Origin of the sequence: Photobacterium iliopiscarium, from assembly GCF_003026395.1 — a bacterium.
Lineage (GTDB): Bacteria > Pseudomonadota > Gammaproteobacteria > Enterobacterales > Vibrionaceae > Photobacterium > Photobacterium iliopiscarium.
In genome coordinates this window covers 57,672-173,014 of record NZ_PYOO01000003.1, presented here as the reverse complement: position 1 = coordinate 173,014, position 115,343 = coordinate 57,672, and the positions used below count along the sequence as shown (strand labels likewise).

Annotated in this window: 95 protein-coding genes and 1 pseudogene (2 of these 96 cut by a window edge); 58 read left to right on the top strand and 38 right to left on the bottom strand. The window is 39.3% G+C overall.

Annotated features, from left to right (window positions below):
• From C9J51_RS06580 to oppF, 5 genes are all read left to right on the top strand, one after another.
• Positions 1-790, top strand: the final stretch of a protein-coding gene (locus C9J51_RS06580; RefSeq protein WP_045040331.1) for an ABC transporter substrate-binding protein. It extends 842 nt beyond the left edge of the window; only the last 790 of its 1,632 coding nucleotides appear in the window; the start codon falls outside the window, past its left edge; the stop codon is at positions 788-790.
• Positions 791-867: 77 nt separating this feature from the next.
• Positions 868-1,788 carry an oligopeptide ABC transporter permease OppB gene (gene oppB / locus C9J51_RS06575; protein ID WP_045035808.1) on the top strand — a complete coding sequence of 307 codons (921 nt, stop codon included), beginning with the start codon at positions 868-870 and terminating at the stop codon, positions 1,786-1,788.
• 16 nt (positions 1,789-1,804) lie between these two features.
• Positions 1,805-2,716, top strand: coding sequence for an oligopeptide ABC transporter permease OppC (oppC, locus tag C9J51_RS06570; protein ID WP_045035843.1), 912 nt, complete (start codon positions 1,805-1,807; stop codon positions 2,714-2,716).
• Positions 2,717-2,864: 148 nt separating this feature from the next.
• A complete protein-coding gene (oppD, locus tag C9J51_RS06565) occupies positions 2,865-3,833 on the top strand; it encodes an ABC transporter ATP-binding protein (RefSeq protein ID WP_045035809.1) in 969 nt (322 codons plus the stop codon).
• Positions 3,830-4,816 (top strand): murein tripeptide/oligopeptide ABC transporter ATP binding protein OppF, encoded by a 987-nt coding sequence (gene oppF, locus C9J51_RS06560; RefSeq protein WP_045040330.1) that lies wholly within the window; start codon positions 3,830-3,832, stop codon positions 4,814-4,816. Before oppD ends, oppF begins: the two co-directional genes overlap by 4 nt.
• A 43-nt stretch (positions 4,817-4,859) precedes the next feature.
• On the opposite strand, the gene C9J51_RS06555 is transcribed toward oppF, so the two are convergent.
• The 6 genes from C9J51_RS06555 to C9J51_RS06530 all read right to left on the bottom strand — a co-directional run bounded on the left by C9J51_RS06555 (position 4,860) and on the right by C9J51_RS06530 (position 12,660).
• The gene (locus C9J51_RS06555) at positions 4,860-6,461 is read right to left on the bottom strand and encodes a diguanylate cyclase (protein ID WP_107274917.1); all 1,602 of its coding nucleotides are present in this window, start codon (positions 6,459-6,461) and stop codon (positions 4,860-4,862) included.
• Positions 6,454-8,028, bottom strand: coding sequence for an EAL domain-containing protein (locus tag C9J51_RS06550; RefSeq protein ID WP_045035812.1), 1,575 nt, complete (start codon positions 8,026-8,028; stop codon positions 6,454-6,456). Before C9J51_RS06550 ends, C9J51_RS06555 begins: the two co-directional genes overlap by 8 nt.
• Before the next feature lie 417 nt (positions 8,029-8,445).
• The gene (gene purB, locus C9J51_RS06545) at positions 8,446-9,813 is read right to left on the bottom strand and encodes an adenylosuccinate lyase (RefSeq protein WP_045035813.1); all 1,368 of its coding nucleotides are present in this window, start codon (positions 9,811-9,813) and stop codon (positions 8,446-8,448) included.
• 88 nt (positions 9,814-9,901) lie between these two features.
• Positions 9,902-10,519, bottom strand: coding sequence for a high frequency lysogenization protein HflD (gene hflD / locus C9J51_RS06540; RefSeq protein WP_045035814.1), 618 nt, complete (start codon positions 10,517-10,519; stop codon positions 9,902-9,904).
• Between the two features lie 14 nt (positions 10,520-10,533).
• Positions 10,534-11,649: a tRNA 2-thiouridine(34) synthase MnmA gene (gene mnmA / locus C9J51_RS06535; protein ID WP_045040326.1), complete on the bottom strand. Its 1,116-nt coding sequence runs from the start codon at positions 11,647-11,649 to the stop codon at positions 10,534-10,536.
• A gap of 360 nt (positions 11,650-12,009) precedes the next feature.
• A complete protein-coding gene (locus C9J51_RS06530; RefSeq protein ID WP_045040325.1) occupies positions 12,010-12,660 on the bottom strand; it encodes a pseudouridine synthase in 651 nt (216 codons plus the stop codon).
• 143 nt (positions 12,661-12,803) lie between these two features.
• Between C9J51_RS06530 and icd the strand changes: the two genes are divergently transcribed.
• A complete protein-coding gene (gene icd, locus C9J51_RS06525; protein ID WP_045040324.1) occupies positions 12,804-14,057 on the top strand; it encodes an NADP-dependent isocitrate dehydrogenase in 1,254 nt (417 codons plus the stop codon).
• A 524-nt stretch (positions 14,058-14,581) separates the two neighbouring features.
• Here icd and cspD read toward each other — a convergent pair.
• Entirely contained in the window at positions 14,582-14,803 is a 222-nt protein-coding gene (gene cspD, locus C9J51_RS06520; RefSeq protein ID WP_045035818.1) for a cold shock domain-containing protein CspD, read from the bottom strand.
• Positions 14,804-15,022: 219 nt separating this feature from the next.
• On the opposite strand from cspD, the gene clpS reads away from it, so the two are divergent.
• Both clpS and clpA read left to right on the top strand, forming a co-directional pair.
• A complete protein-coding gene (clpS, locus tag C9J51_RS06515; protein WP_045035819.1) occupies positions 15,023-15,343 on the top strand; it encodes an ATP-dependent Clp protease adapter ClpS in 321 nt (106 codons plus the stop codon).
• Positions 15,344-15,390: 47 nt separating this feature from the next.
• A complete protein-coding gene (gene clpA / locus C9J51_RS06510; RefSeq protein WP_045040323.1) occupies positions 15,391-17,661 on the top strand; it encodes an ATP-dependent Clp protease ATP-binding subunit ClpA in 2,271 nt (756 codons plus the stop codon).
• A gap of 160 nt (positions 17,662-17,821) precedes the next feature.
• Here clpA and infA read toward each other — a convergent pair whose 3' ends face one another.
• The 6 genes from infA to trxB form a co-directional block, all read right to left on the bottom strand.
• A complete protein-coding gene (gene infA / locus C9J51_RS06505) occupies positions 17,822-18,040 on the bottom strand; it encodes a translation initiation factor IF-1 (protein WP_045035821.1) in 219 nt (72 codons plus the stop codon).
• A gap of 217 nt (positions 18,041-18,257) precedes the next feature.
• Positions 18,258-18,950: an arginyltransferase gene (locus C9J51_RS06500; RefSeq protein WP_045040322.1), complete on the bottom strand. Its 693-nt coding sequence runs from the start codon at positions 18,948-18,950 to the stop codon at positions 18,258-18,260.
• An 11-nt stretch (positions 18,951-18,961) separates the two neighbouring features.
• Positions 18,962-19,666: a leucyl/phenylalanyl-tRNA--protein transferase gene (gene aat, locus C9J51_RS06495; protein WP_045040321.1), complete on the bottom strand. Its 705-nt coding sequence runs from the start codon at positions 19,664-19,666 to the stop codon at positions 18,962-18,964.
• Between the two features lie 127 nt (positions 19,667-19,793).
• Positions 19,794-21,518, bottom strand: coding sequence for a heme ABC transporter ATP-binding protein/permease CydC (gene cydC / locus C9J51_RS06490; protein WP_045035824.1), 1,725 nt, complete (start codon positions 21,516-21,518; stop codon positions 19,794-19,796).
• Complete coding sequence (gene cydD / locus C9J51_RS06485; RefSeq protein ID WP_045040320.1) at positions 21,511-23,283, bottom strand: heme ABC transporter permease/ATP-binding protein CydD; 1,773 nt, start codon at positions 23,281-23,283, stop codon at positions 21,511-21,513. Before cydD ends, cydC begins: the two co-directional genes overlap by 8 nt.
• 110 nt (positions 23,284-23,393) lie before the next feature.
• Positions 23,394-24,359, bottom strand: coding sequence for a thioredoxin-disulfide reductase (trxB, locus tag C9J51_RS06480; RefSeq protein WP_045035826.1), 966 nt, complete (start codon positions 24,357-24,359; stop codon positions 23,394-23,396).
• Between the two features lie 648 nt (positions 24,360-25,007).
• Between trxB and lrp the strand changes: the two genes are divergently transcribed.
• The 6 genes from lrp to C9J51_RS06450 all read left to right on the top strand — a co-directional run bounded on the left by lrp (position 25,008) and on the right by C9J51_RS06450 (position 34,698).
• The gene (gene lrp / locus C9J51_RS06475; RefSeq protein WP_005368765.1) at positions 25,008-25,502 is read left to right on the top strand and encodes a leucine-responsive transcriptional regulator Lrp; all 495 of its coding nucleotides are present in this window, start codon (positions 25,008-25,010) and stop codon (positions 25,500-25,502) included.
• Between the two features lie 478 nt (positions 25,503-25,980).
• Positions 25,981-29,049 carry a DNA translocase FtsK 4TM domain-containing protein gene (locus C9J51_RS06470; RefSeq protein WP_107274916.1) on the top strand — a complete coding sequence of 1,023 codons (3,069 nt, stop codon included), beginning with the start codon at positions 25,981-25,983 and terminating at the stop codon, positions 29,047-29,049.
• Between the two features lie 112 nt (positions 29,050-29,161).
• Positions 29,162-29,782, top strand: coding sequence for an outer membrane lipoprotein chaperone LolA (gene lolA, locus C9J51_RS06465; RefSeq protein WP_082064281.1), 621 nt, complete (start codon positions 29,162-29,164; stop codon positions 29,780-29,782).
• A 73-nt stretch (positions 29,783-29,855) separates the two neighbouring features.
• Positions 29,856-31,196, top strand: a complete 1,341-nt coding sequence (locus C9J51_RS06460; protein ID WP_045040319.1) for a replication-associated recombination protein A — start codon at positions 29,856-29,858, stop codon at positions 31,194-31,196.
• A gap of 126 nt (positions 31,197-31,322) precedes the next feature.
• A complete protein-coding gene (gene serS / locus C9J51_RS06455; RefSeq protein ID WP_045038887.1) occupies positions 31,323-32,630 on the top strand; it encodes a serine--tRNA ligase in 1,308 nt (435 codons plus the stop codon).
• A 277-nt stretch (positions 32,631-32,907) separates the two neighbouring features.
• Positions 32,908-34,698: a bifunctional metallophosphatase/5'-nucleotidase gene (locus C9J51_RS06450; RefSeq protein ID WP_052668122.1), complete on the top strand. Its 1,791-nt coding sequence runs from the start codon at positions 32,908-32,910 to the stop codon at positions 34,696-34,698.
• Here the strand turns inward: C9J51_RS06450 and C9J51_RS06445 are convergent.
• The gene (locus C9J51_RS06445) at positions 34,678-34,890 is read right to left on the bottom strand and encodes a hypothetical protein (RefSeq protein WP_045040318.1); all 213 of its coding nucleotides are present in this window, start codon (positions 34,888-34,890) and stop codon (positions 34,678-34,680) included. The two genes, C9J51_RS06450 and C9J51_RS06445, sit on opposite strands and share 21 nt — an antisense overlap.
• A gap of 156 nt (positions 34,891-35,046) precedes the next feature.
• On the opposite strand from C9J51_RS06445, the gene C9J51_RS06440 reads away from it, so the two are divergent.
• Entirely contained in the window at positions 35,047-35,964 is a 918-nt protein-coding gene (locus C9J51_RS06440; RefSeq protein ID WP_045040317.1) for a DMT family transporter, read from the top strand.
• Between the two features lie 202 nt (positions 35,965-36,166).
• Positions 36,167-36,556, top strand: a complete 390-nt coding sequence (locus tag C9J51_RS06435) for a hypothetical protein (RefSeq protein ID WP_209428661.1) — start codon at positions 36,167-36,169, stop codon at positions 36,554-36,556.
• A 99-nt stretch (positions 36,557-36,655) separates the two neighbouring features.
• Here C9J51_RS06435 and C9J51_RS06430 read toward each other — a convergent pair whose 3' ends face one another.
• Together C9J51_RS06430 and C9J51_RS06425 are read right to left on the bottom strand one after the other, a co-directional pair.
• On the bottom strand, positions 36,656-37,213 hold the full coding sequence (locus tag C9J51_RS06430; protein ID WP_045040316.1) for a sugar O-acetyltransferase: 558 nt from the start codon (positions 37,211-37,213) through the stop codon (positions 36,656-36,658).
• A 957-nt stretch (positions 37,214-38,170) separates the two neighbouring features.
• A pseudogene (locus C9J51_RS06425) lies at positions 38,171-39,523 on the bottom strand (ISNCY family transposase).
• Positions 39,524-39,894: 371 nt separating this feature from the next.
• On the opposite strand from C9J51_RS06425, the gene C9J51_RS06420 reads away from it, so the two are divergent.
• The 4 genes from C9J51_RS06420 to nadS all read left to right on the top strand — a co-directional run bounded on the left by C9J51_RS06420 (position 39,895) and on the right by nadS (position 42,511).
• A complete protein-coding gene (locus C9J51_RS06420; RefSeq protein ID WP_052668220.1) occupies positions 39,895-40,509 on the top strand; it encodes an Eco29kI family restriction endonuclease in 615 nt (204 codons plus the stop codon).
• A gap of 13 nt (positions 40,510-40,522) precedes the next feature.
• The gene (locus tag C9J51_RS06415) at positions 40,523-41,692 is read left to right on the top strand and encodes a DNA cytosine methyltransferase (protein ID WP_107274915.1); all 1,170 of its coding nucleotides are present in this window, start codon (positions 40,523-40,525) and stop codon (positions 41,690-41,692) included.
• 158 nt (positions 41,693-41,850) lie between these two features.
• On the top strand, positions 41,851-42,225 hold the full coding sequence (locus tag C9J51_RS06410) for a type II toxin-antitoxin system RelE/ParE family toxin (protein ID WP_107274914.1): 375 nt from the start codon (positions 41,851-41,853) through the stop codon (positions 42,223-42,225).
• Positions 42,218-42,511, top strand: coding sequence for a NadS family protein (gene nadS, locus C9J51_RS06405; RefSeq protein WP_045040723.1), 294 nt, complete (start codon positions 42,218-42,220; stop codon positions 42,509-42,511). The genes C9J51_RS06410 and nadS overlap by 8 nt, the downstream gene beginning before the upstream one ends.
• A 179-nt stretch (positions 42,512-42,690) precedes the next feature.
• On the opposite strand, the gene C9J51_RS06400 is transcribed toward nadS, so the two are convergent.
• The 4 genes from C9J51_RS06400 to metG form a co-directional block, all read right to left on the bottom strand.
• Positions 42,691-44,016 (bottom strand): dicarboxylate/amino acid:cation symporter, encoded by a 1,326-nt coding sequence (locus C9J51_RS06400; protein WP_107250419.1) that lies wholly within the window; start codon positions 44,014-44,016, stop codon positions 42,691-42,693.
• 388 nt (positions 44,017-44,404) lie between these two features.
• Complete coding sequence (locus C9J51_RS06395) at positions 44,405-45,733, bottom strand: CoA-disulfide reductase (protein ID WP_045040719.1); 1,329 nt, start codon at positions 45,731-45,733, stop codon at positions 44,405-44,407.
• A gap of 72 nt (positions 45,734-45,805) precedes the next feature.
• Positions 45,806-47,206 (bottom strand): L-cystine transporter, encoded by a 1,401-nt coding sequence (locus C9J51_RS06390; protein ID WP_107236839.1) that lies wholly within the window; start codon positions 47,204-47,206, stop codon positions 45,806-45,808.
• Between the two features lie 347 nt (positions 47,207-47,553).
• A complete protein-coding gene (metG, locus tag C9J51_RS06385; protein WP_045036715.1) occupies positions 47,554-49,596 on the bottom strand; it encodes a methionine--tRNA ligase in 2,043 nt (680 codons plus the stop codon).
• Between the two features lie 259 nt (positions 49,597-49,855).
• Between metG and apbC the strand changes: the two genes are divergently transcribed.
• The 6 genes from apbC to C9J51_RS06355 all read left to right on the top strand — a co-directional run bounded on the left by apbC (position 49,856) and on the right by C9J51_RS06355 (position 57,748).
• Positions 49,856-50,944 carry an iron-sulfur cluster carrier protein ApbC gene (gene apbC, locus C9J51_RS06380; protein WP_045036714.1) on the top strand — a complete coding sequence of 363 codons (1,089 nt, stop codon included), beginning with the start codon at positions 49,856-49,858 and terminating at the stop codon, positions 50,942-50,944.
• A gap of 149 nt (positions 50,945-51,093) precedes the next feature.
• Positions 51,094-51,738 carry a uridine kinase gene (udk, locus tag C9J51_RS06375; protein WP_107236841.1) on the top strand — a complete coding sequence of 215 codons (645 nt, stop codon included), beginning with the start codon at positions 51,094-51,096 and terminating at the stop codon, positions 51,736-51,738.
• A 185-nt stretch (positions 51,739-51,923) separates the two neighbouring features.
• Complete coding sequence (dcd, locus tag C9J51_RS06370; protein WP_045036712.1) at positions 51,924-52,517, top strand: dCTP deaminase; 594 nt, start codon at positions 51,924-51,926, stop codon at positions 52,515-52,517.
• Positions 52,518-52,725: 208 nt separating this feature from the next.
• Complete coding sequence (locus C9J51_RS06365) at positions 52,726-54,831, top strand: AsmA family protein (RefSeq protein WP_107274913.1); 2,106 nt, start codon at positions 52,726-52,728, stop codon at positions 54,829-54,831.
• 189 nt (positions 54,832-55,020) lie between these two features.
• On the top strand, positions 55,021-56,007 hold the full coding sequence (gene yhjD, locus C9J51_RS06360) for an inner membrane protein YhjD (protein ID WP_045040717.1): 987 nt from the start codon (positions 55,021-55,023) through the stop codon (positions 56,005-56,007).
• Between the two features lie 418 nt (positions 56,008-56,425).
• Entirely contained in the window at positions 56,426-57,748 is a 1,323-nt protein-coding gene (locus tag C9J51_RS06355; RefSeq protein ID WP_045036709.1) for an anaerobic C4-dicarboxylate transporter, read from the top strand.
• Between the two features lie 107 nt (positions 57,749-57,855).
• Here the strand turns inward: C9J51_RS06355 and C9J51_RS06350 are convergent, their stop codons facing one another.
• The 4 genes from C9J51_RS06350 to rne all read right to left on the bottom strand — a co-directional run bounded on the left by C9J51_RS06350 (position 57,856) and on the right by rne (position 64,283).
• The gene (locus C9J51_RS06350; RefSeq protein WP_045036708.1) at positions 57,856-58,290 is read right to left on the bottom strand and encodes a phosphate-starvation-inducible protein PsiE; all 435 of its coding nucleotides are present in this window, start codon (positions 58,288-58,290) and stop codon (positions 57,856-57,858) included.
• A 155-nt stretch (positions 58,291-58,445) separates the two neighbouring features.
• Positions 58,446-59,051, bottom strand: coding sequence for a cob(I)yrinic acid a,c-diamide adenosyltransferase (cobO, locus tag C9J51_RS06345; protein WP_045040716.1), 606 nt, complete (start codon positions 59,049-59,051; stop codon positions 58,446-58,448).
• 124 nt (positions 59,052-59,175) lie between these two features.
• Complete coding sequence (locus C9J51_RS06340; RefSeq protein ID WP_045040715.1) at positions 59,176-60,732, bottom strand: SulP family inorganic anion transporter; 1,557 nt, start codon at positions 60,730-60,732, stop codon at positions 59,176-59,178.
• 245 nt (positions 60,733-60,977) lie between these two features.
• Positions 60,978-64,283: a ribonuclease E gene (gene rne / locus C9J51_RS06335; RefSeq protein ID WP_107274912.1), complete on the bottom strand. Its 3,306-nt coding sequence runs from the start codon at positions 64,281-64,283 to the stop codon at positions 60,978-60,980.
• Positions 64,284-64,720: 437 nt separating this feature from the next.
• On the opposite strand from rne, the gene rluC reads away from it, so the two are divergent.
• Positions 64,721-65,665 (top strand): 23S rRNA pseudouridine(955/2504/2580) synthase RluC, encoded by a 945-nt coding sequence (gene rluC / locus C9J51_RS06330; RefSeq protein WP_045036704.1) that lies wholly within the window; start codon positions 64,721-64,723, stop codon positions 65,663-65,665.
• Between the two features lie 69 nt (positions 65,666-65,734).
• Here the strand turns inward: rluC and C9J51_RS06325 are convergent, their stop codons facing one another.
• Entirely contained in the window at positions 65,735-66,316 is a 582-nt protein-coding gene (locus tag C9J51_RS06325; RefSeq protein ID WP_045040714.1) for a Maf family protein, read from the bottom strand.
• A 392-nt stretch (positions 66,317-66,708) separates the two neighbouring features.
• On the opposite strand from C9J51_RS06325, the gene yceD reads away from it, so the two are divergent.
• The 13 genes from yceD (at position 66,709) to C9J51_RS06260 (ending at position 77,310) form a co-directional block, all read left to right on the top strand.
• Positions 66,709-67,227, top strand: coding sequence for a 23S rRNA accumulation protein YceD (yceD, locus tag C9J51_RS06320; RefSeq protein WP_045036702.1), 519 nt, complete (start codon positions 66,709-66,711; stop codon positions 67,225-67,227).
• Positions 67,228-67,247: 20 nt separating this feature from the next.
• Complete coding sequence (rpmF, locus tag C9J51_RS06315) at positions 67,248-67,418, top strand: 50S ribosomal protein L32 (RefSeq protein ID WP_006231206.1); 171 nt, start codon at positions 67,248-67,250, stop codon at positions 67,416-67,418.
• A gap of 12 nt (positions 67,419-67,430) precedes the next feature.
• Positions 67,431-68,453: a phosphate acyltransferase PlsX gene (gene plsX / locus C9J51_RS06310; RefSeq protein ID WP_045036701.1), complete on the top strand. Its 1,023-nt coding sequence runs from the start codon at positions 67,431-67,433 to the stop codon at positions 68,451-68,453.
• A gap of 5 nt (positions 68,454-68,458) precedes the next feature.
• Positions 68,459-69,415 (top strand): beta-ketoacyl-ACP synthase III, encoded by a 957-nt coding sequence (locus C9J51_RS06305; RefSeq protein ID WP_045036700.1) that lies wholly within the window; start codon positions 68,459-68,461, stop codon positions 69,413-69,415.
• Between the two features lie 135 nt (positions 69,416-69,550).
• Positions 69,551-70,480: an ACP S-malonyltransferase gene (gene fabD / locus C9J51_RS06300; RefSeq protein ID WP_045040713.1), complete on the top strand. Its 930-nt coding sequence runs from the start codon at positions 69,551-69,553 to the stop codon at positions 70,478-70,480.
• Between the two features lie 24 nt (positions 70,481-70,504).
• Positions 70,505-71,239, top strand: coding sequence for a 3-oxoacyl-ACP reductase FabG (gene fabG, locus C9J51_RS06295; RefSeq protein ID WP_045036698.1), 735 nt, complete (start codon positions 70,505-70,507; stop codon positions 71,237-71,239).
• A 158-nt stretch (positions 71,240-71,397) separates the two neighbouring features.
• Positions 71,398-71,631 carry an acyl carrier protein gene (acpP, locus tag C9J51_RS06290; RefSeq protein ID WP_045036697.1) on the top strand — a complete coding sequence of 78 codons (234 nt, stop codon included), beginning with the start codon at positions 71,398-71,400 and terminating at the stop codon, positions 71,629-71,631.
• Between the two features lie 88 nt (positions 71,632-71,719).
• Positions 71,720-72,958, top strand: coding sequence for a beta-ketoacyl-ACP synthase II (fabF, locus tag C9J51_RS06285; RefSeq protein ID WP_045036696.1), 1,239 nt, complete (start codon positions 71,720-71,722; stop codon positions 72,956-72,958).
• Positions 72,959-73,063: 105 nt separating this feature from the next.
• Positions 73,064-73,873: an aminodeoxychorismate lyase gene (gene pabC, locus C9J51_RS06280; protein WP_045040712.1), complete on the top strand. Its 810-nt coding sequence runs from the start codon at positions 73,064-73,066 to the stop codon at positions 73,871-73,873.
• Complete coding sequence (mltG, locus tag C9J51_RS06275; RefSeq protein WP_107274911.1) at positions 73,867-74,874, top strand: endolytic transglycosylase MltG; 1,008 nt, start codon at positions 73,867-73,869, stop codon at positions 74,872-74,874. The genes pabC and mltG overlap by 7 nt, the downstream gene beginning before the upstream one ends.
• Entirely contained in the window at positions 74,871-75,500 is a 630-nt protein-coding gene (gene tmk, locus C9J51_RS06270) for a dTMP kinase (RefSeq protein ID WP_107274910.1), read from the top strand. The genes mltG and tmk overlap by 4 nt, the downstream gene beginning before the upstream one ends.
• Before the next feature lie 2 nt (positions 75,501-75,502).
• Positions 75,503-76,465 (top strand): DNA polymerase III subunit delta', encoded by a 963-nt coding sequence (gene holB / locus C9J51_RS06265; RefSeq protein ID WP_045040711.1) that lies wholly within the window; start codon positions 75,503-75,505, stop codon positions 76,463-76,465.
• A gap of 68 nt (positions 76,466-76,533) precedes the next feature.
• A complete protein-coding gene (locus tag C9J51_RS06260; protein ID WP_045036691.1) occupies positions 76,534-77,310 on the top strand; it encodes a TatD family hydrolase in 777 nt (258 codons plus the stop codon).
• Between the two features lie 290 nt (positions 77,311-77,600).
• On the opposite strand, the gene C9J51_RS06255 is transcribed toward C9J51_RS06260, so the two are convergent.
• The 5 genes from C9J51_RS06255 to C9J51_RS06230 all read right to left on the bottom strand — a co-directional run bounded on the left by C9J51_RS06255 (position 77,601) and on the right by C9J51_RS06230 (position 84,474).
• A complete protein-coding gene (locus C9J51_RS06255; protein ID WP_107274909.1) occupies positions 77,601-79,586 on the bottom strand; it encodes a hypothetical protein in 1,986 nt (661 codons plus the stop codon).
• Positions 79,561-80,862, bottom strand: coding sequence for a hypothetical protein (locus C9J51_RS06250; protein WP_052668214.1), 1,302 nt, complete (start codon positions 80,860-80,862; stop codon positions 79,561-79,563). The genes C9J51_RS06255 and C9J51_RS06250 overlap by 26 nt, the downstream gene beginning before the upstream one ends.
• A 764-nt stretch (positions 80,863-81,626) precedes the next feature.
• Positions 81,627-82,133 carry a GNAT family N-acetyltransferase gene (locus C9J51_RS06240; protein ID WP_045040710.1) on the bottom strand — a complete coding sequence of 169 codons (507 nt, stop codon included), beginning with the start codon at positions 82,131-82,133 and terminating at the stop codon, positions 81,627-81,629.
• Positions 82,134-82,162: 29 nt separating this feature from the next.
• Positions 82,163-82,729 carry a TetR/AcrR family transcriptional regulator gene (locus tag C9J51_RS06235; RefSeq protein ID WP_107274908.1) on the bottom strand — a complete coding sequence of 189 codons (567 nt, stop codon included), beginning with the start codon at positions 82,727-82,729 and terminating at the stop codon, positions 82,163-82,165.
• A 425-nt stretch (positions 82,730-83,154) separates the two neighbouring features.
• Positions 83,155-84,474: a hypothetical protein gene (locus C9J51_RS06230; protein WP_244907440.1), complete on the bottom strand. Its 1,320-nt coding sequence runs from the start codon at positions 84,472-84,474 to the stop codon at positions 83,155-83,157.
• 799 nt (positions 84,475-85,273) lie between these two features.
• Between C9J51_RS06230 and C9J51_RS06220 the strand changes: the two genes are divergently transcribed.
• From C9J51_RS06220 to C9J51_RS06200, 5 genes are all read left to right on the top strand, one after another.
• Positions 85,274-86,785: a PTS transporter subunit EIIC gene (locus C9J51_RS06220; RefSeq protein WP_045040709.1), complete on the top strand. Its 1,512-nt coding sequence runs from the start codon at positions 85,274-85,276 to the stop codon at positions 86,783-86,785.
• Between the two features lie 753 nt (positions 86,786-87,538).
• Positions 87,539-89,158, top strand: coding sequence for a PTS transporter subunit EIIC (locus C9J51_RS06215; protein WP_045040708.1), 1,620 nt, complete (start codon positions 87,539-87,541; stop codon positions 89,156-89,158).
• A gap of 8 nt (positions 89,159-89,166) precedes the next feature.
• On the top strand, positions 89,167-89,634 hold the full coding sequence (locus C9J51_RS06210) for an RDD family protein (protein ID WP_045036682.1): 468 nt from the start codon (positions 89,167-89,169) through the stop codon (positions 89,632-89,634).
• A 375-nt stretch (positions 89,635-90,009) separates the two neighbouring features.
• Positions 90,010-90,438 carry a peptidoglycan-binding protein LysM gene (gene lysM / locus C9J51_RS06205; RefSeq protein WP_045040707.1) on the top strand — a complete coding sequence of 143 codons (429 nt, stop codon included), beginning with the start codon at positions 90,010-90,012 and terminating at the stop codon, positions 90,436-90,438.
• Positions 90,439-90,488: 50 nt separating this feature from the next.
• A complete protein-coding gene (locus C9J51_RS06200) occupies positions 90,489-90,941 on the top strand; it encodes a YidB family protein (RefSeq protein WP_045036680.1) in 453 nt (150 codons plus the stop codon).
• Between the two features lie 79 nt (positions 90,942-91,020).
• On the opposite strand, the gene C9J51_RS06195 is transcribed toward C9J51_RS06200, so the two are convergent.
• The 3 genes from C9J51_RS06195 to C9J51_RS06185 form a co-directional block, all read right to left on the bottom strand.
• Positions 91,021-91,920, bottom strand: a complete 900-nt coding sequence (locus tag C9J51_RS06195; protein ID WP_045040706.1) for a lysine exporter LysO family protein — start codon at positions 91,918-91,920, stop codon at positions 91,021-91,023.
• A gap of 270 nt (positions 91,921-92,190) precedes the next feature.
• Positions 92,191-93,108, bottom strand: coding sequence for an HDOD domain-containing protein (locus C9J51_RS06190; protein WP_045036678.1), 918 nt, complete (start codon positions 93,106-93,108; stop codon positions 92,191-92,193).
• 114 nt (positions 93,109-93,222) lie between these two features.
• On the bottom strand, positions 93,223-93,819 hold the full coding sequence (locus C9J51_RS06185) for an LON peptidase substrate-binding domain-containing protein (RefSeq protein WP_045040685.1): 597 nt from the start codon (positions 93,817-93,819) through the stop codon (positions 93,223-93,225).
• A 271-nt stretch (positions 93,820-94,090) separates the two neighbouring features.
• Here C9J51_RS06185 and C9J51_RS06180 point away from each other — a divergent pair, with 271 nt between their 5' ends.
• A complete protein-coding gene (locus C9J51_RS06180; protein ID WP_045036676.1) occupies positions 94,091-94,690 on the top strand; it encodes a TfoX/Sxy family DNA transformation protein in 600 nt (199 codons plus the stop codon).
• A gap of 100 nt (positions 94,691-94,790) precedes the next feature.
• Positions 94,791-95,699: a DNA-binding transcriptional regulator DsdC gene (gene dsdC / locus C9J51_RS06175; RefSeq protein ID WP_045036675.1), complete on the top strand. Its 909-nt coding sequence runs from the start codon at positions 94,791-94,793 to the stop codon at positions 95,697-95,699.
• A 77-nt stretch (positions 95,700-95,776) separates the two neighbouring features.
• Here the strand turns inward: dsdC and C9J51_RS06170 are convergent, their stop codons facing one another.
• Entirely contained in the window at positions 95,777-96,769 is a 993-nt protein-coding gene (locus C9J51_RS06170; RefSeq protein ID WP_045040686.1) for a 2-hydroxyacid dehydrogenase, read from the bottom strand.
• A 239-nt stretch (positions 96,770-97,008) separates the two neighbouring features.
• Between C9J51_RS06170 and C9J51_RS06165 the strand changes: the two genes are divergently transcribed.
• The 9 genes from C9J51_RS06165 to C9J51_RS06125 all read left to right on the top strand — a co-directional run bounded on the left by C9J51_RS06165 (position 97,009) and on the right by C9J51_RS06125 (position 108,523).
• The gene (locus C9J51_RS06165) at positions 97,009-98,325 is read left to right on the top strand and encodes a DUF945 family protein (RefSeq protein ID WP_107274907.1); all 1,317 of its coding nucleotides are present in this window, start codon (positions 97,009-97,011) and stop codon (positions 98,323-98,325) included.
• Between the two features lie 248 nt (positions 98,326-98,573).
• Positions 98,574-98,990 (top strand): CBS domain-containing protein, encoded by a 417-nt coding sequence (locus C9J51_RS06160; RefSeq protein ID WP_045036672.1) that lies wholly within the window; start codon positions 98,574-98,576, stop codon positions 98,988-98,990.
• Positions 98,991-99,179: 189 nt separating this feature from the next.
• Positions 99,180-100,613: an MATE family efflux transporter gene (locus C9J51_RS06155; protein ID WP_407675581.1), complete on the top strand. Its 1,434-nt coding sequence runs from the start codon at positions 99,180-99,182 to the stop codon at positions 100,611-100,613.
• A 335-nt stretch (positions 100,614-100,948) separates the two neighbouring features.
• Complete coding sequence (locus tag C9J51_RS06150; RefSeq protein ID WP_045040688.1) at positions 100,949-102,364, top strand: SLC13 family permease; 1,416 nt, start codon at positions 100,949-100,951, stop codon at positions 102,362-102,364.
• Positions 102,365-102,394: 30 nt separating this feature from the next.
• Positions 102,395-103,720, top strand: coding sequence for an ATP-binding protein (locus tag C9J51_RS06145; RefSeq protein WP_107274906.1), 1,326 nt, complete (start codon positions 102,395-102,397; stop codon positions 103,718-103,720).
• A 12-nt stretch (positions 103,721-103,732) separates the two neighbouring features.
• Complete coding sequence (locus C9J51_RS06140) at positions 103,733-104,206, top strand: response regulator (RefSeq protein ID WP_045040689.1); 474 nt, start codon at positions 103,733-103,735, stop codon at positions 104,204-104,206.
• Between the two features lie 154 nt (positions 104,207-104,360).
• Positions 104,361-106,943 carry a zinc/cadmium/mercury/lead-transporting ATPase gene (locus tag C9J51_RS06135; protein ID WP_107274905.1) on the top strand — a complete coding sequence of 861 codons (2,583 nt, stop codon included), beginning with the start codon at positions 104,361-104,363 and terminating at the stop codon, positions 106,941-106,943.
• A 388-nt stretch (positions 106,944-107,331) separates the two neighbouring features.
• Positions 107,332-108,099 carry a uridine phosphorylase gene (gene udp / locus C9J51_RS06130; RefSeq protein WP_045036667.1) on the top strand — a complete coding sequence of 256 codons (768 nt, stop codon included), beginning with the start codon at positions 107,332-107,334 and terminating at the stop codon, positions 108,097-108,099.
• A 193-nt stretch (positions 108,100-108,292) separates the two neighbouring features.
• Positions 108,293-108,523, top strand: a complete 231-nt coding sequence (locus tag C9J51_RS06125; protein WP_045036666.1) for a hypothetical protein — start codon at positions 108,293-108,295, stop codon at positions 108,521-108,523.
• Between the two features lie 106 nt (positions 108,524-108,629).
• On the opposite strand, the gene C9J51_RS06120 is transcribed toward C9J51_RS06125, so the two are convergent.
• The 3 genes from C9J51_RS06120 to C9J51_RS06110 all read right to left on the bottom strand — a co-directional run bounded on the left by C9J51_RS06120 (position 108,630) and on the right by C9J51_RS06110 (position 111,200).
• On the bottom strand, positions 108,630-109,796 hold the full coding sequence (locus tag C9J51_RS06120; RefSeq protein WP_045036665.1) for a Card1-like endonuclease domain-containing protein: 1,167 nt from the start codon (positions 109,794-109,796) through the stop codon (positions 108,630-108,632).
• Between the two features lie 302 nt (positions 109,797-110,098).
• Positions 110,099-110,749: a LysE family translocator gene (locus C9J51_RS06115; protein WP_045036664.1), complete on the bottom strand. Its 651-nt coding sequence runs from the start codon at positions 110,747-110,749 to the stop codon at positions 110,099-110,101.
• 259 nt (positions 110,750-111,008) lie between these two features.
• The gene (locus C9J51_RS06110; protein ID WP_045036663.1) at positions 111,009-111,200 is read right to left on the bottom strand and encodes a hypothetical protein; all 192 of its coding nucleotides are present in this window, start codon (positions 111,198-111,200) and stop codon (positions 111,009-111,011) included.
• Positions 111,201-111,425: 225 nt separating this feature from the next.
• Here C9J51_RS06110 and C9J51_RS06105 point away from each other — a divergent pair, with 225 nt between their 5' ends.
• Entirely contained in the window at positions 111,426-113,684 is a 2,259-nt protein-coding gene (locus tag C9J51_RS06105) for a peptidase U32 family protein (RefSeq protein ID WP_082301544.1), read from the top strand.
• A gap of 21 nt (positions 113,685-113,705) precedes the next feature.
• Complete coding sequence (locus tag C9J51_RS06100; RefSeq protein WP_045036662.1) at positions 113,706-114,134, top strand: GNAT family N-acetyltransferase; 429 nt, start codon at positions 113,706-113,708, stop codon at positions 114,132-114,134.
• 442 nt (positions 114,135-114,576) lie between these two features.
• On the opposite strand, the gene C9J51_RS06095 is transcribed toward C9J51_RS06100, so the two are convergent.
• On the bottom strand, positions 114,577-115,343 hold the end of the coding sequence (locus tag C9J51_RS06095; RefSeq protein WP_045040691.1) for a molybdopterin-dependent oxidoreductase. It continues 1,876 nt past the right edge of the window; only the last 767 of its 2,643 coding nucleotides appear in the window; its start codon lies beyond the right edge, outside the window — the gene reads right to left on this strand; it ends in the stop codon at positions 114,577-114,579.

Genomic DNA, 115,343 nt, shown 5'->3' with positions numbered 1-115,343 from the left:
TTTAACCAAAGATTATCCGCAAGATGTCAAAGTAACCCCTTATTTATGCTCTTATTATTATGAGTTTAATACCGCACGTAAGCCGTTTGATAATGGCGATGTACGTAAAGCATTATCCTACGCCATTGACCGTGATGTATTGGCGAAATTTATCGTGGGTAAAGGTGAAACGCCCGCGTATAACTTTACCCCATTAGCAACTAACGGTCTTGATGTTGAGATGCCGGATTACGCTAAATTAAATCAAAAACAACGTTTAGAAAAAGCCAAAGCATTATTAGAAGCCGCAGGGTATAACCAGAATAATCCACTGACATTTAAAGTGTTATATAACACTTCTGAGAACCATAAAAAGATTGCCGTTGCGATTGCATCAATGTGGAAAAAAGGATTGGGTGTTGAAGCTCAACTTGAAAACCAAGAGTGGAAAAGTTATTTAGACAGTAAACGCCAAGGTAACTTTGATGTCTCTCGTGCCGGTTGGTGTGGTGATTATAATGAAGCCTCAACCTTCTTAGCGATTATGCGTACTGGTCACTCACAGAATTACCCTAAATATGCCAGTGTTGATTATGACAAAGCGATTGATGATGCCATTCTTGCCCCTACAGCGGCTGAGCGTGCAGCAGATTATAAACGTGCAGAAGCAAGTTTAGCGCAAGATATGCCGATTATGCCTATTTATCACTACGTAAATGCCCGTTTAGTGAATCCACAATTAGGTGGCTATCCTATGAAAAATGCAGAAGACAACGTCTATTCTAAAGATCTGTATTTCATCGCTAAATAATCTTGCCAGTATAATCATTAGCTGCCTTTGATACTGAAGGCAGCCCTCGCGTGCACAATTAATACGGTAGCTTTAATATGATTAAATTCATTGCTAAAAGGATTTTTGAAGCGATACCGACATTGTTGGTATTGATCACCATCTCATTTTTTTTAATGCGCTTCGCTCCTGGTAATCCCTTTACGTCAGATCGCCCTTTACCGCCAGAAGTTCTCGCTAATATTGAAGCTAAATATGGTTTAGATAAACCTGTGTTTGATCAATACACCACCTATTTAAGTAATATTGTTCAAGGGGATTTTGGTCCTTCATTTAAATATAAAGATTTCACAGTTAATGAATTAGTGTCTAAAGCGTTACCTGTATCAGCAAAAATAGGTTTTTTTGCCTTTATTTTTGCATTGGTCATGGGGGTATCCGTTGGCACTCTTGCTGCGTTAAAACAGAACACGTGGCTTGATTACACTATTATGTCGACCGCGATGGCGGGGGTGGTGATGCCTTCCTTTATTCTCGCTCCGGTATTGATTTATATCTTTGCCATTAATTTACAGTGGTTACCTGCTGGTGGTTGGCAAGACGGGTCGTTCAAGTTTGTTATTCTGCCAATGTTAGGCATGGCTTTATTGTATGTAGCGACTTTCGCGCGTATCACTCGTGGCAGTATGATTGAAACGCTAAACAGTAACTTTATTCGTACCGCTCGTGCTAAGGGATTGAGTTACCGACATATCGTTTTAAAACACGCGTTGCGCCCAGCCTTATTACCCGTGGTGTCATACATGGGACCTGCTTTTGTCGGCATTATTACCGGCTCGGTTGTGATTGAAACTATTTTTGGTTTGCCCGGTATTGGTAAGTTGTTTGTTAATGCCGCCTTTAATCGTGATTACTCGTTAGTGCTTGGTATTACGATTTTGATTGGTTCATTAACGATTATCTTCAATGCCATTGTCGATATTGTGTTAGCGATGATCGATCCTAAAATTCGCTATTAAGAGGCTGACCATTATGATTTTAACAAAAAAAGATAATATCGACGCGCTGGAGAAATTTTCAGAAAACCTTGAAATAGAAGGCCGTAGCTTATGGCAAGATGCGCGCTCACGTTTCTTTCGTAATAAGGCGGCAATGGTGTCACTTGTTATTCTTGGACTGATTTCTCTTGCCGTGATTTTTGGACCCATGGTGAGTCAATATGCCTTTGATGATACTGATTGGTACGCGTTACATGCCGCGCCATCATTAGGTGCTGAAGGTCATTTCTTTGGTACTGATAGTCTGGGGCGTGATCTTTATACGCGCACTTTAGTCGGTGGTCGTATTTCACTGATGGTGGGATTATTAGGTGCTTTAGTTGCGGTGGTGATTGGCACACTTTATGGTGCTGCTTCTGGTTTTATTGGCGGTAAAACGGATCGAGTGATGATGCGGATATTAGAAATTCTGTATTCGATTCCATTTATGTTTTTTGTGATCGTATTAGTGACCTTTTTTGGTCGTAATATCATGCTGATCTTTATCGCTATCGGGGCTATTTCTTGGCTGGATATGGCACGTATTGTTCGCGGTCAAACCTTGTCTTTACGAGGTAAAGAGTTCATTGAAGCCGCACATGTTTGTGGTGTTAGTCGTTGGCGGATCATTACCCGTCATATTGTGCCGAACGTGTTAGGTATTGTAGCTGTTTATTCAACCTTGTTAGTGCCTGCTATGATATTAACTGAATCGTTTCTAAGTTTCCTTGGGCTTGGTGTGCAAGAGCCGATGACCAGTTGGGGCGCATTATTGAATGAAGGCTCACAAACGATGGAAGTGGCTATTTGGCAGTTATTATTTCCAGCTGGTTTTATGATGATCACCTTGTTTTGTTTTAACTATGTCGGTGATGGTTTACGTGATGCGTTAGATCCTAAAGATAGGTAAAAATAAGTAGCGACCTCTTTTATTAATCATAGGGGCAGTGATTGGACTGTTACTGTGAAGCGAATAAAAAGGTCGGCAGCATCCACGGGACAATAAATAATAACCGAAGCGAATGTACGGTGCTTATGGTTGATAACAAGGAAGTAGTATGAGTTTGTTAGAAATTAAAGACTTACGCGTTGAATTCACCACGCCTGATGGCAATGTTACTGCGGTAAATGATTTGAATTTTTCGTTAGAGCAAGGTCAAACCTTAGGCATTGTTGGTGAATCGGGTTCAGGAAAAAGCCAAACCGTATTTGCAATTATGGGCCTCTTAGCGAAAAACGGCATTATTAGTGGCAGCGCTAAATTTGAAGGCCGAGAGATTTTAAATTTATCTGAAAAAGAATTAAATCGTATTCGTGCTGAACAAATAGCAATGATTTTTCAAGATCCAATGACGTCACTAAACCCGTATATGAAAGTCAGTGAGCAACTGATGGAAGTGCTGATGTTACACAAAGGCATGAGTCGATCTCAAGCGTTTGAAGAATCAGTAAGAATGTTAGATGCGGTTAAAATTCCAGAAGCTCGTCAACGTATGGCAATGTACCCCCATGAGTTTTCAGGTGGTATGCGCCAACGGGTTATGATTGCGATGGCGTTATTATGTCGCCCTAAATTATTGATTGCTGATGAGCCGACAACAGCCCTTGATGTAACGGTACAAGCTCAGATCATGACGTTATTAAACGATCTTAAATCAGATTTTAATACGTCGATCATTATGATCACCCATGATCTTGGTGTGGTCGCTGGCAGTTGTGACAAAGTGCTGGTGATGTATGCAGGACGGACGATGGAATATGGTGATATCAATGATATTTTTTACCGTCCGAGTCATCCATATACTGAAGGCTTGTTACGTGCGATTCCGCGTTTAGATACGGAAGGTGAAGATTTACCGACGATCCCAGGTAATCCACCTAACTTATTATGTTTACCTGTTGGATGTCCATATCAAGAGCGTTGTCATCGTGTATTACCGCGTTGTAAGCAAGAATCACCGCTATTAATGCCATTTGCACACGATAGATTACGTGCTTGTTTTGCTGACATGGGAGCACAGTCATGAAGACAGAAAAGAAATTATTATTGGATATTACTAATCTTAAAGTCCATTTTAATATTGCGTCTAAATCGGCATGGCCTTGGAAACAACCAATAAAATTAAAAGCAGTTGATGGCATTAATGTGTGTGTTTATGAAGGTGAAACCTTAGGCGTTGTTGGTGAATCGGGTTGTGGTAAATCGACGTTTGCACGTGCCATTATTGGCTTAGTAGAAGCGACTGAAGGTAATGTCGTTTGGCTAGGGCAAGATCTGACTAAACTTAACCATCGCGCTTTACGTGAAAATCGCAAACAGATCCAAATGATTTTTCAAGATCCATTAGCCTCATTAAATCCACGTATGACAGTGGGCGAGATTATTGCTGAGCCATTAAAAGCATTTTACAGCCAATTATCAGGCGAAGAAGTAAAACAACAAGTACAGGCGATGATGATTAAGGTGGGGTTATTACCGAATGTAATCAATCGCTATCCTCATGAATTTTCTGGCGGACAATGTCAACGAATAGGTATTGCGCGCGCATTGATTTTAAAGCCAAAGATGATTATTTGTGATGAGCCGGTTTCAGCATTGGATGTATCCATTCAAGCACAGGTGGTGAATTTACTTAAATCATTACAAAAAGAAATGGGGTTAAGTTTAATCTTTATCGCCCATGACCTGTCGGTTGTTAAACATATTTCCGATAGAGTTTTGGTGATGTATTTAGGTCATGCTGTTGAGATGGGGGACAGTAAAACATTATTTGCTAATCCTCAGCATCCTTATACCAAAGCATTAATGTCAGCAGTACCTATTCCTGATCCTAAGTTAGAACGTAATAAGCAGATTGAACTGTTAGAGGGGGATTTACCATCACCGATGAATCCACCATCAGGCTGTGTTTTCCGTACCCGTTGCCCCAAAGCGGTTGCTAGTTGTGCAGATCAAAAGCCTGAGTTAGTGGGTACCTACCAACATGCGGTTTCATGTTTACAAGTGTAGTGATGAATATTAATAACGCTCAATATAAATAAGGTATTGAGCGCTACTCTTTTTTCGGAAAAGAGGGCGGAGATTTAAACACAGAATTGTTCAATTGTTGTTGAAGCATTTTTCTGTTTTCGGCTTTATTTTTTTTATTTTCATACAACGTTTTATCCGCTCGTATCAAGGCATCATGTAAATTTTCATTAGCTTTAATCACGGTACAGCCAGTAGAAATCGCTACTTTTATATGATAATGACAAAAATAGCCACTAAAAATAGCTAACTCTAAGCGATCTGCCATTAATAATGCTTGTTCTAAATCGGCATTGGGTAAAACAATACAAAATTCATCACCACCGAGTCGAATACAAATATCACTATCTCGTGTCATATCACTGATGGTTGATGAGATATGTTTTAATGCTAAGTCACCAATATCATGCCCATAAGTGTCATTAATTGTTTTAAAATCATTGGCATCAAAAACAATCATTGATATTGTTTGATCGGTTTTTCTCGTCTCTTCTAGCGTTTTTTGTATAACAGTATCAAGTACTCGACGGTTGAATAATCCTGTTAATTGATCGGTATATGCTTCTAATTGGTAATATTGCTTTTGATCTTTATATTTTCTTAATGTTGCATTCATATAATTAAGCATAATTAAAAGCAGCAATCCCAACATTAAAATTTGGATTGCAGAAGAGATAAAAAATGCGGCTGAAATATTAGCATGTATAAGTATATTGTCACTTAAACGGGTATATATCTCTACTGATGGTAAGAGATTATTATTATAACCAGTATAAATATTAATTCTTTTTTTGTTACTAATATCATAAAGATATAGATTTAATGCGGATTTCAATTTATTAGGTAAAGTAATAGATTGAAATAATGATTTAACTGGAATATCAACGCCAATATCACCGACGATCTGATCTTTATTATAAACGGGTGATTTAATTGTAATTACCATTTTTTTAGAGAAAATATCAAGATAAGGCGCAGTATAATGAAAGCCTTTATATAATGACGCATCAAACTGCGAGGTTGAATGTCGATCTTTATATTTTGGCGATGAAAAAAACTCTCTTGTGGCATTAAAATTGATAGCATTTGATTTTGATGACAAATAAAAATATTTTAAAGCATGAGAAATATAATAGTAATTATAGGTGATTGTATGACGTTGCTGTTCTGTCCATAAATCATCAAGTATCGCAAAAATGTGGGTTTCGTTTTGAATACGCTTATTTGGTTTTCCTGGCCCAAGCAGAGTGCCGTTAAGAAGATTATTGGGATAGATACCACGATTGAAGCCAAATTCTTTTAATTTTGGATAGTAATGAATGGTGACTAAAGGTCGCAAATTTTGATTTTTTAAGTCATTAATTGTTTTTGTTACTGTACTGGCATAACGCTGATTACGGTATGCTAGTATATCCATCGCATTTTTTATTTGATTTAAATTTTCTTGCACGTATAACTGCGTATCATGGATGTCATTACGGACACTAGCACTAACTAAAGTTATCAATATCAACAAGTTAAACAAAATAACAATTATTTTTTTAAATGTTTTATTTCCACGATAGAAGTGATTAAATGTCCATTTTGAATCATTTTTTTTAAAAATATGTTGTTCTAATTTAGACATTAAAATGTTTATCGTTAGTTAACGAGTCAAATGGCATCGGTTTACTGTATAAGAAACCTTGATGATAACGGATACCGATTTCTAGTAAGATATCAGCTTGTTGTTGAGTTTCAATTCCTTCTGCAATAACTTCTACTTCTGCTTTTTCAGCAAATGCGACTAATGATTTAACAATAGTATTTGCAGTTAATGAGCTTATGTCATCAATGAATACTTTATCAATTTTGATGGTTGTTGCTTGTAATTTTTGTAAGGATAATAGATCACAATGACCATTTCCTACATCATCGAGCTTAATTTGAATACCCATCGCATTTAATTTCTGACAGTTTTTCTCTGCCTGTTCGATATCATCAATCGGTGAACGTTCTGTTAGCTCAAAGGCAATGTTATGGGGCGCTATATGGTAGTGAGCAAGTGCCGAACGTGTAATATCTATGAGTTCTGGATCTTGAAGTACACTCGCGCTGATATTAATACTGAAGTAATAAGGCAGTGTTTTTCCGTGTAATACTTCTAATTTACGGATATCTCGTGCAACGGTATTAATTAATTGAAAGGTGAGTGGTGTAATTACACCATTAGCTTCACACTGAGGAATAAATTCATCGGGTAGAATGACTTTCCCTTTTTTAGTCTCCCAACGGATCAATACTTCGTAGCCGCAGGTTAAACGTTTTTCTGCATCAATAATGGGCTGGTAGTAAGGCACTAAATGATTTTGTTTTATGGCATTAAGTATTAAATATTTAATAATACTTGTACTGCGGTAGCGACGATATAACATCACTAACACAATAAAAATCAAGCTACTTAAGATCAATAATAAGAAGGGCTTGATATGAGCACGGTAGTCTGTAACTACCTGAGGAGCAACATAGTATTTTATCAATGCATTATTATAAAAGGGAATAGATAAAAGGGGTTTTACCTTATTGTTTAGTTGGTTATTTTTAGGCAGAAGATCTTTGGCTAGTGTCTTTGACGCATTTTCAGTATTACCTGTATATAACGAGACACCATTGCCTTCAATAACTTGGATCCAACATTGTTCACATGCATTGGCTAATAGAGCATCGGTTGGTTGTTTCTCGATATCGACCGTAATGGTACCACCAACAACTTTTTTGCTGTATTGCAGAATAGATTCACTATTATTTGCATTCGCGACCATTGCAATATTTGGATTTAATTGAATTTTGTTTGTAGGCAAACCATACATTTGATTGAGGTTTGTACGGTCACCACAGACTTTACCAGAATTAGTGACGAGACTGATGTTACGGATATCTGAAGAATAATAGCTTGCACGTTCAAGCTCTGAAATATCTTCATTATCACACGTATAAGAAAGTTGATATTGAAGGTTATCAAGTAAATTTGAGGTTGATTTAATACTTTGTAAGTAATGTACGGTTCGCTGATGTTCAAATGATTCGAGATTATATTTAAAGATTTGACGCCCAACTGTTTGTGAAGTAAGTGCTAACGTCACGAAACCTATAGCGATAAATAAAGCGGCTAATGCAATGCTATATAATGAAATTGAAGGACGTCTAATTGTCACGATGAAATAACTCCACTATTTTATTTGATGATCATCATAATCAAAATAGCAAAAACAAATCGAAGATGCTTCTGAAGAGTTATGAAAACAATAAAAACTGAAACAATCCATTATTTATTATTTTTTATATAAATGCAATTGGTTGATTAATAATGGAATTTTCATTAATTGGTTATATATATAGCGATCACAGATAGTTTTTATCTTTACGAATGTAATTGATTGTAAGTGGTTTATTTTATAGTTCAGTATTTAGTTTATAAAGTTGTTATGCAATAGGTCTGTTCTTTACGATTATAAAACAATAAGGTATTACTTACGTCAACAAAGCGTCAATAAATTGTCAGTATAAGGATAAAAAAAAGGACGCTATTTATAACGTCCTTTATTATTAATTCAATTTGTACTGATGATAATTTATAGCTTATCTGTCAGTTTAATTGCATCACCAATGTAGTTAGCAGGTGTTAACAGTTTAAGACGTGCTTTTTCATGTTCAGGCAGTTCTAAGCCATCAATGAATGTGCGCATACCTTCGCCATCAACACGCTTACCACGAGTAAGTTCTTTCAACTTCTCGTAAGGTTTTTCAATGCCGTAACGACGCATTACTGTTTGTACTGGCTCTGCAAGTACTTCCCAGTTGCGATCTAGTTCAGCTTCTAGCGCAGCTTGGTTTATTTCAAGTTTGCTGATGCCTTTGATGGTTGATGTATAAGCAATAATTGCATAACCACAACCAACACCTAAGTTACGTAAAACTGTTGAGTCTGTTAGATCACGCTGCCAGCGAGAAACGGGTAGCTTTTGTGCTAAATGACCAAAGATCGCATTTGCTAGGCCAAGGTTACCTTCTGAGTTTTCAAAATCGATTGGGTTAACTTTGTGTGGCATGGTAGAAGAACCAATTTCACCCGCAATGGTTTTTTGCTTAAAGTGACCTAAAGCAACATAACCCCAAATATCACGATCGAAATCAAGCAAAATAGTATTGAAGCGAGCAAACGCATCAAATAATTCTGCAATGTAATCATGTGGTTCAATTTGTGTAGTGTAAGGATTAAATGTGATCCCTAGCGCTGTCACAAATTCTTCACTGTATTGGTGCCAATCGATATCAGGGTAAGCGGATAGGTGAGCGTTGTAGTTACCAACAGCGCCATTGATTTTACCAAGAATATCAACGTTTTCTATTTGCTTATATTGACGTTCCATGCGGTACGCCACGTTTGCCATTTCTTTACCCATCGTTGATGGAGAAGCGGGTTGGCCGTGAGTACGAGTAAGCATTGGAATGTCACGGAATTGATGCGCAAGATCTTTAATCGCATTAATAACGTTACGTACTTCAGGAAGCATTACTTTTTCACGTGCTTCAGTCAGCATAAGCGCGTGAGAAAGGTTGTTAATATCTTCTGATGTACAAGCAAAGTGAATAAATTCATTTACGGCATGAAGTTCAGGTAATTCAGCTACTTTTTCTTTTAAAAAGTACTCAACTGCTTTTACATCGTGGTTAGTTGTACGTTCAATTGTTTTAATTCGTAGCGCATCTTGTTCACTAAACTCAGCGGCAATACGATCTAAGAATGCATTTGCTTCAGCGCTAAATACAGGAACTTCTACGATAGCGTCAGTAGCGGCTAATTTTTGTAACCAACGGATCTCAACGATAGTACGGTATTTTAGTAAACCGAACTCACTAAAAATGCTGCGTAATACGCTTGTTTTGCTTCCGTAGCGGCCGTCTACTGGGGAAACAGCTGTCAGTGCTGACAGTTCCATGTTGATCTCTCCTGGTTTCTGAGGGTTAAAACAAAATTAATATTCAGCCTGATTTTTCAGGCTGAATTGATGTTAGCAAGGCATTAACTTAGTTTCGAGCAAGTAGAATTTTAGCTTGCTCTAGCATTTGCTTACGACCAAATAATAAATGACGGCGTTTACCACCGACTTGGCTCCAAAGAACAGCACTACGAACTGCCGCAAGTAACAATGCACGAACACGGTGTTGAACATGAGGTAATTGTAATTGCGCTGGCGTACCCGAAACTTGAATACGAGGCCCTAACGGACTAATAATATCCAGATAGATACTGGCAATATTACTCAGCATTTGTTCATCAAGTAGTTCAAAATGAACCGTTTGACGTTTTAGTGTGCTCACACGATCACTCAATTGTGCCATGCTGTCGCGACGCGCTGATAATTTACGCTCCAGTGCCATAACACCAACAAGATAACGTGTTATTTCACTGCCAGAGGATGAACCATCAATATCGCGAACCATCGATTCTAGACCGATACGCAAATCAGCTTCGCTGCCGTAAACGCCGATGGTGTTAGCTGGATCCGTTGCCATAATACTGTTGAGCATTGTGGTTAATGCTGCTGAATCACAATTGCCATTTCGAGCAACGTCTTGAACTAATTTGACTGCTTGGCACATACCTGCAAACGCAATCGTTCGATCATAAATAGAGTAAGCCACGCGCAAAAACTCCTTTAAATTCGCTCTTCAATAATGCCGCCACCAAGGCAGAGTTCACCGTTATAGAACACGGCTGATTGTCCTGGTGTTACTGCAATTTGAGGCTCATCAAAAATTACTTTAATAGTTTCATCATCGATTGGGATGATAGTACAAGCAAGATCTTGCTGGCGGTAACGTGTTTTTACCGTACATGCCATTGTCTCTCGAATAGGTTGACGATCAACCCAATGTAACTGAGAGGCAATCAAACCGTTTGATTTTAAACGAGGATGATCTTTACCTTGACCAACAATAAGTACATTACGTTTTAGATCTTTATCAACAACATACCATGCGTCTTCAAGACCATTGCCGCCTTTTTGACCACCGATATGTAAGCCTTTACGTTGACCTAAAGTGTGGTACATCAAGCCTTGGTGTTCACCGATGACGCTACCATCATCAGCAACTTCAATTTTACCTGGCTGAGCGGGTAAGTATTTACCTAAAAATTCGGTAAATTTACGTTCGCCGATAAAACAAATACCTGTTGAGTCTTTTTTCTTCGCAGTAATTAGACCTTGCTCTTCAGCAATACGACGTACTTCCGGTTTTTCAAGCTCACCTACAGGGAATAAACTACGTGCAATTTGCTCGTGACCTAAGGTGTACAAGAAATAGCTTTGGTCTTTGTTGTTATCAATACCGCGCAACATTTGAGGCTTTTCACCTTCAGTTGTTGGAAAACTACGACGGGTGTAGTGACCCATTGCAATATAGTCGGCTGCTAGCACTTCGTCAGCAAATTCGAGGAAGGCTTTAAATTTGATTTCTTTGTTGCACAGAATATCTGGGTTTGGTGTACGACCTGCTTTATATTCAGCAAGGAAGTATTCAAACACGTTATCCCAGTATTCAGCTGCAAAATTAATGGTATGCAGCGTAATACCAAGTTTGTCACATACCGCTTGTGCATCAGCGAGATCTTCAGCAGCAGAGCAATATTCGTCGTTATCGTCTTCTTCCCAGTTTTTCATAAACAAGCCTTCAACTTGATAACCTTGTTGAAGGAGCAGGTAAGCGGATACCGATGAATCTACGCCGCCGGACATGCCGACAATGACTTTCTTTTGGCTGTTATCAGACATATTTCTCTACTGTCGCTAATTTAGTGTTAAGGGCGTAATTCTAACAGAAACCCTGCGTCTGAAACAGATCGAGAGCAGAATCACACTTCAATAAATTGTTATTAATAATAACGACAGTGTAAACAAGAATAAAAACAATAAAAAAAGTATTTAAAAACTGATAGATAGATAAAAAAGGTAATGTTTTTTATTCGCAGCTACTATTATCAAGCCAAATAGCAAACGTTTGCTATTTGGCTTGATAATAGAGGATGTCATTAAAAATGTGTAGTTTTTTGTTGAGGAATATCGTTTTACATCGTTGATGGGAATAATGCGCTCCGATGTTAAACATAGAGCGCTAATCATATGAGAGCGAAGTTAAGCTTGGTTTGGACTTGGAAGGGTAATTTCTTTCCATTCGCCAGGCGCAAGATCGGCAACCGTCCATTGTGCCATTTGATAACGAATTAAACGCAATGTTGGAAAACCAATATGGGCCGTCATACGACGTACTTGACGATTGCGACCTTCACGTAAGGTAATTGCGATCCACGTTGTTGGAATATTTTTACGTTCACGAATTGGTGGCGTACGATCCCAGATTTGTGGTGATTCAATAACTTCAATTCCAGCTGGTAATGTTGGACCATCTTTTAAGGTCACCCCATCACGTAATTGCTGTAAATCGTCTGCTGTTGGTGTTCCTTCAACTTGCACCCAATAAACTTTTGCTTGTTTTGACTGTGGTTGTGTCAATCGCGCTTGCAAAATACCGTCATTGGTTAGTACTAATAACCCTTCACTGTCTTTATCCAATCGACCTGCTGGGTAAACATCTTTTACTGGAATGAAATCCGCTAAAGTGCTGTCACCGGGTTCACCTGAGAACTGGGTCAAAGTGTTATAAGGTTTGTTAAATAAAATGACTTTTTGAGGGCCGCGAGGACGCTTGGGTTTATTTATTTTTCTTGACGCTCGACGCTCATTATTGGCACGAAGAGGTTGACGATTTGTGGTGTTTGGCTTCATAAATACGCGTTGTTGTAAGAGTTGATGAGTTAGACCACCCTATTATACGTGAAAAATTACACAATTGACGTATTGATAAAATTTAAAGTATGATTTGCTCGCTTCTTACAAAATGATAACAAATGGACGATAGGAGATTTAAAATGGATAGTAAAGTAATTGTACCAACAGCAGGTCAGAAAATAACAGTAGATGCTGAAGGTAAATTGATTGTTCCTAATACCCCGATTATTCCGTACATCGAAGGTGACGGTATCGGGATCGATGTAAGTCCAGCAATGATTAAAGTTGTGGATGCTGCGGTTAAAAAAGCGTACGCCGGTGATCGCAAGATTGAGTGGATGGAAATCTACACGGGTGAGAAATCAACCCAAGTTTATGGTGATGACGCATGGCTTCCACAAGAAACGCTTGATTTTATTCGTGAATATAAAGTTGCCATTAAAGGTCCACTAACAACCCCTGTTGGTGGTGGTATTCGCTCTCTTAACGTGGCATTGCGTCAAGAGCTTGATCTTTATATTTGTGTTCGCCCTGTTCGTTATTTTGATGGTGTGCCAAGCCCAGTTAAACGCCCTGAGTTAACGGATATGGTTATTTACCGTGAAAATTCAGAAGATATTTATGCGGGTGTTGAATATCAAGCGGGTACACCTGAAGCTGATAAAGTGATTCAGTTTTTACAGCAAGAAATGGGTGCCACTAAGATTCGTTTTCCACAACAATGTGGTATCGGCATTAAACCTGTATCAGAAGCGGGTACTAAACGTTTAATGCGTGCTGCGATTCAATATACCATTGATAATGATCGTGATTCGTTAACTTTAGTGCATAAAGGTAACATCATGAAGTTTACCGAAGGTGCGTTTAAAGATTGGGGTTACGATGTTGCGCTAACCGAATTCGGTGCTGAATTATTGGATGGCGGTCCTTGGATGACGTTGAAGAATCCAAAGACGGGCAAAGAGATCGTCATTAAAGATTGCATTGCAGATGCTTTCTTACAGCAGATTTTACTGCGCCCAGAAGAATATGATGTTATTGCCACTATGAATCTTAATGGTGATTACATTTCCGATGCTTTAGCAGCACAAGTTGGTGGTATTGGTATTGCACCGGGTGCAAATATTGGCGATGGCGTGGCATTGTTTGAAGCCACTCATGGCACAGCACCTAAGTATGCAGGCCAAGATAAAGTTAACCCAGGTTCATTAATTCTTTCTGCTGAAATGATGTTACGTCACATGGGCTGGACAGAAGCGGCTGATTTGATTATTAGTTCAATGGAAGCGGCGATCAGTAATAAGACGGTCACCTATGATTTTGAGCGCTTAATGGAAGGTGCTAATTTACGTAAGTGTTCACAATTTGCTGATGATATGATTGAACAGATGTAATCTGTAATATAAAACAAACACCTTAAAGCTCAGCGTTTGCTGGGCTTTTTTATAACGGTAATTTTATGTAGAAAATGAGAGAGTGTTGCGTGTTATGTATATAGGCTGTTGGCAACGTAATTAAATATATCATACTCTCGTGCGCTAACTCTCAAACAGAGAAAAAGAGAACTTTGCGAGTATAGGCAGTTAACGGGAATTGGCATAGGATAGAAATAACACCGTATTAATGTGTGTTTTTTGTTGCGTGGTTTGATGTTTTTTCGTTGTTTGTAGCGCAAGTGTTAATTGCTTATCTTTATGCGTTTATTATTCAATGACCAAGATAAATAATAAGCCTTGATTTTAGGCTTGCGTTGGATTTTTCAGTATAAAAAAAGACACAGAGTATTAATAACAACAGATCACTGTCGAAGTCGATGTGTAATTAGTATATTGTACTAGTTACTAGAAAGTGGGTTTCGAGTTAACAAATAAAAGGTGAGCTAACTCACCCCTTAGTGTGCAATTAATACTGAATCCGCTTAGTTAACTTCATCGCCTTGTGCGGGAGTTATAGCGCTTGCATGGTAACCTTTAGGGCCAGTTTGAACGTCGTAGTTCACTTGCTGACCAGCTTTAAGTGTTCGATAGCCATCCATCTGAATTGTTGAATAGTGAGCGAAAATATCGTCTTCACCTTCTTCGGGGCAGATGAAGCCAAATCCTTTGGCGTTATTGAACCATTTCACTGTACCTGTTGCCATGCTTTACATCCTTTTTGCATTCAAGTTCCATTTGACATTAGTTGCTCATAGAGTAAATTTTGATTGCATACTAATGCGATTTTGATGCAGATTATATCTACTATGATTTACAATGTAGTAAAATAAACTAGTCAGTCAAGTATTGTTTGTAACATTTTGATAAAATCTTTATTAACTTGGCTATAGCCAGCTCACGAATTAATGAACTAAGATAAAACTATGAGTAAGTTATACGAATGGATGAATCCTGAATCTGATGTATTAGACAAAGAAGACGTCCAAGTTAAGCCGCCATCGATGTATAAAGTAGTGTTAAATAATGATGACTATACACCGATGGATTTTGTGATTGATGTGTTACAAACATTTTTTTCCATGGATCTGGAGAAAGCTTCTCAGTTGATGCTTGCAGTGCATTACGAAGGTAAAGCCATTTGTGGCACTTTCACCGCCGAAGTAGCAGAGACGAAAGTTGCGCAAGTAATGATGTACGCACGGGAAAATGAACACCCGTTGTTGTGTACGATGGAAAAAGCATAATCTTTTTCCGGCACGCCATATTGAGTGGTTTTTAGGGGAGGTGCCTTATGCTAAATAAAGAACTTGAAGCAAGCCTGAATGGTGCATTTGCACGAGCAAGGGAAAAGCGTCATGAGTTTATGACGGTAGAACATTTATTGATGGCACTGTTAGATAACGTAGCCACACAAGAAGCATTATTAGCGTGTCGCGCTGATCTTGAGCTGCTGCGTAAAGAGCTAGATTCTTTTATTGAACAAACAACACCCTTAATTCCAGTGGATGACGAGAGCCGAGAGACCCAGCCTACATTGAGTTTTCAGCGGGTGTTACAACGTGCAGTATTTCATGTCCAGTCTTCTGGGCGCAACGAAGTGACTGGCGCAAATGTATTGGTTGCGATTTTTAGTGAGCAAGAGTCACATGCGGCATACTTACTAAAGAAAAGTGATATTAGTCGTCTTGATGTGGTGAATTTTATTTCTCATGGCACTGTTAAAGGCAGTGATAATGATGACGTAAATCCATCAGAGATTGGTAATAACGAAGAACAACGCACTGAGCAAGGCAGTTCTGAAGATAAACTTGAGAATTTTGCTACCAATCTTAATCAATTAGCGAAAGCGGGTGGTATTGATCCTCTTATTGGTCGAGATAAAGAGCTTGAGCGTACTGTACAAGTGCTTTGCCGTCGTCGTAAAAATAATCCGCTATTAGTGGGTGAAGCGGGCGTCGGTAAAACGGCTATTGCTGAAGGCCTTGCATGGCGAATTGTTGAAGGGCAAGTGCCTGAGATTATTCAAGACTGTGTAATTTATTCGCTTGATATTGGTTCATTATTAGCGGGTACTAAGTACCGTGGTGATTTTGAGAAGCGTTTTAAAGGTATTTTAAAGCAGCTTGAAAAAGAAGAACATGCGATTTTATTTATTGATGAAATCCATACCATTATTGGCGCGGGTGCAGCATCTGGTGGTCAAGTGGATGCGGCTAATTTACTCAAGCCATTATTAAGTAGTGGTAAGCTTCGTTGCATGGGCTCAACAACCTATCAAGAATACAGCAATATTTTTGAGAAAGAGCGTGCATTGTCGCGTCGTTTCCAAAAAATTGATGTGGTTGAACCATCACTGGATGATACCACTAAAATTTTGATGGGCTTGAAATCAAAATATGAAGCTCACCATGAAGTTCGTTTTACCAATAAAGCGATTCGTGCTGCGGTTGAGTTATCTGCAAAATACATTAATGAACGTCATTTACCCGATAAGGCGATTGATGTTATTGATGAAGCGGGTGCACGTTGTCGTTTAGCACCTGCCAGTCGTCGTAAAAAAACGGTCAATGTTGCTGATATTGAAGCCATGATCGCTAGAATGGCGCGTATTCCTGAGAAATCAATTTCAAGCAGTGATCGTGATGTACTGCAAAGCCTTGATAAAAGATTGAAAATGTTAGTCTTTGGCCAAGATAGTGCGATTGATGTATTAACAGAAGCGATCAAGCTAAGTCGTGCTGGGTTAAGTGCTGATAATAAACCCGTTGGTTCATTCTTATTTGCTGGCCCAACAGGTGTTGGTAAAACAGAAGTAACGGTACAGTTAGCGCGTACGATGGGTATTGAGCTTTTACGTTTTGATATGTCTGAGTACATGGAACGTCATACAGTGAGTCGTTTAATCGGTGCACCTCCTGGTTATGTGGGTTATGACCAAGGTGGTTTATTAACGGATGCCGTGATTAAAAACCCTCATTCTGTGGTTCTGCTTGATGAAATTGAAAAAGCACATCCTGATGTATTTAATTTATTATTACAAATAATGGATAACGGTACGCTGACGGATAATAATGGTCGTAAGGCTGATTTCCGTAATGTTATTTTTGTGATGACAACCAATGCGGGTGTGACTGAAACAGTACGTAAATCGATTGGTCTGATTCAACAAGATCATAGTCATGATGCAATGGCGGAAATTAAACGCGTATTTACACCAGAATTCCGTAACCGTCTTGATAATATTATTTGGTTCAACCATCTAGAAAAAGACATTATTGGCCAAGTGGTTGATAAGTTCATTGTCGAACTACAAGCACAGTTAGATGCGCGTGGTGTATCAATGGAAGTCTCTGAGCGTGCACGTGAGTGGATGTCAGATAAAGGCTATGATAAGGCGATGGGTGCTCGTCCAATGGCACGAGTGATTCAAGAGAAGCTTAAAAAGCCACTTGCCAATGAATTGCTATTTGGTTCATTAGTTAATGGTGGTTCGGTTCGCGTTGATTACATCAATGGTGAACTAGATTTCCAATTCAGTAGTGAAATGGAAGCCGCACATTAAAGTGTTGTTTTAACTTTATTGCGATAAACAAAAACGCCGTAGATAGTATCCACTATCTGCGGCGTTTTTATGTTATGACAACCTGTTATCATTATCCGTTAAAATAAAACCCAGCAAATAGGCTGGGTTTTATTTGCAGCACTAATCTTTTAGAGAAAGATTAACGTGCACGGAAGACGATGCGGCCTTTAGTTAGGTCGTAAGGCGTCAGTTCCACTGTTACTTTGTCACCAGTAAGGATACGGATGTAGTTTTTACGCATCTTACCAGAGATGTGAGCAGTAACAACGTGACCGTTTTCCAGCTCAACACGGAACATAGTATTTGGTAGTGTATCTTGTACAGTACCAGCCATTTCAATTACGTCTTCTTTTGCCATTGAATCCTCTTAGGCTACCAGCCATTCATCTTGATCGGGCTGGATAATGCCTTGAAACTGTTTGAGTGTAAAGTTTAGGACGTAATTTTACCCTTGCTAGCTGTTTTTGTCAGCTTTTGTTCGCGATTAATCCATTTTTTCTCAGCTAATTAACAAAAGGTGATGTAAATAAGTCGTTATTGCGGCTATTTTGACCGCTTTGTTTTTTTTCTAATAATTAACCGATCCATTCGCCATTGATTAATTTTTCATGGGGCATGAAGCGAATTTTGTAGTTCATCTCACGACATTGGTCTATTTGGTAACCAGGATATAGCCATTGACGCTGTGTTTGGTGGCAAACTTCAATTTGCAGTAGAACACATAATGTGCCTAATGATAATTTATGATCGGGTTCAAAAAAACTATATACCGCACTGAGTGAATCAGGGAATACATCAGTAACAGCAATCGCAATTAATTGATTATCTTGATAAAGATGTAAAAATGCAATATTCATCCACGGTGCTGTAACAAAATCAAAAAACTGTTTTTTATTGGCGGGAAACATTGAACCGTTAGTATGACGCGTATTAATGTAACGCTCATAAAGCTCAAACCAATTAGGATCTAATTCTTCTTTAAATTCCCATTGTAGTTTTTTAAGTTGGTTTTGTTGCCGTTTCTGGCTTTTTGATGGTGTAAATTCAGTGCAGTTAATTCGTAATGGCGTACAAGCATTACAGTTTTTACACATTGGCTTATAAATAACACTGCCACTACGACGGTAACCTGAACTAATTAATAGATCATAGCCATTTGGATTTAGCCATGGTTGATCCATTACAATACCAAGTTGGTCACGTTGTTGTGGCAAGTAATTACAGTCACTTTCAGGTGTTAGACCTAGTTGTAAGGATAATTCTTTCATCATTAATTCGTTTATAACACTAAAGTTTGAGGGTGATAACAGGCAGTAGGTAATGCACTATCTCGTTGTTGATGCAATTGCGTTAGAAAAGCAGAACGGTTTAATTCACGCGCACCTAAAGAGGCTAGATGGGGATTCATCATTTGGCAATCAATGAGAGTGCCCCCGTGGCTTGAAAAATGATGACAAAAATACCATAACGCAATTTTTGAGGCGTTATCCGCAAGGGAGAACATTGACTCGCCACAAAAAACACGCCCCACAGCAATCCCGTAAAAGCCACCCACTAACTGTTGATCTTGCCATACTTCTACTGAGTGACACTCACCAATATCATGTAATTTTTGATAAGCATTAATCATCTCTTCTGTGATCCAAGTATGTTCAGGGCCACGAGACTCAGCACATTGACGGATCACTGCATGACAGGCATGGTTGATAGTGACGGTATAAGATACTTTTCGCATAAATTTGCGTAAGCTTTTACTGGGTGTAAATTGCTGTGGAATAAAGATCCCACGCGGGGTTGGGCTCCACCATAAAATGGGTTCGCCTTGTGAGTACCATGGAAAAATGCCGTGACGATAAGCTTGGTGTAGACGTTGTGGGCTAAGATCTCCACCAAAAGCCAGTAGTCCATTAGGATCGGCAAGGGCGGTACTTGGATCGGGGAATTGTAATGATGAAGGATCAATTTCGGGTATATAAATCGTCATTTATTATCAACAATATGCAAGTCAAAGGCTACTAATAGCAATATAACATTTAACGATGAATAAAAAAAACGCCAATAATCACAACGGATTATTGACGTTAGCTTTGTCTTAGGCGGTGAATGCTAGATTAAATACGGTGACATAATTCAGCATAGCGACCATTTTGTGCCAATAATTGTTGATGCTGACCACGCTCAATGATCTCACCTTCATCCATCAAACAAATTTGATCCATGCTATCAAGTCCGACTAAACGGTGCGTAATAAACAACACGGTTTTGTTTTTGGCAAACTCAAGTAATAAGGTCAATATTTGCTGTTCAGTACGGCGATCAAGCCCTTCAGTTGGTTCATCTAACAATAAGATAGGTGCATCATGAAGTAGGGCGCGTGCAATGCCAATACGACGACGTTCACCCCCTGAAATATGGCGTCCGCCATCACCAAGCCAAGTATCTAAACCATTGTCATCAAGCAAACTACTTAAACCGACTTTATCTAGCACCTCGACAAATTGCTGATCACTCGCGTTAGGCTTTGCTAATACTAAGTTTTCACGCAATGAGCCATTAAAAATATCGACTCGCTGGCTAACAACCGTGATTGCGTTACGTAATGCTGGTTCGCTCCATGTTGGCAGTGGTACACCATCAATGGAAATTGATCCTTGTTGCGGATCCCAGCTACGGGTTAGCAATTGTAATAAGGTTGATTTACCACAACCCGTACGGCCAAGTAAGGCTAGTTTTTCACCTTGCTTAATATCCAGTGATAAGTGCTTAACAACGGGTTTATCACTGCCATAATAGGTGTAGCTGATGTCATTAAAACAAATATCACCATGGGCTACTGCGTTATAACCTTGAGGATCAAACACCGTGTCTGGGGTTGCTTCAATAATCTCATTAAGGCGTTTAGCTGATGCTAATGTTTGGCCTAAATACTGGAACGCACCCGCGACTGGCATCATCATTTCAAAACTTGCCATGGTAGTAAAAGCCACCATTGCGACAAAAGGATCCGGTGCATGACCTGCAATACCGTTGGCTGCAATCCACAGGATGACGACCAATGTCCAGCCCGTTGCCGCCATTAATAGACCGTTAGCAATACCCGTTAACCCTGCCATTTTCCGCTGAGCATCAAGCAATTTATCTTGCTCTGCTTCTGCTTGTTGACGGTAACGTTCTTCTGCATTAAACAGCAATAATTCAGCGTGACCTTGAATCCAATCTAATAATGTAATGCGATAGTTTGCTTTAGCGTGAGTTAATGTTTCACCATTGCGCTTACCTAAACGGTAAAAAACAATCGGTAAAATAATCATTAATGCCAATAAGATGCCACCAAGGGTAAAACCAATGGTGGGATCAAACCAAGCCAAAAAGCCAGTCACAATAACAATGCCTAACACACCGATAATCAGTGGGCTAACTAAACGCAGATAGACGTGATCCATCGCATCAACATCAGCCACTAAGCGATTGAGTAAGTCGGCATCACGTAAATTAGCATGACGACCGGGGATCAGTGGTGTCAGTTTACGGAAAAAGAATAACCGTAAATCAGCCAATAATTTAAAGGTCGCATTATGGCTTACAACGCGTTCCCCCCAACGTCCCGCTGTACGCGCCATAGAAAAACCACGCACGCCAGCACCGGGTACCATGTAATTAAAGGTTTGGCTACCAATCAGTGTTAAGCCTGCTACCGCAGAGGCGGCAATAAACCAACCAGATAGCGTTAATAGACTAATTGCAGATAGTAATGTTAATAAGCCTAAAATCATGCCTAAGGTTAAACCAAACCAGTGTTTACGGTAGAGTTTAAGGTAAGGGATTAAATCACGCATCGAGATCCCTCTTATCAGTAGATGTGAGCATGTCAGCGAATAAACCTTGATGACGAATAGCATCAAAGGCACCGTTTTGAACTAATTTACCGTTATCCATAACCAGAATACGGTCCATAGCATGAAGTTGATCTAAGCGGTGACTCACCATTAATGTAGTACGATTGGTGACGGCTAACGCTAAACTTTCTAATACTAAGCGTTCACTGTTAGCATCAAGACTTGCAGTGGGTTCATCAAGTAACCAGAATGCGCCGTTTTGTAGCATTGCACGAGCAACGGCAATACGTTGTGCTTGGCCGACCGATAAACCACCCGAACGATCACCTACATGGTGTTCATAGCCTTTTTCAAGACGTTGGATAAATTCATCAGCGTAGGCTTGGCGAGTGACTTGTTCGATGTCGTTATTCGTAGCACTTGGATTACCGAGCGTAATATTATCGCGCACCGTACCATGAACTAATAATGGATTTTGACCGACCCAACTGATCGCTTGACGCCATTGATCATGTTTAAGTTCGTTCAGTTCAACATCGTTTATTTTGATACTGCCACGATAAGGTAAAAAGCCGAGTAGGGCATTGAGTAAACTGGTTTTACCCGCGCCGCTTGGACCAATTAACGCCACATGTTCATTGGTATTAATGGTAAAACTCAGTGGGCCTGCCAGTATTTTACCTTCAGGGCTTAGTACTTCGAGATCGGTCACTGTTATATGAATCGCATCAGGGGTGGGTAATGGTGTGTCACCGTTACTCATTTCATCTGCTTCAATATTTAAAAATTCAACAATCGATTCAGCTGCGCCGATGGCTTGCGCTTTAGCATGGTAGAAAGTACCAAGATCACGCAGTGGTTGATAAAACTCAGGTGCGAGCACTAATACAAATAAACCTGTAAATAGTGAAAGAGGTACACCATAGTTACCAAAGTTCAGTTCGCCGATGAAAGCAAAACCAAAATAGACTGCAACAATGGCAACAGAAATTGCCGAGAAGAATTCTAATACTGCTGACGATAAAAAGGCTAATCGCAGCACTTCCATGGTGCGTTTACGTAATACATGTGAAGCCGCATCTAGATTTTCAGCTTCAGCATCAACGCGATTAAATAATCGTAGGGTTGATAAACCTTGTAAACGGTCATAGAAGTGACCAGATAAACGTTGTAACGCTTTAAAGTTACGACGGTTAGCATCTGCTGCACCTAACCCGACTAATGCCATAAAAAATGGGACTAACGGTGCAGTAATAAGGAAGATTAAGCCTGCTGCCCAGTTAAGTGGGAATACCACCACTAAAATAACCACCGGAATTAATACCGCCAGTGACATTTGTGGTAAGTAGCGCGCAAAGAAATCTTGCATTTCTTCAACTTGCTCAAGCACTAAACTTGCCCATACGCCAGCTGGTTTACCCTTGATATAAGCAGGACCTAGATTTTGTAAGCGGTTGAGAATTAATTGGCGAATGTGGAGTCGAATTTGTTCCCCGCAACGGTAACCACAAACTTCTCGTCCCCAGCTACATAATGCACGTAAACCAATGATAACAATAAGGCCAACAAACTGATTAACAAGCTGGTATTTATCCGTATGCTCCATAATCAGTTGATGCAGAATATTGGCTAATAAAGCCGCTTGCCCGATAAGCAATAATCCCGAAATAAACCCTAAGCCAATACTGAACATCATCCAATGTTTGGCGAGTTTACTTTGGGATTTTAACCATTTGGTCAAATCGCGTTGTAATTGTTTATCCATATAAATAAGGTTTCATTACAGTCTTTATGGTAAGTCGCTCTTACAGTAACATGCGTTGAGAGCAATGTTACTGTAAGGAAAAAAGCTGCTGTCTAAACAGTGGCTTGATGTTACTTATTTTGGTCTGCAAGTGCGTCTAAATAACGCTCTGCATCCAATGCGGCCATACAGCCAGTTCCCGCTGAGGTAATCGCTTGACGGTAACTATGATCCATTACATCGCCCGCCGCAAAAACACCTTCAACACTGGTTTGAGTGGCATTACCGTGAATACCTGATTGAACTTTAATATAGCCATTTTCCATATCAAGTTGACCATTGAAAATAGCAGTATTTGGCTGGTGGCCAATCGCAATAAATACCCCCATTACATCAAGTTCTTCTGTCGCACCTGATTGGGTGTCTTTAAGACGTAAACCTGTTACTCCCATGTCGTCACCTAAGACTTCATCAAGCGTGCGGTCTGTGTGCAAAATGATGTTGCCATTGGCGACTTTGTCCATCAGACGATTGATTAAGATTTTCTCAGAACGGAAGCTATCGCGACGGTGAACAAGGTGAACTTCTGCGGCAATGTTTGACAGATATAACGCTTCTTCAACAGCGGTGTTACCACCACCGATAACGGCAACTTTTTGATTACGGTAGAAGAAACCATCACAAGTTGCGCAAGCAGATACGCCACGACCTTTAAAGGCTTCTTCAGAGTCTAAACCAATGTATTTTGCAGACGCACCTGTTGAGATAATAAGCGCATCACAGGTATATTCACTGTTTTCGCCTTTTAATCGGAAAGGGCGTTGGCTGAAATCTGTTTCGCTAATAAAGTCAGTGATAATTTCAGTATCAAATTTCTCTGCATGGGCTTTCATGCGATCCATTAATGCAGGGCCCGTTAGCTCATCGGCATCACCCGGCCAGTTTTCGATTTCAGTGGTGGTAGTAAGTTGACCACCTTGCTGCATACCCGTGATCATTACTGGCGAGAGGTTAGCACGCGCCGCATAAACAGCTGCTGTATAGCCAGCAGGGCCAGAACCAAGGATGAGTAGTTCACAATGTTTTACGTTACTCATTTTTTCTCCAGGCTGAATAATATTATTATTATGGAAGACTGATTGTAGGTAAATTGCAGTCGTAAAGGAAGAGGATGTAAGACAATCAATGATTTGTTCACGTCATTGAATTCGGCAGACAAACGCTGAATACCGTTTCAATATCGACAAAAAATAGGTATCAAATTTTCCATAAAAATACCGTAAGAGTTGTTTTTTTTGAAGATCTAAATGTGAAAAGTCAGATCGTGTTTTTTTGATCTAGCACAAATTTTATTAAGAAAAACATCCAATAACCGTCATTTTAATTTTTAGGTCAATGATTGTATAACGATGACAGTAATAGCTAGAGAGACGCTAACAACACGTATTTGTTCTGTTATGTTAATGTATTTGTAGTGATGTGATTAATTTACTTTGATAATCCGTTTTGTTTTGGTACAACATAGTTAAATATTTGTTTTTGATGAACTGCTTTTAATAAAATCGTTGGATATTGTAAGGCTGGCTATAGGCCATAAGACATGAAATAAAATGTAGTTATTTTTAACTAAAGAGCATGATCGTCTGATATTTATCACTGATTGTTTGACTATTAGAGTATTTGATTCTAAAAATAGATAAGATGTAGTATATTTTTTTGCAAGGAAGTGAGAAGGTGGAATAAAAATGGTAGATACCAAAAAGAAACCATCCAAGGAATTGGATCGCATAGACCGTAACATTTTGAATGAACTTCAAAAAGATGGTCGAATTTCAAACGTCGAGCTTTCTAAGCGAGTTGGTTTATCACCGACGCCCTGTTTAGAGCGTGTGCGTCGATTAGAGCGTCAAGGCTATATCAGTGGTTATACTGCACTATTGAATCCACAGTTTCTTGATGCATCATTATTAGTGTTTGTTGAAATAACACTTAATCGTGGTGCGCCAGATGTTTTTGAGCAGTTTAATAAATCGGTACAAGAGCTAGAAGATATTCAAGAATGTCATTTAGTTTCTGGTGATTTTGACTATTTGTTGAAAACACGTGTATCAGATATGTCGGCTTACCGTAAATTGCTTGGTGAAACCTTGCTACGTCTTCCTGGTGTTAACGATACCCGCACTTATGTTGTTATGGAAGAAGTTAAGCAAAGCAATAACTTGGTTATTAAAACCCGATAAAAAATTGTGTTTACATCGAGCTAAGTTTGAAAAATAGACACCCTGAATGACGTGATTGTTATTCAGGGTGTCTTTGTTTATAGGTTATAAAAATAACAATTGATGATTAATCATCCAAATGGATCTACAAATTGACACAATGATGAATTTATTTGGTGACTGACCGTCTAAAATAGGTAACGACTAGCCATTTGAGATAATTAGCTTTTATTGCTGACTATTTAAAAATAATTTTATTTTAAAGGGCGACGAACACAGACAATGTGGTCTTTTAGTATAGAATGATGGCATTAAGACATTTACTTTATATTTGTGAGTTTGCCAACGACATTGCTTAATATTTGATGCAGCGTTGCTATATAGCAGCAAAATCTTCATTTTAGTCGTTGAAAATACCAGCATGTTGGCAAAACATTCGAATTTGATAGAAACACCGGAGTTATTCTTGAGGAAGTTTAAAGGTAAAAAACTGCCCAAAATGCGTTTATCGGGTGGGCAACGCATTATTGAAGGTTTTTTGATCATCAGTATTTTAGTCGCCATTTATATGATGGTCGCGCTAGTCACATTTAATCCGGCTGATCCATCTTGGTCGCAGACTGCTTGGGAAGGTGTTGTTCAGAATAAAGCAGGTTCGTTTGGTGCATTAGTTGCCGACACTCTGTTCTTTATTTTTGGATCGCTGGCTTACGTTATTCCTATTATTTTAGTGTCATTAGGATGGTTTGTTTTTCAGCGCCGAACCAAGATGTTGTCATTAGATTATATGGTTTATGGCACACGCTGGTTGGGATTGATTTTATTAATTTTAAGTAGTTGTGGTTTGGCTGATCTTAACTTTGATGATATTTGGTATTTCTCATCAGGCGGTGTGATTGGCGATGTTGTCGCTAATATTTCGTTGCCATTGTTAAATGTACTTGGTGCAACATTGCTCCTCATGTTTGCATGGGCAATTGGTTTTACCTTATTTACGGGTGTTTCGTGGACAACGATTGTTGATCAATTGGGCGAGAAAACGTTATCAGGGCTAACATGGATTCTAAACAAATTACGTTCAGATAAACATGAAATGATGCGTCCGTTTGCCACTGAGATTGTCGCTGAAGCTGATATGCCTTATGCCAAGCATCTACATGACGTTGTTAATGATGAACAAGATGATCCTTTGTTATCGTCTTATGCTCATTCATCTCACGAAGAAGCGTCTGATGTGCCGTCATTTGAGCGTAAAGTCCCTGTTTATAACGCAGCACATTCAACACCGATTATTCATTCAACAGCTGTTGCCGCTGATCCATTAATGGATACCGTTGCACATCAGGTTGAACCTCAAGGCTATGTTGCGCCAATAGAACAAGCCGCGCCATATGTTGAACCGCAGCCGTATGTTGCGCCAGTAGAACAAGCCGCGCCATATGTTGAACCGCAGCCGTATGTTGCGCCAGTAGAACAAGCTGCGCCATATGTTGAACCTCAACCGTATGTTGCGCCAGTAGAACAAGCCGCGCCATATGTTGAACCGCAGCCGTATGTTGCGCCAGTAGAACAAGCCGCGCCATATGTTGAACCTCAGCCGTATGTTGCGCCAGTAGAACAAGCTGCGCTATATGTTGAACCGCAGCCGTATGTTGCACCAGTAGAACAAGCCGCGCCATATGTTGAACCTCAACCGTATGTTGCGCCAGTAGAACAAGCTGCGCCATATGTTGAACCTGTAGAACATGCTGCACCTCTACAAGGTTTGTCGGTTTCTGCACTTGAGCGTGAGCTTGAAAAAGATGAAGATTTTACGGTTGCCGTTGATGAACAAACCCAGCATGTGATTAATGCCGTTGTTAGTGAGCAACCTGCGGTATCACAAGTTTATGCTGAACCGGTTGCTGCCTCTTTTGCGCCGACTGCAAATGTTGATACCTCAGAAGAGGGGTTAACAGATGAGGAAATCTTCTTAAAACGCATTCGTGATAAACAAAAAGAACAAGCGCATCTTGCAGGGTTAGATAATCCATTCTTAATGCAAAAAGAAGCAGATCTTCCAGTACCAACATCACCAATGCCAACATTAGAACTTTTACAGCCAGCACGTAAAACAGTTGAAAAAGCATCAGATGAAGAGTTGCAAGCTATCGCAACCTTGATTGAATCAAAACTTGCTGATTATAAAATTAAAGTACAAGTTAAAGGCATCTACCCAGGTCCTGTTATTACACGTTATGAACTTGATCTTGCGCCTGGCGTAAAAGTGAGTCGTATTTCAGGGCTATCAAAAGATTTAGCGCGTGCATTATCAACCACATCAGTACGTGTTGTTGAAGTGATTCCGGGTAAACCTTACATTGGTTTAGAGCTACCGAATAAAAGTCGTGAAACGGTTTATATGTCGGAAGTGATTGCCAGTGAGCAATTCCAAAATGTTGGTGGCGCATTACCTATCGTATTGGGTAACGATATTGCGGGTGAAGCCGTTGTTGCTGATTTAAGTAAGATGCCCCACTTATTGGTTGCAGGTACTACAGGTTCAGGTAAATCTGTCGGTGTAAACGTAATGATTTTGAGCTTACTTTACAAATGTACGCCGGAAGAATGTCGCTTTATTATGATTGACCCGAAAATGTTGGAATTATCGATTTATGAAGGTATTCCACATCTATTAACGGAAGTGGTTACGGACATGAAAGATGCCGGTAATGCCTTGCGTTGGTGTGTCGGTGAAATGGAACGCCGTTATAAAGTCTTAGCCGCTTGTGGTGTGCGTAGCCTTGCAGGTTATAACGCGAAACTAAAAGAAGCAGCAGAAGCGGGGCATCCGATCCACGATCCATTGTGGAAACCGGGTGACACCATGGACGAATACCCACCATTATTGGAAAGCATGCCAAGCATTGTGGTGATCGTCGATGAATTTGCTGATTTGATGATGGTTGTGGGTAAAAAAGTAGAAGAATTGATTGCGCGTCTTGCTCAAAAAGCACGTGCGGCCGGTATTCACTTAGTATTAGCGACCCAGCGTCCATCGGTTGATGTTATCACTGGTTTGATTAAAGCCAATATTCCAACACGAATGGCGTTTACGGTATCCACTAAAACAGACTCACGCACTATTCTTGATCAAGGTGGCGCAGAAACCTTATTAGGTATGGGTGATATGCTGTACTTACCGTCAGGTCAAAGTCATACCATTCGTGTTCATGGTGCATTTGCTTCAGATGACGATGTGCATAATGTGGTTAATGATTGGAAAGCGCGTAGTAGACCCCAATATATAGACAGTATTTTAAATTCAGATCAAGGTGCAGATAGTTTGCTACCGGGTGAAGCGCCATCAGGTGATGATGATTTAGATCAGCTCTTTGATGAAGTGGCTGCCTTTGTAGCAGAAACGCGTCGAGCGTCTATTTCAGGCGTACAACGTCGATTTAAGATTGGTTATAACCGTGCAGCACGTATTGTTGATCAATTACAAGCGCATGGTATTGTGAGTGCGCCGGGGCATAATGCTAACCGTGAAGTGTTAGCGCCGCCACCCGTACAGCATCACGATTAAGAAATAGCGATATAACGATATAACCACTCAGTTGCTGTAAGCACTAAAGTGTAAATAAAACCGCTGTGATAGTGATTGTCACAGCGGTTTAATACTAAAGAGGTTAGCGAATATGATGAAGAAACTCATAATGAGCATGTTAGTTGCCGCACCAATGTTGGTTGCGTCAAGTGCATGGGCTGCAACGCCGCAACAAGCACTAAGTAGCCGTCTTGATAAAGTGAATGCCTTTAGCGCTAACTTTACTCAAAAAGTCACCAGCCCTGATGGTGAAGTTTTAGTGAATGGTACTGGCGATTTATCGATTAAACGCCCAAATTTATTTCGTTGGAAAACAAAAACACCCGATGAAAGTCTATTAGTTTCAGATGGTAAAACCGTATGGTATTACAGCCCGTTTGTTGAGCAAGTAACAGCAATGTGGCTTAAAGATGCGACAGAGCAAACGCCGTTTGTATTATTAACCCGTAATAGTGCAAGTGATTGGTCAAAGTATAATGTTGCTCAGTTGGTGGATACCTTTACCTTAACGCCAAAAGATAAAACCTCATCAATGGATAAATTCGTGGTCACGGTATCAAAAACAGGTGATGTACGTAACTTTTCAGTGGTTGAAACGGATGGACAACGCAGTCAGTATGTCTTGAGCGATTTTAAACGCACAACACCTGCTGCCAGTTTATTTACCTTTACACCGCCAAAAGGTGTGGAGTTAGATGACCAGCGTAACTAATTGTTATTCTAATTAATTATTATGAGAAGGTGGCGAATAAGCCACCTTTTTCTGTCTTAGGGGAGTCATTATATTGAATAATTTCAGCCTAGATTTTTCCTCAGATTTTAGACCTTTGGCTGCTAGAATGCGGCCTCGAACGGTAGAGGAATATATTGGCCAGCAACATATCCTTGGTGAAGGGAAACCACTGCGTCGAGCATTAAAAGCAGGTCAATTGCACTCGATGATTTTGTGGGGACCACCAGGAACAGGTAAAACAACCTTAGCCGAAGTGGCTGCCAATTATGCCAATGCTGAAGTAGAGCGAGTATCTGCCGTTACTTCTGGCATTAAAGATATTCGTGCTGCGATAGATAAAGCGCGTGATAATAAAATGGCAGGCAGACGTACTATTTTGTTTGTTGATGAAGTCCATCGGTTTAATAAAAGCCAGCAAGATGCGTTTTTGCCACACATTGAAGATGGTACTGTTACTTTTATTGGTGCCACTACTGAAAATCCCTCGTTTGAGCTTAACAATGCACTGTTATCCCGTGCGCGGGTGTATAAATTAAAATCACTTGAAGATGATGAAATTCTTGATGTGATCGAACAAGCGCTAACAGATAAAGAACGCGGTATTAGCGAAACTGATTTTGTGTTTGTTGGCGAAGTAAAACACCAATTGGCCGAATTTGTGCGTGGTGATGCACGAATGGCACTGAATTATCTAGAACAGCTGATTGATATGGCTGAAGAAGATGATCAGGGTATTAAACAAATTACCGTTGAATTATTAGCAGAAGTGACGGGTGAAAAGGTTGCTCGGTTTGATAATAAAGGCGACCTTTGGTACGACATGATTTCTGCAATACATAAATCTATTCGTGGTTCAAACGCGGATGGTGCGTTGTATTGGTTTGCGCGAATGCTGCAAGCGGGTTGTGATCCACTGTATGTTGCGCGTCGATTATTAGCCATAGCGTCAGAAGATATCGGTAATGCGGATCCGCGTGCAATGCAAGTCGCGGTGTCGGCATGGGATTGTTATACCCGTGTTGGTGCTTATGAAGGTGAACGCGCGATAGCTCAAGCCATTGTTTATTTAGCTTGTGCCGCTAAAAGTAATGCGGTGTATGTTGCGTTTAATCTTGCTAAAGCCGATGCCCGTGAGTTTCCTGATTTTGAAGTGCCGCCACATTTACGAAACGCACCTACCAAATTAATGAAAGAATTGGGGTATGGTGAAGGTTATCGTTATGCTCATGATGAACCGGGTGCTTATGCGCCAGGTGAAGTGTATTTGCCGCGTGAAATTCGTGATCGGGTTTATTATCAGCCCTCAAAACGAGGCTTAGAGATAAAAATATCAGAAAAGTTGGATTATCTTGCTGCTTTAGATGCAAAAAGCCCGCTAAAGCGCTACCAATAATAAGGCTTTTTGGGTATCGTTAAGTGATTGGCAATAATTCGTTATCATTGCCTCCCAACTATAACTATTTTAATAAGAAATGCCTAAATAACGCGCATTTCAGACTATTAAGAGCACAGGATTAGCATGCTAGATTCTAAATTACTTCGAACTGAGCTGGATGAAACAGCTGCAAAACTCGCGCGTCGTGGTTTTAACCTTGATGTAGAAACTTTACGCAACTTAGAAGAGCAACGTAAGTCTCTTCAAGTAACAACAGAAGAGCTTCAAGCACAGCGTAACTCGCGATCGAAGTCGATTGGTCAGGCAAAAGCGAAAGGTGATCACGCTGAAGCTGAACGTATTATGGCTGAAGTCGGCAACCTAGGTTCTGAGCTTGATGATGCTAAAACAGCATTAGTTGAGCTTCAAGGTCAACTTGATACTATTACTCAAATGGTACCAAACATTGCTGATGACTCTGTACCAACAGGTAAAGATGAGTCAGAAAACGTTGAAGTTTCACGTTGGGGCCAACCAAAAGCGTATGACTTTGAAGTTCGAGATCACGTTGATCTTGGCGAAATGGCAGGTGGTTTAGATTTCGCAAGTGCTGTGAAAATCACGGGTGCACGTTTCATCGTAATGAAAGGTCAATTTGCTCGTCTACACCGCGCAATTGCACAGTTCATGCTAGATCTTCATACTGAAGAACACGGTTATACAGAAATGTATGTACCGTACCTAGTGAACGCTGACAGCCTATTTGGTACAGGTCAATTACCTAAATTTGGTGAAGATCTATTCCATACTCAACCGCTAACAGAAAAAGTGAATGATGAAGAGCCTCGTGTGCTTTCATTAATTCCAACAGCGGAAGTGCCTGTAACTAACATGATGCGTGACACCATTACTGATGAAGCAGATTTGCCAATCAAGATGACTGCACACACTCCATGTTTCCGTTCAGAAGCCGGTTCTTACGGTCGTGATACTCGCGGTCTTATCCGTATGCACCAGTTCGATAAAGTTGAGCTAGTTCAGATCACTCGCCCTGAAGATTCAATGGCAGCACTTGAAGAACTAACAGGTCATGCTGAGAAAGTACTACAACTTCTAGAGCTACCTTACCGTAAAGTGGTACTTTGTACTGGCGATATGGGCTTTGGTTCTTGCAAAACTTACGACTTAGAAGTGTGGGTTCCTGCTCAAGAAACTTACCGTGAGATTTCTTCATGTTCAAACATGTGGGATTTCCAAGCACGTCGTATGCAAGCGCGCTTCCGTCGTAAAGGCGAGAAGAAACCTGAGCTACTGCACACACTAAACGGTTCTGGTCTTGCTGTTGGTCGTACTATGGTTGCTATTCTTGAAAATAACCAAGAAGCAGATGGCCGTATTATGATCCCTGAAGTACTTCGTAAGTACATGCGTAACGCAACGCACATCGGTTAATCACTGATACTGCACTAAGCATGTAGCTTAAAAACCCAGTCGATAAGGCTGGGTTTTTTTATGGAAGCAAGGTGGTGAGGTGTAAGGGGGAGAGGTTTTTAGGGGCGAGGATTAGAGACGGCGAGTATCGGAATTAACAACGATGCCATTTATTGCCTCATTTCTAAATATAAATTACATAATTGTTATGCATCTCAGGAATATTAATATGTTGATTGTGTATAATTGTGCTCTTATGCCATGTACGGTTTAAATCAACGGATGAGTCATTCAAGTAATGAATAAGAACATTTATAAAACAGTATTATTTTCCCTTTTAGTCAGTTCACAATCTGTTTATGCAGAACAAGTCGATATTACAATTTTAGGCACATCAGATCTTCATGGGCGATTTATTCCTTGGGATTACACCACCGATAAACCTAACTTATCCGGCAGTTTAAGCCAAATAGCGACCAAAGTTGGCGAGCTAAGAAAGCAAGATCCTGAGATTATATTAGTCGATGCGGGTGATGCGATTCAGGGCAATAATATCGAAACCTTTAAAAACGATCCAATTAGCCCAATGATGTTAGGCTTTAATCAGTTGAAGTATGACGCCTATGTGTTAGGTAATCATGAATTTGATTTTGGTTTAAAAGTACTTAAAAATACCATTACAACGTTTAACGGAACGCCACTCGCCGGTAATATTTTCCATAATGCAACCTCTCCTTTTTTACCGTCTTATAAAATTGTTGAACGTAAGGGTGTCAAAATTGGCATCATTGGTATGGATACACCAATGATCGCCGCTTTTGCTAATGGCAGTGATCGCTTGCAAGATCTGACCTTTAGTAACCCAAGTCTGGAAGTTAAAAAAGTTATTACCCAAATTAAAGATAAAACCGATGCCATCATTTTAGTGGCACATATGGGTATTGATAACGAAAATAACATTGCCGATACTGGCGTAGGTGATATTGCACGTGCCAACCCAGAGTTAGCCGCCATTGTTGCTGGTCATATGCACGTTAAAGTAGATAAGGCGATGATCAATGGGGTTATTATTACTGAACCGTATAAATATGGTCGCGCGTTATCTCGCATTGATTTGAATTTCAAAAAAGATGCACAGGGTAAATACACCCTAATCAATAAAGATAGCTTCACTTATAATATGAATAAATTACCATCAGACCCAACGATGGAAACTATCTTTAAGCCTTATCATCATAAGCTTCAGCAAGATGCGAATAAAGTTATCGGCCAATTAGAGGGTCAAGATCTGGTGCCACAAAATACCATTAAAGGTATTCCTGATAGCCAATTGCATGACTCTGGATTAACGTCACTTTTCCAAGAAGTTGGTTTTTATTTTGCTCCGCAAGCCAATGTGATTGCGGTTCACCTTGATAATATGAATCCATCGTTACCTGTCGGCGATATTAAAGTTAAAGATATTAACTTTAACTATGAATACGCAGGTGGTGAATACACGGTTTATGAAATGACAGGGAAAGATTTAAAAACCTATATGGAATGGTCAGCGGGGTATTTCAATAGTGTTAAGCCTACTGATCTTACTTACAGCTTTGATGCTAAACGTCGTTCATCAAAATACAGTACCCACGACATTTTCGGTGGCGTCACTTACCAAATTGATTTAACCAAAGCGGCAGGTCATCGTATTACCAACCTTAAAATGAACGGTAAACCGATTACGGATGCACAAACTATTAATTTAGGCATGAATAGCTACCGTATGGGACATTTAACGAAAAAAGGTGGGGTACTTGAAGGCCATAAATTTAAGGTGCTGTTTGATTCAAAAGCCCATTACGGCACTGAAGCTGGCACCGTTCGTCAATTAACCATGCGTTATATTCGTGATGTTAAAAAAGGCCATATTACAGGTAAAACTGAAAATGATTGGTCGGTTATTGGCTTATCAACCTCTAAAGCTGATCAACAACGTATCGCTAAACTGGTTAATAGCGGCAAGGTTGCATTACCAAGTATTGATAATGGTCGTTACACCAATACTGCGGCATTAACAGAAGCTGATTTAACCCGTAATACGCACTAATTTATCCATTGCGGTTGTTGGTTGTATTATATTAAGTACGCTATAAAAGGGCACATCATGTGCCCTTAATTTATTCTTTTTATGTTGCTGTCTTTCTTCTATAAGTCCCATAATTTCATCGATATTTAATACCACCCAATAGACCTTATAAAGAATAATGTCTTTATCGTTTTTGATTTTTGTGGAAAACATTTACAACTTATTTGTTTTAAATAGAATAGTTTTCTATAAATTGTTTTAATTGTAGATGTAAATGAAATTTATTTCCCTGATTACGTCCCTATACTGTAATGCATTATTATCGCGCTACAAGGCGATGATTTAAATAATTATTAATAAGGGAATATTATGAATTCAAAGCTACTTACTATCTTTCTTTTTATCTCTGTTTGTTTAATTTGGGGAACGACGTGGTTTGCGATGGAAGTTGCATTGAATTCTATTCCTCCTATTTTTGCCACCGCGCTACGTTTTTTACTGGCAGCACCTTTACTCGTGCTTTTGGCAAAGATCCTCAACCAACCATTACTCTTTCCAAAAGGTAAGCGTCGATGGTTGTTTATTGTCGCATTGATGTACTTCGCGATTCCGTTTACGTTGATGATCTTTGGTGAGCAATACATATCTTCTGGTTTAGCATCGATAATCTTTGCCAATATGCCCGTTGCGGTAATGCTGATGTCCGGTTTATTCCTTGGTTTAAGACTGGCAAAGCACCAAATATTCGGGTTAATTACAGCCGTTGTGAGTTTATGTTTAATTCTTGCCAATGAAATGAAGATGGGAAGCGATGATTATCTTATTGGTACGGTTTGTTTAGGCGTAGCTGTTGCTATGCACGCTGTTATGTATGTGCTGGTTCAAAAGCACTGCAAAGGTATTGAAGTGCTAACCTACAACGCACTGCCGAGTTTGATTGCTTCTCTATTTTTATTTGCCGTTTCAACGGTGAGTGAAAACGTAAATGTTGAAGCCTTTAGTTGGGATTCAATTTCAGCAGTTGTTTATCTTGGCTTTGTGGCGAGTGTTGGCGGTATTGTTGCGTATTTTAAACTGGTGCAGGTATCAACCCCTTTTAAAGCGTCTATCTGTTTTCTGATTTTCCCTGTAGTTGCGCTATTTATTTCTAGTTATATCAATGGAGAAGCGTTGTCTCAACAATCTTTGATAATGATGTTACCTCTTCTTGTGGGTATTTTATTGACCAAAGTACCAAAAGGTATTTTCAAGCAGCGTTCTATTCTAAAAACAGCGAACAGTAATTAAGATTCATCTTCTATTACCGTCATTAATAGCTGATGAGTGCTGAAATGAAAAGCATGGGTATCATGTTAATTGCATATAGTGCTAAATATTATTAAATGCGTATTGTGGTTTATTACAAACGTGATTTATTATCTCCAGATAAAATGTATCAAAACACGACGCAATTGGTACTTTGGGTATGAATAAAGACTTGAAGTGAGTAGTGCGAATTATCGGTGTTTTTTCAGAGGTATTGGTTATTGACGGTTTATTGATTTTTGGTTTAATTTTATTTATTTATGTAGGTGTAGCGTCTTTAGCGTGGGTTAATGCGAAAAGAAGGAATGCACTTTATTGGAGTGATATTTGCTTACCAATAGTATTGCTGTTGGTTTGGACTTGTTTGGTTTCTGTTGGATATGGACATCAAAGTTTGAGCCATCTAATTGAAATTCCAATACTATTAATGGTGAGTATTATTTTTCTATATGTTCGTGTTTTTATCGTTGATCGTTATCGCGAACAGTTTAAGCAAAACTCATATATTGTTTTAGGCTTGGGTGTTTTTTTTGTTTTATTGTTGCGAACATTTATGCCATTTTTAGCTGAATAAAAGCATTTGATATTAAATACCGCTTATAGTGGCGGTATTGCGATACGTAAACCTTATAGCGAATCAGATCTGCTAATATTCTTAGAAAATGCAGATAGGTTATTGGTTCTCATGGATAATTCTGATTAATTTCGCAGGTGTGCCACCATAGAGTGAATCTGGCGGTACATCGCAATTAACCACTGAGTTAGCCGCAATAACAGAGCGCGCGCCAATGGTCACACCTTGGTTGATCACTACATTGCCACCCACCCATACATCATTTTCAATTGTAATCGAATCCCAGATGGCTGCCCAGTTGCGGCGATTGCGATAGTTTAAGTCATGACTAGCACAGTAAAATTGTGTATTTGGGCCAATTAAAACATTGTTACCAATCGTGATTTTAGCACCATCTAACATGGTGACATTCATGTTGATGTAAGTATTTTCTCCAATCGAGATCGTTTTACCAAACTCACAATAAAATGGTGAGCGGACAATACTTGATGGCGAAATAGTGCCCATTAACTGTTGAAATAGCTCATTACGTTGAGAGTCATCTGTATTTTGGTTAATAGTCTGCAATAGATTTAAAGCATGTTGACGAATACGCTCAATACAATCTGAGCCCGCATCAAAGTCTTTGCCTGCCAACATCTTTTCAAATTCAGTCATGTTGTCTCTCAACTTATTTTGTATGAGTTTATTTAACGATAATTTTATCACTTGTAGTGTTATTTATTTATCACTCGATGTTATAGATGAGACTGCGAGTCATATTTTTGTTATTTATTCGAAAAAAGCATGAGTAAATGCCAAGCCCCAATCCCGTCATTCCCTACAGTGAGGTTACGAACGAGATAGGGAATCTACTGTCCGCGTGTCGTAGAGTTAGCGTTTTCGGTGGGATTCTAGCGTATTTTCACTGGTGTCTTTGAGGCTCAATCATGCAGTGAGTAGATCCCGGATAGCCTCGTGCCTTAACATCCGAGATGTGAATAATGGGCTAAGTGAATGCCAAGCCTTTCCCTCGCCATTTCTTATAGTTAATGCCAAAACTAACATTATCATTCCTTATAATGAATGCCAAACTAACCCCCTGTCATTCCCTACAGTGAATGCCCGCGAGGGCGATAGGGAATCTACTGTCCGCATGTCGTAGAGTCAGTGTTTTCATTGGGGCTATAGCGTATTTTCATTGACGTCTTTAAGGTTCAATCACGCGGTGAGTAGATTCCGGATAGCCTCGTGCCTTAACATCCGAGATGTGAATAATGAGCTGAGTGAATGCCAAACTAACCACGTCATTCCCTACAGTGAGGTTACGAACGAGATAGGGAATCTACTACTCATGCGTTGTAGGGTTAATTTTATCTTTTTATGGCTTCTGTCCGTTAAATATCACTAAATGTGTATTATCGTTATTGTTAATCTAAGTAACAAAATAACAACGTAATGTTTTGACTGATTTCTATGGATAAAGCTTATTAAAACATGACCAAATCGATATTTTTTGTATGAATTGAGATCACGTTGTCTTTCCCAGTTTAAAATGTCCTCATTATTCCCCGATTAAAATGTCTCCTTTTAAGATAGTTCATTGTGGTAAAAATGGATTATAGAGTAGGGAAGTCAGGGCTTTTTTCTGGTGCTCGGTCTAAATTGTTCTGGGTGAACTAGCACTGGATTCATTTCTTCAAGTTGACGGATTGCCCGTTGTTGGGCTGTACGTTTAGGGGCGCTTTTACTGCGACTACGCTTTTGTTGTTGGTCATATTGTTGCTGTTTTGCTTGGGCAAATTTTAATACTGCACCCAAACGTTTGTTATCAATTATCTGATCTTGGTCAACGTCTTCGAGTTTATCAAACACTTTAAAACCCAATTTTCGGTGACCATATTGGATCGCGATAGTGCCATCTGGGCGATCAAGAACCTTAACGACTTGATGCACAAGCCGTTGATTTTCTTCGGTTGGATCAATTAAATAGATAACTTTGTCGTATTGAAATGTCAGTGATTTTGATACTTTTCTTGGCTCTTGCCATGCAAAAATATCATGTAATTCATCTACTGATTCTCGTAATGGTCGATGCATGTTTTTAGGATATTGAGCAGCTTTAGCAAAACGATGGTTAAAATCAGCAATAAAGTCGGGGAGCCATACATTAGCTTGTTCAATATTATCAATGTGTTGTAATCGCATTTCTTTGACTAAGCGATCTTGTAATGTTTTATTGGCACGTTCAACACGGCCTTTGGCTTGAGAGCTATTTGCGCAAATCAATTCAATGTTTAACTCATGCAATACACGACCAAACTGAGTCATGCGGTTTGTTTTTGCATCCCGTTTACTGACATGAAACACCGCATGTCGATCGCTGTAAAAAGCAGTGGGCTTGCCATGTTGCTCAACATATTCGCGCGTTGTCACCATGTAATCAAACGCAGATTCTGTTTCACTAAACCGCAAGTTCATCAGTTTTCCGGTAGCATCATCAATGAAAACCAACAAACAACATTTGTCGCTGCGGTCTTCAAACCAATCATGATGTGAACCATCTATCTGAATTAACTCACAATAACAATCGCGACGATAACGAGGTTGATAAACGCAAGGCTTACGTTTGAAATGTGGAACTCAAAGACCATCAGCGATCATCCATTGGCGTAAGGTTTCTAATCTGATCTTAAGGTCGTGGCGTTCAATCAGTTTTTCACGCGCTAATGTGGGTCCGAAGTCTGAATAATATTCGTGGATGAGGTTTAAACATTGATGACGCATATCAGCATTAATTTTATTGCCTGGTGATTGTCCGCGACGTTGATGAACCAAACCAACAGCACCGAGATCTCGATAGCGTGTTATTAATCGTTGAACCTGACGAACGCTGACATTAAGAAGCTGTGCAGCATCTTTACGTTTGATTCGTTTTTCACAAATATCACGAATTGTACCTAAGCGAAATATCTCTTTGTCATTCATGGTAACCAACATATTTTGTTTAACTCAAATTGATCAGCAGATACTGATCACTATAGAAAAACAGGACATTTTAGCTTTGCAGAAAAGAGACACTTTGCCTTGGGGGCTACAGAATCGGATCACATTAGATAGCATATGTTAAATTCAGCTATTTTAGATTAAATCTTATTTACGTTAATCCCAAATAGTTCGATAGGCCTATTTGGGATTTTCGATAAGTAGGGGCTCTAACGGAAAAATAAATAAAATTAGTTTTTTCAAAGCTTCGTTTAACTTAAAATCGACGTTCAGTGTCTTGCACTAATAGATTGATCAATAATGGAATTAAAGACCTATTTAAACTCTGCACACATTATTTAAGGAAGTTACGTTTGTTCGACATTAATCAACATATTGCAAAGATATCAAATGAGTCTATTGAGGCTATTATAAAACCAACATTTGAGTTCTTTGACAAATCCCCATTTCATCAATTAGACAATTTACCAAATTTTGAAGGTGCTGGAGTTTATGCACTTTTTTTGAAATCTACAGTGAATACTTGTTATGACAGTTATTTATCTCCAATGTACCCTATTTACATTGGTAAGGCTGTTCCAACGGGTTCAAGACAAGGTAGACAAAATAGTGCAGGAAAACAACTAAGAAATAGACTAACTAAACACCTAAGTAGCATTAAACAAGCCGAAAATCTGAATGAGAGTGAATTCTTATGTAGGTTCATGATTATCGAGGGTATTGCTACAGATATGATTAGTACAATTGAGTCCTATTTAATCAGACAGTACAGTCCTCTGTGGAATTCATATATAGATGGGTTTGGGATTAATGCCCCCGGCGCTGGTCGTTACAACCAGCAACCATCAGAATGGGATACTATTCACCCAGGCCGGAGCTACGCGAAATTATTAAATGGAGCACCTAGAGATGAAAGTATTATTCTTCAAAAAATAGTAAACTATCAAAATTGTATTAAGAGTAAGTAGGGTTAGATTTTATATGAATTCAATAGAGCTTTTTGCTGGAGGAGGCGGTCTTGCGCTAGGTTTGGCTAATTGCGGCTTTCACCATAAGGCTGTTGTCGAGCTTAATAAAGATGCTTGCAGAACAATTCGAGCTAATAGTGTGTTTGACTTCGGGAAAAGCCTATATGAAGGAAGTGTTGTTAACTTTGACTATCTTAGTATTTCTGATGAAATCGATTTAATATCTGGTGGTCCCCCATGTCAGCCTTTCTCGCTCGGTGGCAAAGCAAAAGGAAATGAAGATTCACGAGATATGTTTCCTCAAGCTGTACGAGCGATTCGTGAAAAAAGGCCTAAAGCTTTTGTATTTGAAAATGTCAAAGGGATTATGAGAAAGTCGTTCGTTGACTATTTTGAGTATATAGTTCTTCAACTACAATATCCTTCTTTTGAAAAACATGATGGAGAATCATGGGAGCAGCATAGAGCACGCCTTGAACGTTATCACACCCAGTGTGAGCATACTGAATTAGAATATAAAGTTATTTATAGACTTGTTAATGCTGCTGATTATGGAGTGCCTCAAAAGCGGGAACGGGTTTTTTTCATAGGTTTCCGATCTGATATCGACGCGAATTGGACTTTTCCTGATCCAACTCATTCAGAAGATGCATTACTTTGGGATAAATGGATTTCGGGAGAGTATTGGGAGCGTCATAACCTACAGATGCCAGTGTCAAAAGAAAAAGTAGTCAATGAAATAAAAAAAATACGTAAAAAATACGGAATATTTAAACCTGAAAGTTTACCTTGGGTAACTGTTCGTGATGCTCTATCTGATTTGCCTGACCCAAAAAGTAAAAAGGCTATAAAATACAATCAACACCTTTTTAAGGACGGTGCAAAAATTTATCCCGGACATACAGGTAGTTATATTGATGAACCGTCAAAAGCTCTCAAAGCTGGTGCTCACGGAGTTCCTGGCGGTGAGAATATGATTCGTTTTGAAGATGGTAACGTTAGATATTTTACAGTTCGTGAAAGCGCAAGAATACAAACATTCCCTGATAGCTTTAACTTTGAAGGTTCATGGGGTGAGATTATGAGACAGCTTGGTAATGCCGTGCCTGCGAGACTTGCTGAACAAGTTGGTCAATCTGTCTTTAGAGCTCTGGTAGAGCAGAGTACCTTAAAGGCAGGCTGAATTTTGCCATGTCACAGTCTTCAGTTCGCATAAATAGACATACTGTTAAATACCGCCCAAGTTGAGGCGGTATTTTTGTATGTGAAGTGGATTTAAAATAAATCTACTTTAGTGCTTATTATCAGCTCTCTTGCTTAAAATATTTGACTAGGTGTACAATGTACTCCTATGTTGAGATAGAGGAACTGGAAATAAACAGCGCAATTGAGTTTATAGAGACGCCATTATTTGAGTCTCTACGTAAGGAGCTAATTAGTGATGATGAATATCGAGCCTTACAGTCAGATATTATTGTTAGCCCTGATATTGGGCAGTTAATTGTAGGGACTGGCGGCTTACGAAAGATCCGATTAGCCGGAAGTGGGTCAGGAAAAAGTGGTGGTTATCGGTCTATTTATTTGCTGATCAATCCTGATACCGTTTATTTCCTTTTGCTCTATAAGAAAGGTAAAAAAGACACTTTAACCGACAATGAAAAAAAAGTGTTAAAACAAATATCTCAGTCGATTAAGAGAGAACATGATCATGAATGACAGTCTTTTTGATGATTTATATACTTCTTTGAAACAAGCAGAAAGTATCGCAAAAGGTGAGTTAAGTCCTGCGAACGTAATTCGAATCGAAGTTGCTGATGTTAAAGCGATTAGAAAAAAATTAGATGTTAGTCAAAAAGAGTTGGCTATAGCTTTTTCTGTTAGTGTTGATACGGTAAAAAGTTGGGAGCAAAAACGTCGTAATCCTACTGGATTAGCGAGTAAAGTTCTTTGTTTGTTAGATAAAGAGCCTGAATTATTTTCAAAATTTTCTACTGCTCAATAAAACCTGTGATGTTAAATACCGCCTCTATAGGTGGTATTTAATATCAGAAGCGCAATAGTCAATCAGGTGGTAGCTGTTCCTTGTCCCTAATGCCTTGCCCCTATAATCCTATCCAAACCAAAAAAAGGGCACTTTACGTGCCCTTGAGTTATGTTGTGTTCGCAAGTTTTTACTCGCTGTTATGATTTCTGTGCTTGAGGTTGAGGGTTCGGATGGAAACGAACCGCTTCATCTTCTGTTGCTGCTAGTGGATCGTTGAAACGCGCAATATCCATTTCACCTTCTGATTTAGCAACAATACAGGTTACAACGCTATCACCCGTAATGTTAACCGCAGTACGGATCATATCCAGTAGACGGTCAACACCCATAATTAGCGCGATACCTTCAACCGGTAGACCCACTTGGTTAAGTACCATCGCGAGCATAATAAGACCAACTCCAGGAACACCTGCCGTACCGACTGATGCCAATGTTGCTGTTAAAATAACCATGAGGTAATCAGTCATTGTAAGGTCGATATTAAACGCTTGAGCAATAAATACTGTTGCCACACCTTGCATGATGGCGGTGCCGTCCATGTTAATGGTTGCACCAAGAGGAACAGTAAATGACGCAATTTTATTATTAACGCCTAAACGCTTAGTTGCCGTTTCCATCGTAACAGGAATGGTTGCATTTGATGATGCGGTTGAGAACGCAAACATCACTGCATCTTCCATTTTCTTCAAGAACGTAATTGGGCTTAAACCAGTAAACGCTTTTAGCATCACGCTGTAAGTGACTAAAGCATGGAACAACAGTGCAGCGACTAAGACTAAGAAATAGTTAATTAAACTAAAAATCGCATCTAAGCCTAAACCTGTGAACAATTTCGCCATTAAGAAGAACACACCGTATGGGGCGATATTCATTAATAACGCTACCAACTTCATGATCACTTCATTTAAATCAGCAAATACTGCTGCCAGACGTTCGCCTGGTTTACCCGCTGCACTGATTGCGATACCAAATAAAACGGCAAATACAATAATCTGTAGGGTGTTACCATTTGCCATTGCGCTGATGGGGTTAGTTGGGAACATGCCCACAATAACACTACCTAGCGATGGTGCTTCTTTAGATGCAAACGTTGTTGCGGCACTTAAATCAGCCCCTGCACCAGGTTGGAAGATATTTGCCATGGTCAGCGCAAGGGTAATGGCTAAGGCCGTTGTGGTGAGATAAAACGCTAAAGTTTTACCACCAAGGCGGCCAAGTGTTGCTAAATCTTTTAATGAGCTCGTACCACAAACCAGTGAAACAAAAACAAGAGGTACGACTAACATTTTTAAGCTGGCAATAAAGATTTTACCACCAACATCAAACAGGCCATCAACGATGTAATTATTAACAAAAGCGACATCAGCAAAAAGGGAACGGATTATAAATCCTGTCAGAATACCTAAAACCATACCGAGGATCACTCGGCCAGTTAGTGACATTTTTTTCTTTTCTGTGGTCATTAGTCTTTATCCTTAATATTTATTTCTCTCTGTCCATCGATTATCAGAGCGCGTTCGGAGAGTAGCAGTTATTTGTCTGTTAACGCGAAGTAATAATTGTTATTAACGGATAAAGTCTGCGTTAAGTCACAAATTTTATACTGATTTAATGTTTATAAAATCTACTTTTAACTAATTTCTAACAAAAAATGCGATTTGAATGTATAAATTGGCAATAAAATGTTGTTTTTTAGAAGTGTATGGTCGGTATTTTCGATATATAGTTGTAAGAGAAAAATGTAAGAGGGTTATTGATGATGTTTATAATAGGGAGGAGACTACGTACTTTTTATTCATAGATGCTAAAAAAGTACGTAGCTTGTGTCGTTATTATTTGTAGATAAAGCGATTATTTAGCCACATTACCCGCGACATTCATAATATCCCAAGTGCGTGCAAATGGCGGCGCATAAGCAAAATCCATCATGCCTAGTTGTTCGGTTGTTGCGCCAAGACTGATGGCAACCGCAAGGGCATCAACGCGGTGAACGGCACCTTTATTACCGATCATTTGACCACCAAGTAATTGTTTGTTATCTGAACGGTAAATCAATTTAATATAAAGTGGCGATTGGCCTTCACAGTAATTGGTGTGGCATTTATCACTAATATATACGGTGCTGTAATCAATATTAGCTTGTTGAGCTTCACGCTCTGAGAGTCCGGTGCGAGCAGCTTCTAAACCTAAAATTTTGACACAACTGGTGCCTAATGTACCGTCATAACGGAGGTTTTTGCCCGCGATATTCTCACCGACTAAGCGACCCATTTTATTAGCGCCTGTTGCGAGTGGAATATAAACAGGCTGTTGTAACTGCGCATGCCAAATAGTGGCACAATCGCCAGCCGCCCAAATATTATCTATTGATGTTTTTCCTTGCTGATCAATGATTATTGCGCCATTGGCTAAACGTTCAATGCCTGTTGCTGCAATAAAATCAGTATTAGGTTTAACACCAGTACAGCAGATCACTAGATCGGTCGCATAAATATCTTTATCGGTTTTAATGCTAGTAACACGATCGTCACCAATAATTTCACACACTGATTCTTTAAGGTGAATTTGTACACCAGCGTGTTCAAGTTCAGGTTGAATATGTTGGCTGATTTCAGTATCAAAGGCATCGGGAATTAAGCAGGCGGCACGTTCAATTAAGCGTACTGTTTTACCTTGATGGATCATCGCTTCAGCCACTTCTAAGCCAATAAAACCAGAGCCAATAATCGTGACATGTTGGCATAGTGGATCGGCAAGGGCAGTTTTAATGTCTAAACCATCTTGCATACGACGTAATGAATAAACCCCTTGTTTTTCAAGGCCAGCTATTGGGGGTAATATTTCTTTGGCGCCCGTTGCAATCATTAAACGATCATAATGGGTAACGAGTGTTTCCCCTTGATGTTCAACGGTGAGTTGCTGCTGTTGTGGATCGAGATCAACAACGCGATGTTGAGTTAAGACCTGAATCCCTTTTTCTGCAAATTGTGCTGGGGTAAATTCCGCCATGAAATTGGCATCAGAAAATTCATCACCAATATAATAAGGTAATCCACAGGCACCAAAAGAGATCACATTAGAGGCTTCATAAACAACAATCTCAGCGGTTGGGTTAATGCGTTTTGCTTTTGCTGCGGCACTCATGCCTGCGGCTTCGCCACCAATAATGATAATTTTCATACTATTGTCTCTTCCTTAAAAAATGGAGAAGGGAGGCAATACACCTCCCTTAAAACGAATGTTTACTATTGATTAAGCTGCTGATTCTTCGCCATCTAAGTTAATGGTTTCATCACTATTAAAAATAGCCATGTCGGTTTCGCCCATTACTTTACTGGTGATTACACCTGCGGTGATTGAACCTGATACGTTAAGTGCAGTACGACCCATATCAATAAGTGGCTCGATTGAAATTAAAAGACCGGCAAGTGCCACTGGCATATCCATTGCTGATAGTACTATTAATGCTGCAAATGTTGCGCCACCACCAATACCTGCCACCCCAAAAGAACTCACGGTAATAATTGCGACTAAAGTACATAGAAAGCCGAAATCCATTGGGTTGATACCCACAGTTGGTGCAATCATCACTGCAAGCATGGCAGGGTAAATACCCGCACAACCATTTTGACCAATGGTTGAACCAAAAGAGGCGGAGAAGTTAGCAATCCCTGATGGAACACCGAGGCATTTTTCTTGGGTTTGCACGTTCATTGGAATCGAACCTGCACTGGTGCGAGATGTGAAAGCAAAAGCCAGCACTGGAATGATTTTTTTAAAATGACGTACTGGGTTAAGACCAACAAGCGCAACAAGTGCTAAGTGAATCATAAACATTAAAATTAAGGCGGCATAAGAAGCAAAAACGAAGTTGGCAAGATTCACAATATCGGTGTAGTTTGAACCTGAAATAACCTTGGTCATTAGTGCTAATACGCCAAACGGTGTTAGACGTAATACTAACGTTACCATACGCATAACAATCGCTTGAGTGACTTTAATAAAGCCTTCAAATTGGGCGAATATTTCAGGTTTTTTCTTGGCAATGCCCGTTGCAGATAAGCCAATAAAAATAGAGAAGATAACAACAGCAATAGTTGAAGTACGACGTGCACCCGTCATGTCTAAGAATGGGTTGGCAGGAATAAACTCAATCACTAATTTAGCAAACGACATTGCTTCTACATTAGAAAGGGTTGATTCAAGGCTTTTCGCACGCGCCATTTCAGCGGCACCTGATGTAAGCCCTTCTGCGGTAAGGCCAAAAAGGTTAGCCATTAGGATACCAACACAAGCGGCAATCATGGTGGTAACAATCAGAACTCCAAGAGTCAGGCTACTGATTTTACCAAGTGAGGTGCCACCGTTAAGCTTTAAAATGGCGGAAATAATAGACACCATTACTAATGGAATAATGATCATTTGTAATAGACGCACATAGCCTACGCCAACAATGTCAAAATACTCAATCGATGTTTTGATGACCTCAGAGCCAGCACCATAAAAGACTTGTAGCGCAGCACCAAAGGCAATACCTAAACCTAGGCCAGCAAACACACGTTTAGTAAAACTGTAGTGTTTATTTTGCATATGATATAGAAATGCTATCAGGCCAACAAATATGGCGAGGTTCGTTACAATACCTAAAGTCATCATGAATCCTTCATATCAAATAAAAAAATGGGTTATTTTTATTGTTCCTATCTATTTAGGGTTAAATTTTGCTGGTTTTATGAATAATTACAAGCAAATTAACGCAATTAATGTAAGTGATATTGTCAGAAGGGAAAACGATCAAGATCGCTAATTATGAACGAGAGATGAATATTTGTTTATAAAATTAGAGTTTGCAGCGGAGCTAGATCAATATTCAACAACCTATTAACAAGCGGTCGTAAGGTGATCGGTTTGGTGTTCTATAAAGCGAGGGATGTGTAAAAAAAGATAAAAAAATACCGATAACAGTGTTATCGGTATCGAGAATTAAGATGCAGTGTAAATTACATTACACGCATACCTGGCTGAGCACCTTCATGAGGTTCTAAGATCCATAGATCTTTACCACCAGGGCCCGCTGCAAGGATCATACCTTCAGACATGCCGAATTTCATTTTACGCGGTTTTAGGTTAGCAACCATTACCGTCATTTTACCAACAAGCTCTTCTGGTGTGTAAGCTGATTTAATACCAGAGAATACTTGACGCATTTCACCACCGATATCCAATTGGAATTTCAGTAGTTTGTCTGCTTTTGGCACTGCTTCACAAGAAACAATTTTAGCGATACGCATATCAATTTTAGCAAAATCATCAAACTCGATTTCAGCTTCAATTGGCTCATCTGTTAATGGGCTTTTTGGTTGGGCCGCTTCAATCGCCGCTTTATCAGCCGCTGCTTCTTCTTTAGATGCTTCAACCATTGCTGCAACATGGACAGGATCGATACGATTAAACAATGCCTTGAACTTAGTAACTTCATGGTTTGTTAATGGTGTTTCGATGCTTTCCCACGTTAGCGTTTCATTTAAGAAAGCTTCAGTACGCTCGGTAAGTTTTGGCATTACAGGTTTTAGGTAAGCCATTAATACGCGGAACAGGTTGATACCAACAGTACAGATTTCTTGTAGCTCTTGATCTTTACCTTCTTGTTTCGCCACAACCCAAGGTGCTTTTTCATCAACATACTGGTTAGCTTTATCAGCCAGTGCGGTGATTTCACGAATAGCGCGACTGTATTCACGGTTTTCATAAAGATCACCAATACGTGTTGCTGCGCCAACGAATTCAGCGTAAAGCTCAGGCTCTGAAAAATTCTCAGATAACATGCCGTCAAAACGCTTAGCAATAAAGCCTGCGTTACGTGATGCTAGGTTAACAATCTTGTTCACAACATCGCTGTTTACGCGTTGAGTGAAATCTTCAAGGTTAAGATCGAGATCATCAATACGGTTGTTTAGTTTTGCTGCGTAGTAGTAACGTAGGCATTCAGGATCAAGGTGGTTTAAGTAAGTACCCGCCTTGATAAATGTGCCTTTAGATTTTGACATCTTCGCGCCATTCACGGTTACGTAACCATGTACGAACACGTTATTTGGCTTACGGAAACCTGCGCCATCTAGCATTGCAGGCCAGAATAGGCTGTGGAAGTAAACAATGTCTTTACCGATGAAGTGGTAAAGCTCAGTTGAACTGTCTTTATTCCAGAATTCGTCAAAATCAAGATCATCGCGCTTGTCACAAAGGTTCTTAAATGAACCCATGTAGCCGATTGGTGCATCTAGCCATACGTAGAAGTATTTGCCAGGTTCGCCAGGGATCTCAAAACCGAAGTAAGGTGCATCACGAGAAATATCCCACTGTTGTAGGCCTGACTCGAACCACTCTTGCATCTTGTTTGATGTTTCATCTTGAAGTGCACCAGATTTAGTCCACGCTTTTAGCATGTCTTCAAACTGTGGCAGATCAAAGAAGAAGTGCTCTGAGTCTTTCATGATTGGTGTAGCACCAGATACAGCTGATTTTGGATTAATCAGATCTGTTGGGCTGTAAGTTTCACCACAGTTATCACAGTTATCGCCGTATTGATCTTCAGCTTTACACTTAGGGCATGTGCCTTTTACAAAGCGATCAGGCAAGAACATTTCTTTCTCAGGGTCAAACAGCTGAGAAATAGTGCGGCTAGTAATAAAGCCTTTGTCTTTTAACTGGGTGTAAACAAAAGAAGCAAGTTCGCGGTTTTCAGGCGAATGCGTGCTGTGGTAATTGCTAAAGTCAATATCGAAACCGGCGAAGTCAGCTTGGTGCTCTTTGCTCACTTCTGCAATCATTTGCTCAGGTTCCACACCCATCTGCTGGGCCTTAAGCATGATTGGCGTACCGTGTGCGTCATCTGCACAGATAAAATGAACTTCGTTGCCACGAAGGCGCTGGTAGCGCACCCAAATATCCGCTTGAACATGCTCTAGCATGTGACCTAAGTGGATAGAACCGTTAGCGTACGGCAGGGCGCAGGTCACCAGAATTTTTCTTGGATTAGCAGCCATAATTACTTCTTTCGCTCGTGATGGGTAGAAAAACATAGCTGCAAATACTACCTGATGGACAGCATATTGACTAGCATCGGATACTGATTTATCTGTTTTAGGACGGGGGAAATCGGGCAGAAAGGGTACTTTGGTGGTAGCATGAAGAAAAAGAGGGTGATATTACCTCGCAGCATCAACGTTACTGGTTGTTTTCTATACTAATACTGTGACGTAGATGTTGCTAATAAGCGATGACATTTATGTGGAGTGCTAATTTATGGCAATAGAAACAAACCATTTCGACAGTGTTAGTGATATTAGCCAATGGCTAAATCAGTTTGAACATCCGCTACTAAGTGCAGAATGGGCGGATGTCCCTCATCTTGTTTCGGTATCGGCAGAGGGGGTAATTATGATTACCATCCCGTTTGCAGCCAACGAATTAGCGCAACAGTTACGTCAATGGATTGCAGAGCAACAGCAACAAGGTATTGTGAATGCCGCGTTAAACGTTGATGTTCGTTGTCGAGTGGCAACGTTAGCTGTTGCTGATAAGCAGCCACTTCAAGGTGTTAAAAACATTATTGTTGTGAGTTCAGCTAAAGGTGGTGTTGGTAAATCAACAACATCGGTTAATTTAGCATTGGGTTTACAACAACAAGGTGCCAAAGTCGGCCTATTAGATGCTGATATTTATGGTCCTTCAGTCCCGATGATGTTAGGTACAATGGATGCTAAGCCGCAATCGCCTGATGGCAAAATGATGTCACCTATTGAAGCGTATGGCTTGTATACCAATTCTGTGGGTTATTTAGTGCCAGCAGAGAGCGCAACCATTTGGCGTGGTCCTATGGCATCAAAAGCTTTGGCGCAAATTATCAGTGAAACATGGTGGCCAGATCTGGATTATCTTGTTATTGATATGCCACCAGGTACGGGTGATATTCAATTAACGTTATCACAGCAAATTCCTGTGACAGGTGCGATAGTGGTGACAACGCCGCAAGATTTAGCCTTAGCTGATGCGATTAAAGGCATTAGTATGTTCAATAAAGTCGATGTTCCTGTGCTGGGCATTGTTGAAAATATGAGTTATCACATTTGTAGCCATTGTGGTCATCAAGAGCATATTTTTGGTACGGGTGGCGCGGCTAAAATGGCACAAGATTATGCAGTACCGTTATTGGCACAATTGCCATTAGATATCAAAATTCGTCAAGATATTGATAACGGTAAGCCAACAGTGATTGCCGCTCCTGAATCAGAACAAGCTGGTGCATACATTATGTTAGCAGCCAATATCGCTAGTCGATTATATTGGCAGGGTGAAACGGTTGCTGAGCAGATTACTATTCGTACAATGTAACAGCTAATCAAACAAAACCTGTTGATATTATAATCAGATATGACAGATGCCTCATTTTTACTGGTATCTGTCATAGCAACTGCTTATAATCGGAGGGTTTAATTTATCCAAATTCGCCTTGCTACGTGGTCTAATAGGTACTTTCTGATATGTCTGAAACTTCACACCAATGCGTTATTATCGGTATTGCAGGCGCTTCTGCTTCCGGTAAAAGTCTGATTGCCAGTACAGTTTATAAAGAGTTAAAAGAAAAAGTCGGCGATCATCAGATCGGTGTAATCACGGAAGATTGTTACTATAACGATCAAAGCCACCTATCAATGGAGGATCGTGTTAAAACTAATTACGATCATCCAAGTGCACTAGATCATAATTTATTATGTGATCATTTAGAGCAGTTAATGAAAGGTGAAGCAGTAGAAGTACCACAATATAGCTACAGCGAGCATACTCGTTTACAAGAAAGCACCACGATGACACCGAAAAAAGTGATCATTTTAGAAGGTATTTTATTGTTAACTGAACCTCGTTTACGTGACATTATGCATGCGAGTATCTTTATGGATACACCATTGGATATCTGTCTGTTACGTCGTTTACAACGTGATGTTGCTGAGCGTGGTCGTACGATGGAATCAGTATTGATTCAATATCAAAAAACAGTACGTCCAATGTTTATGCAGTTTATTGAACCATCAAAACAATATGCAGATATTATTGTTCCTCGTGGTGGTAAGAACCGTATCGCAATCGATGTGTTAAAAGCACATATCGCTAAATTGCTGCGTTCGTAATGATTTAAAATAAATAAGGCTGACAATATGTCAGCCTTATTTTTATGGTTATAATTGTTGGGTGTAATCCCGTTACCCTTTGCTGACCCATCAACGACACTGCGTTTTATTGATGAGTTTTGTTATACCACTCTCATGTGCTAAGCACTGACAGGATAGAGTGTGTATTATGCAGGAGAGTTTGAATGAGACTTTGTGATAGAGATATCAGGGCTTACCTTGATGAAGGCAAAATCAGCATTGAACCACGACCATCTGATGATTGTATAAGTGGCCTAACGATTGATGTAAGCCTTGGGAATAATTTCCGCGTCTTTAATGATCATGGTGCACCATTTATTGATCTATCCGGTAAAAAAGAAGATGTCGCCACTCAACTTGAAAAAGTAATGAGTGATGAGATTATTGTCGCAGAAGAAGAAGCCTTTTTTCTTCATCCGGGTCAGCTTGCATTAGCGGTTACTCATGAGTCAGTGACATTACCCGATAACATTGTTGGTTGGTTGGACGGTCGTTCATCATTGGCCCGTTTAGGTTTAATGGTGCATGTAACTGCGCATCGTATTGATCCTGGTTGGTCTGGACGGATTGTGCTTGAATTTTATAATTCAGGTCGTTTACCATTAGCGTTACGACCACATATGCCTATTGGTGCGCTAAGTTTTGAGACCTTGTCGGGTCCGGCGGAAAAACCGTATAACAAGCGTGTTGATGCGAAATATAAAAATCAGCAAGGTGCTGTGGCAAGTCGTATTAATGAAGATGACAAACAAAGTTAATCTGCTTAGATGCTCATTATTGTTGTTATTGTTCAAAATTTATTAGAGGCAGCCTTCGGGTTGCCTTTTGTTTAGCTATTATGTTTATGATGAACTAATCTTGGAGTTAATGGTCTTAATAACATTGATTTATAGGGTTAATTTCCAACAAATTCTTTTTGCATAGCACACTATTAATTGTGACGTTATATGCATATCCGAGGGCATAATGAAAAAAATACTGTATATATTACTCGGGCTGATTTTATTAGTCGTGATTGGTATTGGTGCACTAGTAACGTTTGTAAACCCAAATCAGTTTAAGCCATTACTGACTGAGCAAGTTAAGAAAATGACGGGACGAGACTTAGTTATTAATGGTGATATTAATTGGCGTTTTTTCCCTACATTAGGATTAAGTGTTGGTGAAACTGAATTTCGAAATCCTAAGGGGTTTGCTGAGCCTAATTTAGTGCAGTTTAAACAAGCAGACTTATCCGTATCAGTTTTACCGTTATTGTCTCAACATCTTGATATTGGTGAAATGCGTTTAGATGGCGCGCATGTTTTTGTTCAAACTTTAGCAAATGGTCATACTAACCTTGATGGTTTAATGGCTAAAAAAGCAGAAGCTGAAACAACAACGACAGAAAATACGATAACGAATCATGATCAAAAGGCACTGTGGAAAGTATCAGTTGCTGGTATTAAGTTAGTTAATGCGAGTGCAGATATACGTAATGATCAAACCAAGATGGTTGCACAACTTAATCACGTTAATTTCACGCTTGATAGCTTTCAGCCACAAACATGGACTAAAGCTACCTTTAATGTGCAAGGCAATGTCAACGCATTAACCTTTAGTGCGCAAGGTAGTACAGATATCAATCTTGCCGCTGACTATAAGAATGTTAATTTAAAAGCGTTATCTGCCACAATGAGTATGACTGACGGTAATATTGATATTAAAAATGCAGCATTAGGGCTTGATCAATTTACTCTTGGTCAGTGGTCAAATGTGACTTTTTCAGTGGATGGCAAAGTACCAAATCTAAATTTTGATACTCACGGTGCGGCGAAAGTTAAACTATCAACAGATCACAATGTTATTACGGTTCAAGGGCTAAAAGTCACCAATGATTTAGTGGGTAAAACGTTACCTCGTCCTACAATCAACTTAGTGGTTGATGCTGATGCAACGTATGATATTAGTCAAAAATTGACCTTGGTGAGTCAGTTAACGCTTAATGCCGATGGCACAATGGTATCAGGGTCGGGTTCATATTTAGCGGCGGATATTCCTGATATTCGTTTTGCATTATCAAGCGATGCTATTAATATTGATGATTGGTTGCCCGCTAAAACAGTAGCGACAAATTCAAATAATAATGCGTCGGCAGCTGCTGCGATGAATACGGTTGTTGCTAAAGAAAATAACGATACTTCAGCGCAAGAACCTGATCTTAGTGCACTAAAAAATATCAATCTTGCTGGTATGATAGCGATTAAGCAGTTAACCGTAGATAATGCTGATGTCGCAAATGTTAAAGTGGTGACTTCGGTTAAACAAGGTGTGGCAACGATTAACCGTTTTGAAGCCAATTTATATGGCGGTAAAGTAACGGGTAGTGCTTTTGTTAATGTAAACAGTGCATTGCCAAGTTACCGTCTAAAAAATACCATTTCAAATGTAAATATTTTACCGTTATTAACTGCGGTGGCGAATAATAAGTTGCTTGCAGGTAAAGCCAATATTACAACTGATTTAAGTGGACATGGCTTATCGGAAGCAAATATTCGTCATAATATTGCAGGTTCGATTAAAGTAAATATTGCAGATGGTGCTGTATATGGGATCAATATTCCTGATTTATTACGCAATGCGAAAGCTAAATTAAAAGACCAAACAAATACGGCCAGTGATACAACGAAGAAAACAGATTTCTCAGCACTAACCACAACGCTAAAACTGAATAATGGATTTGCGGCAACAGATAATTTTCAATTGGCGTCACCGTTAGTTGTCATTACAGGCAAAGGAAGAACAAGCCTTGTTAATGAAGGTATTGATCTTATGGTTAATTCTGAGATTGTTGCTAGTGGTAAAGGACTGGATAAAATCAAAGGCATTGCCGTTCCTATTCATGTGAGTGGAACTTGGCAACAGCCTAAATATAACTTAAATATTAAAGACTTATTTAAGAATAATGCAGAGCTAGAGAGTAAAGCTAAGAAAGAAATCAATCGCGGCTTAGAAAAACTTTTTGGTGATAAAGCAAAAGACGATAATATTAAAAATGCCGCCGATAAGCTACTTAAAGGGCTTTTCAATTAACCCTTAAATAGTGGTGGTATTGTTAAGGTAAAGCATAATAGAAAAGGTTTGCTATTACTGGCAAACCTTTATTTTTTAACTATATAATCAATTAGGTAGCAGGTGTTTAATGACTTGTTATTATTAGGTGGGTTTGTTTTATCCATTGCTAATATTGTTGAGTATTTTTATGACAGCACCAATTAAATTATGACGAACAAAATGACATCTTCTGAAAAATCGACGTTATTCTCTAAAATAATGGGAGTATTAACCCTTGTTGGTAATGCGATAAAAGCATTGCCTCCGATCGATCACTTTATACGGGCAGCTGATCGCTTTAATGACCGTTTAGGCAGTCAGTTTGGTGCAGCAATTACCTATTTTTCATTTTTATCACTTATTCCCATTTTAATGGTGCTTTTTGCTGCTGCGGGTTTTATTTTAGCGTCAAATCAAGCATTGCTAACCAATATTATTGATAAAATTGTTGCAGGTGTAACTGATCCTAATTTGGCTAATACACTAAAGCAAATGGTACAAACTGCAATTAATCAACGTACTACTGTTGGTTTGAGTGGCTTGGCGATTGCGCTTTATTCTGGCATCAGTTGGATGGGAAATTTACGCGAAGCTGTTCGGGCACAAACCCGTGATGTGTGGGAACGTAAACCAGAAGACAAAGAACATATTCTTCTACAATACTGTAAAGATCTTATTGGTTTAACAGGGTTAGTAGCGGCATTAATTTTTACCGTCGTATTAACCTCTGTTGCCGGTTCTGCGCAAGCAACGATTGTTGATGCATTAGGCCTTGGGGGGATTACGTGGTTACGACCTGTATTAACGACCATTGCTTTGACCATTTCTATTTTAGCTAACTACCTTATGTTCCTGTGGATCTTTTGGATGTTGCCTCGTCGCCGCTTTAACCGTAAAAGTTTAATGCAGGGGACATTACTGGCTGCTATTGGTTTTGAAGCGATTAAGTTTGCGATGACGTTCTTATTGCCTAAATTAGCTAGCTCACCATCAGGTGCTGCCTTTGGTTCTATTATCGGTTTAATGGCTTTCTTCTATTTCTTTGCACGATTGACCTTATTCTGTGCAGCTTGGATAGCGACAGCTAAAGAAAATCGTCCCGATGATAGTGTTACTGAAGAGAATGTTGCTACAGAGAGTGTTACCGAAAAATAGTTTCCATTGCTCATAAACAGACGGTAATGGATAAAAAGGATAGCGTTATCGCTGTTCTTTTTTTTTGTATTGTTACAAATGTTGAGTGTTGATACTGTTTGCATCCCATTATTGAATGCAAAGTGATGAATATTATTGTTGCTGTGTAAGTGAACACTATGATTTTTTTATCATCTTGGATGTGGGTAAGGTTACTTGGTGGTGATTTTTTTGTAATTATTTGTGATTAATTAGGTGGTTAAGTTGTTTTTATATGCTGACTGTTATTTGTGATGGTTCTCATAAGTAAAATTAAGCATTTATTGCTATTAAGTAGTTTGATATTTATCAATATCAGTGATTAAGATAAGAGGCATGTTGATCCTAATAATCGGTACTTTGGTTAACAGAGTATCAATGATATATAAGGAGATAGGTCATGTTGTATTTGGAATTTTTATTCCTATTGTTAGTACTGTATGCAGGTAGTCGCTTTGGTGGTATTGGGTTAGGGGTTGTGTCGGGATTAGGTTTGCTGGTGGAAGTGTTTATCTTCCGTATGCCACCGACATCACCACCGATTACCGTGATGTTGATTATCCTTGCGGTTGTAACATGTGCATCCATTCTTGAGGCCGCTGGTGGCTTAAAATACATGCTGCAAATAGCAGAGCGTATTTTACGAAGTAATCCGAAGCGCGTTACTATTGTTGGTCCGTTAGTGACTTATATTATGACCTTTATGTTAGGGACGGGTCATGCGGTATATTCAATTATGCCAATTATTGGTGATGTTGCCCTTAAAAATGGTATTCGTCCAGAGCGTCCAATGGCGGCTTCTTCTGTTGCCTCTCAACTTGCGATCACTGCCAGTCCTATTTCTGCTGCTGTCGTTTATTATCTTGCTCAACTGTCGACCATCACTGAATCTATTCATTTATTATCCATTTTGATGGTGACTATTCCTGCAACCTTAGGCGGTACATTACTATTATCACTATATAGTTTGCGTCGTGGTAAAGAGCTTGCTGATGATCCTGAATATCAACGCCGTTTGAAAGATCCAGTTTGGCGTGAGCAAATTTTGCATACCACTAAAACCTCACTCAATGAACAATTACCACGTTCTGCTATGCATGCGGTGATCTTGTTTATTGTCGCATTAATAACGATTGTTATTGTCGCGATGGTGCCAGAAATTCGTACCATTGGTGATGCCAAGCCTATTTCTATGTCATTAATTATTCAAATGATGATGTTAGGTTTTGGTGGTTTAATTCTATTAGTGACACGTACGAATGTGCAGAAAGTGCCTGAAGGGGTAGTGTTTAAATCAGGAATGGTCGCAGCGATTGCTATTTTTGGTATTGCTTGGATGAGTGATACTTATTTCCAATATGCGATGCCATCATTTAAATCAGGCATTACGGCAATGGTACAAGATTACCCATGGACATTTGCATTGGCATTATTCACGGTTTCTGTTGTGGTGAACTCACAAGCAGCAACAGCTAGAATGATGTTACCTGTCGGTTTAGCGATGGGATTAAACCCAGCGTTATTAATTGGTTTAATGCCAGCGACATACGGTTATTTCTTTATTCCTAATTATCCTTCAGATATCGCAACTGTTAACTTTGATGTAACAGGTACGACTCAAATTGGTAAGTGGTACTTTAACCATAGCTTTATGATGCCTGGTTTAATTGGTGTTATTTCAGCATGTTGTATTGGTTATACACTTGCACAAATCATTATTTAAGCGCTAATTCGTCTCACTTTGTTATGAATGGCTTTTTAAATAGCAAAGGGCGAATCATTAGATTCGCCCTTTTAACGTTAAAGCGTACAGTATTTTAAATCTGATAATTAATCGTCAGCTTGCTTTTTACCCTGTTCTTCTGGTTCATCATAAGGCCAATAGTGATGACCAATTCGAATTAAAACAGTCGCTGCGGAGAGAATAAAGGCGGCCAGTGATAACCAAATAATAAAAGTGCCATCAAGCTCTTTCATGCCAAGAGTGATATAACGGGCAATAGCCATAATCGCGATATAAAGTGGGTATCGTACGGGGATTTTACCGTGAGCAACAAATTGTTGCACCATCGCCAGAATTTCGAGATAGATAAACATTAATAAAATGTCGGTTAACTGAATATTGCGGTTAACAAATACATGAATGAATTCATTCACCATCGCAACAACGGTTGCTAAGGTAATGGCTAGTAATAATATTGCTTCTAAAATATGAAAAACTTTCAGAAATGGTTTACTAAATGAGCGGGGTAAATGAGACGGCATACTTTCTCCAGCTTTAATGCTGTTTATATTTTTAATAGGCATTTTTGTATTATAAAATGTAATGCTTATTCTAATAGTAAAATATCATTCAATCTAAATGAGTGTTAGTTTATTGTCCATATTGCTTTTTTTTAGAACGCTAGACGCTGTTGTCTTTACCAATCAATGCCTTTGCGCGCTTTGATTCCTTGTTCAAAAGCATGCTTAACATTGCGTACTTCAGAAACGGTATCTGCAATATCAATTAAACGACGATGAGCCGCACGTCCTGTAATAATAACGGTTTGTTGTGATGGTCTGGCGTTGATCGCGGTAATGATTTCATCTAACTCAATATAGTCGTAAGTCACCATATAAGTCAGTTCATCAAGCAACACCACGTCTAATTTCTCATCCGCTAACATCGCTTTACAATCGGCCCATGTCGCTTGTGCTGCAAGTGTATCTGCCGCTTTATTTTGGGTTTCCCATGTAAAGCCAGTTGCCATAACCGAAAATATAACTCCATGTTGTTGTAGTAGATTACGCTCACCACAATCCCACGTGCCTTTGATAAATTGACCAACACCACATTGTTGACCATGGCCGACAGCGCGCGCGATCATTCCAAAGCCTGAGGTCGATTTTCCTTTACCGTTGCCTGTTATAACCAGTACTAATCCTCGCTCTTGTTGTGCGGCATTAATTTTACTGTCAACCTGTTCTTTTAAGCGTTGTTGACGGGCTTGGTGGCGATCATCCTTGGTGGTTGCATCAACCATAATTTCCTCTTTGGTAACGGTGCGGTATTTATAATAAATACCATCATAACGTATTGGTGATTATAAACGAAAGCCCGCGTAGTCACAGGACTACACGGGCTTTTATTTTGGTGAATTACGTTGATTAGCCTAGAACATCCGTTGCAACTTTATAGGTTGGATCTTCTAGCATGTTTACTTCAACTAAGTTACCTGCTTTTTGTAGTAATCGACGACATTCAGGGCTTAGGTGGCGAATGTGAAGGGTTTTCTTGCGGGTAGCATAGCGTTCAGCAAGGGTATCAATCGCTTCAATGGCTGAGTGGTCAGCAACACGTGAATGAGCAAAATCGATGATCACAGTTTGTGGATCATTAGGTGCGTCAAATAACTCAAGGAAATGAGATGCTGAACCAAAGAACAATGGGCCATTAATTTGGTACACTTTTGCGCCGTCGTTATCAATGTGAGAACTGGCATAAATTTGTTTGGCATGATTCCACGCAAACACTAAAGCTGAGTAAATCACACCGACGAATACGGCAACCGCAAGATCCGCGGCAACCGTCACGCAGGTAACAAGAATAATGGTGAAGAAGTCATGTTTTGGTACTTTACGCATCATACGTAAACTTGCCCATTCAAAGGTACCAATCACCACCATAAACATCACACCAACCAGTGCCGCCAGTGGAATCATCTCAATGAATGCTGATCCAAATAGAATAAACACCAGTAGACCAATGGCAGCAGTAATTCCTGATAAACGACCACGACCACCAGAGTTAATGTTGATCATTGATTGACCAATCATCGCACAACCACCCATCGCGCCGAAAACAGAACAGGTGATGTTTGCCATGCCTTGACCGACACATTCACGGTTACCGTGACCTCGTGTATTGGTCATTTCATCAATAACAGTCAATGTTAGTAATGATTCGATTAAACCTACCGCAGCAAGAATTAAAGAATAAGGCAGAATGATTTTAAGTGTTGCTAGATTAAAGCTAACATCAGGTAGGGCAAAAGTGGGTAGAGAACCCGCTAATGTGGCGTTTGCATCACCACTCATCGCGCGAACAAAGTCGACCACGGTACGTGAGTCTAAGCCTAATACATGCACCAATGCTGTAACGGTTAAAATGGCAACTAATGAAGAAGGGACCGCTTTGGTGAGTTTAGGTAAAAAGTAGATGATAGACATAGTTAACAGCACTAAGCCCAGCATGATATAGAGCTGACTACCGTGCATCCATTCAAGACCACCAGTTAGTGATGGCACTTTAAACTGACCGAGTTGTGCTAAGAAGATAACAATAGCAAGACCATTCACGAAACCTATCATGACTGGGTGCGGCACCATGCGAATGAATTTACCGAGGCGGAAGACACCTGCGAGTATTTGGAAGACACCGGCTAACATCACCGCCGCAAATAGGTATTGAATACCATGCTGAGCAACAAGGCTGACCATGACAACAGCCATTGCACCGGTTGCACCAGAGATCATGCCAGGGCGACCGCCAAAGATGGCTGTTATTAAACCAACAATAAATGCGGCGTACAGACCAACCATAGGATCGACACCCGCAACAAATGCAAAAGCAACGGCTTCTGGTACTAAGGCGAGAGCTACAGTTAATCCTGAAAGGATATCATTTTTGACTGATTGTTGTGAGACTTGAGGAAATTCAGGCATATATTAGGCGTTCTTCTCTTCGCTAAAATGGATGGATAATTAAAAGGTATTGAGTAACAGAATGTTACCGAAAGATTTACAATGCTTCAACTTAAGCCGTTAAAAGGTGCAAATATGTGCTTGTATAGCATGTTAATTAAGTTAAACCGTGAAATTGTTAAATTTTGTGGTTATTTCTGACTCAAAAAGCGGTGATAAAAAAAGCCATGCAGATGCATGGCTTTTTATTGGCAGATTACACTAACTTAGTCAAAAGATGGCTTAGTCATTGGAGCTGCTGCTGTATTTGTTGCTGTTTGGCTACCTGCTGAGCGTGTTGTTACACGTTCACGTAGTGGTGCAGCTTCAACGTGAATTTTCACAGCTGTTTCTACAGGTGCAGGTGCTTTAGTCATTGCCGCTACCGCATGGAAACCACGTGGAGAGGTTGCTGTTACTGCAACAGCTTCAGTGACAATTTTTGTCATTGGTGCTGATGCTGTTTTAACAACTGGAGCTTCAACAACTGGTGTTTCAACAACGGGTGTTTCAACAACTGGTGCTTCAACAACTGGTGCTTCAACAACGGGTGTTTCAACAACGGGTGTTTCAACAACGGGTGTTTCAACAACGGGTGCTTCAACAACTGGTGCTTCAACAACTGGTACTTCAACAACAGGCGCTTCAACAACTGGCACTGCACGTAATGGGAATGCTTTACCCATTGCAAGTTCAGGCATCGCAACACCACCTAAAGACGGTTGTGATACTACCTCTGGTAATGCTTGAGCGATCACAGGCTGATGAGGCTGCTCTGTAACAACGTCTGCAACAGGAGCTTCAACTGTTGGTTTAATGCGAGACCATACTTTGCCCATTGCCATCTCTGGTGCCGCAACACCTGATGTTGGACGTAGTGCTTTTGGTTTCTCAACAATAGAGACAACATTTACCATATCGCTAATGGTATCTGTTGCTTCAACAACTGCGTATTCAACAGCATCTGCAACGTTATAACAGCTTGGATCTTCATGCTGTTCATAATCTTGTTTTTCAACACGAGTATCACGAATGCGACGACGACGTTGGCCGCTAGCGCGTAGGTGACGTGGTGAACGACGGTTGCGACGTTGGTTGTTATCCTGCTCGTTTGTTTCTGATTGTTCATCAGTAACTGATTGATCTTGAGCTGGTGTTGTTTGTGCTTCTTTTGCAATCGTTGTACCCATTTCCATTAATGGTGATGGGTTAGTGATCGCAGTGATAGCATTCGTTTCAACAGGGTTAACAGCTTCAACCGTTGCTTGGTCTTCAATAACCGGTGCTACTTTGTCAGTAATACGGATTTTTTTCTGTAACTGACGACGTTGACGACGTTGTTTAACCTTAACGACTTTGTCTTCTGCTTCTACTGGCGCTTCAACAACAACGGTTTCAGTTAGTTTTACTTTAACTTCGTTTGATGGTTGGCGTGGTTGCTTCTGCGCTGGAATCTCTTCTTTACGAGATTGGCGTGGTTGCTCTTTCGCTTCTTCAGTACGAGGTTGACGTGGTTGCTTCGCTGGACGTTCTGCTTGAGGTTGACGGTTTTTGTCCGTGCGCTCATTACGTTCATTGCGACGACGAGGTTGACGCTGCTCGTTGTTGCGATCTTGTTCAGCGTTGTTGTCTTGATCACTCTCTTGATTGCCATTACGGCGAGTGTTATCACGGTTACCTTGACGGTCATTACGGCGATTATCAGGACGACGGTTATTGTTGTTACGATGATTATTATTCGTTTGTTCTTTTACTGGCGTTTCAACATCTTGTTTAACAGCTGTTTGTTGTTCAGTGCTGTTATTAAAGAATGAAGAAATGGCAGCAAAAAGACGACTAAAGATAGTTGGAGCTTGAGCAATAATCGTTTGTGGTTTAGTTGCCACTTGTGGTTCTGGTGCCGCTACCACTGGTGCTGGTTGTTTTGGTGCAGCGAAACCGTGTAGAACAGGTTCTTCACGTTTTTTTGTTGTACGTTCTTGTTGTGGCGCTTCAGTTGCTTCCGCTTCTCTTAATGCATCAATAGCATTTGGAAGATGGTACGAAAGTGTCTCTTGCTCTTCACCTTCACGAATACGTAACACTTCAAAGTGTGGCGTTTCCATGTCTGCGTTTGGCACAATAACAACATGCACATTGTGGTATTTCTCAATGTGCTGTACTGCTGGGCGCTTTTCGTTTAATAAGTAAGAAGCAACAGGCACAGGTACAATTGCAACTACTTGTGAACTGTTATCTTTTAATGCTTCTTCTTCAATCAGACGCAAGATAGAGAGTGATAGTGATTCATTATCACGCACAACACCCGTACCTGTACAACGAGGACAAACGTGATGGCTTGCTTCTGCTAAAGATGGGCTTAAACGTTGGCGTGACATTTCAAGCAAACCAAAGCGAGAGATACGACCAATTTGTACACGCGCACGGTCAACACGAACAGCTTCACGTAAACGATTTTCTACTTCACGTTGGTGACGAACTGGCGTCATATCAATGAAGTCGATAACTACAAGACCACCAAGATCACGAAGACGTAATTGACGTGCAATTTCATCTGCGGCTTCTAGGTTAGTTTGTAGTGCTGTTTCTTCGATATCACCACCCTTTGTTGCACGGGCTGAGTTGATATCAATTGACGTTAGTGCTTCTGTTGGATCGATAACGACTGAGCCACCTGAAGGTAAACGAACTTCACGCTGGAACGCAGAGTCAATTTGGCTTTCAATTTGGTAGTGACTAAATAGAGGTACTTCACCTTCATAACGTTTAATACGCGATAAGAAATCAGGGCGAATTAATTTGATATGATCACGTGCGCGCTCAAAAATTTGTGGGCTATCGATAAGAATTTCACCGATATCACGACGAAGATAATCGCGAATAGCACGTGCAATAACATTGCTTTCTTGGTGGATCAAGAACGGAGCAGCTTGAGATTCAGCGGCTTCTTTCACTGCACTCCAGTGATTAAGAAGAACATTTAAATCCCACTCAAGCTCTTCACCTGATTTACCAACACCAGCTGTACGTACAATTAGACCCATACCGTGAGGCAGTTCTAATGTGCTTAATGCTGCTTTAAGTTGTGTACGCTCTTCACCTTCGATACGACGAGAAATACCGCCAGCACGAGGGTTATTAGGCATTAACACTAAGTAGCTGCCAGCTAATGAGATAAAGGTTGTTAGTGCGGCACCTTTGTTGCCACGCTCTTCTTTATCAACTTGAACGATAACTTCTTGGCCTTCTTTCAAGACTTCCTTAATGTTAGGACGACCTTGGTAAGAATAATTTGACGGGAAGTAATCTTTAGCAACTTCTTTTAAAGGGAGGAAGCCATGGCGTTCTGCACCGTAATCAACGAACGCAGCTTCCAGGCTTGGTTCGATACGTGTGATGCGGCCTTTGTAGATATTTGCTTTTTTAGATTCGTGACCTGGGCTTTCGATATCAAGATCAAATAGCTTTTGGCCATCAACTAATGCGACGCGCAACTCTTCCTTCTGAGTTGCGTTAATCAACATTCTTTTCATTATATTGTACTCATTATTGTTGTTGTATTAGCGCCGCTGATTACGTCAAAATTTTGATGGTGCCTGACTCCAAGTCTGATGTACGGGTGCAACCTCACGGTTGGAATGCAGGAGTGCTCTATGGCCACACGTATTAGCCAACTATGTCGAGATGGTTAGATCTGAAACACACAGCTGGTATCACCACATCGAGGTGTGGTTGTATCTGTTACATCAAAAAAATCTGTAATCTGACGCGCTAAAAAAAACTCCGGTAACTATAACGTCTTACGCCACGTGCTGCGTTTATCACCTGAGTTGTATATAAAATAGCCGAAATGATGAGAGCATGCTCACCTTGTCAGTAAAATAAGCAAAAAAACTTATTCTAGAATGCAATCATAGCAGGCTCACTTTTTTGCGGCAATCTGCTTTATTTGCATGGTACAATCAAACTTATGACAGAAGATAAACCTAAAGTGCAATTCATCGATATTACTGATGATTTTGCTGGCCAACGGATCGATAATTTTCTCCGTGCTAGGCTTAAAAATGTACCAAAAAGTATGATTTACCGTATTTTGCGTAAAGGCGAGGTGCGAGTAAACAAAAAACGTATTAAACCTGAATATAAATTGCAGGATGGTGATCTCGTACGCGTCCCACCGGTTTTTGTTCCTGAGAAAGACGAACAAGCACCGATCAGTACCAAACTAAATAAAGTGGCTGAACTTGAATCATGCATTATCTATGAAGATGATCATGTTTTGATTTTGAATAAGCCATCAGGCACAGCTGTTCATGGCGGCAGTGGTTTGAAGTTTGGTGCGATTGAAGCGTTACGTGCATTACGACCTGATGCTCGATACCTTGAGTTAGTACACCGTATTGACCGAGATACCTCTGGCATTTTGTTGATAGCGAAGAAACGTTCAGCGTTACGTAAGCTACAAGAGCAATTTAGAGAAAAAACGGTTCAGAAATATTATTTTGCCTTAGTGATGGGGGAATGGAAGGCAAACTGTAAGAGAGTAAATGCACCGTTATTGAAAAATGAAGTAAATAGTATTGTGCGTGTTAACCCACAAGGAAAAGCATCAGATACTCGCTTTAAAGTCCTTGAGCGTTTTGCACAAGCAACACTTGTACAAGCAAGCCCAGTAACCGGTCGTACTCATCAAATCCGTGTACACTGTCAATATGAAGGCCATCCTATTGCTTGGGATGATCGTTATGGCGATCCACGTTTTGATGCCTACACCAAAAAAACAGGTTTGGGACGGTTGTTTTTGCATGCAGCGAACATTAAATTTACTCATCCACATACCGATGAAGTAATGGATATTAGTGCGCCAATGGCACCAGTATTAGAACGCTGTTTAATAAAGCTTCGTACATTTTAATGATATTGAAAATAATGAGGCGAGCATTGTGCTCGCCTTTTTTATGATTTGTAATAATGAAGGGTTAGCTTATAAAACGGCTATATGTTCATTGGCCAGCATTTCTCGTAAGGCAATAAGCGGTAATCCCACTAATGTATTAGGGTCGCGTCCCTCTAAGCGATTAAACAGGGCAATCCCTAAACCTTCACTTTTAAAGCTGCCAGCACAGTAAAGCGGTTGCTCTTTAGTGACATAATGTGCAATTTCATTATCGGTTAAGGTTCTAAAATGGACGTGGAACGGTTCACAAATAACTTGAGTCGTTTGTGTGCGTGCATTATATAAGCATAGGCCAGTATAAAAAGTAACGATCTTGCCACTGGCTGCACGTAGTTGAGCACATGCATTCGCTTCGGTATGTGGTTTTCCTAAAATGGCACCATCAATGACACAGACTTGGTCTGAACCTATAATAAGATGATGAGGATGAGATTCTGCACAAGCGTGTGCTTTTGCTTGTGCTAATCGTTTAACTAAAGCAGTTGCTGATTCATTATCAAACATGGCTTCATTAACATTTGGATTTGCTGTCGTAAAAGGTAACTGTAGCTTTTCAAGTAAACTTTTACGAAACGGTGACGTTGACGCAAGAACAAGTGGCTGGTTCATAGGCTATTTGAGTTATTTAAATGAAGTGATGTAAATGAGTGTACTCATCGCAGCGAATCAAAGCCAGTGAGCTTGATTTATTGATTGTTTTGATTTCAATGCAGACAGACGATGTTATCGGCACAGCACAATGCTATTATAAGGCGCAATTATTGATTTAAATTTGTATATAGCCATTATTGGCTAGCATTTAAACAATGATTGAGTGATCTTTCATCATTTTATTAGCAATCGTCAAGTGATTGAGTGATGAAGAAATAAGAACTTTTTAATGAGGAGAGGGAGTGAATGTTGAATGAATTTTCATGGCAGCATGAGAATTGTTCAAAAGCTGTTAATTCAGGCACATTTCCTTTGACTCAACCAGACTATAAGGCTAATATTCGCGCCCTATGCAAAAGGTAAAATTGCCGATAAAGGTAGATCCAGTACGCACTGCACAGAAAAGACTCGACTATGATGGCATCATCAAAGCTGATCTTCTGTCTCGTTTAGCTGGCTCAACCCAGAGCGTAATAAGTGATGCAAACGTCAACTTGTCTTTTGACCTTGACCAACGTCGTATTCCTTTCATGCGCGGAAACGCAAGTATTGATGTGATGTTGACCTGTCAGAGATGTCAGGGAGAATTTCCACACACAATTAGTGTTGAATTCTGTTATAGTCCAGTTCGTGATGAAGAGGCTATTGACAAGTTACCGGAAGCCTATGAGCCGACAATTGTCGATGAAAATGGCGAAATTAATTTAACTCAACTTATCGAAGATGAATTGATGTTAGAGTTACCACAAGTAGCAAGACATGATGTTGACGGTTGTAAGATCGGCACTCATAACTTGTCTTTTGGTGATATTCCCGTTGCTGATGAGCGTCCGAATCCGTTTGCAGTATTGAAAAATCTTAAAAGTTAAATTTAACAGGAGTAGGGTTAATGGCCGTACAAAAGAGCAAAAAATCACGTGCAGCACGTGGTATGCGTCGTTCACATGATGCGCTAACTACAGCAGCAGTTTCTGTAGATTCAGCATCAGGTGAAACTCACCTACGTCACCACGTGACAGCTGACGGTTTCTACCGTGGCCGTAAGGTTATCAACAAGTAAGGTTGAACCTTAATGGGTCTTACCGTTGCACTTGATGCAATGGGCGGGGATTTCGGTCCTCAAGTAACAGTGCCTGCCGCCGTGCAGGCACTGTTGCATTCGCCTGAGCTCAAACTCATTCTATTTGGTGATATTAGTGCTATCACTACCCAGTTAACACTTCTTAATAAGCTCAATCATCCTCGATTGTCTATCGTACATTGCGATAATGTTATAGCGAATGAAACTCGTCCATCACAAGCATTACGACATAGTAAAGGTTCTTCAATGCGCATGGCTCTAGAAGCGGTTGCCGTTGGTGATGCTGATGCCTGTGTGAGTGCTGGTAATACGGGAGCATTAATGGCTTTATCTCGCTATGTGCTAAAACAACTTCCTGGTGTTGAACGTCCTGCTTTAATTTCAGAAATTCCTAATCGCAATGCTAACCATACTTGGTTACTCGATCTTGGCGCAAATGTTTCTTGTGATGCAGATACCTTGTTTCAATTTGCCGTTATGGGATCGGTGGTTGCGGAACAAACATTAGGCACATCACCTCGGGTTGCATTACTTAATATTGGCGAAGAAGCCATTAAAGGCAATGATCTGGTTAAACGTTGTGCTGAAATGTTAGCTGAATCTCCTGACATTAATTACATTGGTTATATTGAAGGTCATCAATTATATTCAGATAAAGCCGATGTGATCGTATGCGATGGCTTTGTCGGGAATGTGAGCTTAAAAACCAGTGAAGGGGTCGCTAACCTATTCATTGATTGTATTAAACGCAATATCGGACGTAATCCATTTAAGCGATTAATTGCTAAGTGGTTATTTCGTGAACTGTTTAATAGTTTACAACAATTGAACCCCGACCAGTATAATGGCGCAAGTCTGTTAGGATTACGCGGTATTGTAGTGAAAAGCCATGGAAGTGCTGATACCACAGCTTTGGAGAATGCCATAAGCCAAGCGGTTTATGAGATTAAACGCCAAATACCGATGAAAATCAGTGACCGTCTGGAAGAGGTCTTATTAGAGAGGCATTATTAGTCTTCATGTATAGCAAAATTTTAGGAACTGGCAGCTATTTGCCAACACAAGTTCGCACTAATGCGGATTTAGAACAAACGATAGACACTAGCGATGAATGGATCGTTGCTCGTACTGGTATTCGTGAGCGTCGCATTGCCTCGGCTGACGAAACGGTTGCCGTAATGGGTTATCATGCTTCTTTAAATGCGATTGAAATGGCGGGTATCAATAAAGAAGATATTGATCTTATTATTGTTGCAACCTCTAGTGCAAGCCACTCATTTCCCTCTGCGGCTTGCCAAGTACAAGGCATGTTAGATATTAAAGGCTGTCCTGCTTTTGATTTATCTGCGGCATGTACTGGCTTTGTTTACGCATTAAGTGTTGCTGATCAACATATTAAAACGGGCATGGCAAAAAATGTATTAGTGATTGGATCTGATGCACTTTCTCGTCATTGTGATCCTAAAGATCGTTCAACCATTATCTTATTTGGTGATGCGGCGGGTGCGGTCGTTCTTGGCGCAAGTGAAGAACAAGGTATCATTTCAACGCATTTATATGCTGATGGTCACTTCGGTGGCTTATTAAGCCTTGCTGTGCCTGAGCATGATAAAGATTTTGATGCTAATACTTGGCTGTACATGGCTGGTAATGAAGTGTTTAAAGTAGCAGTTACTCAACTGTCTAACTTAGTAAAAAATACGCTTATTGCCAATAATATGGATAAATCTGAACTTGATTGGTTAGTGCCACATCAAGCGAATATGCGTATTATTTCAGCCACAGCGAAAAAATTATCAATGTCGATGGATCAAGTGGTGGTTACACTGGATCGTCATGGTAACACCTCTTCAGCAACCGTACCGACGGCGTTAGATGAAGCGGTACGTGATGGCCGTATTCAACGTGGTCAAACGTTATTATTAGAAGCGTTTGGTGGCGGTTTCACTTGGGGCTCTGCACTAGTGAAATTTTAAACTAAATCAAGAATCGGTTTAGTTTACGCGTTAAAAGAATTTTGCGATAAGGCAGAAGGTTGAATATAGTTAACGCTGTCTTATTAGCCTATTAATTTACTGAACGATCAGTATATAAAGAATAAGGATTCTCAAATGTCTAAGTTCGCGATTGTTTTCCCTGGACAGGGTTCTCAAACTGTTGGCATGCTTGCTGATTTAGCAGAGCAATTTGATGTGGTTAAGCAGACGTTTGCTGAAGCCTCTGATGCGCTAGGTTACGACCTATGGGCATTAGTTCAAAATGGTCCCGTTGAAGATTTAAACCAAACTCAGCGTACACAGCCTGCATTATTAACCGCATCTGTAGCGATTTGGCGTGTATGGCAACAACAAGGTGGTGAACAACCTGTTGTTTTAGCTGGACATAGCTTGGGTGAATATTCTGCACTTGTATGTGCTGGTGTGATTGATTTCCAAGCGGCAGTTAAGTTAGTTGAGCTTCGTGGTAAACTAATGCAAGAAGCGGTTCCAGCGGGTGTTGGTGCAATGTCTGCAATTATTGGTTTAGATAACGATGCGATTGCAGCAGCATGTGCACAAGCTGCTGAAGATCAAGTGTGTTCTCCTGTTAACTTTAACTCGCCAGGTCAAGTGGTTATTGCGGGTAACAAAGAAGCAGTAGAGCGTGCCAATGTATTGTGTAAAGAAGCTGGAGCTAAGCGTGCATTACCATTGCCTGTTTCTGTTCCTTCACACTGTGCGTTAATGAAGCCAGCCGCTGATAAACTTGCTATCGCATTAGAAGGCTTAGCATTTAGTGCGCCGACTGTGCCTGTAATCAATAATGCAGACGTAGCGACTGAGACTGATCCTGTTGCCATTAAATTGGCACTTGTTAAGCAGCTATACAATCCAGTTCGTTGGACTGAATCTGTTGAGCGTATGGCATCTGAAGGCGTTGAAGAATTGCTAGAAATGGGCCCAGGTAAAGTATTAACAGGTTTGACTAAACGTATTGATCGTGCACTTAGCAGCGTAGCCGTAAATGATGTTGCATCATTAACAGCTGCATTAGCAAAGTAATTAAGCTTAGAAAGAGGATTTACAATGAGTCTGGAAGGTAAAATTGCACTAGTTACAGGTGCGAGTCGCGGTATTGGTCGTGCAATTGCTGAAATTTTAGCTGAGCGTGGCGCAACAGTTATCGGTACGGCAACATCTGAGAGCGGTGCTGATGCGATTAGTGCGTATCTTGGCGATCACGGTAAAGGTTTTGCGTTAAACGTAACCTCACCAGAGTCAATTGAAGTCACATTAAAGCAAATTAAAGAACAATATGGCGATATTGACATTCTTGTGAATAACGCTGGTATTACTCGTGATAATCTACTCATGCGTATGAAAGAAGACGAATGGCAAGATATCATGGATACCAACCTTACGTCGGTTTTCCGTCTGTCTAAAGCAGTGTTGCGTGCTATGATGAAAAAACGTCATGGCCGTATTATTAGTATTGGCTCTGTTGTTGGTACTATGGGTAACGCTGGACAAACAAACTACGCAGCTGCTAAAGCAGGTTTGCTTGGTTTTACAAAATCGATGGCACGCGAAGTTGCTTCTCGTGGAATCACCGTTAACGCAGTTGCTCCCGGTTTTATTGAAACGGATATGACAAAAGCGCTAAATGATGATCAACGTGCTGCAACGTTAGCAAATGTTCCTGCTGGTCGTTTAGGCGATCCGCGCGAAATAGCAGCGGCTGTTGCTTTTTTAGCCTCTGATGAAGCTGCTTATATAACAGGCGAAACATTGCACGTTAATGGCGGCATGTATATGATTTAAGCAAATTTGTTGTAATACTTCATGATTCAAGTCAAATTGAACTATTTTTCTGGTTAAATCGTGGTTTGACCAGCATTATGAGTGTTGCAACTTTTGCTGTAATGAATAAACTACAACAAATCGCATTAGCGAATTCTTGTTAAAGGAAATATATTAGTATGAGCAACATCGAAGAACGCGTAAGAAAAATCATCGTTGAGCAACTAGGCGTAGACGAAGCAGAAGTTAAAAACGAAGCATCTTTCGTTGACGATCTAGGTGCTGATTCTCTAGATACAGTTGAACTAGTAATGGCTCTTGAAGAAGAATTCGATACAGAAATCCCTGACGAAGAAGCTGAAAAAATTACTACTGTTCAATCTGCAATCGACTACGTAAACAGCGCACAGTAATATAAAAATGAATATTCCCAGGCGGTCATTATGACCGCCTGTTTTTTTTCACTTCCTGTTATATCCTCAATTCCCGGAGAAATTAATCGTGTCTAAGCGTCGTGTAGTTGTAACTGGCATGGGTATGCTTACCCCGGTTGGTAATTCTGTTGAATCTTCTTGGAAAGCTTTACAGTCTGGCACCAGTGGTATCAGTACCATTCAACATTTTGATGCAAGCGCCTTTGCTACTCAATTTGCCGGAATGATCAAAGATTTCAATTGCGAAGATTACATGTCTCGAAAAGATGCTCGCAAAATGGATTTATTTATCCAATATGGCGTAGCAGCTGGCGTACAAGCATTCAAAGATTCTGGTTTTGAAGTTACTGAAGAAAATGCACCACGTATCGGTGTTGCTATTGGTTCTGGTATTGGTGGTTTAGGTTTAATTGAAGCTGGCCATCAAACATTGATCGACAAAGGACCGCGTAAAATCAGTCCGTTCTTTGTACCATCAACAATTGTTAATATGATCGCGGGTCACATGTCTATCATGTACGGTCTACGTGGTCCAAACCTCGCTATCTCTACAGCGTGTACGACGGGCCTTCATAACATTGGCCATGCTGCACGTATGATTGCATACGGTGATGCTGACGCAATGCTAGCGGGTGGTGCAGAAAAAGCATCAACAGAGCTAGGCATGGCGGGTTTTGCTGCTGCAAAAGCATTATCAACACGTAATGATGATCCTCAAGCGGCTTCTCGTCCATGGGACAAAGATCGCGATGGTTTTGTATTAGGTGATGGCGCGGGTGTGATTGTACTAGAAGAGTACGAACACGCTAAAGCACGTGGCGCGAAAATTTATGCAGAGCTTGTTGGCTTTGGCATGAGTGGTGATGCTTACCACATGACGTCACCAAGTGCTGATGGTTCAGGTGGTGCGTTAGCAATGGAAGCTTGTATTCGTGATGCGGGTATCAATGCTGACAAGATTGGCTACATCAACGCCCATGGCACATCAACACCTGCTGGTGATAAGACTGAAACATTAGGCATTAAACGCGCGCTAGGTGCTGCTGCGGATAGTGTTATGGTTTCATCAACTAAATCAATGACTGGTCACTTGTTAGGTGCTGCTGGCTCTGTTGAATCAATCATCACTATTCTAAGTTTGATGGATCAAGTCGTACCGCCAACAATTAACTTGGATAACCCAGGTGAAGGTTGTGATCTTGATTATGTTCCAGGTGAAGCGCGTCAAGCTAACCTAGAATACGCATTATGTAACTCATTCGGTTTTGGCGGCACTAACGGTTCGTTATTGTTTAAGAAAATTTAATTCACTTATTTGCGTGTTGAGCAATAAGTGCCATAACCTGATATGATTAGATAGCCTGATATTTCGATATCAGGCTATTTTTTTATCTGTAAAAAGGAATACGTAATGACTTCAGTGAATGGTTGTGAGCAACAGCTACTTGCCATTACAGATAGAGCAACCCAATACGGTGATGGTTGCTTTACAACAATGCTAGTTGAACACCAACAGGTTCAATTGTGGTCATTGCATTTAACACGCTTAAAAGTAAGCCTAGAAAGACTAGTGATTACTGCACCAAATTGGCAGCAGGTATATACTGATGTTATCGCCCTTGCATTGAAATATCCTCATAAAGGCGGTATTAAAATCTTAATTAGTCGTGGTAGCGGTGGTCGTGGGTATAATCCGACAGGGTGTAATGATACTCAAGTCATCATCACTCATTTCGAATGGCCATTACATTATCAACAATGGCAACAGCAAGGGATTGTCTTAGGTGTGTGTCAGCAACGAATGGGTAATAGTCCTATGCTTGCTGGAATGAAGCATTTAAATCGGCTTGAACAAGTGTTATTAAAACAAGAAATTGAACAAGCAGGTTGGGTTGATGCGATTGCACTTGATGGTGACGATCGGGTTATTGAAACCACAGTAGCAAATCTATTTTGGCGTAAAGGCAATACTGTATATACTCCAGCGCTACAACGTGCAGGCGTTGCTGGGGTTATGCGCCAACATGTACTTGATATGCTTTATGAATTGAATTGTGATTATCAAGTAGGTGATTTTGATCTGGCAGCTGTATTTGCTGCTGATGAAGTTTTTATTACTAATGCATTGATGGCGTTAGTGCCTATAAATCAAATACAAACAACACAATACAGTGAACATACAATGTTCGAAATACTATGGAAGAGGTTACATTCGTGCTAAAGAAGTTGATTTTTGTATTGTTATTATTAATAGCAAGCGCGGCTGGTTGGGGATTTTTTCAAGTTAAATCAACGCTTGATAAACCAGTGCTTATTGAACAACAAACATTTATTACCGTAAAAACAGGGACATCATTTCGTCGATTATTAACACAATTAAGTGATGATAAGATCATGGCTTTATCACCATGGTTACGTTGGGTTGGATATTTAGAGCCTACATTGACGGATATTAAAGCGGGCACTTATGCGATAAAGCCTCAAGCAACATTGCAGTCGGTATTAACGATGATCACCGAAGGTAAAGAATACCAATACGCTATTACGTTGGTTGATGGTGAACGTTTTAGTGAGTGGCGGGAATTATTACAAGCCGACCCACATTTAAAACATACTTCTGATGGTATGACACAAACACAAATTAGTACTGCGATTGGAATTGATAATGATAAAGTTGAAGGTTATTTTCTGCCGAATACGTATCATTTTACCGCAGGTACGAGTGATATCAGTATTTTAAAACGTGCGCATGTTGCGATGATGAAAGAACTGGATCTTGCATGGCAGCAACGGGCTAAAGATTCGCCATTAAAAACGCCGTACCAAGCGTTGATCATGGCATCCATTATTGAAAAAGAAACCGCCGTTGCCAGTGAGCGTGGCCTAGTTGCTTCTGTCTTTATGAATCGCTTACGTGCCAATATGCCATTACAAACCGATCCAACGGTTATTTACGGTATGGGTGATAAGTATCATGGCAACATTACTAAAAAAGACCTACGCACACCAACGGCTTACAACACCTATACCATGCGTGGTTTACCGCCGACACCAATAGCAATGCCAAGTAAGGCATCTATTATGGCCGCCGTTGATCCCGATAACAGTGACTTTTATTATTTTGTCGCAGATGGTAAAGGGGGTCACAAGTTTTCAACCACGTTAGTCGAGCACAACCGCGCGGTTCGTGCCTACCTTAAAATATTAAGAAAGCAGAAATGAACGGTAAATTTATTGTCATCGAAGGCCTTGAAGGGGCTGGTAAAAGTACAGCAATAGCGCAAGTTGTAGCAACATTAGCGCAGCATGGTATTACAAACCCACAATCAACCCGTGAGCCTGGTGGTACACCGCTGGCAGAACAAATGCGCGCCTTAGTTAAACAAGGTCATCCTGATGAGCCTTTAACGGATATGGCAGAGTTATTGTTGCTTTACGCAGCGCGTATTCAATTAGTTGATAACGTAATTAAACCTGCGCTTGCCGAAGGACGGTGGGTGGTGGGTGATCGTCATGATATGTCATCACAGGCTTATCAAGGCGGTGGACGTGGCTTTGATCAAGCATTGATGGAAAACCTGCGTGATACCGTTCTAGGGGATTTTCGTCCTGATCTGACTATCTATATGGATATTGATCCTGTATTAGGTTTACAGCGCGCACGTGGCCGTGGTGAGCTTGATCGTATTGAACAAATGGATATTAGTTTTTTTGAACGTGCTCGTGAGCGCTTTTTAGCATTATGTAACAATCAACCTAATGTGATTATTATTGATGCCAGCCAAACCTTAGAACGCGTTACTGCCGATTTAATCCAAGCATTACAGTCTTGGTTGGAGCAACAATAATAATGATATATCCATGGCAACAAACTTTGTGGCACAACTGGCAGCAGTTGCTTGAGCAGCGACGTTTACACCATGCTATTTTGTTATTAGCGGCAAAGGGCAGTGGGCGAGGTGTATTAGCTCGACAATTATCGAAAACCGTACTTTGCCAAAATTCACAAACAGAGCCTTGTGGTGTTTGCCATAGTTGCCAATTATTTGATGCTGAAAACCATCCTGACTTTCATGTTATTAAGCCAGAACAAGAAGGTAAGCAAATTGGTGTTGATGCGGTTCGTCAATGTAACCGTTGGGCAACGGAAACCTCACACCTTAATGGGCAGCGAGTTATTTTAATTGAAGATGCGGATGCATTGGGTGAAGCCGGTGCCAACGCGATATTAAAAACATTAGAAGAACCACCTGCGGGTTGCCAATTTATATTGACGGCACAAAGTTTAGATCGGTTATTACCGACAGTAGTGAGTCGTTGTAATAAGTGGCGTTTAAATCCACCTGAAGAAACTAATGTCAAAAGTTGGGTTGAAAGCCAACTTCAACAATCTATCTTTTTAGAAAGTGTACGGCTTAATAATGGTGCGCCATTAGCAACGTTGTCTTTCATTGAAAGTGGATTAGATATTCGTTACGGCCATTTAGTTAAAGCGTTTACTGAATTTGTACAACCGCCGCATATTGGTATTTATGATGTCGCGGCAATGTGTACTGCTGATGGTATTGTGACATTACAATTGCTCAGTTATTTTCTGGTTGATTGTTTAAAATGGCAACAAGGGGCAACGCAATATCTTGTCCATCAAGAATCGCTACCTGCCGTTGAAGCTGTTGCGACCACAATACCAACCGCATTATTGTTAGAACAAGTGCGCAATCTTAATAACTTACATCGTCAATTAGCTAAACATACAGGGCTAAATATTGAGTTGTTAGTGGTTGAATGGTTAAGCGGATTTATTGGTCAGTAATTTTCACCATTAATGCTTTACCAGCACCGTTATGAAATGAAGCATAAGAATAAACAAGAGGAAAGCCTGTGTTAGTCGATTCACATTGTCATCTTGATAAACTTGATTACGATAAATTACATACAGGGATTGATGATGTATTAAATAAGGCCAAGGAACGTGGCGTTGAATATTTTCTATCAGTAGGGGTGACATTAGCGGCTTTTCCTAAAATGATGGAAATGATCGCACCTTACGATAACGTGTTTGCATCCTGTGGTATTCATCCACTCGATGTAGAGTCAGGGTATGACTCTGAGCAGTTTAAAGCCTATGCACGCCATGAGAAAGTGGTTGCGATTGGTGAAACTGGGCTTGATTATCACTATCAGCCTGAGACTGCGGAATTACAGCAAAAATTGTTCCGTGAGCAAGCACGTGTGGCGGTTGAATTGAATAAGCCGCTAATTATCCATACCCGTATGGCACGTGAAGATACTATGCGTATTTTACGTGAAGAAGGCGCAGATAAGTGTGGTGGTGTATTACATTGCTTCACTGAAGATTTGGATATGGCATTAGCTGCGATTGAGCTAGGCTTTTATATCTCAATCTCAGGCATCGTAACGTTCAATACTGCGAGCGATTTGAAAAATGTGGTGAGTAAGTTACCGCTAGAGCGCTTGTTGGTTGAAACTGATTCACCATTTTTAGCCCCAATTCCATACCGTGGTAAGCAAAACCAACCAGCTTATACTCGTGAAGTAGCTCAATATATTGCGCTATTAAAAGGCATATCTGTTGAAGAAGTGGAACAAGCCACCACCAAAAACTTCTTCACACTGTTTTCATTAGCAAAACAGTAAAGCACAGTTTTGGTATGACATTAAAGAGAAGCCTCGGCTTCTCTTTTTTTGTTGTAGGAAAGGGGCTGGTGGTTGATGTGATATTTCTAAATGGTTGTAACACATACAATTCCCTGTGGGACATATAACAGATATTATGTGAAATGGGTGGGGAAGTTCGTCAAAATAGCCTGAGATTAGTGAAGTTGGTTGTGACAGAATTGCTTGGTGATCAAAACGAGTTAGCTAAAGAGCTAACTCGTTATTGGATAAATTAGAGTAAGATGAAAAAACCGTACATCCTAGAGGTTTTATTCACCAAACTGTCTCTTGAGAGCAGCAAAAATTGGTGGGTTATCTACATTTTTAGGAATTATTGGGTCATCGTTTTTATCTATTGCCATTATTTCAATATCATTAGGCCCAACTTCCCATGCATCTACAACTACAATATCAAACTTGTTGATTATCCTTCGTTTACTTGAAGAAGGTAATAACTTTTCGTCTTTTACTACTCCATAGCTCAATATGTATTTTTTCCTGTCTTTATAAGCTGCCAAGAATCGGTCAAGATTATCGCTCGTCGAAGGCGTCATCGTATTCTTTCGAGCAATCATTTGAACCATTTTACTATCATCAAATGTAGAGTTTTCGCTAATGCAAACTCGATAGTGTGCTGGTGACTTCTCACTAATTTTACGAATAATTGATATTTTTAACTTGTTAGGTTTATCGACTTCTCCAACTTCGCTTATAAGGTCATCAAAAATTGATTCCGCAGCTTTTTCATCATTAAATAATAAGGTTAACTCAAGTGTACCATCTGGATATAAAGCGAATCCTGTTCCACACCAAATAGTTTTATCCCAAAGCCTAACTTTAATTAAATTATTAACTTTCATATCGTTATGTGATAGTTTTTCTTTATCAAATAAATTCTTCGGCGGCTCACCTTTACCAGGTTTGTAATCGGTCAATGAATTTTTCACAATCATTTCTTTTGGAAATTCTTTATCCCAAGCTTCAGATCTTTTCAAAGCATAATCTGATAGTTTCTTATCTAAGAGTAGTTCTTTAATATCAACAACCGCATTGCTTCCCATAACATTATTTAAACCCCCGAAGCAGGTTCCAAAAGAAACTGAACGCTCCAACGCTTTATCATTCCCCAGCATTGAATCCAAAGTTAATTCTAAGTTTTTGGGTCTCATTAAATGGGAAAAGACATCAATCACAAACTGATGAAGCCATTTTTGAATCTCATTTTGCCCTGAAATATTTAACATATCTGACGTGAAAGAAGAGCAGGTAACTTCCATCTTTAAAACAGAACCAGAAGTATCAATTTCGTGAGATATTTTTATTTCATCTTCGTCATCAGCTATAATTTCAATATCGAGGCTTGATTCAAAAACTATCACTTGATCGACAATGCAAGTTGAACAAAAACCTTCAATTACTGAGAGAAGTGTTTCTGCAAGTTCTACTAATGGACTTCGAAAAGGGAAAAAGATTTTTATTTCACAACCCATAACAGAACTTTTTAAGTGACTATATCTCCCTTCACTAACGATAAGGTTTGGCACTACAGCCCCTAAATCGGCATCCCTAACCATTTTAAGATAGTTAAGATATTCTTGATCGATTTTTAATTGATATTCGTTTTCAACAACATCCTCATAGCCTAATGCGTGTAATAATATTGACCTACTAACGAATAATTGATAGTTATCCAACAAGTCTGGTAACTTATTAAATGATTTTAGTTTCTCATGACTAGTATTCAAAATACATTGAGAGAGGAAGCCATCAAAACTTTGCGACTCTCGTTCAGACATGACTGATACTTCTACATTAGCATCAATTACACACGCTAAATTCCACCATGAAAGGGCGTAGTTTAATCGACCAAGTTGAAGTTCAATTTTTGCAATCCTGATATAGATATAAACCTGAGCAACAGCAAAATCCCCACTTTTCCAAAAATCATCAGTGACAATTGAAGCCGCCAATAACAAATTCGCACGAGAGGCCCAAAGTAAACCGACTTTTTGATAAGCCAATGACAAAATATTTAAAGCAGCATAAAGATCTTTCTTTGTTTCTTTTTTGTAAAGTCCAACAAGAGATTTTCCAATAAGTTTTATAGCCTGATATGGTTCGTCAGACTCCAAACGTCGAGCGCCCCTTTTTAACCAAAGTAATGCGCCTTTTGTCTCTCCATCACGATAAGAAGCCTGTTCGGTGAAGTAATCTAAAAAAGCCTCATAACTAGCTAGCTCGCTCGCCGAAAACATTATCAAGCTCAGTAACTAAATTATAAAGCTCGTTGAATGGGAAACCCACAAGGAATCCACCTTCTTTAACAATTTCAAGAAGCGAATTGAAGATATCAGATGCTTCATCTGTATTTTTAATGGTTAGTAAGTTTATTAATTCCACATAAGCTCGAGACATAAGAGAATTGCTTGGTCGATCATCTCTTAAAGATAGTTTGAAGAGTGTCTCTTTTATTTCCGTCAGAATCGGTGCTACATCAGTTTGATACTTGTCTTTATTACTCCGATAATATGATGAATAGATGCTAAGCAAAGAAACAACATCACCCCATTGGCCTGATTGTTCTATATCTTTTGCTATTTCAATAGAGTGTAATAACTGCTCTTCAAACAACTCCATGTCTTCATACCACCAATAAGATGCCCAAGCATATTGATAATGAGCTGCAAATAAATGGTATTTGGTTCCATGTCGTTTTGATACCCTAATAGCTCTATCGAAAAGTCCTTGTGTTTCTATAGGTGGATTTTCTAGTTCTTTTGAAAGAACAGCTTCTTCCAGCATCCAATCTAATTGATGAGGGAGAATTTTACTGGTATCAACCTTATCTCGAATATCCTTTTTAATTTCTTGTAAACGCAAACCTTTGGAGTAGTCACTAGCACCAACTTCTATTTCCCTTCGCCAATCCACATCGATAGATAAAGTATCAATAGCTAACTGTTCATAACCATGTTTAAAAATTTGATCAAGTATCCATGATATATCTAATATTCTTACATCAATGCCTGTTTCTTTACATAATGAATCTTCTAAATCGCTGCGCTGATTTGCTTTTGCATACATATTTGTCACACAGAACGCTTTGCTGTAATTACGATCAGTAGCCTTTATCTTTCTAACATCTTTCCTACACTTTGCTTTCCAATCTTCCTGTGTACTAACAGCGAATGCCCATCGCTCTTCATCTGCTTTTTCATTTATACCAATATACCAAAGGTCTTTTGCTTGCTCTGATACAGGGAAGGTTTGTGTATCAACTTTTCCATCTCCACCCGCAACAGGACCCGTTTGCTCTAGTAAATTTGGACAGATGGTTTTTTCACAAAGTTGTTTTGCAAAATCTTCAAATGCCAATTCCATGCTTCTTCTGTTGAGAGTAGATAAGTGATACTCCAAAACTGAACGATCTAACCTTCCAACTTCTTTTATCACCGAATCAGAAAAACGTTCTGGCCTTCTAGATTTAAGGAATAATTTGGGTGACATTTTAGATTCTGTTTTTTCAGTCATATAACATCCATTTTTTCATGATACCTTTACGTATGCTGAGCCAGTGATCTCAACGAATCTATGATAGTACTATCATGCCATATGAGCGCCAATGCATTAATTTCCAGTTTTTTGATGTTAACTCTCACAACAGTCTTTTAATTAGGGTATACCCCAATGAAACCAGCTCACCTTACTGCCCAACCCGCATTGCAGCATTTAAGAAACCATCCATAACAAACTGATTAAGAAAACCAACTTAGATTGAACTAATAGGTGATAATAATACTTATCTTTGCTGATCTTCGTCTGTTAACTACCGAACAAAATGTTCAACAAAACAATATTATCTTGGTTTTAACCGGACACATATTAGATCTAGGCACAGATATGGTGGGTGATGATTATGAGACTAGGTACAAACGTCAGGTTCAAGGTCTTGCGAAAGTAAAAGTCAGCAATTATTGAAGTGAACCCATAAAAGTACCGTTGTTACCGTGTAAATGAATCATTGCAAGCCTTAGGTATAGTTACTCACAGACAGTAGAAGTAGGGTGTAGTAGGGCGACAATAGCGAGGGTGGTTAAAGATAATTAGTTTTGGCGTATTAGTAATATTTGTTATGACAGAATCGTTTGGTGAGCACAATAACTGAGTCGAAAACGAACTTATAGATAGGCATAAATGAATGAAGTTCTATGTCGATTGAGAATATAGAACTTCTCGTGAACAGTTAATAATGTATTTATCAACTATTCGCTTACTCACACTATTATCTATTACTTTTACACTTGTTCACTAGGATGAGTCCATATCCGTGGTTCAGCGTAAGGACCTGTAATACTAGAGGTTGATTCTTCTATGCCATCTAGTGCTCCTTCAGTTAGTGCTAGAGCGAACCAATTTTCTAATGGTGCTAATGATTTTACAGGTAAACCTACTTTATGAGGCGTGTTGTAGCGTTTACCGTAATGGTGGAATTCGCCCATAATAAAGACTACGTCTGGCTTTAGTTGTTGTTCAGCCTCTTCCATTAAACGGGTTGCGTACCCTTGTCGCTGATAATCGGGTAGTACTGCTAATGGCGCTACTACGTAACACTTTAGATGCGGTGCAGCATCAATAGTAATCGGCGTATAACAAGCATGAGCAACACCTTCATAAATGATGGAATAGCTGCCATCTGCAATTAGATTATCTGCAAACTCTGCGTATAATTTTGCATGTCGTTCGTCATAAAGACCGCCAGCCGCTGCAAATGTTTCAAATTGAATATCGTAAGGTGTTTTCATTTTTTCTCACAATTAGTGTTATTTAGTGATTAAAGACCGAGTAATAAAAGTTGCTTTTTAATAAAGCGATCTTTGATTTTTATTAGTGGATAATCGTTGTTGGCAAACAAGTAATTCAGAGCAATACCATCTATTTCAGCAATAATCATATGACTATCAACCTGAGGTATAGCCGCTGGGATATCACTTAATATTTCTTCAAATGAAGTCATCATCAACTGATATCGTTCATCAAATAAATCTTTTAAAAGCGCTCTTGTTGAACGTTGACACAAGATTTGAAAGTCGAATTGGTAATAAAGCTTATGCTCAGCGGAAGCCATTGATAAAAAAATTTGCTCAAGATAATTGATCAATCTATCTTTAGGGTTTTGTTTTTTATTAATGTTTTCAACACAGTCACCAACTTCATTTATAATTTCAGCCATTCGCATAAAGACCTCTCTGAGTAATCCATCCTTATTTTTAAAGTGATGAAAAACCAAGCCTTTTGATACGTTTGAGTGCTCACAAATAGCGGCAACGGAAGTGTTTTCGTAGCCATTAGTTGCAAATAACGTTATCGCTGATTCAATTATTCGTTTTTTTTTGTCCATCCTGCGGATCCGTAATGATATGCAAATGATCTTTTAATGGTACTGACTGGTCGGTCAGTCAGTGTGTCGTCGAATGATATATAAGGGAGTGATAGTTTACAAGTTAAAGTTAAAGTTAAATTTTAGCTCTAAATGATAATGGGGAAAAATCAAATGATGGAGTGATTGATAGGTATACCCAACAAAACTAACTTAAATGGAACCAAGAGGTGATAGGCATGACGTAATATTAAGATCGTCCTTGTGCGGGTTATGTCGAAAAAGGGCTTCTGTCGTAAAGTTTTGATGAAGTACAAGCGTGCAGCTCTCCAGGCGCAATTATGCGCTCTTTGGTTAACTGTATCTGATATTTACCCAGTCACTTTTCAAATATTTACGATAGAATATAAAGTGGTTAGGAATTGAAATTCCTAACCACTAAATGATTATTGTAATTTTAAGAAATTAAAGCCGGATTCTTTTTCAAATAATTTTGGTGCTGTTATTACTTTATCTTGATCGTAATCATATATAATGAATCTAACCCCATCAGATTTATTAGCGCTTGTTTGTTTATCATCGGGTCTTAATAAAATCATTATTCTTCCAGATTCAAAATAATTTGCAGCAGACGTAATATCTTTTACATAAGGTTTTAATGCTGTTTTTCCAGTATTTTCCCAATTATTAGTTGTGAATATTTCACCTTTATTTGAAATAACCAAACCAATTTTATCATCGTAAGGATGATGAAAGGCCGCAATTATTTTTATTTTTGTATCTAGAGGTTTAATTGCTAGATAGCTTGTAAACGGAGTTAGAATAAATTCTTTTTCATTAGCCAATCCATTTGTAAATAAATACATTTTATTTTCAGATTCAGAAAAATAGCCAGAATAAATAAATTTCACATAGTTAGTAAGTTGAGGGTAAAAAGCTAATAAAGATCTTGGTTGAAGTGTTAAACCATCTCTATTGACAGTTACGGCTGTGTTATTTGTTAAAGCACCATAACCTATATTATAATTACTATACCATCCTGAATAACTCATTACTTTTGAAATACTTTCTGCAATATATCCAGGATCAGGTAAATCTCGATATTTACTCATTGGAAATGATTTTGGTACTATTGTACTGTAGTCAAATGGTTGAGAATAAGAAATTTGTTCATTTTTAGGTACAATAGCATTAAATAACTTTCCGCCAAACCATGCGCAGTTTGTATACATTGTATATCTGCCACCTGCCCAATCATATCCGACGTTTAAGAAATCTTTTGCAATATTAATGCTTTTTTTATAAAGATCTGACGATTTTAGCGCAATATCATTTTCAATTTCTTGATGAGTTTTGTTTTGTATATTGACACATTTTTGGAAACTAAATTTTCTAAAAGATTGATTACCATTACTTCCAAACCCATAACCTTTAGACTTAATTTCTCCATTATCATCTTTATAAAAAAGATTAATCCATGTATGGCCAACAATTCCAGAATCAGCCCATTTAGTAACTTTGCCCATGAATTGGTCAAAGTTATCATTAGGAGATTCACTTCTTATTTCTTGAAATTTTTCCATGATAGGAATTCTATTAGCGCTACGATTAACTCGAATGCAGACTTGAGGATAATTTATATTCTGATCGCCTTTAAGGTCTACTCTATGTATATTCAGATATTCAATTGAATCAGCATAAGCTATATTAAAAATTGATAGATTGAGTATGGCTGCTATAACTATTGGTACTGAAATGTATCTCATATGATGTTCTTTGAGTCATTAAAAATAGATGCATAATATAATATCAAGAATAGTCATCTCTGTCGTAAAATTATGGGGAAGTGCTTGATTTTTTCACATTACTCTTGTCGATAATGACTTTATCAGCCAAGCCATTCGTGTTTATAGCCTTATGTAGAAAAGTTTGCGCTGCTTTTTCATTCGTACGCCACGATGGTGAAATAATCAATAGTACTACCACGCTCTGTAAAAATATCTTCAATATCACGCGTGCTGATGTTTGTATGATGCGTAATAACGTACCGCTTGAAGAATGATATATAAAGGGGATTGGTCGCTAGTGAAATCAATGAGTGCCTCTAGATGATATTAAAAACACATATTTGGAGCGGGTATAACTAATTAAGTTCCCAACTATACGACAGAACCTTTATTTTGTGTTGTTTGGGTTACATTGTGTTACGTAAGTATCAATTCTGTAATAAAAGTTTTATTAGAATTACGTTTTTTTGGTTTTATTATCAGTAATTTACGGCTCGTAGTGTGATCCGTGTGATCTATGTTTTATATTTCGCATGTTATTTAAGTATATTCTGGAAATATCGGTCAAAAACGAGCAATATCACCCCCAAGGTTATGCTTGCTAAGAATGCTTTAATCAATTTATTCTTATGAAGAGCTAAAATTAAATTTATTAAAGTAGACAAATATGGCATGTAATTTTCATCTATTTTAATAAAATCAATAACTTATTAAGTATATGTCAATGAAAAAACACTACATATCATTGATATCAGTTTGGGTATAAGGGTAAAAAAATATGTCGAATGGCAATAAATCCTCAGCAGAGAAGATCCTTGAAGGGATTGGTGGTGCTGCTAACATTAAGTTTCTGACCTGCTGTGCAACGCGTTTACGTTTTGAATTAAACGATAACTCAATTGTAGATAAAGCCGCATTAGATGCTATTCCTGATGTAATGGGTTGTGTTCCTCAAAGTGGCGAGCGCTACCAAATTGTTGTGGGTGGCGGTGTTGCAACGATGCATAGCGCACTGCAACAGTTAATTGAAGATAGTAAAGCAAGCGGTGGTGCTGATAACACTAACACTAAAACTGAAGCAGCGGCATCTAATGATGATGTGAAAGCATCACTGCGTTCAGGTGGTGTTCGTGGCAAAGTTGCTTGGGTTGATGGTTTCTTTGAATACCTTTCAGATTCGTTCCGTCCCATTTTAGGTATTTTACTAGGTGCATCGTTAATTATTGCATTATGTGCAGTATTAGATGCTTTACACATTGTTGATTTTAGAGGTGATAAGTCTGCGGGTTGGATCTTTGTCGATTCAATGTGGCATTCTGTATTCTACTTCTTGCCAATTATGGTTGCTTATAACGCATCTAAAAAACTGAAGGTTGACCCTTGGTTAGGTGCGGCAATCATGGGCGCATTAATGACGCCTGATTTCCAAAAGCTAACATCATTAGCGTCAACAACATCGATTAAAGATACAACATTAGGTACTGTCTCTCACGTTGCACACGTGTTTGGTTTACCAATGCAGCTTAATGATTACTCTGGTAACGTATTCGTTCCGTTGATCATGGTTGCTGTATTAGCGCTTGTATATCGCTTCTTAAAGAAAATCATTCCTGACAACCTACACATGGTATTTGTACCATTCCTTTCTTTGATCATCATGATCCCGCTAACAGCGTTCTTGATTGGTCCACTAGGCGTATGGATTGGTACTTATTTAGGTCTTGGTCTAGCTTGGTTAAATACGAATGCACCGTTTGTGTTCGCGATTCTAATCCCGCTATTGTACCCATTCCTTGTTCCATTGGGTCTACACTGGCCTCTAAACGCACTAATGTTAATGAATATTCAAACATTAGGTTATGACTTCATTCAAGGCCCTATGGGTGTGTGGAACTTTGCATGTTTCGGCGCAACAGCGGGTGTATTGTTGATTTCGCTTCGTGAAAAAGATGCCACTATGCGTCAAACTGCTTCTGGTGCGTTAGCCGCTGGTCTATTTGGTGGTATTTCAGAGCCATCACTATACGGTATCCACTTACGCTTTAAGAAAGTTTACTCACGTTTACTTCCTGGTTGTCTAGCGGGTGGTGTAACACTTGCGATTCTTGGTTCTATGTACGGTAGTGTTAAAACTCAAGCGTTTGCATTTACGTCATTATTAACCATTCCTGTGTTCCACCCAATGTGGGTTTACGCAGTATCAATCGCAGTTGCTTTTGTTGTGCCAATGGTACTGATCTTCATCTTTGATTATCGTACAGCAGAAGAAAAAGCAGAGCACAAAGAATAGCGCTAATTACGGTTAGTGACTCTTTGTAGTATAGAATGAACAGAGAGGGATATTAGCTCGCCTCTCTATGAAAATCCCGCGATGAAAGTCGCGGGATTTTTTTATTTATAAATTATCAAAAACGAGAAGTTGGTAAATTGGAGAGCAAAATTAGGTGCGTTATATAATTTATAAAGAGGGTATAGGATTTTTTGTGAATTATTATGCGGCGGTTGAAAAGCTGGATATATGACAAATTTTTAACAAATATTACGTATTATTCATGTTACATAGGTTACAAAGGTTACTTATTGGAGACGATATAATTTATTGGAAATGGCGTTTTTTTTGCTTTTTTAATCTTTAAAATCATTGTGTTGTGATTTATTGGTGGCGTTTAATTGCATTTATTTCATTGTGATCTGTATTATAGTTTGGAATTATACTTTATTGCTTATTAGTAATTTTGATAGTCATCAAGTTATATTGTTCGACGCATTTTATACTAATGCATGAAATAGTACTGAATAAGTATTAGCAAATGACTACGGGGGTATGTCGCTAATACTTAGTATTGTTTCAAATAAATATACTCAGGAGCTAACAATGTTCACTAACGCAATGACCTCATTGGTCATTGGAGCTGGTCTCTAACTGCGAAAGTGTTCATCACCTGCTTATTTGTTATTGAATATGATTTAGAAAAAGAGACAAAGTAATGTCTCATATTTACTTCATTGACAAGTGTAGAGTCCATCTCAAGGAGACAAGGTAATGAAAGCCTTTTTCAGTAAGTTATCTCAAGCAGTAATGCTACCGATAGCCTTGCTACCAGCCGCAGGTATTATGCTGGGGCTTGGTGGTAGTTTTACGAACCAAAGTATGATTGAAGCGTACCAAATTGGTATTTTGCAAGACGGAACACTTTTAAATAGTTTCCTACAGGTTATGACCGCAGCTGGCGGTATCGTCTTCGCAAACTTACCATTAATGTTCGCACTGGCTATTGCTATCGGTTTTGCACGTGCCGAAAAGGGTGCTGCGGCACTGGCAGCTACCATTGCATATCTTGTAATGAACGTTGCAATTGCAAAAACACTGACTGTTGCGGGTATGGTTGATACCACTAACAACACAGTGATATTGATGGGCAACCATTATGCTGGCGTATTAGCTGATGTGCTTGGTATTCACAATACACTGAGTATGGGTGTGTTTGGTGGTCTTATTGCTGGTGGTATTACTGTTGTGCTTCACAATAAATACCATGACATTAAGTTACCTGAATTCTTAGGCTTCTTTGGTGGCGCACGTTTCGTTCCGATTATTAGTGCATTCTCTGCATTATTTTACGGTATCGCATTAGTATTTATCTGGCCATACATCGGTGCTGCATTTGGTTCTATCGGTGCAATGCTAGGTGAAATGACAGCGTCTGGTCACGGTTATATTGCATCATTCATCTTTGGTATTATTGAACGTGCGCTGATCCCTGTTGGTCTTCACCATGTATTCTATCTTCCATTATGGCAGACAGAAATTGGTGGCACTGCTGAAATCGCAGGTCATGTTTACAAAGGTACACAAAACATTTTCTTTGGTTCATTAGCGAATGGCGATTACACGCAGTTCTCTTCAACTAACTTTATGACGGGTAAGTTCCCATTCATGATGTTTGGTTTACCAGCCGCCGCTTACGCTATGTACACTGTTGCAGATAAAGAAAATAAAACCGCGGTAGGGGGGCTATTATTCTCTGTTGCGCTAACTGCGTTCCTAACCGGTATTACTGAGCCAATCGAGTTTACGTTCCTATTCTTATCTGCACCACTTTACTACTTCATCCACGTGCCTCTTGCTGGTCTGTCATTTATGATTATGGACTTGCTACAAGTTAAAGTGGGTATGACATTCAGTGGTGGTTTCATTGACTTCGCCTTGTTTGGTATGTTGCCAGGTTTAACGGGCACTGAAAATCATTGGTACTACATTCCGCTACTTGGTCTAATTTATGGCCCGGTGTACTTCTTCTTGTTCCGTTGGTTCATTCTGAAGTTCGACGTTAAAACACCCGGTCGTAAGGGTAGTGCTGTTGCTGTTGTGCGTAAGAAAGATTACCACGCATCAAAAGCTGCGGGTGGCGCAAATGACGCTCACGCTGATGAGATGATTAGCGCACTTGGCGGTAAAGATAATATCGTTGATGTTGATGCGTGTATTACCCGTTTACGTATTACTGTTAAAGACGGTGATTTAGTAAAAGATAATCAATATTGGACTGAGCATTTAGGTGCGAAGGGTCTAGTGAAGATTGGTAATACAGGTATTCAAGCTATCTATGGTGCACAAGCTGCTGGCTTTAAAGCACAGATTAACGTGAAACTGGGTAAGTAAGAACGCTAATGAGCTTTAAATTGAAATACCGACGTATTGGTACTTTTATGATTGATATGGCAATAGTGCAGATGTTCGCGATGGTTGGTCGCGATATCTACCTTGGCATTATTGCTTATATCTCTAATGGTACTGGCGCGACGTTTTCGTTAAACGATGCCATGGCATTACCCGCATTATTGTTATTGTTTCTGGGGGTAATGTTGTTATTTATTGGTGTCTTTATGGGCTATCAATGGATCTGTTACCGTTTATTAGGTACGTCACTATCGCGTTACTTATTAAGTGTGCAGATTGTAGCAACTGATGATCAGCCATTGACGAAGCAACGTTACTTAAAGCGTGAGTTTAATAAAATTTACCTTTGTGTGGCAACGTTAGGGTTATATCCACTTTATTGTGGGGCTCAATATTTAGCTTTCTCACATCTACCTTGGCATGATCGTACCAACCACACGACAGCTGTACTGCGTTAAATTATCACCATAAATACGAAAGCCACAGCATTACGCTGTGGCTTTTTTTTGCGTTTTTTTAATGTCATTGTTGCTGCTAGACTCAATGTTGTTGTTTTTTTGCGCGATTATTGGTGTTTTATTTAAACAGTGTTTTATATTTACGTGTTTGTTGTGGTTGTTTTGTTTTGAGTGAAAATCGTGCGGTAATTGGATTTTATGTGTGATTAATGATGAATAATTCTGTGTATTTATTAAAATTCATCTTATTTCCATTATTGGAAAGATAGCTTTCACTGTTGAGTGCTATCTTTTAATGGTCGGGGTCATTACTCTTTTGTTGTCTCTACAAATAATCTGTATTAAAAATAAAGCAGTTAATAAAGGAAGAAAACAATGGGTTTATTAGATTTTGCTCGTGATATTGGTCATAAATTATTTTCCAATGAAGATGAAGCACCAACGAAAATTACGCAGCATATTGAAGAAAATAATCCGGGTATCAGCGATTTACAGGTAAGCGTTGAAGATGGCGTTGCTACTTTGTCGGGCTCTGCTGATTCAGCTGCGGCACGTGAAAAAGCAATTTTAATGGCGGGCAACACTCAAGGTATTGCAAGTGTTGTTGATAATATTTCAGCGCCAGAAGAGACAAGCAATGTCACTTATTACGTTGTTGAAGAGGGTGATAGCTTATGGAAGATCGCCGAGAAGACATTAGGCAATGGTGCTAAGTACGAGCAAATTTTTGAAGAAAACAAAGAAGTTATTCAAAACCCAGATTTGATTTTCGCTGGACAAAAGCTGCGTATTACTCAGGCATAATAAAGCATAAACATTAGTCACTTCACATTAATAAGTAAACGAGGATATGTATGGATATTGCAAAAATACTAGAAATTGGCGCACAGTTATTTAGTCAGTCACAAGCGAATACCGGTGGATTAAGTCAAGGTTCTATTGTCTCAGCACTGTCTCGTTTACTTGGGGGTGATGAGAACGGTCAAGGTGTCAATTTAGGGCAACTATTGTCATCTATCGATGGCGCAGGTCTAGCAAATGTATTGCAGAGCTGGCTTGGCAATGGTGAGAACAATGCGATCTCTACAGATGATATTACCAATATTTTCTCAGGTTCGCAGTTATCTGATTTTGCAAATGAATTGAATATTCCAGAACAAGAGGCAAAAACAGGTTTAAGCGAAGCGCTTCCTGCTATGGTTGATAACGCGAGCCCTGCTGGTGAAGTTGCAGGCGAACTATTAAATGCCGTTGGTGGTGTGTCTGGCTTGTTCAATATGGCTGCAAGTTTATTCGGTAAAAAATAACTTACATTAGATAAAACTAAAGTAATTTATTACGAACACCTTGATAAAACCTCAGCCTAATTGGCTGAGGTTTTTGTTTTTATAACGATAGAAAAAAGAGGATTAAAATAGGCACTAGCATGCTTAGAATAAAACCACTAACAATTGCTATCGGTACACAACGAATTCCACCACAATTTTGAATAACAGGTAGTGTGAAGTCCATCGCTGTTGCGCCTGCATAACCAATTGCGGTATTGGGATAGCGATTAATGAGTAATGGAATCATTATTAATGCCAGCATTTCACGTAGAAGCTCATTTAAGAATGCTGCGCCACCATAAACACTGCCTAAGCCATCGCCAATTAAAATGCCTGCCAATGAATACCAACCAAAGCCTGACGCCATTGCTAAGCCATTATTAATGGGAATGCCAAGCAATAATGCGGCAATAATCCCACCTAATAATGAGGTCACGAGAATGACCGCTGCAATGATAACGCCTTTTTTATTGAGGATGATTTGTCGCAGTGTCATACCGCTATTACGAAGCTGAATGCCCACAAAAAATAGCAATAATAATAAAATGTGTTCACTCGCTTGCTCTACCCACGATAAATCCACATTCAATAGTAATCCGATGATTAACCCTAACGTAACGACACCGACTAGTTTGCCTGATTCAAGCATCATTTTTGTTAGTGGTAACTTTTTATGTATATGCGATGTTGGTGTTGGCCATAAACGATCGAGCCATGGTAATGCGAGTAAATTACAGACTGAAATAGAGATAAAAAAGGTAAAGGTATATAACAGAATTTGGCCTAAATTCTGACTAAGGTTATCGAGCCCAGCTAAACTTAATCCCATCAAGGCTAGAATGACCAATACTAAACGGCTTGTTTGAGTGTTGATGAATTCAATAATATTGGTTTTTTTTATAGGAATTAAGTATCCCAGCACCAATGGTAAAAAAATGAGTAGGATCCCCGATAACATATTTATCCTTATATGTATAAAATAGCGTTGAAAATGAGACGTTGAATATCTTAATACAATGTTGTTGTAACAACATCATAATAAGTGATTAAAGATTAAGCGTTGATTTTGTGACGAATATAACATAAAGAAACAGAAAGAGTATATCTATCAGCAGCAGAGAACTGAGTTAAACTATCTGAAAAAGTGTATGTATATGTGTCTAAACGATCGTCTAATGGGGGAAATCAGACAATCGTAGATATGTGTTCAGGCATACAGTTAATTAAATTAAATACCACAACTATGGGTAATTTGTTTTAATTGGTCATTAAACTCAAGTTCAGACATATTGGTTAATTCATACATCACTTCAGCACCGGTGAGGTCTAATTCAATTTCATGCTCACTGATAGCGGCATCGTTAGTTTTAAAGAGTAATAAATGGTGCGCCATACGAGCGATGGTTAAATAATTGATGTCGCTCTCATTGAGAGAGGCGGTTGTATTTGTTGCGACCGCAATATAATCCTCATCAAAGCCCCATTGCTTAAGGACAATTTTACTGGTTAATGCACAGTTATCTTGGAAGATATATTTGGCAATATTAAAATCAAGATAATTACCTTGTTGTATAAATTGTGAGTATTCATTGATTAAGCCAAATAAGCCGATATCAGCGAGCAGACCTGTTAATAATGCTTTATCTGGTTCAAGTTTAAAGGGCTTATTGCTATAAAAATGCATTTTTTGACAAATCAGTGCCATTGTCGCTGCAAATTTGCGAGAATGAAATGCACTATTTTTAAGTAAGAGATTGCATTCAATATTTTCAATCGTGGTATTTTTTAAAGAATAAATTATCTGAGCTGTAATAATATCTTTAATTCGAATAATACCTAAACGCGATACTGCGGTTAGAATATCGTGACAAACAATATTGCGGCGGTTAAATAATGCAGCATTTGCGGTTCGAATAATATTAGCGGTTAATACTGGGTCATCAATTAATAAGGTGGCAACATCATGAATGGTGGTTTCAGGATTTTTACATAATATATTTAAGTTTAATAGTATATCTGGAATAGAGGGTAACGTTAGGTTGTTATTACGTGCAGACTTTTTTATTGAATGACAAAGATTCGACTGAATAGCTCGAATATAATGTTGGTTATTAGTTTCTAGCCAAAAAAAAGATAAATGTGACATTGAATAATTACAATAATAAAAGATGCAATCAGTGTACGCATTGTTGCTTAAGGTACAAAGGCTCTGCTGCTATTTTTTTGACACAGTTAACGCTTGGATTGTTGAACCATGACATTATTTTAAATTATTAATTAAGTTGTGATCTTGCAGTAGTTGTAAGAGGAAGTGAATTGTAATCTCTGCGGTTGGATGGTGGATTAAACATTGTTTTTGTTTGATATCGATGGGTAATATTTCTAACCACCGCTGACACACCCAAGTTGCATCTTGATAGTTAGGTTGTGGATAACGTTGGCTTATTTCTGGCATTGATATAAACAACAATTTGAGCTTATCCGCGAGTATTTTGTTCTCGGTAGTTATTCCAATACTTGGCCAATTATAATGAGGTGCATAGGTTGCAGTGAGTAAATTATCATGCGCCATTGTAAGGTCTAAAATTGAAACTTTATTCGTACCTTCAACGATTATTTCCAAAAATCCTCCTGTTATCGCATTAAAATCTTGAATTATTACTGTCGTTGCAATAGCTGGAATTTTAGCCACTGTTTCTCGTGGTGTATTTCGGTCGATCATCCCTAAACCAAAGGGGTGATTACTCGCTATTGCCTCGGTTACCATTCGAATATCACAGGGTCTTGCAATAATAAGGTTTAACCGCCCACCCGGTAATAAATGCTCACTATGAGGTAATAATGCGATGGTATTCATAGTTTATCCTTGTCGTCTTTAAGCCACTTACAAGAAACCTTACTAAGGGTAGCACTATATATTTCATTGAGGGGGAGTATAAAAATGACTGATTGTTAATTTGTTTCATAAATTTTCGACTAAAAATATGCGAGTAATCTCATATTCGAATGCTAGTTGTATCATATGTTGTTGCAATGGGCATAAAATGGTTCGTCAAATGATTGACATTAATAATGGTAAATATTTGATGTGTTTTTAGTTGTTATGGATAATATCTGGAGCATGAGTTATGACGTCAATAAAAGATGATTATTTGAATTACTTATCTAAATTTGGCCAGCAAGAAAAAAGATCAATGTTTGGTGGTACGGGTGTCTTTATTAATAGTGCCATGTTTGCCATTGTGACACCGACATCGATGTATATTCGCGGAGGAAATGATCTTGATACAAAATTAATTAAATCTGGTTGTGAAAAGTTCAGACATATAAAAAAAAGCAAAACAGCGACCGTGAATTATTACGAAATCAATAAGCTATTCTTAACTGATCAATCTCAATGTGATTCGTTTGTGGAACAATCTATTGCATTTTCTTGCCGTGATAAAGATTTTAGAACGTCTGAATCAAATCGTCGGTTACGTGATTTACCTAATATGCGTTTAACACTTGAACGTATGGTGAAAAAAGCCGGTGTATTAGACGTAGATACGTTTTTTAATGTGGGTGCCGTGAATGTTTTTCGACGTGTGTGTGAACATAATGGTCAAGAGTTAGATCATAAATTGCTATGGATATTTGCAGGCGCTATTCAAGGTGGACACTGGCAGTTATTGAGTGAAGATCATAAGCAGCGATTATTGGATGAATATCATCAACAAACACATTAATAGATAGCTAATTGATAATATAAGTTTATTAAGTCGATGTAGCTGAGAATAAGTGATTTTTTTGCTATGCTTGCAACAATTATGTTGTCGTGGTTAAAGTATGCAATTATCTAAATTGTCAGGTTCTGTTCTTTCTGGATTACATTGTTTTTTGATTGCAGCAGATCAAATGAGTTTTACTCGTGCTGCTGAGATTCTGTGCTTAACGCAAAGTGCTGTCAGTCATAAGATTAAAAATCTTGAAGATATTTTAGATGTTCAATTATTTATTCGACAGCATCGAAAATTGATATTGACAGATGAAGGGCAGCGGTTAAAGCAAGTGCTAGCGTCTAATTTTGGCAATATTATTCATGAGATCCGTGATTTAAAAAATACTGAGTTATGTGGTGATCTGACTGTTTCAGCACCACCAACTTTTGCCCAAACATGGTTAGTGCCTCGTTTAACGTCTTTTATTGATAAATACCCTCATTTGCGGATTCATTTACGAACTCGAAATGATTTAGTGGATTTTCAAATTGAAAGTTATGACTGTGCCATTTACTTTGGAAATGGTGTTTATCCTAATTTAGCCGTGGATAAATTATTAGAAGAAACCATGTTTCCTGTGTGTAGTCATGATTATGCTTTAAAACATAAGTTGTATGATCAGCCTGAAAACTTGATGCATTGTTTATTGTTACATGATGCTGCGCCATGGGCGAGGGCAGGTAGAAATGATGAGTGGCGGTTTTGGGCGCAACATTTTAATGTGGCATTGCCGGATAATAACTGTACGTTTGATCGCGCTGATTTAGCCATTAAAGCAGCCACGACAGGTATGGGCGTTGCGATGGCAAGACAGTCATTTGTTGCAGAGCAATTAGCCTCATCACGCTTGGTTTCACCTTTTGATATGACGGTAAGTTCGGCCCATAGTTATTACGTTGTTTGTCGTAAAGATATGCAAACCTCGCCGAAAATCAAAGCGTTCAAAGATTGGTTATTCAGTGAGATTAATCTTTAATACACCTTAATATCTTGATCAAAAAAGGCGCGTAATGCGCCTTTTTTATTACTGATGAACGATGTTAAATCATCGGTTTATTGGATGAGTTCATTACCTGATAGTTGACCTTTTTCAAAGCTAGCTATGTTTTCTAAGGTTGTTTGAGCAATACTGCCAAGTGCTTCTTCTGTTAAAAAAGCTTGGTGTCCAGTAAAGAGTACATTGTGGCATGATGATAAACGACGGAAAACATCATCTTGAATAATGTCGTTGGATTTATCTTGGAAGAATAAATCTTTTTCGTTCTCATAAACATCAACGCCTAATGCACTAATAATCCCGCTTTTAAGTGCTTCGACTGCATCACTAGAGTTAAGTAGACCACCACGGCTGGTATTTATAATCATCATTCCGCGGCGCATTTTGGCAAATGCTTTACGGTTTAGCATGTGATAGTTTTCTTTGCTCATTGGACAATGAAGTGTGATCACATTCGCTTGTTCATAAATTTCATCAAGGGTGCAGTAAGTAACCCCTAATTCAAGTGCGATTGGGTTTGGGTAAGGGTCATAAGCAAGAATATTCATGCCTAAGCCTTTTAAAATACGAATGGTTGCAATACCAATTCGACCTGTACCAATAACCCCGACGGTACGACCATGGAAGTTATAGCCCGTTAAGCCTTCTAATGAGAAATTAGCATCACGCGTGCGCTGGTAAGCGCGGTGAATACGACGGTTAAGGCTAAGCATTAGCCCTAGTGTATGCTCAGCAATGGATTCAGGAGAATAAGCGGGAACAGTGACAACCTGCAAATTTAAGGCTTTTGCCGCTTCAAGATCAACCCTATCAAAACCGGCACAACGCATAGCGATAATTTTAACCCCTTGTTCAGCTAATATTTTAAGAACGGGTTCGCTAAGGTCATCATTAACAAATGCACAAATAGCATCAAAACCTTCTGCCATTTTTGCCGTATGGTGATTGAGTTGAAAATCAAAATAAGTGAGTTGTTGATGGAATTGCTTATTAGTATGAGCAAATGATTTTTGATCATATCCTTTGGTACTAAATACAGCCATTTTCATAATTTCACTCCAAAAACACAGTCTGCTATTCAGTCATTATTAAGTATAAAAGCTTAATATCTGACTAACTTACACGGTTATTATGTGATCAAGATAACAACTTAGTTATAAATAGCAAATTATTTGTATGACAAAATAACCGTACTAAAATAATGGTTAGGGTTATGCTGCTGTGACGAAGTGGTTCATGCTATGATTTAGATTGTTAATTGCAACTTACTTTATTTTTGGGATTCAATATGTTGAAAAAAATTCTTGCCACTGCTGGCGCGGTTGCGATCATTGCGTGTGGACCATTAGCAACAGGTCAAATCGGGCAGAGTATCTATATGGGGGCGGTTGAAAACTACCATAGCCCTTACTTGTCTATCACCAATAAAAGTTTTGAACGTGGTTATTTATCGTCAAATGCAGTGTCACGTATTGAGCTTAAAAATCAATTAAAATCGGCGTTTGCAGAGCAAGGGTTACCAACTGTCTGGTTCGTAAATCATCATATTGAAAATGGTTTTTTAGGTGTTAAATCAACCAGTAAGTTCGTGATTGATAAGCAAATGGCACTGTTAGTTAATAAAGTTTGGGGTGAAAATGTTGCGCCAATGCAAATGGTTACTGATTCTGGTTTTACGGGAACAACCCATTTTGTGATGACGGTGAATCCTATGGATTACACCCATGATGATGGTGTGACTGCAATCAGCAAAACATTAATGGTTAAGGGTGAATTTGATCCTGAAAACAGTAAGAGTCAATTTAGTTATAATTTGCCGGAATTAACCGTAGCGACGCCAGATAAAGAAAGCATGGTCGTAAAAGGCATTAATGGTGAAGGTAAAGGCCAAATGCAAGGTAATTTCTGGATTGGACATCAGACATTTAGTTTAGAACACGCTAAATTTATTGCCGCTGATCAGCACCAATTTATTGCGATTAATGGTGTTAATGTGGCGATGAACAATGCGTTGAGTCAGCCAAGCGGTGAGAAAAATCCGACAGAAGCGACACAACAAGTGACCAATACTAATACTATTCAAGTGGCAAAATTAACCACGCTTGATGGGCAACATTATCAAGATATTGCCTTTAAATTAGCGCTAAAAGATTTAAATTATAAAGCCATTAGTCAGTTAGCTGAGATGGAGCAATCATCAAAAATGGTTCAAGATCCAGCCCAAATGAAACAAGCGATGTTAGCATTAGATTTATTGATTGCTCATGGTGCGACGGTTGATTTATCACAACTAAGTGTTAAAACGCCAGAGGGAATCGTTAATGCAAAATTGCTGCTCAATATTAAATCAGGGTTAGAGCATGCATCGACCAATCTTACTGCGGTGACTGAGCAATTGAGCGGTAATATTAATATTGTTATTCCTGAAGCGTTGGTGGCTAAAGAACCGTTGTTAGCGGCGAAATTGCCCGTCTTAGTGAATCAAAAAATCGTCACTAAACAAGATGGTAATTATCAATTACAGGTTAAAATTGTTGCGGATCAATTAGAATTTTCTTCTGGTGCGAAACTACCATTAGCCATGATGGCATTATTCCTACAGTAATTTTATTTGAGTAGGTGAGATCGAATTAAACGCTTACTTTTTTAGTGAGCGTTTTTTTTGTATTTAAATATCTTAATTATCATAGTGTTATAATTTTATTTAATAAAGATGTTTAAAATAGAACATTGATATTTAGTAAATTTAAATATTTGGACTTAACTTAATGTTATAGGTACAGGTTTATTTTAATTAATAGATCAATGAATTAAATCTGATCCGCAGCCGAATACAGTATGGTAGGGGAAGGTATGGAATCATTAAAAATCAAAGATTATATGAATATTCGCCCGGTTACATTTACTGAGAATATGTCGTTATCTGCGGCATTAGATAAATTGTTAACGGCAAAACAGATTGGTGGGCCGGTGATTAATGAGCATAAGCAAGTCGTGGGGTTTATCTCAGAACAAGACATGATTCATAAACTCCTTAAAGTCGGTTATCACTGCCAAGATAGTCATACTGTCAGTGAGTGTATGCGGGTTGATGTGTTAACCGTGTCTGGGGATGACACAATCATTGTATTAGCTGAAACCATGACAGGGCAAAAGCCTAAAATATACCCTGTTGTTGATGATGGTCGGTTGGTGGGTGTTATTACGCGTCGTGATGTATTAACGGCGATCAGTAATCAGATTGGCGCTTGCTTTAAGCATCCATTGTGATCACTATAGAAAAATAGATGAATATTATTGATGATAAAAAGGCGCTTTGAGCGCCTTTCTTTTTGATTATTATGGCCTTGTTTTAGGGGGGCATAATGCTGATTTGGAGACGTTGTGAACAAAGAAAATACAGCAGAAAATAGCCAAGCTAAATTTTTAACAGGTTCGATTATGCGCCACATTGTGGTGATGTCAGGAACGGGCGCTATTGGTTTAATGGCGTTGTTTTTAGTCGATTTACTCGACATGTTTTTTATTAGTATGTTGGGACAAATAGAACTTGCTGCTGCGATTGGTTTTGCCGGAACGTTAGTCTTTTTTTCTACCTCTCTTTCTATCGGTACATCTATTGCTGCGGGGGCGCTAGTCTCACGTGCGCTGGGTAAAAACGATCGCCAACAAGCACGGATGATGGCCAGTAATGTGATGATTTTTGCTGTACTGATCAGCTTCACTATTGTGTGTCTTATGTTATGGCAATTGCCATTGTTGCTTAATTTAATTGGCGCTAAAGGTGCTGTTGCAAAAGCGGCTACTCAATATTTGGTGATTTTATTACCCAGCGCCCCTTTAATTGCTGTTTCTATGTCTGCGGGGGCGGCATTACGTGGCGTGGGTGATGCACGAAGTTCAATGGTTGCCACATTAATTGGTGGTGGCGTTAATGCAGTATTAGACCCATTGTTGATTTTTGGTTTATCGATGGGTATGCAAGGTGCTGCTATTGCATCGGTGTTTGCGCGATTAGCGGTGATGAGTTTTTCCTTGTATGCGGTGGTCTATAAGCATCAATTGGTTGCAAAGCCTGATCTTACTAGCTTTAAGTTAGCGTTACCGACAGTGGCTAAAATAGCCTTACCTGCAATATTAACCAACACCGCAACCCCTATTGGTAATGCTGTTGTCACCAGTAATATTGCCCATTTTGGTGAAAGTTTTGTCGCAGGTTATGCGGTTATTGGACGTATTATGCCGGTTTGTTTTGCGTTGGTTTTCTCTTTGTCGGGTGCTGTTGGGCCGATTATTGGTCAAAACTTTGGTGGTGAGCGCTGGGATAGAATTAATCAAATATTACGTGATGCTATGTTATTTACGGCAATTTATTGTGTTGGTGTCTCGTTATTACTTTGGTTTGGACAAGATTTACTGATCTCGATGTTTAGTCTTACTGGCGATGCGGCTGAAATGGTGAGTGTCTTCTGTAGTTTTATTGCGGTGACGTTTATTTTTAATGGTGCACTATTTGTGGCAAATGCAGCCTTTAATAACCTTAATCGACCAACGTGGTCAACGGTTTTAAATATGGGTAAAGCGACCTTGGGAACAATACCTTTTGTATTAATCGGTGGTCATTTTGCAGGTGCAAGTGGAGTATTGATTGGTCAAGCTGTGGGATCGGTGGTGTTTGGTATTATTGGCTTTAGTTTAGTCATTTATCAAGTGAAGAAAATGGGACTGACACACGAACAACAACTGTTGGATAATAATGATATTTTAACGCCATCAGTACCCGTTGCACCATTTTGTTCTTCTCGTACTTACATGGGAACCGAGGATGTTTTAGAAGAGACACTTGCGGTTGATCTTGAGCATCATTCAGCGACGACAGCATCGAAAAAATAAACGATGAATGATATGTTGTTGGTGTGAAGTCACTCACTATATCGATGTTAACCAATAGAATGACGATGATTTTTGTTGAAATGTGATCGTCGTTTTATATAACTAATGATTATTTCATCACTTTATTGATCTAACTCGATGCAATAAGAGCTAGAGCCAGCGACAATAATAATACTAACAATTATTAGCTTGTAGGAATTAGCGTATAGATGGTCATGATAGCGATTGTTGCTATTCACCACTATGAGTAATGTTAGTTTAGCCATTATACTTCACCTTTAATTTAAGGAAAATAAAGGTGGTGGCATATTTATTGTTTAAGGGAATAATGCTCTATGCGTCAAAATCTTCGCTATATCATACCGATTTTAATTCCACTATTTATTTTATTGCTGCCAGCTTCCGCTTTTCCTCTTGAAGGGTTAACGGTTATTCAACAACGAGTCATTGCTATTTTTCTATTAGCGGCATTATGTTGGGTGATGGAGCCTATTCCTATTTATGCAACGTCTGTTGTGATTATTGTGCTGGAATTATTATTACTATCAGATAAAAGTTTATATTTATTTAGACTTGATCAAGGGCAGCCTCATTTTGGTGACTTAATGAGTTATAGCGAAATAATGGCGACTTTTGCGAGTCCGATTATTATGTTATTTCTGGGGGGCTTCTTTTTAGCTATGGCGGCAACAAAATACCGCTTAGATGTTAACTTAGCACGAGTGTTATTAAAGCCGTTTGGAAACCAACCTAAATATGTCATGTTTGGGTTAATGTTGATTACTGCTGTTTTCTCAATGTTCATGTCAAACACTGCCACAACCGCGATGATGCTCTCTATTTTAGCGCCAGTTATTACTTTATTTGGTGCTAAAGATCCGGGGAGAATAGCCTTTGCGTTATCGATTCCTGTTGCGGCTAATATTGGCGGTATTGGAACACCTATCGGCACCCCACCTAATGCGATTGCGTTGAAATACCTGACGGGAGAAAATCTGATTACTTTTGGTGAGTGGATGTTCTTTGGCGTGCCTTTTGTTGCGGTGTTATTGGTCTTTGCGTGGTGGTTGATTAATAAACTTTATCCTGCAACGCAACAATCCATTGAATTAACGATTCAAGGTAAGTTTCTTAAAACCCCAAAAGCGATCACGGTTTATGTGACATTTACCGTCACTATTATGTTGTGGCTTATGGGCTCAATGCATGGCATGAACGCTTATACGGTGGCGCTAATTCCAGTGGCAATTTTCTCGATAACGGGGATTATCAATAAAGAAGATCTTAAGAAAATCTCATGGGATGTATTGTGGTTAGTGTCCGGCGGTATTGCACTTGGTTTAGCGTTAGATAAAACCGGTTTAGCAAAATTGGTCGTGCATAGTATTCCATTTGATATTTTCTCGCCTTATGTGGTCTTGCTGGGTGCTGCGATACTGTGTTTATTAATGGCTAACTTTATGTCACATACCGCAACGGCAAACCTATTAATGCCTATTATGGCGGCATTAGGAACATCAATGGTGTCATTAACGCCATTAGGTGGTGAAGTTACCTTGATTCTGGTGGTGACTTTTGCAGCATCGTTAGGTATGTCATTACCGATAAGTACACCGCCTAATGCGTTAGCACATGCAACGGGTTATGTTGAAAGTAATCAAATGGCTCGAATAGGTGCGATTGTAGGTGTCGTTGGGGTGTTATTAAGTTTTGTGATGATTTGGGGATTACAAGTTATCGATCATATTTAGTGTTGTTAACGTTAGATCAAGGATGATGCTATGAATCAACCAAAAGCACTGCGACGGATCATTGATACTTATTTTCAAGATCCTAAGGCGATGATTGCTGTTGCTGCTGGCACGGAGGTTTTGCGACAAGATGGGTATAACGATCGCTTATATTGGGTAAAACAAGGTGAGTTATCAGGCTATGTAAATAGTAAAGAAAATGATTTAAGTGCGCAGGTGTTTGTGGTTAAAGAAGGGATGTTCTTTGGCGTACACAGTTTTTTTGCTCAAACACTTGTTGCCTCTACGACGGTTGTTGCAGAAAAAGACAGTGAGATTGCTTGGATTGATTTATCGACCCAAGCGGTTGAGCCTGAGCATTATGGTTCATTAGCTGAGCAATTTATGCCTGTAATGGTGCATGAGTTAGCGATGCGGCAGATGCTTACTGGAATAGCAGCACTAGAAAAAGAAAAAGCGTTGCAGAAATTGTATGCCACTGAACAAATGACGACCTTAGGTCAATTAGCGGCAGGGATTGCTCATGAGCTTAATAATGCGATTGGTGTGATTAGTAGTAAAACGGAGAATATCCAAACCGCGATCAGCCAGTTTGTTGATGATAATCAGCCTCAAATGCGACTATTTTTACAACATGGTATCGATCATGGGCAAAGTATTAGTTCAGCCCAAGTTCGTGAACGCAGCAAAGTATTACAGCAGCAGTATACATTGAGTCGAGAACACGCTCGAACCCTTGCGCGTGCATTACCCGAAGGTGATGTTCCCGCTGATTGGCTTAAAGATATTGATGCTGCCTTAATATGTTGGGATAGCGGTCGTGATTTGCGTGATATACGACTTGCAGCACGACATGCCGCTAGTATTGTACGATCAGTAAAACAGCTTGGTGGTGGTGATCACGCACGAGTACCGAATGTTGATATCACGGATACATTACATAAATCGTTAGCATTATTACAAAGTAATTTACGCTATGTTGATGTGGTATTACGACCTGCAATTTTACCGCCAGTAACCGCTAGCATCACTGAGTTGGTACAGATTTGGGTTAATCTGATCAAGAATGCATGTGATGCAATGGAACATACTGACAATCCACAAATTGAAATTATTACGCGAAGTGTAAAAAATAAGTTGTTAGTTACTATTACTAATAATGGACCGATGATCGATGAAGCTACACGTCGTAAAATATTCAATCCAAATTTTAGTACGAAAAAAGGCGGATTATCATTTGGGTTAGGATTGGGATTAGCAATAGTTCGACGTATTGTTAATAGTTATGGGGGCACGATAGTCGTTAAAAGCGATCATCAACGAACAACATTTAGAATCAAATTACCAATAACGTAAAGGACGGTTATTATGGAAAAAATCACTATTATTTGTGTTGATGATCAACGTGAAGTATTAAGTGCAGTATTAAAAGATTTAGCTGAGTTTGAGCCGTCTTTTTTATTGGAAGATTGTGAGTCAGCGGATGAAGCATTAGCGTTAATGGATGAACTTGATGCAGAGGGTGAATTTATTGGGGTTATTATTTCTGATCATGTGATGCCGGGTAAAAGCGGTGTTGAGTTATTGACGTTAGTGGCAAACGACAACCGCTTTATACACACTAAAAAAGTATTATTAACGGGGCAAGCTACCCAGCAAGATACCATTGCTGCGATTAATAAAGCCCGTATCGAAAGTTATTTTGAAAAGCCATGGGATACTGAGGTGTTGGTTAACTGTGTGAGAACACTAGTGACAGAATATATTTTTGATAAGGGACTAGATTATACGCTTTGGGGCGATGTAATTGATAATGCCACTGTTTTACGACGCTTACGTTAATTGAACTCTGAGGGTGTAACGTCTATTTATTGATTTTTGATAATTATTATCACTTGAGTACCGTGATATGTGGCTATTTTGCTTGACCTTGGTCTTAACTCAAAGGTTTATAATTATCATCAGTAAAACTGAATAGCACCCAAGGAGAACGATGATGTGTGCTCAATGTAATAATAAAAAAGATCATATTCATACAACAAAATCAACCGTTGCAAATAAAGCAACGGTTACTATGGTTGCTGCAACAACGGATTGCTGTTCAAGTGTCAGTGCTGATTGTTGCTCGACCAATAAAGATTCTGAAGGGTGTGGTGATAACGACACAGAAGGTCCTGCTGCGGGGAGTTGTTGTTCAACCTCTGTAAATGATGCTATTCATTCAGTGATAAAAAAAAATAACTTTACCATTACTGGTGCACATGTTTCAGCCAGTGATAAGCCAGAATTAGCAAATAAACATCAGCATGATGGTGATAAACACGATTCAGATAATCATGATGCTCACGATCATAGCGGACATGACCATAGTAGCCATGATCATAGTGGTCAATGCTGCTCTGCACCAACGATGAGTAAAGAACAAGAATTAGCATTAGAAGCATCGCTAACCAATAGTGCTCATGGCAAAACGTTTAGCTGGAAAGTGTTAGGCATGGATTGTCCTAGCTGCGCGGCTAAACTTGAAAAAGCCATTATGTCATTAGCGGCTGTCGATACAGCAAAAGTGATGTTTGCGACTGAAAAATTAATTGTTAATATTCATGATAATCAGCAGACCGATCCTGAAACGCTAAAATCTGAAATAGAAAACAAATCAAGACAAACTGGTTTTACGTTAGTTTCTACAACAACGAAAACGGCTGACCTACCGACCCAATCTTTCTTAATTCAGCATTTGTCTGTGATTGTTATCGCATTGATGATGGTGATCTCTTTTGTCTTAAATAAAACAGTTTCCACAGAAGTTGGGTTATTCGCGTTTACGCTGACAACAATTGTTGGTTTATTCCCTATTTTGAAAAAAGCCGTTGTTTTAACCAAATCTGGTACGCCTTTTTCTATTGAAACATTGATGTCGGTTGCCGCTATTGGTGCTTTGTATCTTGGTGAAACGGCTGAAGCGGCAATGGTTATCTTCTTGTTCCTTATTGGCGAACAATTAGAAGGTTATGCGGCTTCTCGTGCACGTAGTGGCGTCAAAGCATTAATGGATTTAGTGCCAGAAGAAGCAACGGTTATTTCGGCTGATGGCTCGAGAACCAAACGATCTGCCGCGGAGTTAAAACCCGGTGATGTGATTGAAGTTGTACCGGGTGAACGTTTACCCGCAGATGGTCAAGTTCTTGATGTTGTCGCCAGTTTTGATGAAAGTGCATTAACGGGGGAGTCTGTACCTGTTGAACGTACACCTGGCGAAAAAGTCATGGCAGGTAGTATGGCATCGGATAAAGTGGTGCGCTTAACCATTATTTCTGCTCAAGGTGATAATGCCATCGATCGTATTTTGCATATGATTGAAGATGCTGAATCACGTAAAGCGCCATTAGAACGTTTCCTTGATAAATTCAGCCGTTGGTATACGCCAAGTATGATTTTATTGGCTGCGCTGGTGGTTATTATTCCACCGCTGGTATTTGGTCAATCTTGGGATGAATGGATTTACAAAGGGTTAGCGTTATTATTGATTGCTTGTCCGTGCGCACTAGTTATCTCTACTCCCGCTGCGATTACATCAGGTTTGGCTGCGGCGGCACGTCGTGGTGCATTAATTAAAGGGGGAGCGGCGTTAGAACAACTGGGTCATATTGAAGTGGTTGCGTTTGATAAAACAGGTACGCTGACTGAAGGTAAACCTGTTGTAACCGATATGATTTGTTGGGATAACGACGACGAGAAATTATTACGTCAAGCTGCTGCTATTGAAGCGGGATCATTGCACCCATTAGCAAAAGCGGTGGTTAATCGTGCTAAAGAAAAGCAGTTATCAGTAGTTGAAGCGACCGAACGTGAAACCTTAGTAGGTCGCGGTATTCAAGGCATTACCGAAGGTGATAAGTTCTTATTATGTGCCGCTGATCGTTTGCCTCAAGATATAACGTTGACAGCAGCACAACAGCAACAAGCCTTAATGCTAGAAAGTGAAGGTAAAACGCTGGTGGTTGCAGTGCGTAATGCACAGCCAGTAGGGTTAGTCGCATGGCGGGATAACTTACGTGAAGATGCCTTAATTGCGATAGAAAAGCTTCATCAGTTAGGTATTAAATCAGTAATGTTAACCGGTGATAATGCACGGGCTGCTGCTGCAATTGCGAAAGAAATCAATATTGATTATCGCGCCAGTTTATTACCTGCTGATAAAGTCACTGAAATTCGCAAGCTTAATGATCTACACAGTGTAGCGATGGTGGGTGATGGTATTAACGATGCGCCTGCCATGAAAACTGCGACTATTGGTATTGCGATGGGAGGCGGTACTGATGTGGCATTAGAAACCGCAGATGCAGCCATCACACATAACCGATTGTCAGAACTACCCGTAATGATTGAATTATCGCGAGCGACTTTAAATAATATTCGTCAGAACATTGGTCTTGCGCTAGGGCTTAAAGGTATTTTCTTAGTGACAACGATATTGGGTGTTACTGGGTTATGGGTTGCGGTGTTAGCCGATAGTGGTGCGACAGCATTAGTAACATTAAATGCTTTGCGGTTGCTACGCTTTAAACCGAAACAATAATGGGGTTAATAACGTAATATTATTAGCGTCATGATGATAAGCAGAATGGGTTAAATACCATTCTGCTTTTTTATTTATAGCAATATTTGACGTGAATAACGGTGACAAACGTTATGATGAAGTTGCTTTTTTTTGTGATGGGCTCGATAGGTAAACGTTTTGCCGTGATCTTGGTTCAATTAATATGTAACTAAAAATTATATTGCTTTTGGTTAATGTGATTTAACTCACTAAAAACAGTTTCAGCTTCCGCTATCGTTACGTCAGATTTTGACAGACGTTGTTGTTATGTTACGAATTACGTTTACTGTCAAAAAACACAAAAATTAACGATAATTATCCATCTCTGTTCCTACAATCAGAGCGATTAAATTTAAAGGGTATCATTATGTCTGACAATAAAGTGTTCCACCTAGGTGTTAATAAAGCGGATCTTAACGGTGCTGAATTAGCAATTATTCCTGGTGATCCTGCTCGTGTAGAAAAAATTGCCAACCTAATGGAAAACCCTGAATTCCTAGCAAGTGCACGTGAATATACTGTATATCGTGCGCAGTTAGATGGTAAACCTGTTGTAATTTGTTCTACTGGTATTGGCGGTCCTTCAACATCTATTGCTGTGGAAGAATTAGCCCAGTTAGGTGTTAATACTTTCCTTCGTGTTGGTACAACAGGTGCGATTCAACCGCATATCAACCCTGGCGATATGATTGTAACTACGGGTTCTGTACGTCTTGATGGTGCAAGTCTACACTTTGCGCCAATGGAATTCCCTGCTGTTGCTGATTTCACTGTAGCGACAGCAATGAAGCAAGCGTGTGATGATGCTGGTGCGACTGTACACACGGGTGTTACCGCTTCTAGTGATACATTCTACCCAGGCCAAGAGCGTTACGACACATTCTCTGGTCGTGTAGTTCGCCGTTTCCAAGGCTCTATGAAAGAGTGGCAAGAAATGGGTGTGCTGAACTTTGAAATGGAATCTGCAACACTATTAACTATGTGTGCAAGTTCTGGTTTACGTGCAGGTTGTGTTGCGGGTGTTATTATTAACCGTACTCAAAAAGAAATTCCTGATCATGCAACATTAAAAGCAACTGAAGCACGTTCTATTAAGATTGTTGTTGAAGCTGCACGTCAGATGCTAACTAAATAAGTCGTTTCTAATAACGCGATTTATTTAATATGTATGTTAGAAAGCCGATAGATTACTGTCGGCTTTTTTGCATTAAAAGCGCACAGGTATAATGAAAACAATACGATAATGCTATGAGTTAGTGGGGGAGTTTAACCATTAGGTTGTTTTTGTTGTAGAATAGTACTTCGTTGGGCTTAGTGAAGTTATAAACATGATTGATTATAAAATTATATTTCCGAATGGGCGTCAAGATATTATTGCATTACCTATTTCACCTGTATTACAGATGAAGGTTGCTTATTTAGATGATGTGTTTGTTGTAAGAGATATTATTGCAACAGTAGGGGAAAGTACGACCACGGTGACATTGGTATTAGATGATGGTCAGCATCACACACAGAAGCCGCAAGCCGCAGGTGTTGTTTTTAATCGACTTGGATAAGTATCGAGAAGCAACATTAAGAGATTTACCCTATTTGATAAATAAAAAGGCCTTTAAAAGAAGGCCTTTTTTGATCATTGATACTTTTTATGGTGTTAGCTACTGATTACGCGGGATTATGCGCTTGGCCGCCGGCACCTTTGAGCCAATCATGAAGATGGGTATATAACTCACCCAGTTGATCTGGACCAATAATCGCCAACCCTAAATCTTGTGCACGGACTAAATCGTGATGACGAAGCGGACGGAAACTGACTAACATTGCTCGCGCTTGTAAGCCACCTAGCAGGTCACGTAAGGATTCTAGTTTGTATAAGGTATCATCGCCATCATCACGCATACCTTTGGTCTTACATTCGATTATATGCAGCTTATTATTGACGATAGTTGCCACATCAAGTTCATTGCGCACTTCACGTTCACCAATTTTACGGTAAACCTGCACGCCTAATGAGTGATCTTGAATGGTTGGTAATTCGTTTTGAATTGCACGAACCGTACTGTGAACTAAACTTTCTAACCACTCACCATTCGCAAATCGACGCGCTTCTTCGTGCTTAAATGTCAAAATACCATCATGGTATGTTGCAAGGCCTGTTTCTTCTAAATCGGTTAGTAGTGTGCCAAGTTCTTTATAGCCTTGTTGCTTTTCACTTAGCTCAACATTTAACACTTGTTCTTTACGACAGGTTGTTGCTAGATAATTAAGTGTCGCTAAGCCTGGGCCTAATTCTAATGCAGAGCTTGCCCAACGTTGACCCAGTTCCCATAACTGATCGTTAAGAGATTCTGGCATTGGATTATCTGATAACTCGCAACGTGCACCAAAAATAGTTAAATAATCAGAAATTTGAATGCGATCTTGTACTTGTTGTTGTTCGCGATCATTGGGGAACAACCAGCACATTTCATCACTGAAAGGTTCAATGACGTAGATAGGCCAATGGAAAGAGCGGAAGACTTCATAAGCGGATAATAAACGGTGACGCAAACCACAGCTTGCATTAAACCATACATCACGGCTGTCTTGTTTTAATTGATCAGCAAGTTGGTTCAAACGTTGTCTGATTTTGGTGACATTGATAATGTCGGGAATAATGAAAAATTCAACAATAATATTACGTGAAGTTAAAATAGAGGCGAGTCGATCATATTGTTGTTGTTGTTTTTCGGTACCAATAAATATCATTTTATCGGCAGGTACTGCTTCATCTAATAATGGTGTGATCAGACGGACAGGATCCTGATCAATAATGCCAACGTGAGTAATCATAATAATCCTTAATGCGCCCAACATACTGGGCGTAATATTGTGTGCGCATTAAATAAAAGAAATGCAAAGGTAAGCCTGCGCAACACATCGATAAGGTAAGTATATGAGGTTTTTTAGGATGAAATTCAAGTCATATTTTATAGACTAATAATTCTCATATAAATTGACATCATTATCTATTCATTAATTTCGTCTAATAGTCTATTTCTAATCATTTTTTTCATCTAAATATTGGAATTTTTTAAAATGCCATCATTATTAATGGCATTTTTTTTGTTGAAAACATAGTTATCAATAATAATTTACATACTTGGCGGTGTTGGTAATTGTGATGCTAATAACCAAATAGCCAACACAAAGAATATTAATCCCATAAATTTATGTTGGTTATTACGGAATTTTTCATTTTTTAGTAATGATTGACCAAATATGCCAATGGTGGTGACGAGAAATAAGTTAAATAATAATCCTAAAACATTAAGCAATAAGCCAAGTATTAGCATCTGTTCGCCTGATGATGTGGCAACGTGAGTAGACACAAATTGTGGTAAAAACAGAACAAAGAAAATCAGAGCTTTAGGATTGAGTAGATTAGTAAAAACAGCACGACGGTATAGCGTTGATGCCATTTTATTAGATTGCTCTAATTCTTGAGGTGCATCATCAGCATGGGTGCGCATGCAATCCCACCCCATTTTTAATAAATACGCGCCGCCAACTAAACGTAAAACATGCAGTGCTATCGGATTCATTGCAATAAGTGCAGAGACACCAAGAGCCGCTAAAATAGTTAATAAAATACCAGAGGTTGCATTACCTAAACTTGCATAAATACCGACTTTGCGACCGTAAGTTAAGCTTGAACTGGCAATAAGTAACATGTCAGGGCCTGGAATGAGTAGTAGAGCAATCACAGCGGTGAGGTAAAGCGGTAATACATTTAAATCAATCATGGTAAGAACAACGTTATAGTGTAGAAGTCTATATTTTACACAATAAATAGCTCCATTCCATGGGTTACAAGCAGTAGAGGGTGTTTTTTGCTGTATTGAGGTCGTTTTGTGTATTAATCGTCTGTTTTTGGTTATTTAAGTGTTAATTGAAATGGGTTTTTAAGGTGTGTTGAAACTGAAACTGATCACGGACAATAAAGAAAAATTACTGAAGTGATCAGTTCATCATTGTTTTTTAATCTAGTTAGATTGGCTTTTATTATGCTTTTTTGCTGTGAAAATGAAAACGCTCATGAAAGTAAGCTTTTAGATGCTCTTCCATATTGTGAACCTTATTATCAATAGCATCACACAGTACAGCATCATTGTTCATTGCATTGACGCGGTTGATAACCATTTGTTCGATTGCTGATTTTTGTGTTTCTGTCAGTTGTGGTTGTTGAGTCGTCATTATTTTTACCTTTTAAATAAACATGAGCCATTAAAATATGGTGCTCTGTGCATAGTAGCGATAATTATTTAAATAAGGAACATCTGCAAAAATTGTTTACGGATAAAGTAACTGTACTCGCGTGCTACAAGATGTAATTTATCTTTCAAAATTGGACTTAATCGCCCTCATGAGTAGAATAGCCGTTCACAAAATTGATACGTTTTTTGAAAGGCACGGTTATAAATGGGTAATAACGCGATGAGAAGTAACTTTGAGTTGTTAGCGCCGGGCGGTGATATAGAGTCGATTAAAGCGGCTATCGTTGCGGGTGCGGATGCTATTTATTGTGGATTAGATAATTTTAATGCCCGTAATCGTGCAACGAATATTACCTTTGAAGATTTAAATGGCATTGTTCGTGTTGCACACCAGCGTGATTGTAAGATTTTTCTTACGCTTAATATCATGATCCTTGAAAGTGAAATTCCTGCTGTTATTCGGTTATTGAATAAATTAGTTAATACTAAAATTGATGGTGTTATCTTACAAGATTTAGGGCTATTTTACTTAATTAAGCAATATTTTCCAACACTTGATGTCCATGCTTCAACCCAAGTTAATAGCCATAATGAAGGCCAAATTTTATTTATGGGGCAGCTTAATGCGAGCCGTGTGAATTTATCGCGTGAACTTAATATCAAAGAGATAAAACATTTAGCACAGTTTGGACATCAACATAATGTGTTAATGGAAGTGTTTGTCCATGGCTCATACTGCATTGGTTTTTCCGGTTTGTGTTATATCAGTTCGGCTAAAAATGGTAACTCAGGTAACCGTGGTCGTTGTAGTCAACCTTGTCGAGATCAATATCAAACGACGGCGGTTGGTAAAGATTACCCATTAAATATGAAAGACAATTCTGCGTTTTCAAATTTAGAAGCCTTAGCGGATGCTGGGGTGTATTCATTGAAGGTGGAAGGACGCATCAAAAAATCACATTACGTTTATACCGTGGTGGATAATTGGAGTCGTCAATTAGATAACTATTGTAATCAAAAGCCATTATTGGCGGATACACGTGAGTTATATACTGTCTTTAATCGCGATTTCTCTAACTCATATTTAATGGGTGATATTAATAAAGCAATGTTTATCGATAATCCACGCGATAACTCTGTCGATCACTTCGCACAGATTGCTGATGCTAAATCTGAGACTGAAATTCAAGCGGTTAAGCAAAAGCTATACGATGATAAAACTACGATTATTCAAACTGTTGAAGAGAGAATTGCTGATCTAGACATTAGTTTATTAGCATTAGAACTGACGATTATAGGTCAGGTTGGACAGCCGCTTATTATTCAAGTAACGACACCGCTACAACAGTTTGAAGTGGCATCAACCTCGTTATTGCGTCAATCTGATAATACGGTACTTGATAGCGATTGTTTTGAAAAACGCTTCCGTAGCTTAAATAATGGTGAATACTTGTTATCGTCAATGAATTTAAGCCAATTAGCGGCAGATGTGGTGGTGCTATTTAAAGAATTAACGCAAATGCGCGATCAGATTGCATGCGGGTTAAATGGCGATCAACCATTAGTTGAAGCGTTTGAATTACCGAAAACTGTTCGTCAGCCATTATCGACGATGACACCACGATTATCGGTCTTGATTGCTAATCCTGCTGATATTATTGCAGTGAGTCAGCCAGATATCGCAGTGTATTATCAATTGCCAGAAGCGATGGCAATGGAAGGGTTAAAATTAGTTAGTCTGTTCCAAGAAAATCCACAGCTTATTCCTTGGTTCCCTGCGATTTTAATTGGCAATAATTATCAAGCGGCAGTGACGTTCCTTGAACACGTTAAGCCATCACGTATTGTAACCAATAATAGTGGTGTCGGTTATGCGGCGCATCAGTTAGGTTTAGCGTGGGTAGCTGGCCCTCAAATGAATATCAGTAACAGTTTGAGCCTTGAATGCTTACAGCAAGAGTTTGGTTGTGTTGGGGCATTTATTTCTAATGAGATCAAACGTTCACAAATTAAACCCATTGCAGCACCTGCTGAGTTTGAATTGTATTACAGCATTTATCACCCGATGATGTTGCTAATGAGCCGTCAATGCTTATTCCATCAAACAGTAGGTTGTAAGAAAAAGCGTTTTGATGATAAGTGCTTACGTAAATGTGATAAGTCAGCATCGATCATTAATCTTACTGAAGCGTCATTTGTGGTTGATAAACAGCGCGGTGATCATAATGCGTTATATAACCCGAAGAACTTCTTAAATCTTGATATTGTGGCTGAGATTCAGAATAAGTTTACGGGCTTTATGATTGATTTACGTGATATTAAAACGGAAACCGCAGTGAATGCTGATAAAGCAACGGTTGTCTCTTTGTTTGATACCTATATCCATGGTGATATCAACGCTCGAGAAATATTAGAGCAAACTATCGTTGGCACTATTTGCCAACAATATAAAAAAGGTCTGTAATTTAGATAAATAGGATATTTCATGGTAGACGTAAACATTGTTGCTTTTGATGAAGTAAATAAAGAGAGTATTCGTTTAGTACGTGAGCAGGTATTTATTCAAGAGCAACACATTGATCCTGAAATTGAGTTTGATGGTTTAGATACACAAGCGGTGCATGTGCTGGTGGTTGATGGTGAACAACCATTAGGGACCGGGCGTATTTTAGCAAATGGACACATTGGTCGTATTGCGATTATGCAGGCTGCTCGTGGACAAGGATTGGGTGTAAAAGTAGTACGTGCTTTAGTGGAATATGCTAAACAACAAGGTTATCCAAAGGTTGATCTTGGGGCGCAAACTCATGCTGTCGATTTTTACCGTAAGCTAGGTTTTACGCCATACGGTGATGAATTTATGGAAGCCAATATTCCCCATCAAGCGATGGTAATGCTACTAGATCACCCATAAGTCGATAGCTTAGTATCGATTTTCTTCAATAAAGAAAACGCAGCTTATTTTATCCATCTTGTGTGAGTAAGATGGTTTAAAATTGCTGCGTTTTTATCGACTGTTAAGATATTAGCCTCTCAGAACCGTTTGGAATATTGCGCACCACACCAACTTTTAATTTACGTTTTAGTGGAGTAGTGACAAAACCAATAGGGGAAAAATACCCATTGTTTTTATCTTCTGTCGCTGAGAACCGTGCCACACTGTCGCGTACGGTTGATAGCTTGGTTAGTTTTAACTAAAAGATAAATAGTAAATGGCAGAATAGAAACGCCTAATTAAACGGTAAATATTTAAAATAAATCACAGTTTTAATGGAAGTTGCGGTTTTTAATACTTAAAAAAAAGGCTCATAAGAGCCTTTTAATGTATTCGCGTTGAGAATAATAACCGTCAGTTATTAGCCTTTTTTAGCGTTCTTTTGTAGGAAATCAAGTACAAGGTTGCGATCTTTTTCGTTTAGACCTGCACGTGGGAACATACTGTTAGTAATACCTTTCCACTGCTTGTAAGTGAAGTCACTTGGGTGTGGTGCTGCGTGACAAAGGGTACAGCTACCGTAGAATAACTTCTCACCAGGTGATTGCTCAGGACCACTTTCTGCGGCAACGGCTTTTAAGCGCTTACCTAATTGTAATGACCAGATATCCACTTTAAAGTCTGATTTCACAACTTTAGCTGGCGTGTATGCTTGGTTTGGCGTTTCGGCATCAGTACATTTTTTGAAGTAAGCCAAACAGGTGTTAGCACTGGTTGCTTGTGCTAAACCACTGGTTGGTTGACTACTTGTTAGCATGTTGATTGAGCCTGAGTTACAACGGCCTTTGCTATCAAGTTGTAGCCATGCGCCTTCGTGGATGTAAATAACACCCGGCATTGCTTCAGCAGTGATACGGGCACCCGCTAGTAGTACACCACGGTCATTATAAACTTCAACAACATCGCCATCTTTTACGCCACGTTCTTCAGCGTCTTTTTTATTGATGAGTACGATTTGACGACCATCAACAGACTCGTAGCTATTCACATCCGCATTCGCCATTTGTGAGTGCAAACGCATCCATGGGTGTGGGCTTAGTACGTGTACTTGACCTTTCTTCGCATTACCTAGCCATTCAAATGGTGGGATCCATTGTGGCATTGGTGGACAACTATTTGCTTTAAATC

Excerpts from the sequence above, each read along its gene's own strand:
- oppB (WP_045035808.1), top strand. The coding sequence starts at position 868 with ATGATTAAATTCATTGCTAAAAGGATTTTTGAAGCGATACCGACATTG.
- oppD (WP_045035809.1), top strand. The coding sequence starts at position 2,865 with ATGAGTTTGTTAGAAATTAAAGACTTACGCGTTGAATTCACCACGCCT.
- oppF (WP_045040330.1), top strand. The coding sequence starts at position 3,830 with ATGAAGACAGAAAAGAAATTATTATTGGATATTACTAATCTTAAAGTC.
- C9J51_RS06555 (WP_107274917.1), bottom strand. The coding sequence starts at position 6,461 with ATGTCTAAATTAGAACAACATATTTTTAAAAAAAATGATTCAAAATGG.
- purB (WP_045035813.1), bottom strand. The coding sequence starts at position 9,813 with ATGGAACTGTCAGCACTGACAGCTGTTTCCCCAGTAGACGGCCGCTAC.
- mnmA (WP_045040326.1), bottom strand. The coding sequence starts at position 11,649 with ATGTCTGATAACAGCCAAAAGAAAGTCATTGTCGGCATGTCCGGCGGC.
- C9J51_RS06530 (WP_045040325.1), bottom strand. The coding sequence starts at position 12,660 with ATGAAGCCAAACACCACAAATCGTCAACCTCTTCGTGCCAATAATGAG.
- icd (WP_045040324.1), top strand. The coding sequence starts at position 12,804 with ATGGATAGTAAAGTAATTGTACCAACAGCAGGTCAGAAAATAACAGTA.
- cspD (WP_045035818.1), bottom strand. The coding sequence starts at position 14,803 with ATGGCAACAGGTACAGTGAAATGGTTCAATAACGCCAAAGGATTTGGC.
- clpS (WP_045035819.1), top strand. The coding sequence starts at position 15,023 with ATGAGTAAGTTATACGAATGGATGAATCCTGAATCTGATGTATTAGAC.
- clpA (WP_045040323.1), top strand. The coding sequence starts at position 15,391 with ATGCTAAATAAAGAACTTGAAGCAAGCCTGAATGGTGCATTTGCACGA.
- infA (WP_045035821.1), bottom strand. The coding sequence starts at position 18,040 with ATGGCAAAAGAAGACGTAATTGAAATGGCTGGTACTGTACAAGATACA.
- C9J51_RS06500 (WP_045040322.1), bottom strand. The coding sequence starts at position 18,950 with ATGAAAGAATTATCCTTACAACTAGGTCTAACACCTGAAAGTGACTGT.
- aat (WP_045040321.1), bottom strand. The coding sequence starts at position 19,666 with ATGACGATTTATATACCCGAAATTGATCCTTCATCATTACAATTCCCC.
- cydC (WP_045035824.1), bottom strand. The coding sequence starts at position 21,518 with ATGCGTGATTTAATCCCTTACCTTAAACTCTACCGTAAACACTGGTTT.
- cydD (WP_045040320.1), bottom strand. The coding sequence starts at position 23,283 with ATGGATAAACAATTACAACGCGATTTGACCAAATGGTTAAAATCCCAA.
- trxB (WP_045035826.1), bottom strand. The coding sequence starts at position 24,359 with ATGAGTAACGTAAAACATTGTGAACTACTCATCCTTGGTTCTGGCCCT.
- lrp (WP_005368765.1), top strand. The coding sequence starts at position 25,008 with ATGGTAGATACCAAAAAGAAACCATCCAAGGAATTGGATCGCATAGAC.
- C9J51_RS06470 (WP_107274916.1), top strand. The coding sequence starts at position 25,981 with ATGCGTTTATCGGGTGGGCAACGCATTATTGAAGGTTTTTTGATCATC.
- lolA (WP_082064281.1), top strand. The coding sequence starts at position 29,162 with ATGATGAAGAAACTCATAATGAGCATGTTAGTTGCCGCACCAATGTTG.
- serS (WP_045038887.1), top strand. The coding sequence starts at position 31,323 with ATGCTAGATTCTAAATTACTTCGAACTGAGCTGGATGAAACAGCTGCA.
- C9J51_RS06450 (WP_052668122.1), top strand. The coding sequence starts at position 32,908 with ATGAATAAGAACATTTATAAAACAGTATTATTTTCCCTTTTAGTCAGT.
- C9J51_RS06445 (WP_045040318.1), bottom strand. The coding sequence starts at position 34,890 with ATGTTTTCCACAAAAATCAAAAACGATAAAGACATTATTCTTTATAAG.
- C9J51_RS06440 (WP_045040317.1), top strand. The coding sequence starts at position 35,047 with ATGAATTCAAAGCTACTTACTATCTTTCTTTTTATCTCTGTTTGTTTA.
- C9J51_RS06430 (WP_045040316.1), bottom strand. The coding sequence starts at position 37,213 with ATGACTGAATTTGAAAAGATGTTGGCAGGCAAAGACTTTGATGCGGGC.
- C9J51_RS06415 (WP_107274915.1), top strand. The coding sequence starts at position 40,523 with ATGAATTCAATAGAGCTTTTTGCTGGAGGAGGCGGTCTTGCGCTAGGT.
- C9J51_RS06410 (WP_107274914.1), top strand. The coding sequence starts at position 41,851 with ATGTACTCCTATGTTGAGATAGAGGAACTGGAAATAAACAGCGCAATT.
- nadS (WP_045040723.1), top strand. The coding sequence starts at position 42,218 with ATGAATGACAGTCTTTTTGATGATTTATATACTTCTTTGAAACAAGCA.
- C9J51_RS06400 (WP_107250419.1), bottom strand. The coding sequence starts at position 44,016 with ATGACCACAGAAAAGAAAAAAATGTCACTAACTGGCCGAGTGATCCTC.
- C9J51_RS06395 (WP_045040719.1), bottom strand. The coding sequence starts at position 45,733 with ATGAAAATTATCATTATTGGTGGCGAAGCCGCAGGCATGAGTGCCGCA.
- C9J51_RS06390 (WP_107236839.1), bottom strand. The coding sequence starts at position 47,206 with ATGACTTTAGGTATTGTAACGAACCTCGCCATATTTGTTGGCCTGATA.
- metG (WP_045036715.1), bottom strand. The coding sequence starts at position 49,596 with ATGGCTGCTAATCCAAGAAAAATTCTGGTGACCTGCGCCCTGCCGTAC.
- apbC (WP_045036714.1), top strand. The coding sequence starts at position 49,856 with ATGGCAATAGAAACAAACCATTTCGACAGTGTTAGTGATATTAGCCAA.
- udk (WP_107236841.1), top strand. The coding sequence starts at position 51,094 with ATGTCTGAAACTTCACACCAATGCGTTATTATCGGTATTGCAGGCGCT.
- dcd (WP_045036712.1), top strand. The coding sequence starts at position 51,924 with ATGAGACTTTGTGATAGAGATATCAGGGCTTACCTTGATGAAGGCAAA.
- C9J51_RS06365 (WP_107274913.1), top strand. The coding sequence starts at position 52,726 with ATGAAAAAAATACTGTATATATTACTCGGGCTGATTTTATTAGTCGTG.
- yhjD (WP_045040717.1), top strand. The coding sequence starts at position 55,021 with ATGACGAACAAAATGACATCTTCTGAAAAATCGACGTTATTCTCTAAA.
- C9J51_RS06355 (WP_045036709.1), top strand. The coding sequence starts at position 56,426 with ATGTTGTATTTGGAATTTTTATTCCTATTGTTAGTACTGTATGCAGGT.
- C9J51_RS06350 (WP_045036708.1), bottom strand. The coding sequence starts at position 58,290 with ATGCCGTCTCATTTACCCCGCTCATTTAGTAAACCATTTCTGAAAGTT.
- cobO (WP_045040716.1), bottom strand. The coding sequence starts at position 59,051 with ATGGTTGATGCAACCACCAAGGATGATCGCCACCAAGCCCGTCAACAA.
- C9J51_RS06340 (WP_045040715.1), bottom strand. The coding sequence starts at position 60,732 with ATGCCTGAATTTCCTCAAGTCTCACAACAATCAGTCAAAAATGATATC.
- rne (WP_107274912.1), bottom strand. The coding sequence starts at position 64,283 with ATGAAAAGAATGTTGATTAACGCAACTCAGAAGGAAGAGTTGCGCGTC.
- rluC (WP_045036704.1), top strand. The coding sequence starts at position 64,721 with ATGACAGAAGATAAACCTAAAGTGCAATTCATCGATATTACTGATGAT.
- C9J51_RS06325 (WP_045040714.1), bottom strand. The coding sequence starts at position 66,316 with ATGAACCAGCCACTTGTTCTTGCGTCAACGTCACCGTTTCGTAAAAGT.
- yceD (WP_045036702.1), top strand. The coding sequence starts at position 66,709 with ATGCAAAAGGTAAAATTGCCGATAAAGGTAGATCCAGTACGCACTGCA.
- rpmF (WP_006231206.1), top strand. The coding sequence starts at position 67,248 with ATGGCCGTACAAAAGAGCAAAAAATCACGTGCAGCACGTGGTATGCGT.
- plsX (WP_045036701.1), top strand. The coding sequence starts at position 67,431 with ATGGGTCTTACCGTTGCACTTGATGCAATGGGCGGGGATTTCGGTCCT.
- C9J51_RS06305 (WP_045036700.1), top strand. The coding sequence starts at position 68,459 with ATGTATAGCAAAATTTTAGGAACTGGCAGCTATTTGCCAACACAAGTT.
- fabD (WP_045040713.1), top strand. The coding sequence starts at position 69,551 with ATGTCTAAGTTCGCGATTGTTTTCCCTGGACAGGGTTCTCAAACTGTT.
- fabG (WP_045036698.1), top strand. The coding sequence starts at position 70,505 with ATGAGTCTGGAAGGTAAAATTGCACTAGTTACAGGTGCGAGTCGCGGT.
- acpP (WP_045036697.1), top strand. The coding sequence starts at position 71,398 with ATGAGCAACATCGAAGAACGCGTAAGAAAAATCATCGTTGAGCAACTA.
- pabC (WP_045040712.1), top strand. The coding sequence starts at position 73,064 with ATGACTTCAGTGAATGGTTGTGAGCAACAGCTACTTGCCATTACAGAT.
- tmk (WP_107274910.1), top strand. The coding sequence starts at position 74,871 with ATGAACGGTAAATTTATTGTCATCGAAGGCCTTGAAGGGGCTGGTAAA.
- holB (WP_045040711.1), top strand. The coding sequence starts at position 75,503 with ATGATATATCCATGGCAACAAACTTTGTGGCACAACTGGCAGCAGTTG.
- C9J51_RS06255 (WP_107274909.1), bottom strand. The coding sequence starts at position 79,586 with ATGTTTTCGGCGAGCGAGCTAGCTAGTTATGAGGCTTTTTTAGATTAC.
- C9J51_RS06250 (WP_052668214.1), bottom strand. The coding sequence starts at position 80,862 with ATGACTGAAAAAACAGAATCTAAAATGTCACCCAAATTATTCCTTAAA.
- C9J51_RS06240 (WP_045040710.1), bottom strand. The coding sequence starts at position 82,133 with ATGAAAACACCTTACGATATTCAATTTGAAACATTTGCAGCGGCTGGC.
- C9J51_RS06235 (WP_107274908.1), bottom strand. The coding sequence starts at position 82,729 with ATGGACAAAAAAAAACGAATAATTGAATCAGCGATAACGTTATTTGCA.
- C9J51_RS06230 (WP_244907440.1), bottom strand. The coding sequence starts at position 84,474 with ATGAGATACATTTCAGTACCAATAGTTATAGCAGCCATACTCAATCTA.
- C9J51_RS06220 (WP_045040709.1), top strand. The coding sequence starts at position 85,274 with ATGTCGAATGGCAATAAATCCTCAGCAGAGAAGATCCTTGAAGGGATT.
- C9J51_RS06215 (WP_045040708.1), top strand. The coding sequence starts at position 87,539 with ATGAAAGCCTTTTTCAGTAAGTTATCTCAAGCAGTAATGCTACCGATA.
- C9J51_RS06210 (WP_045036682.1), top strand. The coding sequence starts at position 89,167 with ATGAGCTTTAAATTGAAATACCGACGTATTGGTACTTTTATGATTGAT.
- lysM (WP_045040707.1), top strand. The coding sequence starts at position 90,010 with ATGGGTTTATTAGATTTTGCTCGTGATATTGGTCATAAATTATTTTCC.
- C9J51_RS06200 (WP_045036680.1), top strand. The coding sequence starts at position 90,489 with ATGGATATTGCAAAAATACTAGAAATTGGCGCACAGTTATTTAGTCAG.
- C9J51_RS06195 (WP_045040706.1), bottom strand. The coding sequence starts at position 91,920 with ATGTTATCGGGGATCCTACTCATTTTTTTACCATTGGTGCTGGGATAC.
- C9J51_RS06190 (WP_045036678.1), bottom strand. The coding sequence starts at position 93,108 with ATGTCACATTTATCTTTTTTTTGGCTAGAAACTAATAACCAACATTAT.
- C9J51_RS06185 (WP_045040685.1), bottom strand. The coding sequence starts at position 93,819 with ATGAATACCATCGCATTATTACCTCATAGTGAGCATTTATTACCGGGT.
- C9J51_RS06180 (WP_045036676.1), top strand. The coding sequence starts at position 94,091 with ATGACGTCAATAAAAGATGATTATTTGAATTACTTATCTAAATTTGGC.
- dsdC (WP_045036675.1), top strand. The coding sequence starts at position 94,791 with ATGCAATTATCTAAATTGTCAGGTTCTGTTCTTTCTGGATTACATTGT.
- C9J51_RS06170 (WP_045040686.1), bottom strand. The coding sequence starts at position 96,769 with ATGAAAATGGCTGTATTTAGTACCAAAGGATATGATCAAAAATCATTT.
- C9J51_RS06165 (WP_107274907.1), top strand. The coding sequence starts at position 97,009 with ATGTTGAAAAAAATTCTTGCCACTGCTGGCGCGGTTGCGATCATTGCG.
- C9J51_RS06160 (WP_045036672.1), top strand. The coding sequence starts at position 98,574 with ATGGAATCATTAAAAATCAAAGATTATATGAATATTCGCCCGGTTACA.
- C9J51_RS06155 (WP_407675581.1), top strand. The coding sequence starts at position 99,180 with ATGTCAGGAACGGGCGCTATTGGTTTAATGGCGTTGTTTTTAGTCGAT.
- C9J51_RS06150 (WP_045040688.1), top strand. The coding sequence starts at position 100,949 with ATGCGTCAAAATCTTCGCTATATCATACCGATTTTAATTCCACTATTT.
- C9J51_RS06145 (WP_107274906.1), top strand. The coding sequence starts at position 102,395 with ATGAATCAACCAAAAGCACTGCGACGGATCATTGATACTTATTTTCAA.
- C9J51_RS06140 (WP_045040689.1), top strand. The coding sequence starts at position 103,733 with ATGGAAAAAATCACTATTATTTGTGTTGATGATCAACGTGAAGTATTA.
- C9J51_RS06135 (WP_107274905.1), top strand. The coding sequence starts at position 104,361 with ATGTGTGCTCAATGTAATAATAAAAAAGATCATATTCATACAACAAAA.
- udp (WP_045036667.1), top strand. The coding sequence starts at position 107,332 with ATGTCTGACAATAAAGTGTTCCACCTAGGTGTTAATAAAGCGGATCTT.
- C9J51_RS06125 (WP_045036666.1), top strand. The coding sequence starts at position 108,293 with ATGATTGATTATAAAATTATATTTCCGAATGGGCGTCAAGATATTATT.
- C9J51_RS06120 (WP_045036665.1), bottom strand. The coding sequence starts at position 109,796 with ATGATTACTCACGTTGGCATTATTGATCAGGATCCTGTCCGTCTGATC.
- C9J51_RS06115 (WP_045036664.1), bottom strand. The coding sequence starts at position 110,749 with ATGATTGATTTAAATGTATTACCGCTTTACCTCACCGCTGTGATTGCT.
- C9J51_RS06110 (WP_045036663.1), bottom strand. The coding sequence starts at position 111,200 with ATGACGACTCAACAACCACAACTGACAGAAACACAAAAATCAGCAATC.
- C9J51_RS06105 (WP_082301544.1), top strand. The coding sequence starts at position 111,426 with ATGGGTAATAACGCGATGAGAAGTAACTTTGAGTTGTTAGCGCCGGGC.
- C9J51_RS06100 (WP_045036662.1), top strand. The coding sequence starts at position 113,706 with ATGGTAGACGTAAACATTGTTGCTTTTGATGAAGTAAATAAAGAGAGT.